Genomic DNA, 115,343 nt, shown 5'->3' with positions numbered 1-115,343 from the left:
CCTCGCGCAGCAGGTGGTGCCGGCGATGAAGGCGCGGCGTTTCGGCCGCATCATCAACACCAGTTCCCTGGCGGCCAAGACCGGCGGCCTGACGGCGGGCACGGCGTACTCGGTGTCCAAGGGCGCGATGAGTTCGCTGACCTTTTCACTGGCACGCGAACTCGCGCCCTTCGGCGTCACAGCCAACGCCGTCGCGCCGGCTTACGTCAAGACGCCCATGATCACCGAACAGCTCAATGAAGAGCAGCGCCAGAAGCTGCTCAAGGACATCCCGGTCGGCCGCTTTTGCGAGCCCGAGGAGTTCGCCCACGTGGTGCGCTTCCTGGCCTCGCCGCTGTCGGGCTTTATCACCGGCGAGATCATCGACCTCAATGGTGGCCTCTTGATGGACTGAGGAAAACCCTTTCGCCGCCCGCGCGCTTTGCGCCCACAATTTCGCCATCCATGAGCAGCATCACACCTTCCGTCGATTTCAGCGCCGCACTGACAGGCTTGTTCGACCTGCGCGGCAAAACCGCTTATGTGCCCGGCGGCTACGGCGGCATTGGCGAGGCGATTGCGTGGGGCCTGGCCATGGCCGGGGCGCGCGTCGCGGTGTCGGGCCGTGACGAGGCCAAGGCGCAGGCCGTGGCCTCGGCCCTACGGGGGGCAGGGCACGAGGCCATCGGCCTGGCCATGGATGCACATTCGGTGCCGCAGATGCAGGCTTCCGTCGACGTGGTGGCCGCGCGGTGGGGCGGCCTCGACATCCTGGTGAACTGCGTGGGCATGCAACGCGAGCAGCCCTTGCTCGAGGTCACCGAAGAAGCCTTTGACGAGGTGCTGCAGGTCAACCTCAAGGCCGCGATGTTCCTGGCGCAGGGCGCGGCCAAACACCAGATTGCAGGCGGCAAGGGCGGCGCGCAGGTGCACCTGCTCTCGGTGCGCGCGCAGCTTGGCTTGCGCGGCCGCGGTTATTCGGCCTACAGCAGCAGCAAGGGCGGCCTGGTCATGCTGATACGCCAGCACGCCAGCGAACTCGCGCCGCACGGCATCACCGTCAACGGCATTGCGCCCACGGTGGTGCAGACCGAAATGGCGCGCCACTGGCTGGAAAATCCCGAGACGCGGGAACAGGTGCTGGCGCGCATTCCGCTGGGCCGTGTTGCCGACCCGCAGGACGTGGCCGGTGCGGCGGTGTTTTTCGCGGCGCCTGCATCGCGCTTTGTCACTGGGCAAGTGCTTTATCTCGACGGCGGTATTACCGCTTCGCAATAAGCCCTGACAAGCTACAGCCTTACTTCGCCAATCCAAGTGCCTTGGCCGCATTCACCATGGATGGATCTTTTGCCCAATCTGGGTTGGCCCGGATATGGCGCTTGAGCAATTCCGCCGCTTCTTCGTTGCGTTTCAAAATGCCCAATGAGAAAACGGCTTCTTTAATACCGCCTATTTTTGCAATACGGGCGGGATCAATCCCAAGTGCTTTGTAAACCGTAGTCACGCATTCTTCATGACGATCAAGCTGATGAAGTGCCGAGGCCATAGCCAGCAAAGACAGAGCACTATGGTCAATAGAATTCCACTTCTGTGATCGCGCCAGAGCCATAGCCCAGTTGTGATTTTTGAAATCTATCTCACCCAAAAATCCCAGTATCGGTACATACGTCGGATTCTTCTTCGCTATGTCCTCCGCCATCTTGTAAGCCGTCTCTACATTGCCTCTGCGCAAAGTAGTCTCCGCCAATACCTGGTGCAAATTGGCTTGGTAAGGACTGCCCTTCTGTATGCCTTGTTTTGCTATGCGGTCTGCACTGGCGAGATCTCCGGCATCCATGTAAAGAATGGCAAGTCTTGGGTCGTAAAAACCTTGGCCAATACAGGACTTGCCTTGATCTTCCAATGCCTTGGCGCGCCCAAGACGGCTACCCAGCCCAGGGCTCTCATCCCAGCGAATAGAAAGTGCATCGCAAGTAGGCGCGTCCGTGGCGGTTTGGCCCATGGCAACGGAACACCACATAGATATGGCGGTACAGAAGAGGCCCGACCAAAGCCAAAATCTATCGGTATTACCAACGAGAGATCGTGTGTATTTTTCAGTTTCGCGTTTCAATTTCTCATCCCCCCTCTGCAAGCGCTTTCCCCGGCCGAAGCGCATAGCCATAGATTGGCACATGACCCTGCTTCAGAACTCAGCGCTGGCCCGCCAAAGCCGCGACGGCATGTTGCACGCCGCCGCTGCCGATGGAAATGCCCTGCACCCGCATGGCGGCTTCCACGCCGGCCAGGCAACCGAGGATCATCGCCGGGTTCATGTCGCCCAGGTGGCCTATGCGAAACGTGCGCCCCGCCAGCGGCCCCAGGCCGCCCGCGATGGCGACCTGGAACTGCTCGCGCGCGACTGAGCGCAAGGCCTCGGGGTCAATGCCGGCGGCCACGGACACGGTGGTGACGGAGACCGAGCGCGCGGCCGGTTCGCGCACAAACAGGCTGAGTGCGCCGCCTTCGCTCCAGGCCTCGACGGCGGCATGCACGGCGCCGGCGATCATCTGGTGGCGGGCGATGACGTGCTCAACACCCTCGTGAAAAATCAAGCCCAGCGCGGCCTCCAGGCCGAAGAGCAGGCTTTGCGGCGGCGTGCCGCAGAACTTGCGGTAGCTCAGCGGGCTTTGCCGCCGCGCCCAGTCCCAGTAGAAGCGTGGCGAGGGGTTGGCTGCGGCCACCTTCATCGCGGCGCTGTCCGCCGCCACAAAGGCCAGGCCGGGCGGCACCATCAGGCCTTTTTGCGAGGCGCCCAGCACGACGTTGGCGCGCAGCGCGTCCATGGCAAAAGGCGCGGCGCCCAGCGAGGCCACCACGTCCACCACCAGCAGCGCGGGATGGGCCGCGGCGTCCAGCGCCTGACGGATTCGGGTGAGGTCGCTGGTCATGCCGCTGGCGGTGTCGGTGTGGACTACAAACACGGCCACGATGGCGTGCGCGGTGTCGGCGCGCAGCACGGCTTCCATCGCCGGCACGTCAATCGGGTAGCCTTCGCGCCACGGCGTGCGCAGCACTTTTGCGCCCATGGCCTCGGCCTGCACGGCCCAGGACTCGGAGAAATGCCCGGTGCCGGCGATCAGCACCTGCTGCCCAGGCGCGAGCAGGTTGGCGATCACGGCTTCCCAGGCGCCGTGGCCGTTGCAGGCATACATGAAGACGTCGGCGGCGGTTTGCAGCAGTGCCTTGAGCCCGGTCTCGCAGGCCTTGATCACACGATCGAGCCGCGGGTCGGCCAGATCCATGGGCTGCCTTCGCATCGCATCCATCACCTCGTCGGGCACCCGTGTGGGCCCGGGTGAGTGGAGGAATCGATGGCCGGGGATGCGTGGGTGGGACGTCATGTCGAAAAATTATGCGCCTGACGGCTTGCGGTTGACGAGCACGATGCCGGCCGCCACGGTGGCCAGCGCCACCAGCAGGCCGGTGGTGACGCTTTCTTTCAGCCACAGCGCGCCGAACAGCAGCGCGAACAGCGGCGTGAAAAACACAAACACCGAAATTTTGGTGGCCGGGTAGCGCCCCAGCATCCACATCCAGGCCAGATAGCTGGCGAAGGCGCCTATCACGGTCTGCAGCAGCAGGGAGGTGATGGCGAAGGGGCTGAAATGCCACGACCATTGCTCGCCCAGGTAGAGCGACAGGAAGGGGAACGCGGCGGCGCTGACGGCCAGCTGGTAGAACAGCAGCTTTTCAGCGGAGATGCTGACGAGTTTGGTGGCGCGTATCACCACGGTGGTCAGGCCCCACAGCATGCCGGCGGCCAGCGCCAGGAGGTCGCCGCGCGCCGTCGAGGCATGGCCTCCGGTAAAGCCTTCGCGCAGCGCGAACACCACGGCGGCAAACGCGCACAGCAAGCCCAGCCACTGCAGGCCGCGCAGCCGTTCGGACTTGACCCACAGCGGTACCAGCGCCGCAACCCAGAAGGGCGAGGTGTACAAGAACACCGTGAGGCGCGAGGCGCTGGTGTATTGCAGGCCCACATAGATGCAGGTGAACTCCGCGCCGAACAGGGCGCCGGCCAGCAGGCCGGCTTTCAGCGAGCCGTCGCGGCTGAACAGCGGGATCTTGCGCCACAGGCACCAAAGCCACAGCAGCACGGTGGCGCCCACCAGGCGCAGCGAGGCCTGGAACATGGGCGGAATCTCGCTGATTGTGGCCTTGATCAAGACCTGTTGCAGGCCCCAGAACAGGCAGCAGCCCAGCAAGAGGGACATGGCGAGGGCGTCGAGATGGGTCTTGCGTACAGTCATTGGGAGTGATGGTAGCGGGACTGGGCGCAGGCTGCAGGCGATACCATCGCTTCATTTCCTGAACGAGGTGCTGCCGTGGACCATAAATGGCTGGAAGACTTCATCGCGCTGGCACGTGAGCGCAGCTTTTCGCGTGCGGCAGAGCTTCGCCATGTGACGCAGCCGCAGTTTTCGCGCCGCATACGCGCGCTGGAGCTGTGGGTGGGCGCGGACCTGATCAATCGCGCGGTGATGCCTCTTGCGCTGACGGCCGCTGGTGAAGAGCTGCTGCCGGTGGCGCGCCGCGCGGCGGCGAGCCTTAACGATGCGCGCTCCCGCATCCGCCATGCACGGGGCGGGCTGGACTGGGTCACGTTGGCAACAGGCCGCACGCTTTCACGCAGCGCCGTGCCTGACTGGCTCGCGCGCGCCAAGCGCGGGGCCGGGGAGTTTCGCTTGCGCATTCTCACAGGCTCCATCCATGAAGGGGCCACGGCCCTGGAACAGGGGGCTGCTGATTTCTTGCTGTCGTTCACGCATCCGCGGCTGCCGCTGTTGCTGGACGAACAGACGTTCGAAGGACTCGCGCTGGGCACGGACGAACTTGTGGCCGTCAGCGCACCGCGTGCCGATGGCCAGCCGCAGCACGCCCTGCCCGGTACGGCCCGCAAGCCGGTGCCGGTGCTGGGCTATGCGCCCACGCTCGCCCTCGGCCAGATCCTTCAGGACGGGCTCAACCGCAATGCGCGCGAGCTGCATCTGCATACCGTGACCGAGTCTGACTTTGCCGAGTCGCTGCATGAGCAGGCCTTGCAGGGCGTGGGCCTGGCCTGGCTGCCGCGCGGACTGGTCGAAGGCGACCTGCGCAGCGGAAGGCTGGTCGAGGCGGACGGCAAGGGCGTGACGGTCCGGTTTGAGATCCGCCTGTACCGGCCGCGCAGCCCGCGCAATGAATTGGTGCAGCGCATCTGGTCCGCCAGCACGCCGGCTGCTTCCTGAATCCAGGTCGCATGCGCCCATGCGTGATACGCATGGGCCGCGCAGGGGCGGCTCCTAGACTGGCGCCATCAACAAGGAGCGCGCCATGCCAGGAATGTTTACCCTCAATCGCCGCGGCGTGAGCCGCACACTTTGCCTTGCCGCCGCAGGGCTGTTGGGTTTGCCGGCTGCCTGGGGCCAGGCCTGGCCTGCCGGCAAGCCCATTTCGCTGGTGGTGGGCTACCCTGCCGGCGGAAGCGTGGACCTGGTGGCGCGCATCATCGCCGAACCGCTGGCCAAGCGCCTGGGCACACCCGTGGTGATCGAGAATATCGGCGGCGCCGGTGGAACCATAGGCGCCCAAAAAGTGGTCAGTGCCGCGCCCGACGGCTATACGCTACTGCTGGGTTCGGGCAGCGAAATCTCGATTGCCAAACTGTTCAACGCTGCGGTCAAGTACAACGGTGAAACCGACTTGAGCCCGGTCGGGCTGATAGGCGTCACGCCCATGGTCTTTGTGACCAACACCAAGACCGGCGTCAAAACCATGGAGGAAGCGATTGCCAAATCCAAACGCGAACGCAACCAGCTGAGCTTTGCCTCTTCGGGCATAGGCACGCCGCTGCATGTGTCGGGAGAGCTGATCAACCTGATGGCTGGCACCACCTTCCGCCATGTGCCGTATCGCGGCGCAGGACAGCAGCTGCAGGACTTGCTGGGCGGCAATATCGAGTTCAGTGTCTCTGTGCTTTCCTCCGCGCTGCCACACATCGAGTCCGGCAAGATGATCCCCTTGGGCGTCACCACGCCGACGCGTTCGCGGGCTGCACCACAAATCCCTGCACTCGGCGAGAACCCCAAGCTCAAGGGTTACGACATGAACGTCTGGTTCGGCCTCTTCGGGCCCGCCAAGCTGCCGGCGCCCATGGTGGCGCGCCTGAACAAGGAGCTCAACGAAATCCTGCGCGAAGAAGCCGTTTGGCAAAAGCTCCAGAAAGCCGGCATCTCCAATGACGGCGGCACGCCACAGGCGCTCACGGCCTTTATCCGGGCTGAAACCCAGCGCGTGCGCAACGTGGTCAACAAGGCAGTGGCGACCGGCGCTACCTCGTAAGTCGTAAGCGGGAATTCACCCAAACCCATGCGGTGCCGTTGAAGCTGAAGCCGCGGGGGCCGGGCCGGGACAACGGCGGCAGGCCCACAGAAGACCCTGGCTCGCCATGATCTGTATTTGTTAATCGCGAAGCGTGCTGGCCAGGCCCCTCCGGAGCACTGGCGGGGCTCTGCACGCCGAGCAATATTTTTAGCCCGACACGGAGGGAATTGTCATGCACTTATCTGTCATATCAATGTTGCGCGGGCTCGCCTGCGGTCTGCTATTGCCGCTTGCTGTTTCGGCTTCGGCGCTGGCCCAGGAAGTGAAGAAACCTAACGTGGTGCTCATCGCCACCGGCGGCACGATTGCCGGCGTCGGAGCATCGAGCACCAACATCGGCGCCTATCAGGCCGCTGTGGTTGCTGTCGACAAGATCATGGCCGCCGTGCCGGAAATCCAGACTATTGCCAACGTCAAGGGCGAGCAGATCTTTCAGGTCGGCTCACACAACCTCACCAACGACCGCCTGCTCCAACTGGCCCGGCGGGTGTCTGAACTCCTTCGGTCGGACGAGGTTGATGGCATCGTGATCACCCATGGCACCGATACCCTGGAAGAGACCTCGTACTTTCTCAACCTCACCGTCAAAAGCAGCAAGCCGGTCGTGATGCTCGGGTCCATGCGGCCCGGCACGGCGCTCAGCGCAGATGGGCCGCTTAACCTCTACAACGCGGTGGCGGTCGCCGGGAGTAAAGAAGCGGTGGGAAAAGGGACTTTGGTGGTCATGAATGACGAGATTCACAGCGCTCGCGATGTCACTAAAACCAATGCCACCCGGGTTGACACCTTTAAATCTCCCTACGGTCCGCTCGGTCTCGTGATCGAAGGTCAGGCCAGGTTCTACCGTGCGCTGATTCGCCCTCATACGGTGCAGAGTGAATTCGACATTGACAAGATACAGACTCTGCCGCAGGTCGACATTGCTTATGGCTATCAGAACATGAACCGTGCGGCATACGACGCGTTGGTCGCATCCGGGGCCAAGGGCATCATTCATGCGGGTGTCGGCGCGGGAAGCGTTCCTGAGTACATAGCTGGCCCGCTTAACGAGATTCGCGCCAAGGGGGTGTTTGTCGTTCGGGCAACCCGCACCGGCAGCGGTGTAGTGATTCGGAACAATTCGGTGAAGGATGACGTCAATGACTGGCTCGTTGTTGACGACCAGAATCCCCAGAAGGCCCGAATTCTTCTGGCCTTGGCCTTGACGAAGACAAGGGACACCAAAGAGTTGCAGAAAATCTTCTGGCGGTACTGACACATGAAACGATCAGGAAGCGATCAAGCGAAGTCTGGCGAAGTGATCAGGAAAGCCCATGCGGTGCAGCTTCAGCCGCCCGGGTTGTCATTCTGGGCGGCCTCTTCCACAGGGGTGGCGCATGTGCAGGAGCGCACTTCAACCGAAGCCGGCCCGGAAGTGCTGGTGACGGCGCTGGTGCATGGCAACGAATATTCGGGCGCCTGGGCGCTGGACGCGTTCCTTCTCAGCGGGCTGCAACCGCGGCGGGGGCGCATCACCGCCGTGTTCTGCAACACCGAGGCCTTCATGCGGTTTGACACCCGTAAGCCCGACGCCTCCCGTTTTGTTGACGAGGATTTCAACCGCGTGTGGTCCGCTGATCTTCTGGATGGCCCCCGGCGCAGTACCGAGCTGCTGCGCGCGCGCGAAATCCGGCCGTTTGTGGACCGGGCCACCCATCTGCTGGATCTGCATTCCATGCATGAGCCCGGTGGCGCTTTGCTGGTGACGGGCATGCTGCCGCGCAATATTGCTTTTGCGCAAAGCCTGGGTACCTCGGGCCAGGTGGTCGTTGATGCCGGTCACGCCGATGGTGTCCGTATGCGGGACTACGGCCCGCTTGGCGACGAAAACGGCGACCGCATTGCCCTGCTGCTGGAGGCCGGCCAGCACTGGGAACTGGCGTCGCTGCAGGCGGCGCGCAACGTGCTCATGCGGTTTCTGGTGTGTGCGGGTGTGATTGACCGCGGCGATGTGCCGCCTGGCTGGTTGCTGCCCGATGCGCCGCCGCCGCCGCCCGTGACGGTGACGCATCGCGTGGTTGCGCGATCAATGGACTTTGCCTTTGTGCAGGACTTTTGCGGCGGCGAAACCATACGCCATGCCGGCACGCCGATTGCGCATGATGCGGGCGAACCGGTGGTGACACCCTACGACGACTGTGTGCTGGTCATGCCGTCGGTGCGGCAGTTGCGGCCCGGTGTGACGACCGTGCGGCTGGGCCGGCTGGGCTGAACACGGCCTGCGCAGGTGCGGTTTACAGCGGATGCTCGGTATAAAACTTGCCGCCGTGAAACAGCAACGGCGCGGCTCCCGCGCGGTGGGTGCAGCGCTCCACTTCGCCCACGAAGATCACGTGGTCCCCTTCTTCGTACCGGCTGCGGTTGAAGCACTCGAAAGTGGCGGCTGCGCCTGTCAGCAACGGCGCGCCGCCGACACCCTCCGTAAACAGCACGCCTTTCCAGCGGTCTTCGCGCCGGCTGGCAAAGCGCTCGGCCAGCTCTTTCTGGTCAGCCGCGAGGATGCTGATGGCGTAGTGTGATCCGGTGCTGAGCGCGGCCATCGATCCGGCCGCCTGCGCCAGGCTCCAGAGCACCAGCGGCGGCTGCAGCGATACCGAGTTGAAGGAGTTGGCGGTCAGCCCGACCAAGGCGCCTTGCGGCGTCCGTGCGGTGACGATGGTGACCCCGGTGGCAAACATGGCCAGCGAAGCCCGGAACTCCCGCTGGGAGAAGCTGGGGCTGCTCGCTTTGCGGGGGATGGCAGGGGTCAGCATAGAAGGGTAATTTAACCGAAGCGGTACAGGCGTACCCGCGTCAGGGTTTAGGCCGCATCTTGCGAGGGACTGGCGGCCCGGCAGTTAAACTGGGTGCCATGCCATTTTTTCGTTCTGCAGCCTGTTTTTTTGCTATCTATTTAATAGCTGCTGGCGCTCGTGCAGATTCACCTTGCGCCGATTACTCTTCCAAACTCCCGAATGTGAAGCGTGAGCTGTGTGAGGCGGCACAACTGCAAGCTTCGGGGACGCGTTCGGTTGACGGCCGGGTGCTCTGGGTGCGTGACGTCAAGCCCGAGCAGCCCGGCTTGCGTGTGCTGGTCGTCGGTGCGATTCACGGCGACGAGTTGTCCTCAGGGGCCGTGGCGCTGCACTGGATCAGGCTGGCTTCCCAGCCGCCGCTGGACTCGCCCCAGGCGATCCACTGGCGGTTCGTTCCTGTCCTCAATCCGGACGGCGTGCTTTCCAGGCCGCCTCGCCGTACCAACGCACATGGTGTGGATTTGAACCGCAACTTTCCCACCCCCAATTGGGAGCGCGACGCGAAGGTTTACTGGGAAAAGCGCACCGGCAAGGACCCGCGCCGCTGGCCTGGGCCCAAGCCGCTGTCCGAGCCCGAGTCGCGGTTTTTGCATGAGCAGATGCAAAGCTTCAAACCCAACCTGATCGTCAGCATTCATGCGCCTTACGGCGTGCTCGACTTTGACGGCCCCTCCGTACCGCCCTCCAGGCTGGGGCGCCTGTACCTTGACCAGGTGGGCATCTTTCCCGGCTCACTGGGCAACTATGGCGGTGTGCACAAGGGCGTGCCGGTGGTCACCATCGAACTGCCCAATTCCACCCGCACGCCGCTGGATGCCGAGATGCGCCAGATGTGGCTGGACCTGCTGCGCTGGATGAGTGAGCGGGCCGTGGGGCAGGGCGCGGAACACGCGCCGCGCGTGCCTTAGAACCCGTTTGGGCCGCGAACAGCTTCCTAGCGCAGCATGCTCGACATGGCCGACAGGCTGTTGACCATGCGCACCGCGGTCTCCACCGTGGGCGCGTCAAAGCCGACTTCATCCCCGTCCAGCCGCTGCAGCGCCGGCCACTGGCAAAACAGGTCCGCCAGCGCCGGCGACTGGGTCTGGATGCGTACAGCGACAGGGCCTTTCAGCACATAAGGGCGGGCTGAGCCGTATTGCGCCAAGGCCGTGGCAACGCCAACGCGGATGGCGCTGCAGGCCTGGGCCGGGGAAAGGCTGATGCCGCTGGTCTGGCCGGTTGCCCGCTTGGTTTGCACGAAGGTGGCGTGCGGAAACAATGGGCGGTGTTCTTCGATGAACACATCGTCGCCGCTGGCCATCACCACCGGCACGCCGTACTCGCCGGCCAGCGCGCCGTAAATTCCGGCTTCGCCCAGTTCAAGGCCGTTGAAGTACACGCGTGCAAAGGCAAAGCTGTTGATGGTGTGCGCCAGAATGCCGCGGCCTTGCGCGCGCGAGTGGTAGCCGATCATGCAGACGGCGTTCACGCCGTCCTCGACGCCGGCCATCATGCTCAGGTAGCGCGGCTTGCCCATGACGGCCTGGGCGCGTGCGTCCAGCAGGTCGGGCGGCATGTTGCGAAAACTTCCGTGTGAATCGTTGACCAGCACCTCGGTGGCGCCTGCATCGAAGGCGCCGGCGATGGCGGCGTTGGCCTCGTGCGTCATCAGCAGGCGGGCGCGTTCGTACTCGGGGTTGCCGGCGCGCACCTGTTCGTGGTGAAAAACGCCGGCAACGCCTTCGATGTCGGTGGAGATCAGGACTTTCATGGGGGATCCGCTGAAGGTGGAAATGAAAATGAGGATGAAGCGGGCCAGCCGGGCAGCAGGTCGGCCAGCGCGCTCCGGTGGTGGCCGTTGCGGCCGGTCACGGCGCGGGCCTGCCACAGGGCATGGATGATGGCCTGCTCGGTGCTGTCGGCAACGGCCTGAAACAGCGGGTCAATCAGGCCGTCATGCAGCATCGCCACGCCCGGCATGGGCCTGGCGGTTTGCTGCGGCACGGTGTAGGCAGTGGAAAACGCCAGGGCGATGTCGCCGCTGCCGTGGCCGAACACCGAGCCGGTGCGGGCCAGCCCGGCGCCGGCGCGCAACGCCAGCCGGCGCAGCTGGCGCGCGTCAAGCGGTGCGTCGGTAGCAATCAGCAGGATGATGGAGCCTTTTTCGGGCTCTGCCGCTTGCGCCCGATGTGCCACCAGCCGGGCGCCAAGGGTCTGGCCCGCCAGAATCAGTTGCGGCAGCTGGCCGTAGTTGGCCAGCACCAGCGCGCCGACGGTGTGCTCGCCGCCCCCAAGGGCCGCTACGCGGCGCGAAGCCGTGCCTATGCCGCCCTTGAGACCGAAGCTCGACATGCCGCGACCGGCGCCGACCGAACCTTCCTCCACCTCCACACCTGCCTGTTCGCAGGCCTGCAGGTAGTGCTGTCCGGTGACAGCCATGCGCTGGATGTCGTTGAGAAAGCCGTCGTTGCATTCAAACACCAGCGGGTTGACCGTTGGCAGGCTGCGCCCCGTTTCGGGGTTGGCAGCAACGCACTGGTGGATCTGCGCCGTGGCCACGGCGGCGGCCGAAAAGGTATTGGTGAGCGCAATCGGCGTTTCCAGCACGCCGAGCTCCTCGACCTGCATCAGGCCCACGCTCTTGCCGAAACCGTTGAGCACGACAGCCGCTGCCGGGACCCGGTCACGGAACAGGTCGCCTGCATGGGGGCGTACCACCGTCACACCCGTTTGCACCTCGTTCGCGTCCAGCGTGCAATGGCCCACGGTGACGCCGGCTACATCGGTGATGGCGTTGCGCTGCCCGTGCGGCAGGCTGCCGATGTGGGGCAGCAGATGGCGGGGTGTCACGACGCGGCCTTGCCCCGGTTACTGGCGGTCAAGTTTGGGGTCCAGCGCATCGCGCAGGCCGTCGCCCAGCAGGTTGAAGGCCAGCACGGTCAGGAAAATGGCCAGGCTGGGAAACAGCGCGATATGCGGCGCATTGAGCATGTCGGCGCGCGCCTCATTGAGCATGGCGCCCCATTCCGGCGTGGGCGGCTGCGCGCCCAGGCCCAGGAAAGACAGGCTGGCCGCCGTGATGATGGAGGTGCCGATGCGCATGGTGAGGTACACCACTACCGAAGACACCGTGCCCGGCAGCAGATGGCGCAGCATGATGACCGAGTCGGGCGCGCCTATGGAGCGCACCGCCTCGATGTAGGTCTGGTGCTTGAGCGAGAGCACATTGCCGCGCACCAGGCGCGCAAACGCCGGCACGCTGAACACAGCCACAGCCATGATCACGTTGATCATGCCGTTGCCCAGGATCGCGACGATCCCGATGGCCAGCAAGATGCCGGGAAAGGCAAACAGCACGTCGGACATGCGCATGACGATGCGGTCCCACCAGCCTTCGTAGTAACCGGCCAGCAAGCCCAGCAGCGTGCCGATCACGGCGCCTACGGCCACCGAGACCAGGCCCGCGGCCAGGGAGATGCGCGCGCCCATCAGGATGCGGCTGAAGATGTCGCGCCCCAGCGCATCCACGCCGAACCAGTGCTTGGCTGATGGCGGCGTGTTCAGCGCGTCGTAGTCGAAGAAGTTCTCCGCATCAAAAGGCGTCAGCCAGGGTGCGAACACGGCTACCAGCACCAGCAGCAGCACGAAACCGCCGGCCACCAGGGCAACGCGCTGGTTCTTGAATTTCCGCCAGAACTCGGAGGCAGGCGTGCGCACGGCAAGGGCGGCCATGGGTACGCCGGTTTCTGCGCCGGGTTGCTCCATGGCGAGAGGTGCGCTTTCCGGAGGCAGAGGTTCACTTGCGATGGCAGCGTGTGGGTGTTCGGTGGTAGTCACTTGAAGCGGATGGTCGGGTTGATGATGGCGTAGAGCAGGTCCACCACCAGGTTGATCAGGATGAATTCGAGCGAGAACAACAGCACCAGCGCCTGGATCACGGGGTAGTCCCGCATCTCTACCGCGTCCACCAACAGCCGGCCCATGCCGGGCCAGTTGAACACGACCTCGACGACGATGGAACCGCCCAGCAGGAAACCGAACTGCAGGCCCATCATGGTGACCACCGGGATCAGCGCATTGCGCAGCGCGTGCTTGACCACCACCACGGTTTCGGACAGGCCCTTGGCGCGTGCCGTGCGCACATAGTCTTCCTTGAGGATGTCGATGAAGGAACTGCGCGTGAAGCGCGCCATCACGGCCGCCACACCCGCGCCCAGCGTGAGGGACGGCAGGATGTAGTGCCGCCACGAGTCGGCCCCGACGGTGGGCAGCCAGCCCAGCTGCACCGAAAAGAGTTGCATGAGCAACATGCCCAGCGCGAACGACGGAAACGAGATGCCCGAGACCGCCAGCGACATGCCCAGCCGGTCGGGCCAGCGGTTGCGCCACACGGCCGATACCATGCCCAGCACCAACCCCAGCAGCACCGACCAGCTCATGGCCGCAATGGTGAGCCAGAAGGTGGGTGCGAAACGCTCGGAGATCTCGGTGGCCACGGGCCGCTTGGTGCGGATGGACAGACCGAAGTCACCCTGCAGCGCGTGGCTGAAAAAGCGCACAAACTGCTGCGGCATCGGCAGGTCCAGCCCCAGGTCGCGCCTTACCAGCTCCACGGTTTCGGGGCCGGCATCGGGTCCGGCGGCCAGGCGTGCCGGGTCGCCGGGCAGCAGGTGCACGAACAGGAACACCAGCACGGCCACGATCAGCAGCGTCGGCAGCAGGCCCAGCAGGCGCTTGAGGAGATAGAGGGTCATGCAGGAGCGGGTTTCTTCAGATTGCTGTTGCTGCGGCCGGGGTTACTTCAGTTCCACGTCGTCGAAGTTGAAGCTGCCGTCCGGAATCACATAAAAGCCGGCCAGGTTGCGCGCACGCACTGACAGCAGTTTCTCCGTCACCAGGAAGGCCCAGGGTGCGTCTTTCCAGATGCGCTGCTGGGCGTCGGTGTACAGCTTCGCCTTTTCAGCGCCGCTGGTGGTGACCAGCGCCCTGGCGATGTCGGCGTCTACTTCAGGGTTCTTGTAGTAGGCGGTGTTGAACATCTTGGGCGGCAGGGACTCGGAGGCCAGCAGTGGGCGCAGTGCCCAATCGGCTTCGCCGGTGGATGACGACCAGCCCACGTAGTACATGCGCACCGGAGCCGTTGCGGGGTCCTGCGCGCTCTCCACGCGCTCCACGCGCTGACCGGCTTCCAGCGCCTGCACCTGTACCTTGACGCCGACCTGGGCCAGCTGCTGCTGCACGAACTGGATCACCTTCTGCGCGGTGGTGTAGTTGTAGGCTGACCACAGGGTGCTTTCGAAACCGTTGGGGTAGCCGGCTTCCTTCAGCAGCTCGCGCGCCTTGGCCGGGTTGTAAGGCCAGGGGCCCAGCTTGGCGGCGTATTCCACACCGTGGGGTACCACGCCTTCGGCGGGAATCGCATAGCCCGAGAACACCACCTTGACCAGCGCCTCCTTGTTGATGGCGTAGTTGATGGCTTCACGCACCTTCGGGTTGTCGAAAGGCTTTTGCTGCGTGTTCATCGAGAGGTAGCGATGGATGATGGACGGCGCGCTCGTCACCTCCAGGCTCGGCTTCTTCGACAGGCTTTCCACCGTTTCGGGCGGCATCGGGAAGGCGAAGTGCGCTTCGTTGGTCTGCATCATGGCCGCACGCGTGTTGTTGTCGACCACAGGGCGCCAGGTGATGCTGTCCACCTTGGGGTAGCCCTTTTTCCAGTAGCCTTCCCACTTGGCAACTTTCAGGTAGTCGGTGGCCTTCCATTCGACGAACTTGAAGGGGCCTGTGCCCACGGGGTTCTGCGCAATGCCCTTGCTGCCGTACTTGGCCAATGCCGCGGGCGAAATGATCACGCCTGAGGGGTGGGCCAGCGTATTGATGAAGGGCGAGAACGGCTCCCTGAGGGTAAAGCGCGCGGTGGTGGAGTCCACGGCCTCGACCTTGGCAATGTTCTTGTAGAGGTTGTAGCGTTTGAGCTTGTTGTCGGGATTGGTCACGCGTTCGAAAGTGACTTTCACGGCCTCTGCATTGAAAGGCGTGCCGTCATGAAACTTGATGCCGGACTTGAGCTTGAAGGTGTAGACCAGCCCGTCCTTGCTCACCGTGTGGCTGTCGGCCAGCACCGGCACCATCTTCATGTCCTTGTCGAAGCCGTAGAGGCCCTGATAGAAAGATTTGGCCACGGCCTGCGACAGCGTGTCGTTGGAGTCATACGGATCGGTGCTCGTGAAATTGGACTGGACGGCCACGACCACGTCTTTGGCGGCATGGGCCGGCGCGGCGGCAAGACCTGCCAGGCCGATCAGACCGGCCAGCGCGGCAGTGAGGGTGGAAAGACGCTTGTTCATGAAAAACTCCTTGAAAGGAAACGAGGGGTAAGCAAGAGGGACGAGAAGACAAAACGGAGAGGCGGCGGTGCAACGGGTGGGGTCAATAGGGGCCTCCCACCGAATGCCGAGCCACGAAATGCCCCGGCGCCACCTGGTGCAGCGGCGCCACTTGCGGCGCGTCGCCCACGGCGCGTATGGGGCTGGGAATCTCGTCGGCCATGAGTTCGCGCACGGCGCTGCGGCGGGCCGGGTCGGCAACCGGCACGGCGGCCAGCAGGCGCCGGGTGTAGGCGTGTTGCGGGTTCTCGAAAACGGCGCGGCGCGGGCCGATTTCCACGATCTGGCCCAGGTACATCACGGCCACGCGGTGGCTGATACGCTCGACCACCGCCATGTCGTGCGAGATGAACAGGAAGGCGACGCCGAATTCCTGCTGCAGGTCCAGCATCAGGTTGATGATCTGCGCGCGGATCGACACGTCCAGCGCCGACACCGCTTCGTCGGCGATCACCACCTTGGGGTTGAGCGCCAGTGCCCGCGCAATCGCCACGCGCTGGCGTTGCCCGCCGGAGAATTCGTGCGGATAGCGATGGGCCGCTTCGGCCGGCAAGCCCACCTTGCCCAGCAGCCAGCGCACGCGTTCCTGCGCCTCCTGGGGTGATGCGAGCTTGTGTATCAGCATGGGTTCCATGACCGAATAGCCGACCGTCAGCCGGGGGTCAAGCGATGCAAAGGGGTCCTGGAACACGAACTGGATATCACGGCGCAGCGCCTGCAGGGCCCGGCCCTTGAGCGCCGAGATGTCGCGCCCCGCGACCTCAACCTGCCCGCTGTTGAATTCCAGCAACCGCGCCAGCGAGCGGCCCGTGGTGGACTTTCCGCAACCTGATTCGCCCACCAGCGACAGCGTTTCACCGGCCTTGAGTTCGAAGCTGAGCTGCTCCACTGCATATACCTGCCGGCGCACGCGCCCGAGCAGGCCGCCCGCCAGCGGAAAACGCGTGACCAGGTCCTGCACCTTGAGGACAGGCGGCAAGTCATGGCGCACGGTGCTTGCGGCGCTGAAGGGTTGGCCGCCTTCGTCATCTTTGCGCTGCGGCGCACCCGGCACCGCAAAGCGCGCCGGCAGGTCCTGCCCGTGCATAGCGCCCAGCCGGGGCACCGCTGCCAGCAGGGCCTGGGTGTAGGGTTGTTGCGGCCTGGCAAAGAGGCCGGCGCAGTCGCCTTCTTCGACCTTGTCGCCGCGGTACATCACGAGCAGGCGGTCGGCAATTTCGGCCACCACGCCCATGTCGTGGGTGATGAAGATCACCGCCATCGCCAGCTCACGCTGCAGCTGCTGGATCAGCGCGAGGATCTGCGCCTGGATGGTCACGTCCAGCGCCGTGGTGGGTTCGTCGGCGATCAGCAGCGTGGGCTTGCAGGCCAGCGCCATCGCAATCACCACGCGCTGGCGCATGCCGCCCGACAGCTGGTGCGGATGGCGTCCCAGCACGTTTTTGGCTTCCGGAATGCGAACCAGGTCAAGCATGCGCAGCGCTTCGGCCAGCGCTGCCTTGCGTGAAAGCCCCTGGTGCAGGCGTATCGATTCGGCGATCTGCTCGCCCACCGTGAACACCGGGTTGAGCGAGGTCATGGGCTCCTGGAACACCATGGCGAGGTCGGCGCCGCGCAGGCTGCGCATCTGCGATTGCGAGGCCTGCGCCAGGTCAAGGCGCTCGCCGTTGCGGCGCGTCAGCCACATGCTGCCGTTGCCCAGGCGGCCACCGCCTTGCTCCACCAGGCGCATGAGGGCTAGCGATGACACCGATTTGCCGGAGCCTGATTCACCCACGATGGCGAGCGTTTCCCCGGCGTCGACGTGAAAGCTGAGGCGCCGCACCGCATGCACGGTGCGCTGTTCGCTGGCAAAGCTCACGCTGAGGTCATTGACCTCGATCACGCGCTGGCGGCCGGCAGTGGGCGTGCCCTGTGCGCAGGGCACCGTACCGGCGCGCGTCATGTCATCCAGGAGTCCGGGCAAAGCAGTCATGCGGCGCTTTCGTCGGCTTCGCCTGCGTAAATGGCGCTCACCGGCGCTTCGCCCACGCGGGCCCAGCCGCGGTACATGCCTTCGGTGTTGAAGGGAAGGCTCAGGTTGCCCTGTGCATCGACGGCAATCAGGCCACCCCGCCCGCCTAGGGCCGGCAGCACGTTCATGACCACCTCCCGGGCTGCCGCATCCAGCGGCATGCCGGCATAAGCCATGCGCGCGCAGATGTCATAGGCCGCTGCGGCGCGTATGAACATTTCGCCCGAGCCGGTGCAGGAAATGGCGGCCGTGCGGTTGTCGGCATAGGTGCCGGCACCTATCAGGGGCGTGTCGCCCACCCGGCCGGCGCGTTTGTTGGTCATGCCGCCGGTGGAGGTGGCGGCGGCCAGGTTGCCAAGCGCATCCAGGGCCACGGCGCCCACAGTGCCGAATTTGCGGCCTTCGTCCAGGGGCGCAGCGCCGGCTGCGGGCGAGCGGAACACCAGCGCCGCACCGTCGTGATCCAGCACCGCTTTATCGGTGGCGAGCGCGCGCCGCAGCTGCTCGCGGCGTGCATCGGTAGAAAAATAATCGGGTGAAACCATCTCCAGCCCCTGCTCTTCGGCAAAGGCTTCGGCGCCGGCCGCAACCAGCAGCACATGCTCGCTGCACTCCATCACGGCACGCGCTGCGCGCACCGGTCGGCGTACACGGCCAACGCAGGCCACCGCACCGGCGCGCAAGGTAGCGCCGTCCATCACCGCAGCGTCCAGTTCATGGGTCTCGTCGTGGGTGAAGACAGCGCCATGCCCGGCATTGAAGAGCGGGCAGTCTTCGAGGAGCTCCACCGCGAGGCTGACCGCATCCAGTGCGCCGCCGCCGCCGGCCAGCAATTGCTGCGCGGGCCGCAGGATGCCCTGCAGGGCGGCGTGATAAGCCGCGTTTTGCTCTGCACTGATGTGGCTGCGGCTCATCGTGCCGGCGCCGCCGTGGATGGCAATAAGGGGAAGAGGCCTGGACAGTGTCACTTGGAAGCCTTTGGCAATTTCGGTGGGGTGCGGGCCTTGCGGAGGGCGGGCGCTGCAGCATCGGCATCAGGGCGCAGCCGTTCGGCATGGTTGCCGTGCAGCCAGGGCAGCACCGACTCGGCCAGTTGCGTTGCCGCCTTGAGCGAGCCTTTGGCGCTGTGGGCGACCGCGCTGCACAAAGCTTCGATCAAGGCCAGGACGGTGGCTTCGGAGTTCGCAAAATACTGGCTCTCGGTATGGGCGTACAGCGCGACGGTGGCCAGCGGCGCCAGCGGCGACGTTACGCGGTCCGTCAGCGCCAGCACCGGCACACCGGCATCGCGTGCGCGGCGCGCCAGCAAGATGGTGTCGCCGAAATAGCGCGGGTAGGCAATGGCGATCAGCAGGTCCTCGGGCTTGAGGCGCGCCAGCACGCGCGCGCCGTAGGACGAGCTCTCGATGCTGGCCAGGAGCTGGACGTTGTCGCAGTAAGGGTCCAGCGAGCGCTGCAGCAGCCCGCCCAGCCAGCTGCTGCTGCCAAAGCCGGCAATGTAAATGCGCCGTGCCTTCAGGATCGCCGCCACCGCCTGCTCGCAGCTCTGGGCATCCAGCGACTGCCGTGTCAGGTCGATGTTGTGCAGGCTTTGCGCCAGGGCGGATGAAAACACGTCGGCCACCGTGGCGGAATGCTCCAGCTTGTTGCGCAGCTTCTCCACCGGGGCCAGCGTGGCTTCGAAGCCCAGCACCAGCGCGGCGCGGAACTGCGGATAGCCGTCAAATTCCAGCGCCCGGGCGAACCGGTTGGCGGTGGCCACCGAAACCCCCAGCGTGGCGGCCAGCTCGTCGATGGGCATGGTGGCCGCTTGCAAAGGGTGGGCCAGCACATAGTCGGCCATTTGCCGGTGCGAGCGGGTCAGCGTTGGCAACAAACGCCCAATACGCTGTGCCATTGAAGGGTTGCCAGGGAATGTCGCCATCAGGATTGGAAGTAAAACTGGATGTATATAAATTTACAAAACAATTCATGATAACGAAATTTTTGATCATTTCAAATCAAATTCAGGCACTGTGATGCGTTGTAGGGGGGCGATGAGGGCCGTGTCGTGGCGCGGGGTTTCAGGCTTCGGCGCCGGAAGGCTGATGCGGTTCAGTACGTCATTGTTTAAGTCAATAGGGCTTGCGGCGCCCATGGGTCATGCGCAAGCAGCTATTAAAACAATAGCACTAAAGGGTGACTGTGAGTTGGGAAGCAGCGATGCGCCCGGGTGAGGGCCGCCACCGGGAGGGCCATCTGGGCTTGCGCTAGGACTTGAGCTTCTTGTAGGCGCGGCCCATTTCAGGGCCCTTGCTGGTGTCTTTCAACCCCCGCCGCAGATCGCGCCCTGCTTGTTCGACTTCGGCACTGGATTGCCCGCCCGTCATGTCAACGGACTGGTCGCGCTCGTGAGGCAGTCCCAGGCTGGCCTCGACGGAGGTGTCTTTGGGCGAACCCGCCTGCTCAGGACGTGAGCTCTGGACGCGCGGAGTTTTCGCCGGCATGCCCTTGCCCGAGACGGGTTGCTCCAGGGTGTTTTGCCGTGCGGCAGCGGATTTGGAAGATGTCATGGCACCTACTGTCGGCCCCGCCCCCCGGCAGGGCTGTCAGCCCGAAAAGGCAGCGTTTGTAGGAAACGGCCACCTTGCCTGCGCGAAGCCCGCGCGGCTCAAGCGGCCAGGAACGTCGCGGCTTGTGCCGTGGCGGCGGCATCGGCTTTGACGGCGTCGGGTGGCCCGCCTTTGCCCCACAGTTCGCCGCCGTAGTTCATGGCCATGAACTGCGCGCAGAGCCTGATTGAGTCCACCATGGGCTGCGCTTTGGCGCGGTCGCCGCTGGTGGTAATCAGCCACAAGGTTTTTTTCGCCATCTCGTCCTTGAAGGGCAGGCCGGGCACGCGCATCCAGGCGCTCCAGTGGTCGAGGTAAATCTTCAGCGGCGCCGGAATGCTGTACCAGTACACCGGGGCCACAAACACAATGTCGGTGGCGTCCATCGTGGCGTCCAGCAGCATCTTCATGTCGCCTTCCGGCATGGCGTACTGACCCGTGGTGTGGCGCTGATCGACAAACAGCGGCATCCGCATGCGGGACAGGTGATGCCAGGCCTGGGGCGTGCCGGCCGGCAGTGCGGCGGCGGCTTGCTGCGCCAGCCACTCGGTGTTGCCCAACGCACCGGGCTCGCGTGTGGAGGTGGCAAGAAAAAGAAATCGGGGGTTCGGATTCATGGCGGCCATGGTACTGGCTGATGCAGGCCTTTGCTTGTACAGGGTCTGGGTACCGCGTGCCAGAATAAAGCGATAAAACGCAGCCTCACTGGAGCCTTCCTCGCCATGATCCATATTCGCGACATCGACCACATCGTCCTTCGGGTCACAGATCTGCAGGGCATGCTGCGCTTTTACCAGCAGGTGCTGGGCTGCAGCCTGGAACGCCGGCAGGACGAAATCGGCCTGGTGCAACTGCGTGCCGGGCGTTCGCTGGTGGATCTGGTGCCGGTGGATGGCACGCTGGGCCGGGCCGGCGGCGCGGCTCCAGGCAAGGAGGGCCGCAACGTCGACCATGTGTGCTTTCGTGTCGAGCCCTTCGACGCGGAGGCCATTCGCCGCCACCTGGCGGCCCACGGCGTTGAGGCAGGCAAGGTGGAGTCGCGCTATGGCGCCGAGGGCGAAGGGCCTTCGATTTATCTCAACGACCCCGAAGGCAACACTGTGGAACTCAAGGGGCCGGCATGGCCCGAGGGCGCCAACCCTAAAACTGCCGCCAGCCCTGCCACGCCGTGAAGCATGCGCCGGCGATCAGCACGGCACCCACGGCGCGCGCCATGGCAACACTGGCGCCCGGCCGCTGCGCCAGCCATCGCCGGGTACCCGCGGCAGCCAGCGCCAGCGAACCGTATACGCCGCTTTGGGTAATGGCGATGATCAATCCAAGCGCCACAGCCTGAACCCAGAGCGAGCCGTATTCCAGCCGCAAAAACTGCGGAAAGATGGCCAGCATGAAAAGGTAGGCTTTCGGGTTGAGCAGGCAGGTGAGTGCGGCTTGCCGGAAGGTGCGCCACGGGGACGGCGGCTCGATGTCGGGCAAAGCGCCGAAAACAGACGTGCTGCGCATCAGTGACCACCCGATCCAGGCGATATACAGGCTGCCCGCCACCAGCATGACATTGACCATGCCCGGAACCAGTTGCAGCAGAATGCCCAGCCCCAGCGCGCCTGCCACGACGTGGCAAATACCGCCCGCCACAATGCCCGCGACGGCGAAGAGGCCGGCCCTGCGCCCGCCGGTCAATGAGCTGGCCATGACGAACGCCATGTCCATGCCGGGCAGGATGATGATGCCCAGCACCATGAGGAAAAACAGCCAGAGGTGTGCGAAGTGGTCCATCAATGAGCCTGTTTGTTTCTAGCGGTGTACCGCGTGGTAAGCGGGGCGTGACAGGCTCATCACCCAATTGGTTTCCCAGTGGCGGCCGCCGTCTTCCGAAAAGGCCTGTTCCCAGCGGGCGTGGGTAGGTGTGATGCCGGACCAGGTGAAGCGAACCCGCACGGGCCGGCCTTCATGGCTGTCGTTTCCCTCAAACCGGCCTACGCCGTCGGCAAACGAACCGGTCACCGGCGGCTGCAGCAGGCCGTTGTTGTGGCTGACCCAGTAAATGCTCCACAACCGCGTTTGCGGATTGAAAAACCGCAAGGCCATGCCGATGGTTTCCTTGTTTTCGGTGACAAGGTCGTTCATGTTGCCGAGCCCGCCCAGCAGCAGCGCGCCGTCCTGCACGGCTTCGAAACTTTCCCAGTCGGTACAGCCCTCCAGTCGCCGGCGCAGACGCTTGTTGCTGACCAGCCAGCGCCCGGTGATGAAATTGAAATCGTGGCGCCCGTCGGCGAGCTCGGCAAGGTCCGGTGTATGAGTCAGGGTGGTGGTCATGGCTTGAAGTGCTTGTGGCACCGCAGTGGATATGTGAAAACCAGTCTAAAAAGGTAATAGGGCTGTTTCGGCCCTAATTAAGCGGTAGACTTTTCACCATGTATTCCCCCACCACGCGCGTGCTCACCGTCCTGGAACTGCTGCAGTCCCACGGCCGGCTGAGCGGTGCCGAGCTGGCGCGGCGGCTGCAGGTGGATGGCCGTACCCTGCGCCGCTACATCGCCAAGCTGGAAGACCTGGGCATCCCGGTGGTGGCTGAGCGTGGCCGCTACGGGTGCTACGGCCTGATCGCCGGCTTCAAGCTGCCGCCGATGATGTTCACCGACGACGAAGCGCTGGCCCTGTCGCTGGGCCTGCTCGCCGCGCGCGGCCTGGGGCTGGCTGAGGCAGCGCCTGCCGCGGAAAGCGCGCAGGCCAAGCTGGAACGCGTGATGCCGTACCAGCTGAAAAACCGCGTCCGTGCGCTTGGTGAAACCGTGACGCTGGACATGCGCCATGCGGTGGCCCCCGGCGACAACACGGCGTTGCTGGCCTTGAGCACCGCAGCGCATGGCTGGCAGCGTGTGCACATGGCGTACCGTTCAGCCGACGACGATGTCACCGAGCGAGACTTTGACGCCTACGGCCTGGCATTTCGCCGCGGCCGCTGGTACGTGGTGGGCTGGTGCCATCTGCGCGGGGCGCTGCGCTCATTCCGCCTGGACCGTGTGCAGGAAGTCCGGCCGCTCAATGTGGTGTTTACGCCGCCGGCAGATTTCAATGCCGCGCAGCATCTCGTCCTGGGGCTGGCCACCATGCCGCGCACAAACACCGTGCGCCTGTTGCTGCACACCGATTTGCAGACGGCGCAAATGGAACTCCCCGACAGCATTGGCGTGTTCCAGCCCAGTGACGAAGGCGTGCTGCTGCACAGCCAGACCGACCACATCCCGTGGTTCGCCAGACAGCTTTCGCGGTTGCCATTTGCTTTCGAAATCCAGGAGCCACCTGCGCTGCGCACCGCGCTGCGCGACCACGCACAACGCACGCTGGACCAGCATGCGGCCTGAACAGGCAGGTGCGGATCAGGCGGTTTCAGGTTCCAGGCTGCCGCGCGCTCGGGCCAGCCCATAAAAACCGAAATCCATGGCCGGAACCTCCCCGCAGATCAGCTCGGCCATGGCCTTGCCCGACCCGGCGCCGTGCGTCCAGCCCAGTGTGCCATGTCCGGCATTCACCCACAGGCGGCCGACTTTGGTCTTGCCGATGTAGGGAATGTTGGTGGGCGTGGCGGGACGCAGGCCGGTCCAGAAATTCGGCGTACCGCCCTGTTCTTCAAGGCGGGTGTCGCACACGCCCGGCAGCACTTCTTCGATGCGGTCGGCCAGCATTTTGCAGCGCGCCCTGGCCAGCGGTGTGTCCAGCGAAAGGTCGTAGCCGCCGACTTCGATGGTGCCGGCCACGCGCAAGTGATCGCCGAGGCGGCTCATGGCGCATTTGACCTCGTCGTCAATGGTGCTGACGAAGGGCGCAAGTTCCGGCTTGAGCAGCTTGAAGGTGGCGCTGTAGCCTTTGCCCGGATAGATCGGCAGGTCAACGCCCACCGAGCGCAACAGCGGCGCCGTGTACGAACCGCAAGCCACCACGATCTCGTCGGCCTTGAGTTTCATGACGGGACTCTCACTGCTGCCCGGCACGGTGCGTGCCCGGACGGCGACCGACTGGACCGCTCCACCGGACTTTTCCAGTCCTTCGATGTTGTGTTCGTAGAGAAAGCGTACGCCCTTGTCGGCGCAGCGCTGTGCCAGCGCCTGGGTGAAGACGCGCGCGTCGCCGCTTTCGTCGCTGGCGGTATAAGTGCCTCCCACGATGCGGTGCGCAAATGCCTTGAAGGCCGGCTCTATGCCCAGCAACTCGGCCGTGCTCACCACGCGGCGCGCCACGCCGTACTTCTGCATCAGCGCCGCCGCTTCACCGGCGGTATCGAACGACTTCTGGTCGGTGTAGTAGTGCGCGATGCCGCGCTCCAGCCGGTTGTATTCAATGCCGGTGGCCCTGACCACCTCCTTGAGCGCGATATGGCTGTAAGCGCCGAGGGCCACCAGCTGCTGCACGTTGCGCTCAAACGCGGCGTCGTTGCATTGCGACAGAAACTGCAGGCCCCAGCGCCATTGCTGCCAGCCATCGCCGAAGGGCAATTGCGGCCGGAACAGCAGGGGCGCATCGTTGCGAAACATCCATTTCAGGGCCTTCAGGGGGGCGTCCTTGTTGGCCCAGGGTTCGCAATAGCTGACCGAAATCTGTGCGGCATTGCCAAAACTGGTTTCCAGGGCGGCTCCGGGCTGCCGGTCCACCACAGTTACCTCATGGCCGCGCTCCAGCAGGTGCCAGGCAGTGCTGACGCCGATGATTCCCGCTCCCAAAACCACTACTTTCATACAAGCCCCTTTACAGCTTTCAAGTGTGAAGGATGTTGCTTTCAATTAATAGAAAAATTAAACTATCAGTGAAAACATCAGAACAACTAATACAAAGGAGGCTCTGCATGAGCACTTTTGATCCGGATGCGCTCGAATGCCTGGCAGCCATCGTGGAAGAGGGCGGCTTTGAGCGGGCGGCCCAGCGCCTGTCGATCACGCAGTCGGCGGTGTCGCAGCGCCTGCGTGCACTGGAGGCCCAGGTCGGCACCGTGCTGATCGTGCGCAGCAGGCCGCTCAAACCTACTTCAGCCGGCCAGCTGCTGCTGAAACACACCAAGATGCTGCGCCTGTTGCGTGCCGACCTTGAGCGCGACCTGAAAGAGCTGGCGCCCAGCTCGCTTGGTGGTGCGCGTGAGGAAGAGCGCATTTCCATCGCCATCAATGCCGACAGCATTGCCACTTGGGCCCTGCCGGCGCTGACCGACCTGGCGCAGCAGGGCCTGCCCATGGAGATCATCCATGACGACCAGAACTTCACCCACGAGTGGCTGCGTGAAGGCCAGGTGCTGGGCTGCGTCACCACGCTCAAGCAGGCGCTGCGCGGCTGCAAGGTGGAACCGCTGGGCGCGATGCAGTACATCGCGGTGGCCACGCCGGAGTTTGCGCAAAGGCGGCTTGGCCTGGGCGGGAAGCAGGATGCAGCCGCCCTGACGCAGTACAACTTTCGCGATGTCCCTTTTATCGCGTTCAACCGCAAAGACGAACTGCCGGTCGATTTCGTCGGCAAAGCTTTCGGGCTCAAGCGCGTCACCCTCAACCAGCTCTTTGTGCCGTCATCGGAAGGCATGGTCAGGGCGGTGCTGGCGGGCTGGGGCGTCAGCGTGGTGCCGCGCCTGCTGGCGCAAGGACTGATTGATACAGGCCAGCTCGTCAACGTGGCGTCCAGCTACACCTTGCCCATCCAGCTCTACTGGCATTGCTGGAACCTCGAGTCTGAAGTGCTGGACGCGCTCACCGCCGCACTCAAGCAGTCTGCAGCGCAGTCGTTGGTACTCTGATCACACGAGCGGTGCAGTGCGTGATGGCCGCGCATGACTGGCCGACGGGGACATCAGGGCGGCCGTACGGTGTCGCTGTTTCACTCGCTGACAAAGACAGGCAGGGGAGTAATCCCATTTACAAAAGGCAGCGGCTTCCGCACACTGTGACCTGATGCGCGCTTGGCGCTGCATTGCAGTGAAAGGCACGAGGTAACGAATGCTGGGATGGCTGGGGCTGCGTACCCGTCTGGTTTTGCTGGTGCTGCTCGCGCTGCTCCCGCTGTTCGGCTTGCTCGCGTATTACGCCGAACAAGGTCACCGGACTGCGCTGGAACATGCGCAGGTTGACCTGCAGGCCCAGGTCGCGCTGCTCGCCACACACCAGCAGCGCACGGTGGACAAGGTCCATGAGCTTCTCAACGGCCTGGCCAGTGCGCCTCATATCAAAAGCCGCGAGCCCGGACTGTGCGGGCAACAGCTTAAAAATATCCATCGGGAGCACCCCGAGTTCACCCATGTGGGCGTTGCTGCGCCGGACGGCCGGCTGGTCTGCAGTTCACTGGGCCTTCCTGCCGGCAGTATCCAGGAAGATGACAGGCCATTCTTTCTGCAAATCATGGCCGGCCAGCGTTTTGCCATTGGGACTTACGGCATTGGCCGCAGCAGTGGCCTGCCGGGCCTGATCTTCGCCATACCGGTCCACACCGATTCCGGCGCCATGGGCGGCGTGGCCTTTGCCTCCCTGGGCCTGAAGGCGCTCGCAGAACCCTTGACCACCGCGTCCATGATGCCGGGTGCAAGGCTGACGGTGCTTGACCGGGATGGCGTGGTTCTGGCTGTTTCCCCGCAGGCGCCTTCCTGGCTGGGCCGGCAGCACCCGGATTCCGCCGTACGCCAGGGAGTGCAAACCCGCCACTTGGGCGTACTGCATGCGCCTGATGCGCAGGGAAGCCAGCGGGTCTACGCTTTTGCGCCGGTTCCCGTCGAAGGCCGCGATGGGCTATTTGTGGCGGTCAGTGTCCCGCAGGAAATCATCGGCGCGGAAAGCCGCGACAACCTGCTTTCGGAGCTGGCGGCCTTGCTCGCCGTGGCCGTGGCAAGCGCAGCCTGTGCGTGGTGGATGGGCAACCGCCTGATCGTCAACCCGGCCAAGGCGATTCTGAAAGAAGCTAATGAGGTTGCAGAGGGCAATCTCGGGGCGCGTGTCAGGCTGGGTCCGTTGTACCAAGGGGAGCTTGGCGATATCGGGCAGACTTTCAATCGCATGGCCGGCTCGCTTCAGGCGCGGCAGGAAGAGCTTGATGCCGCGCTCAGCCGTGTGGACAAGGAGCGCTCCCTGCTCGACCTCATTCTCAACAGCATGAGTGAGGGTGTAATCGCAGCGGACACCGAAGGCCGCTTCCTGGTGTTCAACGCGACGGCCCGCAAGCTCTTCAATGCGGCTACACCGGGCCCTGGCATGCGGGTCGAGGAATGGCGGCGCAGCCATGAGCTACTGATGCTTGACGGCAAAACCCACTTGCCGGAAGCTGAACGGCCGCTGACACGCGCTGCCCGCGGCGTCAGTACCGACAACTGGGACCTGCTATTTCGCAGGCCCGGCGCCGAAGACCGGGTGCTCCGCATGAGCACCCGGCCCTTACGCGGTGACGACGGCACGCTGGTGGGTGGCGTCGCGGTGTTCAACGACATCACCAAAGCCAAGGCCGCCGAAGAATTCGCGAAGGCACAGGAACAGGTGCTGGCACTGATTGCCGGGAGCGCGCCCCTGCAGCGCTCGCTCGAAGCCGTGGTGCAATTAATTGAGACGAGTTCCCCGGACAGCCTGTGCTCGATCCTGCTGCTGGATGGCCAGCACCTGCGCCTGGGTGCAGCGCCCAGCCTGCCGGACAGCTACAACCAGGCCATTGAAGGCCTGCCGGTTGGTGAAGGGGTGGGCGCCTGCGGTACCGCGGCGTTTCGCAACGAGATGGTCGTGGTGGAAGACACCCAGCTGGATCCGTTGATGAAAGACTATCGCGAACTCCTGGCCACGCACAACCTGCGCGCCTGTTGGTCGCATCCCGTGGTGTCTACCACTGGCGAGCCGCTGGCGACGTTTGCCATCTACCACCGCTATCCGTGTGCCCCCCAGGCGCACGACCTGGAGCTGATCGCCACCGCGGCGCGGCTGGCCGGCATTGCGCTGGTACGTGCCCGCGCCGAGGCGGCGCTGGTCAGCAGCGAAGCGCGCTTTCGTGAGCTTGCAGAAAACATCAACGACGTTTTTTACAACGTGGATCCCCGCTCGGGCCAGCTTCTCTATATCAGCCCCGGCTATGAGAAAGTGTGGGGGCGCAGCCGCGAGAGCCTGTATGCCAACCCCCTGTCATATGCCGACGCGGCGCTGCCGGAGGATCAGCCTTTGCTGAAGCTCGCCAGGAAGCGCAACCGAACCGGCGAATCCTCCGACATCGAATACCGCATCCTGTCCACGGACGGCAAGCTCCGGTGGATACACGACCACTCCTATCCGGTGCTCGATGCGTCGGGCGTGCTCGAACGTGTGGTGGGCACCGCGCGCGACATTACCGACCGCAAGCTTGCCGACCTGGCGCTCGCAAACACCAACCGGGCCCTGCAGATGCTGAGCCAGTCCAGCATCGCCATCAACCGGATCGAAGACGAGGAGGCCCTGTTGGCCGAAGTCTGCCGTGTCGCCGTCGACGTGGGCAGCTACCGCATGGCATGGGTCGGGTATGCGCAGAACGACGAAGCGCGCACCATACAGCCCATGGTGCACGCCGGTAACGAGGGTGGCTACCTGACGGTGATCCGCTTGACCTGGCGCGATGACCAGGTCACGGGCCAGGGCCCCGCGGGCCAGGCCATTCGCACGGGGCTGCCCCAGCAAAGTGGCGACATCGGTCAGGCTGAAAATCACTTCTACTGGCATGCCGACGCGATGAAGCGAGGCTACCGGAGCGCGGTCTGCCTGCCCTTGCGCGAAGGGGGCCGCAGTTTTGGTGTGCTGTGCCTTTATTCGGCCGAAGCGCAGCACTTCACCCCTGAAGAAATCAAGCTCCTGCAGGAGCTTGCCGACAACCTGGCATTCGGCATCGTCAGCTTGAGAGAACGGCTGGAGCGCCAGCGCAGCCAGGAGGCGGCGCGCCAGGCCGCAGTCAAACTGCGCGAACAGGCCTCGCTGCTGGACAGGGCCCAGGATGCCATCATGGTCCGCAACCTGGACCGGACCATACGTTTCTGGAACAAGAGTGCCGAACGCCTTTACGGCTGGACGGCCGAAGAAGTGCTGGGAAAATCGATGGAAGAGTTCATGTACGAGGATCCCCAGGTGCTTGTGGACGCCATGGCCCGCACGCTGGCCAATGAAGGGGACTGGACCGGTGAACTGGAGCAGCACGCCAGAGATGGTTCAACGGTGGCCATCGAAGCACGCTGGACGGTGGTGCGCGACGAAGAAGGCAAGGTCAACGGGGTGCTCGGCATCAACACCGATATCCGAGAACGCCGGCGTGCGCGTGAAGAAATTTTGCGGCTCAACGCCAGCCTGGAAGAGCGCGTGCAGCAGCGCACCGCGCAGCTCGAATTTGCCAACAAACAACTGGAAGCGTTTTCCTATTCCGTGTCCCATGACCTGCGCAGCCCGCTGAGTGCCATCGACGGATTCAGCGACCTGTTGCAGCGTGCCATGAACAAGTCCGACAGCACACCGCTGTCGGAGCGCAGCCGGCATTACCTGGCGCGCATACGGGCCGGGGTGGGGCAAATGGGGGAGTTGATCGATGCGATGTTGACGCTGGCACAGGTGTCGCGCTCAAGCCTGCGCTGGGAGCCGGTCGACCTCAGCGCGCTGGTCCAGGGCATCCTTGATGGCTACCGTGAACGCGAGCCCGAAAGGCCGGTGGATCTCCATGTTGAAGCGGGTTTGACGGGGCAGGGTGACCCGCGCCTGCTCATGCAGTTGCTGGACAACCTGCTGGGCAACGCCTGGAAATTCAGCGCCAACCAGGAGCGCACCGAAATCACCTTCGGCCATGAGATCGGGGAAGACGGAGAGACGGTTTATTTTGTCCAGGACAAGGGCGCCGGCTTTGACATGGCCTATGCGGAGAAGCTGTTTGGCGCGTTCCAGCGCCTGCATTCGCTGTCGGAGTTCGCCGGCACCGGCATTGGGCTGGCCACGGTGCACCGCATCGTGGCACGGCATGGCGGGAAGGTCTGGGCCCAGTCAGCACTGGGGCAGGGCGCCACGTTCTATTTCACGTTGGGTGAGAGGACGCTATAACACCCCCGTCCAGACTCACTTCGTGTAGTCTGTTCCCCCCTCAAGGGGGCGGCGCCTGGGGCCGGCGAAGCCGGACCCTCGGCCCCCATTGGTGAAATACCTCCATCACTGGCCGTATTCACCGAATCTTCAAGCCAGCATGAGCCGCGGAACCGGCTTTGCCGGGCCGCAGGCGGGCGGCCCCCTCGGGGGGCAGGGAGCTACACGAAGTGAGCGACCGTGGGGGCTAGTCTAGAAACTCTGCGAGCGCAGAGTTTCGCGCAGCGTCTGCGCTTTATCTGCGTCGAACTGACCTTCAACCCGCGCCAGCACTTCACCCTGGCGGTTGACCACCACGGCGTAGACCTGGTCCGTGCCGTTGAGGCCGGCCGCGCGCACAAAACTGGCCCGGTCGGTGAACACCGGCACCAGCCTGGCGCGCTCGGTGTCGGCCGTGTAGTGCTTGAGCAACCTGTTTTCGACGGCGCTGCGCCCCGTCGGTGTGCCGGGGTCATTGACGATCGGCATGCGCATCCACGCGATGGACGAGTCGTTACGCAGGTTCAGCCCCTGGATCCAGCTCTCGGCCTGGACGTGCTGGCCGCGCTGGAAGGTGATCAGTGCAAGGGTGCGGTCAGAGGGCAAGCCATCCGGTACGTTGACCGGCTGGCGCAGCAGTGTTTGCGCCATGAAGGCCGGCATGTGCCCCATCACGCTGGCCTCATTGGGCGACGCGAACGCAAACGCAAACGCAAGGCCGACGGCAACCAGCCAGGCGCCAAGATAGGACACGTTGCTTTTCATGGTGCTCTCCCCAATGCGGGTGCGGTACAGGAAGTCCTGCATGAACCCTTCATGCAAGATACATGCAAGCCGAACAGTGCGCAAACCAACAATTGGAACAAAGTGTTATCACCTTCGTGCTGACCCTTGGGTTCCGCGTTGCCGGTCGTGGTTGGGTTACGCGATGCGCAGGAAGTTCAAAAAAATGCCGCCGCCGTGTGCGCTGCGGCGCTACGACTTTAGTCACCAGCGGCACGTCGGCACCACGCACATAAGAGGACGACTGAGTGCTTGAGTGCTATTGGCCGACGCGGATCAGCAAGTCGGGTAAAAACCCGTCCTGTTCATGCTTGCGTGCATAACCCAGCGGGTTCGCCACTACGCGGCAGCCGCGGCTGATGTAATTAATTACGCAATGCAGATGCCCATGCAGCCACAGGTCGGCCAGCGGCAGCAGGTCATCCAGCGCATTACAAAAGCCCGCTGTACCCGGCACCAGGCCATAGCGCGGGTCGGCGCTCAGCAAGCTGGGGGCGAAATGCGTCACGGCCACGGTAGGCCCTTCAAAGGGTACGGCCAGTGCCTGCCGCAACCAGGCCTGGCTTTTGAGGCCCTCTTCGCGCACATCGGCCGCCAGCAGTGGCTGGCCATCGCGAAAGGAATGGTTTTTTTGGAGGTAAAAGTTGGCGGCGCGGAATGCTTTTTCGCGAGCTTTCAATTGCTCGCCCGGCGTAATGTCCGATGCCTGGGCCTGGCCTGCGCTCAGGGCGTCAAAGTCGGTCCACAGCGTGCTGCCCACAAAACGCACACCCTGCAGCACCACGGTTTCACGCTCAAGCCAGACCATGCCCAGGCGCTCGCAGGTTTCGCGCAGCCGCACATGGGTTTCATCAAAGTCCAGGCCGTCGTATTCGTGGTTGCCCGGGACAAACAGCACCGGCGTCGGCCAGCCGGCGCCGCCGCGCTCTGCCGGCAACGGTGAAAACCGCGCCAGGCCAAAGTCGCCGATATTCAATTCGTCCAGCAACGAGCCCTTCTGGTAGGAGCCGATGTCGCCCGCCAGCACCAGCAGGTCGGCACCGGGCACGGGCTGCGCTGTGAAGTGGGGATTGGATTCAAGGTGCAGATCGGAAAGGAGCTGGATGTTCACCCGCCCATTGTGCGGGAAGATGTTTCGATCTCTTCCTTGCTGGAGTTTTAGCTTGCGCGGCCTTGCGCCCATGCGCTAGATTGCGCATGGCATCAGCAGATGAACCGGAGCCGCTTGTGAAGCAGATCGAAAACGCAGCCGTCGCGCAGACCTTCGCGGCCTACCCACCGGCGCTGCGGCGCAAGCTGCTGGCCCTGCGCACGCTGATCCTGGACACGGCATCGGCCACACCCGGCGTGGGCGAGCTGGAGGAAACCCTCAAGTGGGGCGAGCCGGCCTACCTCACGTCAGTCAGCAAAAGCGGCAGCACCGTCCGCCTGGGGCCGGTCAAGTCCAGCCCGTCGCAGTACGCCCTGTACTTCAATTGCAACACCACGCTGGTGGACACCTTCCGCACCTTGTTTCCGGGCGAGCTGCGTTATGAGGGCAACCGGGCCATCGTGCTCGATGCGGCCGATCCACTGCCGCGGGATGCCTTGTCGTTCTGCATTCAGGCGGCGCTGACCTACCACCGGAAAAAAGGCCCCTGAAACGGCAAAACCGCCGGCGCCGGGCGGGGTGCGTCAGGCCAGCGGCGCCAGCAGGCGCACGGTGAATGTCGTGCCCTGTCCGGGCCGGCTGGTGACTTCAATCTGCCCCTGGTGCAGGTCAACGCATTCCTTCACGATGTGCAGGCCGATGCCGGTGCCGGAAATATTGCCGACATTGGTGCCGCGGTGAAAGCTGCCGAAAAGCCGCGGCAGGTCGGCTTCCGGGATGCCGATGCCGTGGTCGGTGATGCGCAGGTGAATCTGGTCGCCCACGCCGCGAACGGCAAACTGCACCGGCGTGTCCGGGTCCGAATATTTCAGTGCATTGCCCAGCAGGTTGACCACGATGTGCCGCAGCAACTGCTGGTCCGCCGTGCGCGGCGCGTCCAGGCCGTCGCAGGTCAGCGACACGCGCGCGGCCTGCGGGTTGCCGCGCTCAAGCTCACCCATCACCTGAACCAGCCAGTCGGGCACTGCCAGCGGTGCGGCTTCGAACTGGAACTTGCCCAGCTCCAGGCGGCTGGTCAGCAGCACCTGCTCGACCATGCTGTTCATGCGGGCCACCGCCGTCTTGATTTGCCCCAGAAGCTCCCGGCGTTCGCTGGCCGGAAAGCTGGCCCCGTAGGCGTCCAGCAGCTCCACGGACGACAGGATGGCGGCCAGCGGTGTGCGGAACTCGTGCGATGTCACGGCGACAAACCGTGACTTCAGCTCCGACAGCTCGCGCTCGTGCGCCAGCGCCTTGCGCATGTCTTCCTCTGCCTGGCGCTTGCGCGTGACATCGGTCAGGAAGTTGAGCGTGGCGGGCGCGCCCTGCCATTCAAACATCACCGCGCTGATCTCCAGCCAGCGTATGGCGCTGCGGCTGTGTTGCACGCGAAACTGGTAGTAGTTCTCCACCGGCTCGCCGCGCAGGCGCTTCATGTGGTTGCTCAGCACCTTCTCGCGGTCGTCGGGGTGGATGAATTCGATGAAGGGCCGGGACTTGGCGGTTTCCTCGTCCAGCGAGGTCAGCTCCAGCGCCTTGGGGTTGGCATACAGGATGCGCCCGGCCGCCGTGACAAGAATGCCCTCGCTGACGTTTTCCACCACCGCGCGGTACTTGGCCTCGGAGTCGTTGCGCCGGCCGATCTCCACACGCAGCTGCTTGGAGGTGTCGAGCTGCCAGGTGATGTTGTTGGCCAGGTGGATGACGCGCAGCAACTGCCCCGAAGGGCTGTGCATGGGCAGTGCGCGCTGGCTCAGCCGGGCGTTGCCGCCCTGCGGCCGTATGACCCTGTACTCTTCGCTGCGCTTGAGGGGGCTGGTCTGCAGGCTCAGCACCCGCTCGCGGTCTATCGGGTCCACATGCTCCAGCCATTGCCAGGGCCGGTCTGCCAGGGTGTCGGCCGACAGGCCCCAGAACGCCTCGAACGCCGGGTTGGTATAGGTGATGCGGCCAGTTTGCGGGTCCCAGGACCAGAGCATGGCGTCAATATTTGAGGCGATCTGCCGCAGCAGCGCCAGCGCCCCGTCCGGCGATGAAGCAGGGGTCTCAGCCGTGGGCAGGGAAGAGGAGGGATTTGGGGGATGGGCCACAGCCCAAGCATAGCCGCCGGCTCCGTGAAATTTTTCCCGGAAATCACGTAGAAATCACCCGCATGTGTCGCCGCGGGGCATCACATGCATTTTTTGCATGGGTTTGGGCCTCGGTTAGGCTTGAAACCCTAGGGAAAACCCTTATTCTTCATTCACCGCAACTTTTTCACCCCATGAAGGTGACCCTGACATGTACAGCCTGATTTCCCAGATCGCCCGTTTCCTGCCCGCCGCAACCCGCGTGGCCCCTGTAAACGGTGTGGCCCACAACCTGATGGAACGCGCCGAAGCACGCGCCGGCCGCAATCCGCTGCAGGCCCAGGAACTGCGCAGCGCCGCCTACGCTTACCTCAGCGTGGTTCGCTGAGCCCCCACGCTTCCCCACTTCGAGCCTGCGGCGCGCTGCCCCTTTTCTCTCGTACGGGGCTGCCCGCCTTGCGGCTGGCAAAGCCAGACCGCGGCTTCAGCTGGTAAAGACGGGGTCTTGCTCGGGGCGGATGCGGTCAGAGCTTAACCCCTGCTCCTTTGACGGCGGGCGACAGTACGGCTACCTGCTCCTTGACGAAGCCGGTGAACGCCGCCGGGCTCATGGGCTGGGTGGTGATGCCCAGCTCCAGCATCTTCTTTTTGATCTCTGCCGTTGCCAGTATTTCGTTGCAGGCGCTGCTCAGCCGTGCCACGACGTCGGCCGGCATGTGCGCCGGGCCGCTCAGGCCAAAGAAGTTGTCCAGCACCAGCTTGCGGTAGCCAAACTCCACCACGCTGGGCACATCCGGCACCAGCGGTGAGCGGCTGGCCGACGTCACGGCCAGCGGCACCAGCTGCCCGCTTTTGAAGTAAGGCACAAACGCCGTCAGCACGTCGATCCCCACGGGGATCACGCCCGCGATCAGGTCTGTCGTCATGGGCGCACCGCCGCGGTACGGGATGTGCACCAGGTTCACGCCCATGGACTTTTTCATCAGCTCGCCGTAGATGTGGCCGATCGAAGCCGGGCCGCCCGAGCCGAAGTCGAGCCGGCCCGCCTTGCGGGCCTGCGCTTCCACATCGGTAATCGTCTTGATGGGCGCGTGCGGGTTGGCCATCACCACGCAGGGGGCGTTGCCGATCAGCGCGATGTGGGTGAAGCCTTCCACCGGGTCATAGGGCTGCTTTTCCAGCGCGAACGGGCCGATGGAAACCGGTGTCGAGTTGCTCAGCATCAGCGTGTAGCCGTCCGCCGGCGCCTGCGCCACCACCAGGCCTCCCACGCTGCCGCCCGCGCCCGGCCGGTTGTCGACCACCACCGCCTGCCCCAGCTTTTTGCCCAGCTGCTCCGCCATCACCCGCGCGACGATGTCGCTGGCGCCGCCGGCCGGAAAGGTCACCACGATCTTGATCGGCTTGTCCGGCCAGGCAGCCAGGGCCGGCAGCGCCATGGACGCGGCGCCGCTGGCGAGGATCTTCAGCGCGGTGCGGCGCGCAAGTGGGTGGGAGGGCGTTGGGGTGTGTGGGTGGTCTGGCATGCGCGGCTCCTGCGTACAGTTTGTGTGCAAAAGTGTGTGCAAAAACCATGCCCCTCGCCGCGAGCCGCTTGAACGGGGTTGCCCGTGGGCGTTCGGCGTCGGCGAGATGCTACTGAATTAATAGCGGCTAGCGCCTGTTCTCATTGGGTTACAGCCCGATTGAGTGGGTAAAAAGCGACTCAGGGGGCTCTTTATCCTCCAGCCTGCCCCTGGGGTGCCGCAAAAGCCTTGGCGACGCCGGAAACCCCGAGAAAACCACTGATTTCAAGTGCCAAAGATGGCTAAAGCCCAATACAAACGGGCGCAAGCCACTATCTATTTGATAGCGAATGGCATGGCAATCTGCCGCCGGCTTCAGTCGCCTCGATAGGGTGCGTGCGTGATCCTGCTGCCGGCCCGCGGCTACCGCCACAGCTCCCCGTTAAAGGAGACGCTTTTGACCATGTGTTCCTCCAGGTAGGCTTCCTTGTAGGCGGAACGCACGGTTTTCCAGGTTTCGCTGGTTGCCGGGAGTTCCGTGCGTGCCGAGATGACGGCGCGAAACGGAATGTGGCCGACGCCGGTGAAGGTAGCCTCGGAACGCAGCACCACATTGCAGTTAATGGTCTCTCCCGGCCCGATCAAGCCGCCAGGGCAGATGTCAGCCTGCACATCGCTGGCTTTCAGTGCCAGCTTTGTGTTGGGAAGAGGGTTGAGGGTCAGGGCGATGCGCGGCGGGGTCACGCGGACGGCGCGGCGGCTTGCGTTGGTCAGGCTAAAACCGAAGGAGACGCTGCGGTCCAGCCAGGTGACCTTTTGCTGGAACTTGACCTGCAGGTTAGGCGTCAGGGAGTCCACCAGTTCATCGACCACCTTGACGCGCTCCAGCCGCTTGCGTTCCGCGGCCTGGGCGTCGGGCACCGGTTTCTGCACCGGCTCCGCAACCGGTTCCGCTGCGGCCTTGGGCTGCTGGATCTCGGCCTTCATCTGCTCCATGTTGGCGCGCAATGCCTCGGTCTGGGCCTTGGCTTCGGCGAGCTTTTGTTCAAGCTGCTGCTGGTTCTTCTGGTTCGCGGCCATCAGCTGCTGCATCAGCAGCTGGGCTTCCTTCTGTGCCTTGGCCGCAGGCCGGTCTACCAGGGTGTAACGCGCTGCGCTGCCGGCCACCACAATCGCCAGGCCGATGATCAGCAAAAAAACGATGGTGTCGTATCGGTGGGCGCCGGCGTCCTTGCCGGGTTTCGGTTTGGGTTGGCGCGGCGGGAGAGGCGGCAGGGATGGCGGGATGGGGGGCATGCTTTTGTAAGCCATGAGGTATGACGCGGGTGTGGCTGGATTAAATGTGTTGTGAATCAGGTCGGTCAGGGGGCAACATGCCTTGAGATGCCCGGCTCACCATTTGCCGCGCACCCCCATCAGCAGGGCCAGGTTGCGCTGGCGTGCGTTCTGTTCGGTCTGGAGGTCGGCGAAGAGGTTGAAGTTGTCGTGGATGCGGCCCGAAACGCCCACGCCCAGGACCACCGTGTTGGCATTGAGGGCCACGCCCGCGATCTGGAACTGGTAGGGCGTGCCGGCGCCCTGCAGCTGCGCCGTCATCGGGGTGTTGTATTTGCCAAACTCATGTGCCCACACCACCCGCGGTTCGATCCGCAGCCGGCCCACGTCAAAGCCGGCTTTCAGCCCCAACATCGATTTGGTCGAGTACACGGTTTGCGCGGCAACCTGCAGGTTGAGCGCACCGGCGCCCTGCTCGGCGAAACCGTTGGTCTGGTTGCGACTGAAGGCCAGCGCGGCCATCGGTTGCAGCGTCCAGCCGGTCATGTCCAGGTCGTAGGTCAACTCGCCGTAGGCCGTGGCGGTGCTGCTGTCGAAATTCGACGAGGCCAGGCGGGCGATCGGCCCGACCACGATGCCGCGGTCCATGTGGTTGCCGTGAAACGCCACGCTGGTCACGCCATTCAGGCGCCAGGCCCCGTCGGTGTAGCCGGCGTACATCGCCAGCGCCGCGCTGCGAGCCCTGCCCTGGTCACCTGAATCAAAACTGACCCTTGATGTGCCGATGGTCACGGCGCCGCCCAGCATCAAGCCTGGCGACACTTCGGCGTCGTAACCCGCGCTCAGGCCGGTGCTGTTCAGGCGGCTGGCCATGGCATTGCCGTCGCTGTCGGTGATTTGGTGGCTGCCGTAACCGCGCAGCCAGAAACCGCAGCCGTCTTCGATGGCCGGGAAAAGCGCCCTCAGGGCTTCGCGGCCCGCAACGTCGTCGCTGCCGCAGACTGAGCCCAGGCTGCTTCGGCCCACGCGTGCCTGCAGCTGTTCGCCGAATGCGGCGGCAAAGCTGGGGCCGGCACGGCGCAAGGCGACCAGGTTGGCACCGCCTATGGCATCGAAGGCGGCGAGGGCCTGCGGCACTGAAAGGCTGTTGAGGGCGCTGAGCACCGTGCTCATGTCGCCGCTCGCGCTGCCGGAGGCATTTTGCAGCGCATTCGAGGCTGACTGCTGGTTGGGCGTCATGCCGGGCAGGGTGTTGTAGCCGGTGCTGTTGCGCGCCAGGGTCAGGTACACATTGTTGGGGTCGTAGGTGAGCGACGGCGTCAGAAACGCCAGGTTGGTCGTGAGCCCGCTAAAGACGCCGGTGCGCCCGCCTGTGGCATTGAGGATGGTGTACTGCGTGGTCGGCGAGTAGGTGCCGGCGCTGGCCAGCACGTTGACCGTGCCGCCGTTGATGGTCAGCGTGCCGGTGGCGTTGGTGCGGTCGTTGCTGCCGGCTGCATCGACCTCCACGCTGTAATTGGAGCCCGCATTGAAAGTCAGATTGCCGACGACGGTGAGCGTGCCGATGGAATTGCCGGGCGCCAGCGTGCCGCCCGACTGGATGGTGGTGTTGCGCACGGAACCGGTGCCGCCCAGCGTGCCGCCGTTCTGCACCTGCACGGCAGAGTTGGTCAGGCTGCCGTTGACCGACAGCGTGCCGCCGCTGACGACGGTAGTCCCGCTGTAAGTGTGGGTGCCGGAAAAGGTGACATTGCCGGTGCCGCTTTTGACCACGTTGCCGGTGCCGCTGATGACGCCGCCAAACGTTCCGTTGCCTGCTTGCAAGAACTCCAGGTTGGCGTTGGTGGTAATCAAGCCCTGCAGGTTGGCGGTAGTACCGCGCAAGGTGCCGCCATTGATGGTGGTGCCGCCGGTGTAGGTGTTGGTGCCAGAAAGAATCACCGTGCCGCTGCCTTCCTTGACCAGTGCGCCGCCGCCGCTGACGGACCCTGCATAGGTGCCATTGGTGGTCTGGTCGAAGGTCAGCACGCCGTCGTTGCTGATGGCTCCCTGCAGGCTGGTGGTGCTGCCGGTCAGGCGGGCATTGGTTCTGATGAAAGTGCCGCCGGTGTAGCTGTTGGCGCCCGTCAGTATGGTGGAGGAGCCCCCGGGGTGGCGGAACACTTCTACCCATCCGGCGCCGCTGATCGCCGCGGAGAAGGTGTAGGGCGTGGCGTCGTTTTGGTTGAACTTGATGCTGGAGCTGGCATTGCCGAAAACCACGGCGTCAGCATTCAGGGTGCCGCTGGGCCCGATGTTGCCGATGACCAGCGTCCCGGTGCCCACATTGCCCAGGTGCAGGGTGCGGGTGCCGCCCACCGTCACGGTGGCGCCGGTGCGGATGCCCAGGAGCCCGTCTCCATTGTTGCCAACAATGAACTGGTCGCCCGGAGCCAGGCTGAGGGGGGACACGTTCAGGCTGGCGCCGGCGCCGTCCATGAGGATCTGCCCTCCGGTCACCGTGTCGCCCACGCTCAGCCGCGTGGCCGTGACGCTCCCATTAATCAGCATTGATCCCGCGTTACCCGGCGTCGGCGTGGTGCCCAGCAGGAGCGTGCCAGCGGCCAGGGTGCGGCCCGCATGGACGACCACCTGGCCGTTTTCCTCCACTTGCAGCGTGCCCACCTGGGCGGCTGGTCCACTAATAATGTCCACCTGCTGGTTCGTCGGGACCCTTGCCAAGCTGGCGGCTGTAGGCGTGCCGCCACTCCAGTTGGCCGCGTCGTTCCAGTCCTGAGTGCCTGCGGCCGAGAAATCGTTGGTGACCTGGGCATGGCCGGCATGCGGTGCCATGGCCAGGCCGGCGAATGCCAGCGCCAGGCCAAGCGGCTTGAGGGGAAAGTGCGGGCGGGAATTCATGCGGGGCCGGTTTTGGGGTGAGGGTTCAAGCCGTGCCGGTCAACGCAACCCAAAGACGATTGCCCCGCCAGAGGACATCGCGATTTCGGCTGCATGCGCAAGTAACGATTTAGCTAACATTTTTTAACGTATGCCTCGCAGTAACGACGCCCTCCGGGAAGAGCTCTGTACGGGTGTGATGTCCATGTTTTGACTTTGCTTCACGTTACATTTTTTTGCAAGTAGGTCGTTTGAAGACTTATGACGCGCAGAACACCAAATGAGAGAACTAAAGAATTAATTTGTTCTGGCGGCGCCAGTCAGGAGCGGCCAGAGGCTGGCTTGTAGCCAGAAAAAAGCGGCGCAACACGCTGAAAATCGCGCCGTAGGGCACCGGATCCGGGTCATTCAGTGCGCTGTTTTGGTGTCTGCGTTGCGTGCTGGCCACACCGCAGCCGGGAACTGCAGTGGTTTGATCCGCTTGCCACGGCTGCTATCAAATAGCTAGCGACTTGCGCTCGTCTTTGTTGGCTAAAACACCAATTTGATGGGAAAAAAAGTGTGCTGGGGAAGCGCGCCGCAGTAGCGATGGCTCCCGGCGACGATTTCCGCGCCCAAAACTGCCTGGTTTGGCATCAAAAATGACCCTCGCCCAATACTGACTTGCGCGAGCAGCTATGATTTTTATAGCGCTGTGTAGACGTCTCTTCGGATAGCCAGGCTGGCCAGTCCTTTGGGTGGGTCAGGGGCTTCAGGCCAAAAACGCCCTGTCGGCCGCACGCACCAGCACCTGCCGCAACCACGCATGCGCGCTGCGTTGTTGCGAACGCCGGTGCCACAGGGTATCCACGTGCACCGGTGACACGTCAAACGGCAGGGGGCGCAGCACCAGCTGGTCGGCAATGCCCGTCACCCCGACGAAATGCCGCGGCAGCACGGTGAGCAGGTTGGAGTTGGCCACCACCCGCCCCGCAGTGAAGAACTGGTTGACCGTCAGCACCACATGCCGCTCCCGGCCCAGCGAGGCAAGGGCTTCGTCGACGAAACCATAGGGCCGGCCCGAAAAGCTCACCAGCATGTGGCGCGCCGCACAGAACTTGCTCAGTGTGAAGGGGCCGGTAGCCAGCGGGTGGTCTTTGCGCATGACGCAGACGTATTCGCCGTCATACAGCCGCTGGTGCAAAAAGGGCAGGGGCTCGCCACTTTGCGCGCCGGCCGTCAGGTCGGCCAGCACCGAGGGAAAGTAGCCGACCGCCAGGTCGCACAGCTCCTCGTCCAGCAGGCGCCGCGGGTCGCGTGTGGTCAGTGGAATCACGCGGATCGACACGCCTGGGGCTTCCTGGTCCAGTGTCTCCACCAGGCCGGGAATCAATTCGGCCGCGGTGGCGTCGGCCATGGCCAGCACGAAGATGGTGGTGGCTTCGCCGGGCACGAATTCGTTGGGCACCAGCGACTCCTGCAATTGCTGCAGGGCCTCGCGCACGGCCGGCCAGATCGCCACGGCGCGCGGGGTGGGCGCCATGCCCTGGCCGCTGCGCTGTACGAGCTCGTCGCCCAGGGTCTCACGCAGCCGGCGCAAGGCATTGCTAACAGCCGGCTGCGTCAGCGACAGGTTGCGCGCCGCCCGGGTCAGGCTGCGCTCGGCCATCACTTCGTCAAACACGCGAAGCAGGTTGAGGTCCAGGGTCCGGAAATTGAGCGGGGTCACGGCTTGGGGCGGGTGTTGAAGGGCGAAAAGAGGGTGAAAAGAGGGTGGAAAAGCTCAAATTATCACCAATGTGAATGAATCACATCATAAAGATAAAGTTGAATAACATCAGTGATAACCCTAATATCCTCCTACCCGCTGCAATTTTGGTTCAGCGGAGTTAACCCAAAGGGAGTTCACCATGACCAGCTTCGTCAATATCAAATATTCCACACAGCACCCAGGCGTTGTCCGCGCTGAGTCGGCCTTTGGTGCCGTACGCCAGCTGGGCGGTGCTTTCTCCGGCACCCGCGGCCTGGCCACTCTGCTCTTGTCCGCTGTTGCGGCCGCCGTGATGGTGGTGGCTTACCAGGTGATGGACAGCGTCGCCGAAGGTCACCTGCTGGTCATGTGGATCGGCATCTGGGCTGTCGCCTTTGCTGTCCTGGCGATTTTCGCCGGCGCTGCGCGCAATGCAGCCGTCAGCCTCAAGGTCGGCCTGGACGCCTGGTCGCGTAGCCTGGCCGAAGCCCGCGCCGACCAGCGCCTGTGGCAAGCCGCCAAGAACGATCCCCGCGTGATGGCCGACCTGCAAGTTGCAATGGCCCGTCAGCAAGCCGCCGTTGAAGAGGCTGTTGCTGCCCCCGCAGCCGTGGTGTCCGCTCCGGCCGGCCTGACACAGCGCGCCCTCCGTCTGGGCGGTGCAGAACTGAAGGCTTTCCTGCGCAGCCAGGCCGACACGAAAGTTGCCGCTGCCGAAGCTGTGGTTGATGAGGCATCTGCTCCAGCCGGACTGTCACAGCGCGCCCGCCGTCTCGGTGGTGCGGAACTGCGGGCTTACCACCGCAGCTACATCTAAGCGCCAGGCGCCTCTACGCCGCGCCGCTCTTTGCAGCGGCCCACAAAAAAAGCCACCGGATCGGTGGCTTTTTTTTGCCTTGGCGCAGTCATTGCACCAGGAATGAGGCGTACCGCAGGTTGTGCGAAACGCCCCGCGCGTGGTGTGCCGGTCAGGCGGCCAGGCGGCGCTCGATCGCGGCTTTGGTCTCCTCCAGCTCTTTCGGCAGGTGATGTTCGAGTTGCTTGAACAGTTCGGCGTGCAGTTCCAGCTCCTTGAGCCAGGCGGCCTTGTCGATGCTGGTCACGGTCTTGAACTGCTCGGCGCTGAAGTCCAGGCCGGTCCAGTTCATGTCTTCATAGCGGGGGCTGACGCCGGTGATGTGCTCGACGCCCTGGCCCTTGCCTTCGATGCGGTCGATCATCCACTTCAGCACGCGCATGTTTTCGCCGTAGCCGGGCCAGACAAACTTGCCGTCTTCGCCTTTGCGGAACCAGTTGGCCGTGAAGATTTTCGGCAGCTTCGCGCCCGAGGCTTCGAGTTCCTGGCCCACGTTGAGCCAATGCTGGAAGTAGTCGGCCATGTTGTAGCCGGCAAAAGCGATCATCGCGAACGGGTCGCGGCGCACCACGCCAACCTGGCCGGTGATGGCGGCCGTGGTTTCGGAGCCCATGGTGGCGGCCATGTACACGCCTTCCACCCAGTTGCGGCCTTCGGTGATCAGCGGCACGGTGTTCGAACGGCGGCCGCCAAAGATGAAGGCGTCAATCGGCACGCCGGCAGGGTCGTTCCAGGCCGGGTCCAGCGCCGGGTTGTTGGTGGCGGCCACGGTAAAGCGTGAATTGGGGTGGGCGGCCTTGGCGCCGGTTTCCTTGGCGATTTGTGGCGTCCAGTCCTTGCCTTGCCAGTCGATCAGGTGCGCCGGCAATGCCTTGCCGGGGGCGTCCTGCTCCATGCCTTCCCACCAGACGTCGCCGTCGTCGGTCAGGCCGACGTTGGTGAAGATCACGTTTTTGTCCAGGCTGCGCAGGCAGTTGGGGTTGGTCAGCATGTTGGTGCCCGGTGCCACGCCGAAGTAGCCGGCTTCCGGGTTGATGGCGTAAAGGCGACCGTCCGCACCCGGCTTGATCCAGGCGATGTCGTCGCCGATGGTGGTGACCTTCCAGCCTTCAAAGCCTGCCGGCGGCACCAGCATCGAGAAATTGGTCTTGCCGCAGGCCGAAGGGAAGGCCGCCGCGACGTGGTACTTCTTGCCTTCGGGCGAGGTCACGCCCAGGATCAGCATATGTTCGGCCAGCCAGCCAGGGTTGCCGGAGCCGTCTTGCGAAGCCGCGCGGCCCATGTTGGAGGCGATGCGCAGCGCAAAACACTTCTTGCCCAGCAAGGCGTTGCCGCCATAGCCGGAGCCGTAAGACCAGATCTCGCGCGTTTCGGGGTAATGCACGATGTACTTGGTTTTGTTGCAAGGCCATTTCACATCTTGCTGGCCTTCGGCCAGCGGCGCACCCACGGTGTGCACGCAGGGGACGAATTCGCCGTCGAGGCCGAGCACGTCAAACACGGCTTTGCCCATGCGCGTCATGATCTTCATGTTGACGGCCACGTAAGGGCTGTCGGACAGTTCAATGCCGATGTGCGCGATGGGCGAGCCAAGCGGGCCCATGCTGAAAGGCACCACGTACATGGTGCGGCCCTTCATGCAGCCATCAAACAGGGGCTGCAGTGTGGTGCGCATTTCAGCGGGGGCCATCCAGTTGTTGGTCGGGCCGGCGTCTTCCTTTTTGGCCGAGCAAATGAAGGTACGGTCTTCCACGCGCGCCACGTCGGTCGGGTCGGAGCAGGCCAGGAAGCTGTTCGGGCGCTTGGCTTCGTTAAGCTTTTTGAAGGTGCCGGCGCCGACCAGTTGCTGGCACAGGCGCTGGTATTCGGCGTCGCTGCCGTCGCACCAATAAATGTTGTCGGGCTTGCACAAGGCCACCATGTCGGCAACCCAGGCAATCAGTTTGGCATTCTTGACGTAGGGGGGCGTGTTGAGGTTAAGCCCTTGCATCGCGGGGTGGTTCATCGAAAAAACTCCAAAGTTAAAAAGCGTTATTTCGGGAAACGTCGCGCGGCAACCTGGATGGTTGCGACACGGAGACGTTTATCGAAATAAGGCTTGGAAGCTTCCCTTTGCACAACAAACAGGTCCCGGTCGGCGGGCGGTGCGCAAGCTTCAAAAGTGCTGCGGCGCAATGACAAAAAGCGGCAGCGTGAGGCTGCTTTTCATCTTCCACGGATCGGCCAGTCCAATTCATTTTAAGAAGATCAGCGCGAGTTACCTGTAAGTTACAGGCAAAAGTTATGCATAACCGGCATGAGGTTATGCATAGACTGCGCCGGGGTTCCGGCAGTCATGACATCGGGGTGAAGAATGCCTGGACGGCCGTTTCGGCCCGCAGTTTCAGGCCGGTTCCTCGGTGAACAGGCTGAAGGGGCCGGGAAGTGGGCCGGGAAGAGAGTGGAGAAGAGGGCGCGGAGCCCCGGAAACAAAAAAGTCCGCAAGATGCGGACTTTCGGGGTGAGAGCGGGGGCTTTCAGGCCATGTAGATGGCGATAAACGCCAGCAGGAACATCAGCACGCCGCCCACCACGGGCAGAACAATGGGGATCAACGGAACGATCGCGTCGACGGCATCCTGCTCCTGGGCGGGAGTGGCGCTGTCGTGGGCTGCATTGGTGGTGTGGCTGGCTGGACTGGACATGGGGTTGATTCCTGAAATGCTTGAGAGTCTTGGCAGATTTTACCTGCATGAAGATGGTTACATGAAGATGCGGGCGACAAAGATGCCCGGCGCCTGGCTTGCGGTACCCTTTGCCATGCTTATTTGTGGAAGGAATACATGAAATCCCCAGCCCATTTCGCGCCTCAGCGGCGGTTCCGTTTTTTTTCAGCCGGTGCTGTTTTGTCCGCCGTGGCCCTGTTGTCGGCATGTGCTTCCGGCGGTCCCAACAGCGCCTCGGCAAAGCCCGTGCTCTATCCCAACGCCACCCTTAACCGGGTAGGTGACGCGCAAGGCCAGGCGGAGGCCAGCGCCTGCATGTCACGGGCCTCGGCCGCCGGGCTCAGCCCGTCGCAAAGCACCAACGAAGTCGGCCGGCGTGCCGGTGAAGGCGCAGCCGTCGGGGGTGTGGCTTCGGCGGTGGGTGCGCTGATCACCGGGCGCGGCGGCGAAGGCGTACTGCGTTCCGGCGCCGCGGGCGCCGCCGTGGGCGGCTCTGCGGGTGCGGTGTCAGGCGCGTTTCACAACGACAAACCCAACAGCACCTACCGCAGCTTTGTGCAGCGTTGCTTGAGTGAAAAGGGTTTTGAGGTGATTGGCTGGAATTGACGGGTCCCTCGCAGCGCTCAGTGCTGCTCTGACGCCTCGAAGCCGGCCGCATTCAGCGCCGCCAGCACTTGCTGGATATGGTCGCGCCCGCGTGTCTGGATCACCAGCTCGATCTCCACGTTCTGGACCGAGAGCATGGTGAAGGCGCGCTGGTGATGCACCTCGTCGATATTGGCCCCGGCGTCGGCCACAGTGGCGGTGATCTTTGCCAATGAGCCGGGAATGTCACGCACACTGACCTTGATGCGGGCCAGGCGCCCGGCGCGCACCATGCCGCGCTCAATGATGGCTGCCAGCAGCAGCGGATCGATGTTGCCGCCGCACAGCACCAGGCCGATCTTTTTACCTGCAAAACGCTCCGGGTACTTCAGCAGCGCTGCCAGCCCGGCCGCGCCGGCGCCTTCAACCAGGGTTTTCTCGATCTCGAGCAGCATGACCATGGCCTGCTCGATATCGCCCTCGTCTACCAGCACCAGGTCGTCAACCAGCTTCGCGATGATGGCCTGCGGGATGACGCCCGGCGTCCCCACCGCAATGCCCTCGGCGATGGTGCTGGTGCCCTGGGGGTGCCGGGTGCCCTTGATCGCATTGACCATGCCCGGGAAACGCGAGGTCTGCACACCGATGATTTCAATGCCGGGCTTGATCGCCTTGGCCGCCGTGGCCATGCCGGCAATCAGGCCGCCACCGCCGACGGCGATAACCAGCGTTTCGAGGTCGGGTTGCGCGTGCAGCATCTCCAGCACCACCGTACCCTGGCCCGCGACGATGGCTTCGTCGTCGTAAGGGTGCACGAAGACCAGGCCCTCCCGCTCAGCCAGCGTCAGCGCGTGGGTGCGTGATTCGTCCAGCGTATCGCCGTGCAGCACCACTTCGGCGCCAAAACCCCGGGTGCGTTCGATTTTGACGCCCGGCGTGAAGCGCGGCATCACGATCACGGCCCGTATGCCCAGGCGCTGTGCGTGGTACGCGACGCCCTGGGCGTGGTTACCCGCACTCATCGCGATCACGCCGCGGCGCCGTTCATCGGCTGAGAGCTGGGCCAACTTGTTACAGGCGCCGCGCTCCTTGAAGGACGCCGTGTACTGCAGGTTCTCGAACTTCAGGTAAATCTGCGCGCCCGTCAACTGGGAAAGCGTCCTGGACTCCACGCAGGGCGTATCGAGCAGGTGGCCCTGCAGGCGCTGGGCGGCTGTTTCTATATCTTTGAGACTGAGCATGGGAATTCCTCTGCGGGGCTATGGTGGGATTGTGCGGGATCATCTTTGCGCATCTTCGCAGGAGTTTCTGTGGTGCATTTCACACGTGGGGGTACAAGTAGCGTCTTCCATGATGCTTCAAGCTGCGTTATGGTGGAGTCTCATTGAACCAGGTCGCATCTGCGGTGCTCATAGCCAGTGAGGCGACGGTCTCGAAGCAGGGTATCTCACAGGCATGTCTACCAACCGTGTAGTTGCAAAGGGAGGTTTGTCCATGAGCAAGCGTTCCGTTAGCGAGCAGCAGTGGCTGCTGTCCCCCGGGCTGAAAGAAGCGCCGGTGCTGGACCTGATGTGCTCGCATTTCGTGCTGACGCTGGCGGCAAGGCAAGGCGCGAAGTTCAATGTGCGCCGCGACCTCAACAGCCTGCTCTCGCTTTCGGGCCGGCATCTCGTGTGGCCCCTGCCAGCGGTGCAGCGGTTGCGCGAGTTTCTTGGCCGCCGCTGCAAGGACAACGAGTTCTGGCGCGGCCATGAAAGCCTGACCGACACCGAGTTCATGGCGCGCCACGGCGCCTGGCGCGGCCCTTATGAAGAAGGCACGCTGTTCTTCTACCTAGACGAGCATGCGAAGGACCAGCCCAAGGACCTGCTCTCCGTGCTGGCCGCCACCGGCGAATGGCTGACCCAGGCGCTCAAGAAACAATCCACGCTGGTCGAGAAAAACATCGACGCGCTGGCCAACCTGTTGCAGCTCAACCGGGCCGAGCGTGCGCTGTTGCTCTACGGCACCCTGGCGCGCTACCAGCGCGACCTGCGCTCCCTGCTGGTGGAGTTCAAGGTCAACAATGCCCCCGAAGCGTATGCCGCCATCGCCGACGTGGCCGGCGTGAAGGCGCCCGAGGTTGCCGAAGCGCTGCGCGCCGGCTCGCGCCTGGAGCGCATCGGCATGGTTGAAAACCTGATTTCCGAGCACAACATCACCGACCTTGCCGACCTGATGAAGGTGAGTGAAAAACTGCCGCCCGTGCTGATGCGCGAATACCGCGACCAGAATGAGCTGATGGCGGTCTTCACACGGCCGGCCGCGCACAGCAGCCTGGGCCTGGCGGACTTCGCTTTTGTGCACGACGATGCCCAGGTGCTGGTGTCGCTGTTGCGCAATGCGGTGGCCGGCAAGGAGCAAGGCGTGAATGTGCTGCTTTACGGCCCGCCCGGCACCGGCAAGACCGAACTGGCCAAGGTGGTGGCGCAGGCCGCCGGCCTGGACCTGTTCGAAGTCGAATATGCCGACCGTGACGGCAACTCGCTCAGTGGCCGCGACCGCTACCGTTCGCTGCAAATCGCCCAGGTCTTCCTGAAGGGCAGCACGCACTCCGCCTTGCTGTTTGACGAAGTCGAAGATGTGTTTCCCCCGATTTCCAGCGAAGCCGCGCAGCTGATGGCACGCTCCGAACAATTGCCCGTACCTGCCAGCGGGTCGGTCAGCGGCAAGGCCTGGGTCAATCAGATCCTTGAATCCAACACCGTGCCCACCCTGTGGGTCACCAACCGCATCGAGCAGATCGACCCTGCTTTTCGCCGGCGCTTTGCCTACCACCTGGAACTCAGGTCGCCGCCGCCGGGTGCTCGTGAAGGCCTGGTGCGCAAAACACTGGAAGGTGTTCATGTCAGCGATGCCTTTGTGGCCAAGCTGACGGCCCGCAAGGGCCTGACGCCCGCGCAAATACGCACGGCTGTCCGGTTTGCCCGGCTGGCCAGCGCGCCTGAAGACGCGGTAGACGCACAGGTGGACGCAGAAGGCATGCAGGCCATCCTGTCGGGCGGCAGGCCGCTGTTGATGGAGTCGCTGATCGAGCGCCAGCTCAAGAATGCCGATGTGGCGCTGGGCAACAGGGCGGAAACTTCCGGCCGGCGCAACGCGACCACCTATGACCTTTCCATGCTCAATGTCGAATCCCGGTTCGAGGTACCGCGTATCGTCGAGGCACTGAAAAGCCGAAGCCACGGCAGCCTGTGCTTTTACGGCCCGCCGGGCACGGGAAAGACGGCATTGGCCGAACACATCGCCAAAGCACTGGATTTGCCGCTCATCATCAAGCAGGCCAGCGACCTGATGAGCAAGTATGTCGGTGAAACCGAGCAGAATATGGCAGCGATGTTCCGCGAAGCCGAAGCGGAAAAAGCCGTATTGCTGCTGGATGAAGCGGACAGCTTCCTGCAGGACAGGCGCGGCGCCCAGCGGACCTACGAGGTGACCGAGGTCAACGAGATGCTGCAGGGCATGGAGCGCCATGCGGGCATCTTCATCTGCACCACCAACCTGCTTGAAAGCCTGGACCAGGCGGCGCTACGGCGTTTTACCTTCAAAATCAAATTCATGCCGCTGACTCATGCCCAGCGTGAGCAGATGTTTGTCACCGAAGCACTCGCAGGCGACGCCGACCGGCTGACGGCGCCGCTGCGGGAGAGGCTCGGCAAACTGGTGCAGCTGTGCCCGGGTGATTTCGCGGCCGTGAAGCGGCAGGTGGATATTCTCGCGGCAGAGTTTTCCAGCGAGGAATTTTTGGCCCAGCTGGAGGCAGAGCACCGCATCAAGCCCGAGGTACGCGAAGGGCGGGCCATGGGGTTCATGCAATAGGAACAGGCGCTATTACAGACGCTCCGTCAGGGCCGGATTGCTATCAAAAGAATAGCTGCTTGCGCCCGTCACTATTGGTCTGAGGCCTGATTTTTATACGCAAGCCAGGTTGGCTTCGTTTTTACGCCGCACATCCTCGCTGACCTTCAGCTGCGCCTGCCGCACGATACGGCCGCCTTCAATCCACAGCAATTGCCCGGGCTGCAGCTGCTGCCAGTTTTCATTGAGCGTCAGCGGTTGGGTAGCGACGACACACAACCGGTCTTCCTGGACATTGGTTTGGGCAAAGTCGATGCTCAGGTCGGCGTCAACGAGCTTGGCGTGTGAAAACGGCCATTCCCGCACCAGGTAATACAGCCGTGTGGAGCAGTGCGCGAACAGGGCTTGCCCGTTGGAGAGCAGGTAGTTGAATACGCCATACTCGCCCGTGCCTTCGCTCATGCTGCAGAGGGTTTCAAACACCGTGTCCAGCGAGCAGGGTTCGCGCGGGCTGATGGCCTTGAGTTTTTCCATCAGGGCGCAAAAAGCGCGTTCGCTGTCGGTGGTGCCGACGGACTGGTAGTTGCCGCCCAGGGCGGGAAAGTAATTGATCAGGTCGCCGTTGTGGGCAAACAGCCAGTGGCGGCCCCAGAGCTCACGTGTGAACGGATGGCAGTTCTCCAGGCGCTGCGGATCGCCCTGCGTCGCCTTGCGGATATGGGACACGACATTGCAGGACTTGATGGCATAGCTCTTGAGCAGCTCGGCCACGGGTGAGGTGGCGGCTGGCTGGCTGTCCATAAAAATGCGGCAGGCCTTGTCTTCAAAAAAGCCGATGCCGAAGCCGTCGCCATGATGGTCCGTCAGACCGCCGCGTGCGGCAAAACCCGTGAATGAAAAGCGAAGGTCTGCGGGTTTGGCGGCATTCATTCCGAGGAGTTGGCACATTCCTCTAGTGTCCCAGAATCTTGGAGAGGAAATCCTTCGCCCGGTCGGTCTGCGGGTGGTTGAAGAAGTCCGTGGGCGTGTTCTGTTCAACAATCTGGCCCTGGTCCATGAAGATCACGCGGTCGGCTGCCGCCTTGGCAAAGCCCATTTCATGCGTCACGCAAAGCATGGTCATTCCCTGCTCAGCCAGTGAGATCATCACGTCCAGCACTTCCTTGATCATTTCAGGATCGAGCGCGGATGTCGGCTCGTCAAACAGCATGATTTTCGGCGTGAGGCACAGCGCACGCGCAATGGCTACCCGCTGCTGCTGGCCGCCTGACAGCTGCAGGGGATACTTTTGTGCCTGCTCCGCGATGCGCACGCGTTCGAGCTGATGCATGGCCCGCTCGGTCGCTTCCTTTTTGGACAGGCCCGCGACCCAGGTGGGCGACAGGGTCAGGTTTTCAAGCACGGTCAGGTGCGGAAACAGGTTGAACTGCTGGAACACCATGCCGACCTGCCGGCGCACGGCATCAATGGCCTTGATGTCGTCGCCGAGGACGGAGCCGGCCACGGTGAGCTTGCCTTCCTGGTAGTCCTCCAGGGCATTGATGCAGCGGATCATCGTGGATTTGCCCGAACCGGACGGCCCGCAGATCACCAGGCGCTCGCCCTGCTGCACGTCCAGCTGCAAGTCGCGCAGCACATGGAAATTGTTGCCATACCATTTGTTGACTTTGTCAAAGCGGATGATGGGGTCGCTCATGGGGATCCTTGGTTTTTGTCAGCGGGCCTTGCCCACAGCCAGCCGCCGCTCTATCCAGAGGCTGTAGCGGGACATGGCGAAGCAGCAGGTAAAGTAAATCGCGGCGATAAAGAGGTAAGCCTCAATCTTGAACGGCCGCCAGTTCGGATCGGACCCGACAGCCAGCGACAGGGCCCCGGTGAGTTCATACAGCGACACGATGGTCACGAGGGAGGTGTCCTTGAACAGCGAAATGAAGTTGTTCATGATGCTGGGCACCACAGCGCCGAGGGCTTGCGGCAAAACGATCTTGATCTGCGTCTGCCAGTAGCCCAGGCCCAGGCTGGCGGCTGCTTCGGTCTGGCCTTTCGAGAGGGACTGCAAACCACCCCGGACAATCTCCGCCATATAGGCCGCGGCAAACAGCGTGATGCCGACGATCACCCGGATCAGCACGTCGGGCGATTTGCCGATGGGCATGAACAGCGGAAACATGAAGCTGGCCATGAACAGCACGGAGATCAGCGGCACGCCACGAATCAGCTCAACGTAAATGACGCACAGGGTCTTGATGGCGGGCATGTTGGAGCGCCGCCCCAGCGCCACCGCCACCGCAATCGGGAAGGCAATCGTCATGGAGATCACCGTCAGCATGACGGTCAGCGGCAGGCCGCCCCACTGGTCAGTGGACACTTTGGATAGCCCGAACATGCCGCCGCTCATGAGCGTGAAGAACGCCGTCAGGACCACGACCCAGATCAATCCCAGCCAGGGTTTCCAGAACCAGCGGCTGCAGCTTGCGACCACCAGGCCCAGCAGCAAAAAGGTTGCCAGCTCCGGCCGCCAGTGCTCCGTCAGGGGGTAGCGGCCCAACAGGATGATGCGGGCTTTTTCGTTGATCACGCCCCAGCATGCGCCTATGCCGCGTGCGGCCTGGCAGGCATCCGCGTCGGCCGCGGTCACGGCATTGAACACCGCCCAGCGAAGGGCCGACGAGGCGGCCCACAGCAACAGGGCGATGACCCCGACTGACACCAGCGCATTGCCGACGCTGGAAAACAGGTTGTTGCGCAGCCAGGGGCCCGGGCCCTCCATCTTGATGGGGGCCGGGCGCGGCGCGACGGGAACAAAGGTCTGGTTCATGTCAGCGTTCCTTGATGGCGGCGCGGCTGTTGAACCAGTTCATCAGCGCAGAGGTGGCCAGCGATGTGGTGAGGTAGATCAGCATGATGATGGCAATGCATTCGACGGCGCGGCCGGTCTGGTTGAGCGAGGTGTTGGCAATCGACACCAGGTCGGGGTAGCCCACGGCAACGGCCAGTGACGAATTTTTGGTGAGGTTCAGGTACTGGTTGGTCAGCGGCGGGATGATGACCCTCAGCGCCTGGGGCAGCACCACCAGGCGCATGGAGTGGCCGCGCGAGAGTCCCAGCGATGCGCTGGCCTCGTGCTGGCCCAGCGAGACCGAGGCAATTCCGGCGCGGACCACCTCCGCCACAAAGGCCGAGGTGTAGAGCACCAGCCCGAGCAGCACCGCCAGGTATTCAGGCGACAGCGCGCCACCGCCCTCCACCTGGGTTTCCGTCAGTTTCGGCAGGTTCCATTCGGAAGGTGCACCACCGGCCAGCCAGCCCAGCAGCGCACCGGCCGCGACCAGTCCCAGCACCACCCACAACACGGGGCGCGCATGGCCGGTCTGGTCAAAGTGGTGGCGTGCCTGGCGCGCATAAACAAACCCCGCCACACCACCGGCCGCCATGCCGACGAGGGCCAGCGTCTGCCCGAGATGCCACACCGGAAAGGGGTAAGACAGGCCGTTCTTGCTGATATACACCAGGCTGCCGATATGCAGGGCCTGGTCAATGGCCGGCAGGTATTCCGTGAACAGCAGGTACCACATCAACAGCTGCAGCAGCACCGGAATGTTGCGGAACATCTCGATATAGCCATAGCACAGGCCGCGGATCAGGGCGTTTCGCGAAAAGCGTCCCACGCCCAGCAGGGTTCCCAGCACGGACGTGAGCACAATGCCCACCACGGCCACGCGCAGCGTGTTCACCAGCCCCACGAGGAAGGCTTTCCAGTAGGGATCAATCGAGTCGTAATTCAGCCAGCCTTCTCCGATGTCGAAACCGGCGGGCTGAAACAGAAAATCAAAGCCGCTCTGGATGCCGCGCGTCTTCATGTTGCTCATGGTGTTGCTCACGAGCAGCCACACGAGGAAGACGATCAGGCTGACGGCCAGGATCTGGTAGACAACGGCGCGCGCCTGCTTGCTGCGCCAGGAAAAAACTCTGCGCCGCAGCGCCGGCGCCGGCCGCGCGGGAATCAGGGAGTGCTCGGACATAAGGCGGTTACCCAAGTAAAACGGGCCGCTCGTCAACGGATGGTTGCGAGCGGCCCGTTGCGTTCAGCGCATCGGAAGGAGTCGTTCAGCGCACCGGCATGGCGTACATCTGGCCGCCTTTATTCCATTGATTGTTTTGGCCGCGCGGCAGTGCCAGGGGCGTTTTGGGGCCGACGTTACGGTCGAAGATTTCACCGTAGTTGCCGACGGCCTTGACGGCGCGAACCAGCCATTCCTTGTCCAGGCCCAGCAGCTTGCCGGTGTCTTCGCCACTACCGGTCAGGCGCATGACCACCGGGTCTTTGCTTTCCTTGGTCATGGCATCGACATTGGCCTGGGTCACGCCATATTCTTCCGCTTCGATCATGCCGTAGATCACCCATTTGACAATGGCGAACCATTCATCGTCACCGCGGCGCACCATGGGGCCCAGCGGCTCCTTGGAGATCAGCTCCGGCAGGATCAGGTGGTCGGCCGGGACTTTGGCCTCCTTGTTGCGCACCGAGGCCAGGCCGGATGCATCCGTGGTGTAGGCCTGGCAACGGCCGGAGAAGTAGGCGGCGTTGACGGCTTCCTGCTTTTCAAACACGACGGGTTTCATATTGAGGTTGTTGGCCTTGGAGAAGTCCGTCAGGTTTTTTTCCGTGGTGGTTCCGGACTGTACGCAGACGGTGGCGTTTTTCAGCTGCTTGGCGCTTTTGATCTTGCTTTTTACCGGGACCATGAAGCCCTGGCCGTCGTAGTAGGTGACGGCGGTCATGTGCAGGCCGAGCGAAGCATCTCGCGTCAGCGAGAACGTGGTGTTGCGCGACAGGACATCAACCTCGCCGGACTGCAGGGCGGTAAAGCGCTGCTGGGCGTTCAGCGGAACCCACTTGATCTTGCTGGCGTCGCCCAGCACGCTGGCGGCGACTGCTTTGCAGACATCCACGTCGAGCCCGGTCCAGGCGCCGTTGCTGTCGGCAGAGGAAAACCCCGCCAGCCCGACGTTCACGCCGCAGATGACCTGGCCCCGTGCCTTGATGGCGTCCAGTGTCTTGCCGGCATGGGCAGGTGCCATGGCCGCAACAGTGAGGCCGGCCGCTGCAAGGGCAACAAGTCCATGTTTCTTTACGAGTTTGATCACGAGGATTCTCCAGTCAATAAGTAGGTCGACATCAGCACGAACCATGCCAATGGCGGATGCTAGCCCAACTATGGCGGGTACCTCTAAGGGCAAGCCCTTACTAGGCAAAGGCTAACCACGGCGAAAGATGCATAACCTTATGCGGGAATACGGCTGACAGGGAACCCCAATCATCCCCGGCACAATGGCCTTCTGACAGCTTGCTTGCGCCGGTGGTACCGCAGCCAGGCAAGTTCCGGGTGAGTCCATTGGTACGAATCTTGCGCCGCATTTCCGCAAGGGCTGAATTTTCTGCTCCGGCTTTTGTCGGGTTCTGATGGACTTGCCGCGGACCTCATCCCCCAAACCCGAGCGGCCCCGTTGGAGCCTGCGGCCGGGGGAGGGGTTTCACGTCTTGATGCATGTTACGAAAGCTCAATAACAATGGCTTTTCTTGAAGACTTGCGGGTGGCGCAGGAAGGCGTCTTGTCCCTGGGCTTCTGGGCATTGCAGGTGTACCGGTTGGGGCACCTGCGCTACCGGTTTCAGTCCAGGTTGGTGCGTTATCCGCTGGGTGCCGTGCACTTGGTGCTGGCCAAACTGGCTGAAATGTTTTGCGGCGTCACGATTGGCGTCTCGGCCCAAATTGGGCGGCGCCTGGTGATTGAGCATTCCGGTGCGATTGTGGTGCATGGCCGGGCCGTGATCGGGGACGACTGCATCATCCGCCAGGGCGTCACCATCGGCAACCAGCGTATCGACAGGCCGCTCGAGGCGCCGCACATCGGCAACCGCGTCAATATCGGCGCCGGCGCGAAGATCCTGGGGGCTGTACGGATCGGGGACGACGTCGACATTGGCGCCAATGCCGTGGTGATCACCGACGTCCCCGCCGGAGCCCTTGCCGTGGGTGTGCCGGCCCGCATTATTTTGAGGAGCCGTGACGATGCTTCCTGAAGCCAGCGAAACGCCTTGCACGGTCAGCATCGTCATCAAGGCCCTGAATGAAGAAAAGCGCATCGTGGCCGCGGTGGAAAGTGCACTGGCGGCCGTCCGGATGGTCGGTGGCGAGGTCGTGCTGGCCGATTCCTGTTCCAGCGACCGCACCGTGGCGCTGGCGTCTGCCTATCCCATCCGTATCGTGCAGCTGGCACGTGCCAATGAGCGCTGCTGCGGCATCGGCCCGCAGCTGGGTTACCAGCATTCGGCAGGCGAATTTGTGTACATCCTGGATGGCGACATGGAAATGCTGCCCGGGTTTTTGCCGCAGGCGCTGGCCTTCATGCAGGCCCACCCCGACGTGGCCGGCGTGGGAGGGCAGGTCGTTGAAATGAACACCAGCAGCCTGGAATACGTGGCGCGCGTGGAGCGCGGTTTGGGTCATATGCAGGCGGGCATGGTGGACCGGCTGGACATGGGCGGCCTGTATCGCAGAGCTGCGGTGGAGCAGGCCGGGTATTTTTCAGACCGCAACCTGCACAGTTATGAAGAGTTTGATCTGGCCATGCGCCTGCATGCCCGGGGCTGGAAGCTGTGGCGCCTGGGCACCGATTCCGTGCGGCACCATGGCCACGATGCGCCTCCCTATCAATTGCTGGTGCGCCGCTGGCGCAGCCGCTACATCTGCGGCCTGGGCGAAGTGCTGCGCGCGGCCTGGGGTGAGTCGCACCTGGGGCTGGTGCTAACGCGGGTGCGCGAGTTGCGGCTGTATGTCGCCGTGCTTGCGTGGTGGGCAGTGTTGCTTGCCGTTCTGGTGGTTCCCATGCCGTGGACAGCGCGCATCGGAGCCTTCTCCGGCATTGCAGCAGCACCCGTCCTGTTGATGGCATGGCGAAAACGCAGCGCCACCAAAGCCGTGTTCTCGGTCGTGTCGTGGTGCTTTAACGCCGCTGGCCTGGTACGCGGGTTGTTGACACCGCAGCGCCCTGCGCGGGCTGCCATAGACAGCGTCGAAATCCGCAATACGTCTGGCGCAACTTAAGCGGCCGGGCTGCCGGCACCGCACGGGAATCGGCCATCGGAAGCGAGGGCCTAATCCGCCCCGGCGCAGACGCGCAGCACTTCGGCCCCGTAGGCCTCGAGTTTTTTGACGCCGATACCACTGATGCCTTCGAGATCGGCAATGCCTTGCGGCGCGCGTTCCGCAATGGCTCGCAAGGTTGCATCATGAAAGATCACGAAGGCCGGCAGGTTGTGTTCGCGGGCGACTTCGGCGCGCCAGGCTTTCAGGCGGGCCAGGCGCTCCAGTGCACCGGCATTGAGCGAGGCTTCGGCCATGCCTTTGGCGGAGGTTTTGGTGCCTTTTTTGGAACTGCCTTTGCGCCGTTCACCGGCGCCGGCCGACTGCTCGCGCAGCATCACGCTGACTTCGCCTTTGAGCACCTGGCGTGCATCAGGCAACAGCTGCAACGTGTTGAACGCATCGGGGTCGACCCGCACCATGCCCTTGGCGATCAATTGGCGTAACACGCCACGCCACTGCACTTCGGACAGGTCGGCGCCAATGCCGAAGGTGCTGAGCTTGTCGTGGCCGTACTGCAATACTTTTTCGGTCGCCTTGCCGCGCAGGATGTCCATCAGGTGGCCTGCACCAAAGCTGATGCCGCTGGCCTGCTGCACGCGGTAAATGCAACTGAGCATCTTGCGTGCGGCTTCGGTCGCGTCCCATACCACCGGCGGCTGCAGGCAGTTGTCGCAGTTACCGCAAGGCTGACTGTCTTCGCCGAAGTAATGCAGCAGGCTGACACGCCGGCAACGCGTGTCTTCAGCCAGCGTCAACAAGGCATCCAGCTTGCCGCGCATGACCTGCTTGAACTCTTCGCTGGCGGCTTCGCTGGTGTCTATCATGCGGCGCTGGTTCACCACGTCCTGCAGGCCGTACGTCATCCAGGCGTTGGCGGGGAGGCCGTCGCGGCCGGCACGGCCTGTTTCCTGGTAATAGCCTTCGATGTTTTTCGGCATGTCCAGGTGCGCGACAAAACGCACGTCAGGTTTGTCGATGCCCATGCCGAAGGCAATCGTTGCGACCATCACTGTGCCTTCCTCGCGCAGGAAGCGGTCTTGCCGCTGCTGGCGCAGGGCACTGTCCAGGCCCGCGTGGTAGGCCATGGCCTTGAGGCCGGCATCCTGCAGGGCTTCGGCAATTTCCTCCACGCGTTTGCGTGACTGGCAATACACAATGCCGGCTTCTCCGGCGTGTTCGCTTTCAATGAATCGCAGCAGCTGGCGTGTGGCGTCGGTTTTTTCGACGATGGTGTAGCGGATGTTCGGCCGGTCAAAGCTGCTGACGAATGCGCGTGCGTCTTCCAGCTTGAGCCGCTCGATCATGTCCTGCCGTGTCAGCGCATCCGCGGTCGCCGTCAGCGCGATACGCGGCACGTTCGGGAAGGTTTCGTGCAGCAGGCTCAATGACCGGTATTCGGGCCGGAAGTCGTGGCCCCACTGACTCACGCAATGCGCTTCGTCAATCGCAAACAGGCTGAGCAGGCCGCGTTCATGCAGCGAGCCGAGCAGTCCCTTCATGCGCGGGGTGTTGATGCGCTCGGGTGCGGCATAAAGCAGCGTCAGCTCGTTGCGCAGCAATTGCTTTTCAAGCTGGCTGCTTTCTTCAAAGCTTTGTGTCGAGTTTAAAAATGCGGCGGACACGCCGGCCTCATGCAGGGCGCCCACCTGGTCATGCATCAGCGCAATCAGCGGCGAGATCACCACCGTGACCCCGTGGCCGGCGTTTTGCCGCACGATGGCCGGGATCTGGTAGCACAGTGATTTGCCTCCGCCGGTGGGCATCAGTACCAGGGCATCGCCGCCGCGAACTACATGGTCCACGATGGCCTCCTGCGGGCCGCGGAAGCTGTCGTAGCCAAAAACCCGGCTGAGCACGTCCAGGGGTGTCGGCAAAGGCGCAGAAATGGGCAGTGAAGACAAGGTGTTAAGCCGGAAAGTCGGTGTGGTGAAAATGAGTGCTATGAAAATAGGAGCTGCTTGCGCAAGATCCATAAGGGCTGGAGGCCTGTTTGACACATAAATAGCGGGGAAAACCGGCTACATCTGCTCCCAGGGCAGGCCGTCAAAGCGCCAGCCGGAAAGGGTGGAGCGCTGGAACTGTTCGTCGAGCTCACCTTCAAAGCCGTGCACCACATGCTGCACATCAGAAAAGCCGGCTGCTTCCAGGGCCTTGCCGGCGTCCAGCGTGCGCTTGCCGGAGCGGCAGATCAGCAGCACCGGCTGCGCCTTGCCGGCAGCTTCGCGCGCCACGGCGTCGGCGAACTTTTGCGGGTCTGGCTGCAGGTCGGGGTATTCGTACCACGGCACGTTGACCACGCCTGGGGGGCGGCCGACGTACAACGACTCGATCTCCATGCGCACGTCCACAAACAGCGCGTCAGGGTGTGCCTGCAGCCAGGTCCAGGCTTCTTTGGGTTGAAAGTTTTTCATAGTCGGGGCTGATAGTCTAAGCCCCCACGGTCGCTCACTTCGTGTGGCTCCCTGCCCCCGAGGGGGCCGCCCGCCTGTGGCCCGGCAAAGCCGGTTCCACGGCTTATGCTGGCTTGGAGCCTTATCGAACGCAGAATGCCCGGCTGAAAACAGGGGCGCTATCCGCGGGTCCGCTGGAAATGACGCAGCGCCTTAAAATCGGGCCATGAAGCCAATCATCTACACCCGCGGCCAACAACTGCCGGCCATCCTGGAACAGCGTATCGCCATCCTCGACGGTGCGATGGGCACCATGATCCAGCGCTTCAAGCTCAACGAGGCCCAGTACCGCGGCGAACGCTTCAAGGACTTCCACAAGGACGTGAAGGGCAACAACGAGTTGTTGAGCCTGACGCGCCCCGACGTGATCCAGGACATCCATGAGGGCTACCTGGCTGCGGGCGCCGACATGATTGAAACCAATACCTTCGGCGCGACTACCGTGGCGCAGGCCGACTACGACATGGCCGACCTGGCCGTCGAGATGAATTACGAGTCGGCCCGCATCGCCCGTGCCGCGTGCGACAAGTTTTCAACACCCGACAAGCCGCGTTTTGTCGTCGGCGCCCTCGGCCCCACGCCGAAGACGGCCAGCATCAGCCCCGACGTGAACGATCCGGGCGCGCGCAACACCAGCTTCGAGGAGTTGCGCAAGGCCTATTACGAACAGACGGAGGCGCTGGTCAAGGGCGGCAGCGACGTGCTGCTGGTCGAGACCATCTTCGACACGCTCAATGCCAAGGCGGCGCTGTTTGCCATCGATGAGTACTTCGACAACTCCGGCGAGCGCCTGCCCCTGATCATCAGCGGCACCGTGACCGACGCTTCGGGCCGCATCCTGAGCGGGCAAACCGTGACGGCCTTCTGGCACAGTGTGCGCCATGCCGCACCACTGGCAGTCGGCCTCAACTGCGCACTGGGCGCCACCCTGATGCGCCCCTACATCCAGGAGCTGGCCCGCGTGGCCGGCGACACCTTCATCAGCTGCTACCCCAATGCCGGCCTGCCCAACCCCATGAGCGATACCGGCTTTGACGAAACGCCCGACGTGACGTCCCGCCTGCTGCGCGAGTTTGCCGAGGAAGGCCTTGTCAACATCGTGGGCGGCTGCTGCGGCACCACGCCGGATCACATAGGTGCCATCGCCCATGCGGTTGCGCCGGTTGCCAGCCGCTCCTTGCAGCGCGGTGCCTTCTACAAAGAGGCCGCCTGAGGCCAGCGCTGCCCCGCATCACTTCCGGGTGATGCCCGTCGGGTGGCCGAAAAAGCCGGTTCTCTGATGCGTGTGTACTTAATAAGTATACATATGAGATGACGTGCCCGGCGATGTCCCGAAAAGTCATATTTCGCGGCTATAGTCAGGCCCCTTTGCCGAACCCTGTTTTCATTCTCCGGCGCTGCGCCCTGCAGCGTTGATGGTTCGGCAAAACAACGCAACACAACACAACCAAGGAAATCATGAAGGTGGGTTTATTCATCAAGGCCGCAGCGGCATTCACGTTGGCGATGACGGCTTTCGCAGGCCATGCACAACTGTCGCCCCAAAAACCGGTGACGATCGTCGTGCCCTATCCAGCCGGCGGCCCGCTGGACAACGCTGCGCGCATCCTGGCCGAGAAGCTGCGTCCCCTGCTCAAAACCGAAGTCACGGTTGACAACCGGCCGGGGTCCGGCGGAAACGTGGGTGCGGCCCTCGTCGCCAAGGCACCTGCAGACGGCCATACGCTGGTGATGGGGGCGGTGGCCACCCATGCCATCAACCCATGGCTCTACCCAAACATGCCCTACGACGCATTGAAGGACTTCACGCCCATCACGTTGGTGGCGCGGGTGCCGAACGTGCTGGTCATGAATGCCGAGACGGCCAGGCGGCTGAAAATCAAGGACACCAAGGACCTGATTGCCTACGCACGCAAGAATCCCGGCCGGCTGAACTATGCCTCCGGCGGCAATGGAAGCGCCGGCCACCTCGCGGGCGAGCTGTTTAAAAGCCTGGCCAAGATCAGCGTGGTGCACCTGCCTTCCAGCGGCTCGGCCCAGGCGCAGGCTGGCCTGCTGTCCGGCCAGACCGACCTGATGTTCGACAACCTGGCCTCTGCCAGCGCCAACATCAAGTCGGGCAAGCTGGTCGCTTTTGGCGTGACCACCATCAACCGCTCCAGCAGCTTCACGGAAATTCCGACCATCAATGACGTGTTGCCCGGCTTTCACATCAGCACCTGGTTCGGCATCTTTGGCCCGGCCAACCTCCCCAAAGCCACGGCAGACCAGCTGCAGAGGGCATTCGCCGACGCGCTCAACACGCCCGATACCGCAGAAAAGTTTGCACGCATGAGCGCGACCCCCAGCCCCATGAGCTCTGCCGACTTTGCCTACATGGTGATGAAAGAGCACGCCGATTATGGACGCCTGATCAAGGTCGCCAAAATCAAGCTCGACTAAATCGAAAGGGCGGAAAGGGCGGCTAGCCTGGCGCCTTCCCCGCTTTTCTGCCAGACGGAAATCAGCCCGGCATCAGCCGGTCGATTTCCTGCTGCATGGCTTGTACCAGCTGGCTGTACATCTTGAGTTTTTCGCTGGTGTCGCGCAGCCGTTCGGCGATGCGCAGCGAAACGGCAAACATCAGTTTGGCCGCAGTCACCGGTTGCTCTTCCCCCATTTTTTCAAGCGCTGCGCGCGACAGCACGGCGCAGCTCACGTCGCTGCTGGCAGTGCATGACGCCAGCCGCGCCTGGCCGTCGACCAGGCCCATTTCGCCGATCAGGCTGCCGGGGCCCAGCACCGTGATGGTGACCGGCGTGCGGCGGCTGACCACAATGCTTTCGACAGTGACTTCGCCTTCGAGCAGCAGCACCATATAACCGGTATCGCTCTTGTCGCCTTCGCGGATGAAGGTCGTTCCCTCGGAAATCCTGCGCGGCGTCATGTAGCTGACGACAGTGAAAGCCTCTTCGGGCGTGAGCTGCATCAGGGCGGTTGGTGCAATCAGCAGCCTGGCGGCAAGCTCGGCCGTGCTGGAGCCCTCAATGGCCCGCATGCGGTCTTTGGGACGCATGGACTCGGGCGCATCGGGCGTTCCCCGCTGTTTTCTGCCGAACAGGTTTTCAAACATGGTGGCTCCGGCTATCCCCTGGACTTTTGTTGGTATCTCTTGCCATTGGTGCAAGGATATGGCGCGGGCGGCGTTCAGCCCTTAAAATGATGGTAACCCAAGGAGCGTTGCAGCGAACACAAGCGTTCGTCAGGCTTGGGTTACAGGCGGCGGCTTCCGGCGGCCCCTGCGGCAACGACGCTCACCTTTGCCTCAAGGTGAGTCCGTGTCTGAAACTGAATCTTTGCCCAATGTTCCCCCCATGAAGCTGTCCGGCCTGGAGCCGGTCGCCATCGGCGCGGGCACGCTGTTTGTCAATATTGGCGAACGCACCAACGTCACCGGCTCCAAGGCCTTCGCCCGCATGATCCTCAACGGTGAATACGAGCAGGCGCTGGCCGTGGCCCGCCAGCAGGTCGAAAACGGCGCCCAGATCATCGATATCAACATGGACGAGGCCATGCTGGACAGCCAGGCCGCCATGGTGCGCTTCCTGAACCTGATCGCCAGTGAGCCCGACATCGCGCGTGTGCCCATCATGATCGACAGCTCCAAGTGGAGCGTCATCGAAGCCGGCCTGCGCTGCATCCAGGGCAAGGGAATCGTCAACTCGATCTCGATGAAAGAGGGTCTGGAGCCCTTCAGGCAGCAGGCCAAGCTGCTCAAGCGCTACGGCGCGGCAGCGGTGGTGATGGCTTTTGATGAAAAAGGCCAGGCCGACACCTATGAGCGCAAAGTCGAAATCTGCGAGCGCGCCTACCGCGTGCTGGTCGACGAGCTGGACTTTCCGCCCGAAGACATCATCTTCGACCCGAACATTTTCGCGATCGCCACCGGCATCGAAGAGCACAACAACTACGCGGTCGATTTCATCAACGCCACGCGCTGGATCAAGCAGAACCTGCCGGGCGCCAAGGTCTCTGGCGGCGTGTCCAACGTGTCCTTCAGCTTTCGCGGCAACGACCCGGTGCGTGAAGCCATCCACACCGTGTTCCTGTACCACGCGATCCAGGCGGGCATGGACATGGGCATCGTCAACGCCGGCATGGTCGGCGTGTACGACGACCTGGACCCTGTGCTGCGCGAGCGCGTCGAAGACGTGGTGCTCAACCGCACACCGGTCTACAAGCCGGGCGAGCCTGAGCTCACGCCCAGCGAACGCCTGATTGAAGTGGCCGAGACTGCCAGGAGCGGCGCCAAGGACGACAGCAAGAAGAATGAATGGCGTGCCCTGCCGGTGCGCCAGCGCCTGTCGCATGCGCTGGTCCACGGCATGAACGAGCACATCGTGACTGACACCGAAGAGGTCTACCAGGAGATCCTTGCGGAGGGCGGCCGGCCGCTGCACGTCATCGAAGGCCCGCTGATGGACGGCATGAACATCGTCGGTGACCTGTTCGGCCAGGGCAAGATGTTTTTGCCCCAGGTCGTCAAAAGCGCCCGTGTGATGAAGCAGGCCGTGGCGCACCTGCTGCCCTACATCGAAGCCGAAAAGCTGCTGCTCGAAGCCGCCGGCGGTGACGTCAAGACCAAAGGCAAGATCATCATCGCCACGGTCAAGGGTGATGTGCACGACATTGGCAAGAACATCGTGACGGTGGTCTTGCAGTGCAACAACTTTGAAGTCGTCAACATGGGCGTGATGGTGCCCTGCCATGAAATATTGGCGCGCGCCAAGGTTGAAGGCGCCGACATCGTCGGGCTGTCGGGTCTCATCACCCCCAGCCTGGAAGAAATGCAGTATGTGGCCGCCGAGATGCAAAAGGACGATCATTTCCGCATCAAGAAGATTCCGCTGCTGATAGGCGGCGCCACCACCAGCCGCGTGCACACGGCCGTCAAGATCTCCCCGCACTACGAAGGCCCGGTGGTGTATGTGCCCGATGCGTCACGAAGCGTGAGCGTGGCGCAAAGCCTGCTGTCCGACCAGGCCGCCAGATACATCGAAGAGCTGTATACCGACTACGACAAGGTGCGCACCCAGCACGCCAACAAAAAGCAGGTACCGATGTGGCCGCTGGCCAAGGCCCGCGCCAATCCCACGTCAATGGACTGGGCCCACTACACACCGCCCGTGCCCAAGTTCATTGGCCGCCGCGTGTTCAAGAACTTCGACCTGTCGGAGCTGGCCCAGTACATCGACTGGGGTCCTTTCTTCCAGACCTGGGACCTGGCCGGAGCCTTCCCGGCCATTTTGAAAGACGAGGTGGTGGGCACCGAGGCTGTGCGCGTGTACGCCGACGCGCAGCGCATGCTCAAGCGCCTGATCGAAGGCCGCTGGCTCACCGCCAACGGCGTGATGGCGCTGTACCCCGCCAACAGCGTGGGCGACGACATCGAGATCTACACCGACGAGTCGCGCAGCGAAGTGGCCATGACCTGGTACGGCCTGCGCCAGCAAACCGAAAAAACCGCAATTGACGGCGTGATGCGCCCCAGCCGTTGCCTGGCTGATTTTGTCGCACCCAAGGTACTTGCTCCTGAATTGATAGCTGCTCGCGCTGAATATGCGGGCGCTGCGGGCAAAAACATCTCAAAAATTCCGGACTACATCGGTCTTTTTGCCGTCACGGCAGGCATTGGCGCCGAGAAAAAGGAAAAGTACTTCCTGGATGACCACGACGATTATTCGTCCATCATGCTCAAGGCGCTGGCTGACCGCCTGGCCGAAGCGTTTGCCGAAAGCCTGCACCAGCGCGTACGCAAGGATTTGTGGGGCTATGTGCCGGCCGAGTCACTGGACAGCGAAGCCTTGATCGCCGAAAAATACCAGGGCATACGCCCGGCGCCAGGTTATCCGGCCTGCCCGGACCACAGCGTCAAGAAAGAAATGTTCGAGTTGCTCAAGGCCGAAGAGGTCGGCATGGCGCTGACCGAAAGCCTGGCCATGACACCGGCGGCCAGTGTGAGCGGCTTTTATCTGAGCCACCCGCAAAGCGCCTACTTCAACGTCGGCAAGATCGGCGACGACCAGCTGCAGGACCTGGCCAAGCGGCGCGGCCTGAAGGCCGGCGAGTTGCAGCGCCTGCTGGCACCGAATCTCTGAAAAGCCGTTCACGGTGCGGTGCAAACCGTGAACAGTTTTCAGGGCTGCCGTTGCAATTCGCGTTTACGGCGACTTTGCCGGAAAATAACCTGCGTTTACATAAATACACAGCCGCCTGCCAAAGCGTGTTTACCTTCGCGGCATGGGAAACGTTGAACAACCATAGATGAACTCCCGCCACGGGACCGATTGATTTCACCAGAGGGAATTGCCATGAACACATCCACCGAAACTCTTCAGCCGGGCCAGCAGGCCCCGTCGGCCAGCAAGCCCTTGTGGGCCGCCGTCGGCATACTGGGAGTGGCCGTTCTGGCCATGGGCGGCACCATGATTTACCAGATGCGCAACCCGGTCACGGCGACGCCGGTGGCACTCGCAGCACCGCAAGCCGCGCCGCTAGTGGCGCCGCCCATGGCCGCGGCCAGCAATGCGGCGGACGACATGGCTGAAAAGCCGGTTGCCGCACCCGCCAAGCCCGCGCCCGTGCCGACCAAGAAAGTGGTCAAGCCGACACCAAAACCGGCACCCGCCCCGAGTTATGCGGGCATTTCGCCCGCGCCGGCCCCTTACCCTGCACCGGTCGCCGTAGCGCCGGCGCCTGTGTGCCATGTGTGCGGCGCGGTGGAATCGGTGACGCCGGTTGAGCGCTCCACCAAGCCGGCCGGCCCTGGCGTAGGTGCTGTGGCGGGTGGCGTGCTGGGCGCCGTGCTCGGTAACCAGGTCGGCCATGGCGGTGGGCGTACGGCAGCCACCATCCTGGGTGCGGTGGGTGGCGGTTTCGCCGGCAACGCCATCGAAGGGCATGTTCGCAAGGAAACGGTTTACCAGGTCGGCGTGCGCATGGAAGACGGTTCTCACCGCCTGGTAGAAGTTGCCCAAGCTCCCAGTGTTGGCAGCCGCGTGACGGTGGAAGGGGCGACCTTGCGGACCCAGGACGGCGCCAGTTACGGCCCCAAACCGCCGCCGGCCCCCGTGGTCACGCAGCAGCAGTCTCCCGGCTACAGCAACCGCTGATCTAGTCAGAGACCGGAAGGCGCAAGCTTTAGTGCGCCTGCTTGTGTGGGCGCTTGCCCCGTTGAGTCTCCCTTCTGATGCCGCGCGGGATTCCTTCGCGCGGCACGCTCCCTTTTATGCTTCGACGGTGCGATGCTTGGCGCTATGATGGCCCCGCCATCACAAGGAGGATCGCATGCGTCGTTTTTTTGTGGCCGTGCTGGTACTTGCCGGAAGTCTGCACGCCTTTGCGGCAGGACCCAAACCCGGACTGAACAACCTGGAATTTGCCGGTGCGCACGACCAGAACACGCCCGTACTGCTGAGCGCTGCCTCACGCCCCGTGCCTTTTCGCGGCGCTGATGGGCGTGTGCACATCGACTACGAGCTGCAGGTCACCAATGCGCGGGCCGCGCCGGTCAAGCTGGTATCGCTGGAGGTATTGGATGCCGCTTCCGGCAAGGTGTTGACCACCGTCGCCGGGGCGGATGTTGCGGGCAGTTTTTCGTTGCTGGACGGCGCGGGCGGTGACAGCATCGGCGCGGCACAGGCCGGTTTGTTCTGGATTGACGTAGTGCTGGAGGCCGGCCAGGCTCTCCCCAAAGCCCTGTCGCATCGCGTGGTGACCTCCGCACCTGAAGTCAGGCTCACGGCCGCCGTCAAACCTGCGAGTGAAGGCCTTGTCCAGACGTCGCAAACCGGTGGCACCGTGTCTGTCAGCACTCGGCCCGCGCCGTTGATCGGCCCTCCGCTTGAGGGCTCCGGCTGGGTTGCGTTCAATGGCTGCTGCAGGGAGGTTCCGCACCGGCGTGCCGGCATCCCGGTGAACGGCGTTCTCTACGTCAGCCAGCGGTTTGCAATCGACTGGATCAAGATAGACGCGAACTCGCAGCAAAGCAACGGCGACAGCAACAAGAACGAAAACTGGCCGACCTATGGGCAAAAAGCGATTGCCGTAGCGGATGCCAAAGTGGTTTCCGTGCTCGACGGGCTGCCTGAGCGGGTGCCTAACGCCTTGCCGCCCGACACGACCATGCAAAACGTGACGGGCAACCATGTGATCCTGGACCTGGGACGTGGCTACTACGCGTTTTATGCACATCTGCAGCCGGGCTCGCTGAAGGTGGGTGTCGGCGACCGCGTCAAGCGCGGCCAGGTGCTGGCGCTGCTGGGAAATTCCGGCAACACCACTGCACCGCACCTGCATTTCCATGTGTCGGACGGCATCGGCCCCTTGTCATCGCAAGGGGTGCCCTACGTGATCGACGCGTTTACGGCCAGGGGGGTTGCTACGGACGTGACCGATCAGGGCAAAGTGGTGTGGACGGCATTGCCGCAGCAGCAGGCCATTCAGCGCGCCACCCTGCCCATGAATGGCTACGTGGTTGATTTCCCCTCTTTGAAGTGAAGCTTGGGCGCTGCGAGCTACGCATTCCCTTGACGCGTGGCACGGCCCCGGCGGCCACCGTACCAACATGTTCAGACTTGCACTAACCCTTTTTGGCGGCGATGCGCTCGTGAAGCGCTGGAAGATCTTTCTGGTGGCGGGCCTGCTCGCGGTGTTGCTGGGTGTCGTGGTGCTGATAGACCTGGTCGATGGTGTGACCGACATGGCCGGCTGGGTGTTCGGCGCCGTGTTGCTGTTGCAAGGGCTGGTGGAACTGGTGATAGGCACCACACACACACGTGCGCGGCGGCGCTTTGAAATGTTGCGCGGCGCGGCCATGGTGGTGTTTGCCTGTCTGCTGCTGGACTTCCCCTGGGACAATTCGATTGCTGCAGCCGTTCTTTTCGCCGCCGCATTTACCTTCAATGGACTGGTCCGCATTGCGTCAAGTCTTTTGATCCGGTATCCGAACTGGCGCATCTCCAACATCATCGGTTGGGGTTATCTGGTCATGGCGATATTGCTGGTGACCGACTGGCCCCTGCCTTCCGCGATGAACGTGTCTTTTTGCACCGGCCTTGCACTGATGGCGGGCGGCTACGTCGTGATGCGCGGCGCCTGGCGCCTGCAACGCTTGCCGCCGGGGTCACGGCTTGCGGCCATCGAGCTCTATAAAAGGAAAAGGGAGATGGGTGCCAGTACGCCGCTATCCCCCCCGCACGCAGGTGCCAGCATGTCCGGCGAACAGATGGTGATTCACATCTGGACCGCCGTGGATCAAAGCGAAGAACGCATCCGGCTTCCGCTGGTCGACCGGTACATCGCGGCCCTCTCCCGCAAGGGCAGCGTTACTACCGGCCATGTCGCGCTGGAGTGCGGGCCGCAGCTGTATATCAGCCACCATCCACGCGTGCGCCTGACCATCACGCAGCGCAACATTGTCGACCAGGTGCGCGCCACACAAAGCAACGACCATCCAGGCATGTGGCTTCCTTCTTATGAGCAGGAAGCCGGTGCGACGCGCCCTTCAACCTTTCGCATCCGCTTTCGCCTGTTTAACCGCGGCCACCTGCAGTCATTCTGGGAAGCGTACCGTCAGGACGACACCTATAACCTGACGCATCGCAACTGCTCGGTGGTCGTGACCGAGGCTATCGACGCCGCGATGGAAGGTGTATTTGCCGACAAACCTTTCTGGCGAACCCTGCTGCGCCTGGCCTTTCACCCAGACATGTGGCTGGCCGGAAGCGTTCGGGTGCGTGCCGAATCGATCGCGTGGACACCCGGGTTGGCGCTGGATTATGCCGGCGCGATCCGGCGCATCACCCACCCGCATCAGGACTTGAGGGTGCACCTTGCGCGCTGGTGGAAGACGCGCCGGCCCCAACGTCAGCGCGCAAAAAAAATCCCTTGAAAGCTCAGCGAGAAGGTTGACCTGCGCTGTGTGAAGGTCGGACTCCCGAAGTCCGGATTTAGTGGCCGTTCCAGGGTCCGGCGACACCCATCCAAAAGGAAAAAGCATCAGGGCTGACGAACCTCAAAGGCGCAGCCCTTGCTGCAGGCAACCTGTCTGCGTTCGACAGCCGGTGCATGTACGGCGCGTGTCGCACTGGTGCTATTGGCCATTCCCGCTTGCGGGAGCTGCATGGGCCGTAGATACCGCCCTCTGTCCGTTGTGAGGGATTCCGTTCACAAAGCCGCAGTCATGCCTGGCTCAACAGCGGTTTCTTCGGGTATTTCCGCCTGCTGCCAAAAATGTCCACTTGGTTTGCATCGGCACAACGAAAAATTACATAAGGAAACATATACAACTAATAGGGTTGTTAAAAAGTTCCACTTCTGTCACATCAGACTAACAAAGTAGTAAATTTAGTATTAGAAAAATCGCAACATAGTTAATCTTCGTACTGTTTGTTACCAGTATGTTGTCTGACATGAGACATGCCGAGTGAACGCTGTACGTCCTCTGCCAGCGTTGACTCGGTGCTCCTGCGGACTGCCTACCGGCACGGTTCCCAAGCATTCAAAGAGTCGAACTGCCTATGTTGTCCTCGAAATTTCTGGCGAAAGCCTCTGCCGGCTCCTTGCTTCGTGCTGCGGCTCTCGGATTGGCCATTGGATTGATGCCCGTTGCGGCCCAAGCCTTGACGGCTTCGGTGACCGCGATCATTCCGGCGCAAGGGATGTATCCCGGCGAGACGGCAACCTTGCGGATTACCTTGTCCAACAGCGATCCGGTGCCCGCCACCAACGTGGACTTCAGCAACAGCCTGCCTGGCCTTCTGCCCAACGGCCTCAGCGTTGCGTCTGCGGCCATAAATGGTTGCGGTGGGGCTTTGACCGCCAACCCGGGAACTCAGGCGCTTGCCCTGGCTGGCGGTACCATACCTGCCGCCGCCGGCGGGATTGACGGCCAGTGTGTCATCGATATTCCGGTGACGGTCGGCACCTCGACCGGCAACGCAACCTCCTATGCGTATCAAATCCTCAATGGCGCGGTCACCAGTACCGGCGGAAGCAACGTTGGAGACGTGTCGCAGACCTTTACGGTGCGGGCGCTGCAGCAACCGCAAATTTCGAAGGCATTCACCAGCTCGACGCTGGTACTGGGAGGCGCTTCGACACCTCTGACCATCACGCTGGTCAACCCGAACCCGGTGGCAATTTCCGGGTTCAGCATCACCGATAACTTTCCCCAGCTCGGTGGCAGCGCCATCATGAAGGTCGCGGCAACGCCCGGCGCGAATGCAACCTGCACCAGCGGTCCGGTACCGGCCTTCAATCCCGCACCGGCAGCGGGCGCAACCAGTGTGACCGGCACCGGAGATCTGCCGGCAAACGGGAGTTGCACCTTCGTTGTGAATGTGGAGGCGAACCAGACCAACGGCCAGTTCTCGACCGGTGCCCAGAACAACATCATCAACCGGAGCACCGACTTCACCAATGTGCTTGGACTGCCCGCCCAGGCCAATGCGCAGGCCAGCGTGACGGTCCGGTCTCCGCTCGGTGTGTCCAAGGGCTTTACGCCCAGCACCTCCCTTTCAAGCGGTGCCACGGGCTTTCTTACCCTCACCTTGAGCAATAGCGGCAATACGCCACTGACTGTCACCACCTTTGATGACACGCCGATCGACGGGATTGGTGGCGTCGACCCGACAAAAGGGTTAAACGTCACATCGGCGGTGACCAGCTGTGCGGGCGGCGCCGCTGCCGCGATCAACAGCAACAAAGGCGTCAGGCTGACCGGCGGGACCATTCCCGCCAATGGCAGCTGCACGGTGACAGTGAACTTCACCGCAGCTGTTCAGGTGAACGGCGTGCCGGTGACCTACACCAACAGCATCCCCCAAGGCGCCGTGGATGTGGGCGATCCCGCCATCAAGAGCCAGGCGGTATCGGCCACCATCCTGGTTGCCGACGACCTCCGTGTTCTCAAATCGGTACAACCCACGACACCTGTGGCGCCGGGCAACCCGATCCAGTACCAGATCACCGTGCAAAACTTCGGCGCTGGTGCGATCAATACCGTATCGGTGACGGACAACTTCACCAACGGCCAGACATTCCTCACCGGCACGATCAACGGCTTGAATTACACGCCGACTGTCAGCGCGGGCTGCGGCAACGTCAACTCTGCGAGCGCACTGGGCAGCAATGCGCCGGTCTTTACCATTGACACCGTCCCGGCCCGCACCAGTGTCAGCGTACCGGGTGCCTGCACCATCACCATGTGGGCCATGGCGTCCACTGTTGCGGTGGCCACCTCGAACAACGTCATCGCTGCCGGTGGGGTTTGCTACAACGGCGGCGCCACTTGCAACGGGGGTGCTTCCAACTCCACCAGCGTAGGCACCAACCCGCCCGTGCTCGCTGCAACGAAGGCGTTTGCCCAGTCCTCTCCCGGCGCCAGCACGTTTGCCGAGGGAACCATTGTCCGCATGACCATCACGCTGACGAACAAGTCGGCGAACCCACTGACCAACGTTGCGGTCTCGGATACTCTGCAATTGGCAACCAGCGGTGGGGGGCAGCTTCGCATCGCCAATCCGGCCAACGCGGCAAGCACCTGCGGCGCCCCCGCCATCACGGCGGTTGCCGGTTCCACTTCGATCGGCATCACTGGCGGCACCGTTCCGGCTCGCGCCAACAACGGCACGGGTGCGGACGGCAGCTGTAACTTGCAGGTGGATGTCGTAGGGCCGGCCGGCGTTTATAACAACACCGCGACGGTCGACGGCACCGAAACCTACGGGAACGGCACGACACACACACTGGGTACGGTATCAACCAACACCCCCCAGCTGACCTACACCTCCGCGCTGACCGCGAACAAGAGCTTCAATCCACCCAGCGTGTCCTCGGGCGGCAAATCAACGGTCACGGTTCAGCTCCTGAATTCGAGCGCGCTTGCACTGACAAACGTCAGTGTGACCGACCCACTCCCGGCGGGCATGGTGCTGGCCACCCCGCCCAATGCGCAGACGACCTGCGCGGGAAGCACATCCATCACGGCTGTTGCAGGGGCAGGCAGCGCAACCCTGACCGGTGCCAATGTGGCGGGCGGCGGAAATTGCGCCTTCCTGTTTGATGTGGTGGCAACAGGTGCCGCGAACTGGGTCAACAGCATCCCTCCCAACGGCATCCTCGCGGACGGCGGCGTGCGTAATGTCACCGCCGTTGTCGGCACGCTGCTTTTCAATGCCCCCACCGGCCTGGCCGTCAGCAAAACGACTTCCATCAGTTCCCTGGCCTTCCCCGGCCAGGTGAGCCGGCTGACGATCAACCTATCCAACGGGTCCCAGGCGGTTACCAACCTGGACATCACCGACTACTTCACGGTCGGCGGTGTTGCAGGCGGCACCAACAATGGGTGGGTGGTGACACCTACCCCGGCAACCGCAACGACGTGCCCGGGCGGGGTTGTGACCGCTGCGGCGGGCGCGCGATCGGTCCGTCTGTCAGGGGCAAACCTGGCGGTAAACGCGACCTGCCAGATATCGGTCAACGTGACGTCTGCCGTAACCGGTGGCAACACGAACACCATTCCGCCCGGTGCCATCATCACCGACCAGAACCTGACCAATGCCAACCCGGCAACGACCAGCCTGGCGATCAGCACGAACATTGGCATCGTCAAGCAGTTCACGCCCAACGTGGTGGCGCCGGGTACCCGGTCCCGCTTGCGCATCACTTTCTATAACCCGCTTTCACAGCCCGTCAGCGACCTGGCGGTCACCGACACCTTGCCGGCCGGCGTGACTGTTCCCAGTGGCGCGAATCCGACGACGACATGTCAGGGTGCGACGGTCTCTTCGACGGCCAACACGGTGCAACTTTCGGGCGGCATCATCGTCGCCGCGGCCGGAAATGTGCCAGCAACCTGCCAGGTGGAAATCGACGTCTTTGTGGCGGCGCAAGGCGACTATGTCAACACCATTCCAGCCAACGCACTGACGGCAAGCGCGGGCGGCAATGCCCTGGCGAACACCCAGCCTACGAGCGATACGCTGCGCGCGAAGTCACCGGTAGTGGTGCACAAGGCCTTCAGCGCCCGCACACTGGATGCAGGCAATCCTGTCGGGTTCACAACCGGGTCCGACACCAAGGCGCCTGGCGCGGTGTCGGTGATGACGATTCGTTTCGACAATCCCAACAACACACAGCTCAACGGCATGACCTTGACGGACGCATTGCCCGCCGGACTTGTCGTCGCGCCTACGCCAGCTGCGGCCACGACCTGTGCAGGCGGCACTGTTGTTGCCGCAGCGTCCGCCACCAGCGTTCGCCTGACCGGGGCCACACTCGCAGCCAATGGGTTCTGTACCGTCACGGTGAATGTTCTGAGCAACATTTCGGGCGTGTACACCAACACCATCCCGACCGGGAGCATTACTACCACCGAGGGCGTCACCAACCAGGAGCCCACCAGCGCACAGCTCATTACCTCCACCCCGCCGACCGTCGGCAAGCAGTTCACCCCTGCGGTGATCCCACCGAGCGGCGTATCGCGCCTGAGCATCGTCATCGGCAACACGAACGCCGCAGCAATGACCTTGAGCGCGGATTTTGACGACGTCCTGCCGACGGCACCCGGCCAGATCCGTTTGACGGCAGCTCCGGGCATGACGACCTCCTGCGGTGGAACTGTCGTGGCTGCCGCCAACGCCACCAGCGTGAGGCTCAATAGCGGCGGCACGGTCCCCGCAGGTGGCTGTACGATTGATGTCAATGTGACGGGGCTGACGGCTGGCGTACACACCAACAACATTCCCGCCGGTGCCCTGCAAACGAATCTGGGCAACAACCAGGCGCCTGCCAATGCGACGTTGACGATCAGCACCCTTGGCTACATCTCCGGCAAGGTTTTCAGAGACAACAACGTCACGCCCAACGGCACCTTTCAGAACGGCACCGACACGGGGATCGCCGGGGTCGGCATTGAACTGCGCAGCGGCGCAAACTGCAGTGGCGCACTGCTGACGACAGGAACCACCGATGCGCTCGGCAACTACCTGTTCTCCTCACTGGCAGCCGGCAGCTACTCCGTTTGCCAGCCAGCGCAGCCCGCGGCAACCACCAACGGCATCACGACCGCCGGCCCCATCAGTGGCATCAATGGCAGCACGGGTTCAGCCGGTGCGGCATCCAACCCCACGGCTACCACCAGCCAGATCACCAACGTGGTTCTCAATGGTGACGGCGCAGCCGCCGAAATTTCGGGCTCCGCCAACAACAACTTTGCCGAAGTCGTTCCTTCGACCATTTCAGGCAAAGTGTTCAAGGACCTGAACAACAACGGCGCACAGGACGGCGCAGACGATCCGCTCGCAGGCGTCACCATCGAGCTCAGGGACGCAGGCAATGCACTGATCGCGACCACGGTCACCGACGCGACGGGCAACTATTCGTTCGGCAATCTTTTGCCTGGAACTTACAGCGTGGTGGAGCCCGCACAACCCGCCGGCACCTCCAACGGCATTACCACCGCGGGTGCTGTTCCGAATGGCGGAACACCCGGAACGGCGACCACACCGGCCGTCACACCGAGCCGGATCAGCAGCATCGTGCTGCCGCCCAATACGGTTTCGAGCGGCAACAACTTCGCCGAGGTGTCCAATGGCGGCACGATTTCCGGCAAGGTCTTCCTGGACTATGACAACAGCGGCCTGATGAATGGAAGCGATCACGGCATCGGCGGACAGACGATCAATCTGACGGGCACCGACATCAATGGGCTCGCTGTCTCCAGGTCAACAGTCACGCTGGCCGACGGAACCTATAGCTTCACCGGGTTGGCCCAGGGTACCTATACCGTGACACAGCCGTTGCCCCAGGCGACGGGCACGACCAATGGCCAGACCATTGCCGGTAGCACGGGTGGAACGGCGACCTTGCCAGCCAATCCGGTGTCCTCGATCTCGAACATTCCGCTCGCCACCGCTAACGCCGTGTCGGCTGACAACAATTTCGCTGAAATCCCGGGCAATGCGCCTGATCTTGCGATCGCCAAAACGCACGCGCCGGTCAGCTTCGCCCAGGGATCCAGCACGGGCTTCTACACCATCACCGTCTCCAACGTCGGTGCAGCGGCGACGTCCGCCACCGTGACGGTGGTCGACACCTTGCCCGTGGGTATGACTGTAGCTGCCGTCAATGGCGGCGCAACGTGGTCTTGCTCCAACACCGCCACAACCGTCACCTGCAACACCAACAGCGTGATCGCATCCGGGGCGACGGCGCCCGTTATCACGGTGCGTGTTGCGGTGGCTGCCGGTTTGTCCGGACAGGTCCTGGTGAACACGGCGGTGGTTTCCGGCGGCAATGAGCCCAGCGGCTTTTCCGGCAACAACACGGCAACCGACCCCACGGCGATCTCCGATGTGGCGGCGGTACAGGGCAGCGTGTGGCGCGACCTCAACCATGACCGCATCAAGGACCCAGGTGAACCATTGGTCCCGGGCTGGATCGTCGAGCTGACACTCGGCGGCGTGGTGGTGGGTACCACCACCTCCGACGCAAACGGCGCTTACAGCTTTCCCAGCGTGGCGCCGGGCTCGGGTTACCAGATCCGCTTTCGGGAGCCCACAAGCGGGCGCATCTATGGACGCCCAGTGCCCAATGAGACCGGATTGCCCTATACGAATGGACAGGTGAATTCGACCTCCAACCCGGCCGGTGCGAACAATACCGACGGAACGTTAAGAGGCCTTACGCTAACCGCTGGCACCACGACCTTGGCCCAGAGCCTGCCGCTGGATCCGAGCGGGGTGATTTATGACGCGGTCAGCCGTCAGCCTGTACCCAACGCCATCGTCACACTCTCGGCCCCAGGCCTCACCGCAGCCGACGTGATTGGCGGCAGCCTGACGCAGACCACCGGTGCTGATGGTTCTTACCAGTTCCTGTTGCTGGGCGGCGCTCCGGCAGGCGCGACCTTGTACACGCTGACGGTGACGTCGCCACCGGGTTACCTGCCCGGTCCGTCGGCGATTATTCCAGCCTGTACCGCGACCCTGGGCGTGGGCCTGGCGCCTCCGAGCCCGGATCCGGCATTGGTGCAGAACAGCAACTTCGCACCCACAGCGGGCGTGCCGCTGCACAACCCCGCAGCTTGCCCCAACAACACCCTGGCCCTTGCGGGCGGTGCGGCCACGACCCAGTACTTCTACACGTTCACCTTCGCCGCAGTTCCAGGCTCTGCCAACGTGTTGAACAACCATATCCCGCTGGACCCGGTGTTGGGTGGCGCGATTGTGATGACAAAGAGCACACCGCTGGTCAACGTGGTCCGTGGCGACCTGGTGCCGTACAACATCACGGCGACCAACACACTGAATGCGGTGCTCGGCAACATCAACATCGTGGATGTGATTCCGGCGGGCTTCAGGTATCGCACCGGCTCGGCATCGCTCAATGGCGTGGCACTTGAGCCCACGGTGAGCGGACGCAACCTCACCTGGGCCGGCCACACGTTTACCGCAGGTGAGCGCAAAACACTGCGCATGCTGCTGGTGGTCGGCAGCGGTGTGTCGGAAGGTACTTACGTTAATCAGGTCGCAGCCCGCAATGCGCTGGTCAACGCCCAGGTGTCCAACACGGCCACAGCGACGGTGCGTGTGGTCCCCGATCCCACCTTCGATTGCTCCGACATCATCGGCAAGGTCTTTGACGACAAGAACGCCAATGGTTACCAGGACGAGGGGGAGCCGGGCATCGCGAATGTCCGCATTGCAACTGCGCGCGGGTTGCTGGTTACCAGCGACCATGATGGACGCTTCCACGTGGCTTGCGCGGCAATCCCGAACGCTGATCGCGGTTCCAACTTCGTGATGAAGGTGGACGAAAGAACCCTGCCTTCGGGCTATCGGTTGACAACCGAAAACCCGCGTGATGTCCGGGTGACACGCGGCAAGATGGTGAAGCTCAATTTCGGCGCGACGGTCCATCGTGTGGTCCGGCTCGAACTCTCCGGCGCTGCATTCCTGAACGACGGCACGGAGTTGCAGCCTGCGTATCTCGCGGTGCTGGAAAAGCTGCCTTCGCAACTGGCGACACGTCCATCCATCCTGCGCATTGCCTATCACCGAGGCGCCGAGGCGGCAGGGCTTGCGGAAAAACGCGTGTCGGCGATCAGTGACCGGATACAGACCTTGTGGAAGGAAAGGCGAAAGAAGGAGCGCGCGGAAACAGACAGTGAACCCCTCCATCCCTTGATGATTGAGACCGAGCTGGAGTCGGCGAAATGAATTTCCGTACACACACCATTGCAGTAGCCGTCAGCGTCCTTTGTGCAGGGTCTTCTGTATGGGCCGCTACCGAAGTCAGCGGCAAGCGAATTGACAATGGCCGCATCGACCTGTTCTCGACGCCTCCGCCTTCGGAGGTGCAGCCAGCCATCAGCTACCCGTTGCCTTCGGGCGTTACGCGGGAAGAGGCGGCAGGCATGCGCAGCCGCGCCGCACAGGTGCCGCAGAGCGTCGCCTCCGTCAACAAGGCGCTGGAAGAAGCCAGCGGCCTGAGCCTTTTTGTATCGGGCAAGGCCGAGTTGCTGCCCGCCGCCAAAGCGTCCATCGAAGCGCTGGCCGCCGAGATACGCGCCAGGGGGGCATCGTCTCCAGGCATGCGCATTGCTGTTGTCGGGCACACGGACAACCAGCGTCTGGCGCCTGAAACCAGGCGGATCTTCAGGGATAACCAGGGGCTCTCTGAGGCCCGTGCTTTGGCGGTTGCAGCCTATCTCAAGCAGCAGCTGAACAATCCCGCCATCACTTATTCGATCGAAGGTGCAGGCGAGAACAAACCGTTGGCATCGAACGCAACGTCTGAAGGGATGGCCCGCAATCGCCGCGTCGAGCTGCGCGTGTGGTTCGATGCCGCAGCGCCGGCGGGCGTTCCTGTTCCGCTGGCGGCCGCCAAGCCCTGCACGCCACAGGCCGTGGGGCAGTCCACTGTGCCGTTTCGCATCACGATTGATGGCGAGCCGATCAATACCTCCGAGATTCCCAATGAGGCAGATGGCCAGCGGTGCGCCGACGTCGCGCTCGAGAAGGCTGACATCCAGGTGCGTTATGACAGCCTGGCCATTGCGCCGGTGATGAATGCCTGGGCCACACCCAATGCAGCGGTCAAGGGCGAGGTGGCGGAGTTTCGGGCCTGGTCAAACTACATTCCCTGGATCAAAAAGGCCGAACTGCGGCTTTTCCGTGCAGGGCAGAAGACACAGGAGCATCCTTTTGAGGTCGTGCCCATCACATGGTCAGGCGCGCTCAACTGGACCGTTCCGGCCAACACAGCCGGCGACCAGGTGTTCTACCTCCTGCGTGTTTATGACGCCCAGGGGCGTTTCGACGAGACCAGTCTGAAATCCCTGAACCTTCTGGCGCGCGCCATGCCGGTCAATGAAGATGCGGAGAAGCTCGAGCGCGAGCGGCTGACGGGGTATGGCGAAAACAGCCTGGCTTTGCGCAATATTCCGGTCACCGGGGGCACGGTCACGGTCAACGGTACCAATCTCAAGCCGGGCCAACGTATCGAAGCGCTGGGGCTGGAGCTGCCGATCGATGCGCAGGGCAAGTTCGCCATGAAACAAATCATGCCGGCAGGTCCGCAGTCTGTAGAGGTGACGCTGAAAGAGTCGGACGGGCGCGCAAGCACCTTTCGCCGCAACCTCAACATCGCCGCGGATGACTGGTTTTACCTGGCACTAGGGGATTTGACGGTCGGGAAAAACAACGTCTCCGGGCCTGCGAAACTGGTGACAGGTGACATGAGTCACTACGAAGACAAGGTGTATGTCGATGGCCGCGCCGCTTTTTACCTCAAGGGGAAAATCAAGGGCGAATGGCTGCTGACGGCTTCGGCCGATACCCGGGAAGGTCCTATCGAGGACCTGTTTTCCAACTTCTCCAGCAAGGATCCCAAATACCTTCTGCGCAGTATTGACCCCAACCTCTATTACCCCGTCTACGGCGATGACAGCACAACGGTGGATGATGCGCCGACGCAGGGCAAGTTTTTTGTCAAACTGCAAAAAGGCGACTCGCACGTCATGTGGGGTAACTTCCAGACCTCGTGGAGCGGAACGGAGCTGATGCAATACTCACGCGGCCTATATGGCGCACAGGTACGCTACCGCTCTGAAGATGCCACGGCCTATGGCGAAAAACAGACCCAGATTGATGCTTTTGCCGCCGATCCGGGAACGCTGGCTTCGCGCGAGGAGTTTCGCGGCACGGGAGGCTCGCTGTACTACCTGCGCCACCTCGACATCACACAGGGCTCGGAGCGCGTCTGGATCGAGGTCCGCGACAAGGACTCCGGCATGGTGATCGAGCGCCGCGAGCTCGCACCTACGCAGGATTACGAGATCAACTACCTTCAAGGCCGTATTCTGTTGCAGTCGCCCTTGTCCGCGACTGGCGCCGGCGCCGGCCTGATCATGGCGTCTGCGGTAGGCGGCCAGCCGGTCTACCTCGTGACGACATACGAGTTTGCGCCCGGCGTCACGGCCATCAACAACCTGTCGACCGGCATTCGCGCGAGCCAATGGCTGAACGACCATGTGCAGCTGGGCGCCAGCAGCTACCACCAGGGCGAAACAGGATCCAGCCAGACGCTCAAGGGAATCGACGGGACGCTGCGCTACAAGCCTGGCACCTGGCTGAAGTTTGAGGCGGCACGCTCAAAGGGGCCGGGCAATGGGGCCCAAACCTCTCTGGATGGCGGCTTTGGATTTAACACGCTGAGCAACGGCGGCATCCAGTCGGCCGGTGCAGAACGTCTGGAAGGCTCGGTGGATCTCGCCGAAGTCACCGACAGCATGAAGGGGAAGATCACCTCTTATGTCCAGAACCGTGACCGCGGTTATTCGGCCCCAGGGCAGATTGGCATAGGCGGCGAGGCGGTCCGGCAGGCCGGTGCCGCTGCCGATGTGGAGCTTTCTCCGGGCACGCGCGTGCTGGTCAAGGCAGACAAGCGCGACGGCGATCTGCAGAATAACCAGAACGCCGAGCTTGCGGTGCGGCAGACGCTGAACAGCGAATGGGAAGTCGCTGTCGGGGTCCGTGCGGACGATCGTTCCAATGTCACGCCGAATGCCAGTCCGTTGCTTTCCCAGACCGGATCGCGCACGGATGCGCAGGTGAGGGCGGATTACCGGCCTGATCGTGCGGGTGGAAAACCCGGCGAAAAAGAAAACTGGGAAGCTTACGGTTACGTTCAGGGGACGCTGGAGCGTGACGATACGCGCGACCCCAACAACCGCGTCGGCCTGGGTGGCGCACTGCAAGTCAGCGAACGCGTGAAGCTCAGCGGCGAAGCATCCGGCGGCAGCATGGGCGCCGGCGGCAAGCTGGGCGCCGACTACCGCATCTCCGACCGGAGCAATGCCTATCTGGCGTACACGATGGAAACAGAAAGCCCGGATGTCGCGTGGCGCGGCCGCCAAGGGACGCTGGTCTCTGGTGCAAGCACCCGCGTGTCCGATCAATTGCGGGTGTTCGGCGAGGGCCGTGCAGTCAATGGGGCCGGCCCGCAAAGCTTGACGCAAGCCTTTGGCATGGACTGGTCGCCCAATGACCGCTGGAACTGGGGCGCCAAGGTCGAGTTCGGAACCGTGTCCGACCCATTGGCTGGTGACCTCAGGCGCCGTGCGCTCGGTGGCTCTGTCGGCTACAAAAAGGACAGCCTGAAATACGGCGGTAATCTTGAGTGGCGCAACGACCGGAGCAATGTGTCCGGCGAACGTACCACCTGGCTGATGCGCAACACGGTGGGCATGCAGGTGGACCCTGCCTGGCGCGTGCTGGGCAAGCTCAATGTCTCGCGTTCAAGCAACAGCCAGGGGGCCTTTGTCGACGGTAACTACCATGAGTTTGTGCTGGGCAGCGCCTACCGGCCGGTTGACAACGACCGCTGGAACACCCTGTTCAAGTACACCAACCTGCACAACGTGCCGACCGCGGGCCAGCTGACCCCTTCGGGCCAGGCGGCCGACTACGCGCAGCGCAGCCAGGTGTTTTCCGTCGACACGATTTACGACGTGAAGCCGTGGCTTTCCGTCGGCGCCAAATACGCGTTCCGCATCGGCGAGCTGAAAATGCCGGTTGCCGGCGGGGAGTGGTTCTCCAGCCGTGCTGATCTTCTGATCTTCCGGGCGGATCTTCACCTGGTCAAGGAGTGGGACGCCCTGATTGAATGGCGCAACCTGCGCGCCACGGAGGCGCAGGATGCAAAAGCCGGCATGCTCCTCGGTGTCTATCGCCACCTTGGCAAGGGGGTGAAGGTTGGGGTGGGATACAACTTCACCAAGTATTCCGATGACCTGACCGACCTGTCTTACCGCAGCCGGGGCTGGTTCCTGAATGTGCTTGCCACCTATTGAACGTTTGAAATTAACAGGCCTTCGCGCGGTTGTGCGGCGGCGGTCAATGGGCTGCCTTGAGCGCCCGGCGGTACTGCACGGCTTCCGCGACGTGGACGACCTGGACGGCCTGTGCGCCTGCGAGGTCGGCAATCGTCCTGGCCACTTTCAGGCAGCGATGAATGCTGCGGCCTGACCACCCTAACCGCGCTGCTGCTGTGTTCAGGAATTTCGCGGCCGCGTCATCGAGCTGGCATTGCGCATCAATGGCCTGGCCTTCCAGTGCCTGGTTGGTGGTGCCCTGCCGGGCAATAGCACGATCACGTGCCGTGGCAACCCGGGCCCTGATAACGGCGGTGGCCTCGCCCGGCGCCGCGTTGACCAGTTCATCGGCTGCGAGCGCACCCACCTCAACATGCAGGTCGATGCGGTCCAGCAGCGGGCCGCTGAGCTTGCCCTGGTAACGCGACACCTGTTCGGGCGAACAACGGCAAGCCCGCAAGCTCGAGCCGAGGTAACCGCAGGGGCAAGGGTTCATCGCTGCAACCAGCTGAAAGCGCGCCGGGAACTCGGCGCGCTGGGCGGCTCGCGAAATGGTGATGGTGCCGGACTCCAGCGGTTCACGCAGGGCTTCCAGGGCTGCCCGCGGAAACTCCGGAAGTTCATCCAGAAACAGGATGCCGCGGTGCGCCAGGGAAATTTCACCAGGCCGCGGCGGGGAACCACCACCGACAAGCGCAACGGCGCTGGCCGTGTGGTGCGGCGCGCAGGTGGGGCGTATCGCCCATTTGTCCAGCGTGAACCGGCCGCCCAGTGACGCCACCGCTGCGCTTTCCAGCGCTTCTTCGGTGGTCATGGCCGGCAGAAGGCCCGCAAAGCGCTGTGCCAGCATGGATTTTCCGGAGCCTGGGGCGCCCATCATCAGTACGCTGTGTCCGCCGGTCGCGGCAATTTCCAGGGCGCGTCGGGCCGCCGCCTGGCCTTTGACGTCGGCCAGATCAGGATACGGGGACTGCCCCGAAGGCACGATCGGCTTGACGCGAGACCAGCCTTCCCCTGCTTCGATCGGGGTGTCGCCCGGCAAAAATTGCCTCACCACATCGAGTAAATGGTGCGCCTGAAAGATTTCGGCGCCGGGGACCAACGCTGCTTCCTGGGCGCTGGCCTCCGGTAGCACCAGCTTCGGCAGCTTCTCGGCGGCCAGCCGTTCCGGGCGCGCCAGGGCGAGGCTCATGGCAAGCGCTCCCCGAATGGGCCGCAAGTCGCCGCCCAGCGACAACTCGCCGGCGAACTCATAGCCTTCCAGTTTGCGGGCGTCGATCTGGCCGCTGGCCGCCAGGATGCCGAGCGCGATGGGCAGGTCGAACCGGCCGGAATCCTTGGGAAGGTCGGCGGGTGCCAGATTGACCGTAATGCGTTTATTGGCGGGAAATTCCAGTCCGGCGTTCTGGATGGCCGAGCGCACGCGTTCACGCGCTTCCTTGACTTCCGTTTCCGCAAGCCCGACCAGCGTAAAGCTGGGCAAGCCGTTGGCAAGATGCACCTCCACCTGCACCGGCCTTGCTTCCAGGCCCAACAAGGCGCGGCTATGCACTAAAGACAAGCTCATTCGAAACTCCCTCCCTCAGAGGCGGCATCACAACTGAACCCGAGGCCATCCCGGGTTGCAGGCGCACCAGACCTTCACGTAAGACGAGTATCGCCTAGCGAGAGAAGCCACCCGCCGGTTCACCAGAAAGGTGTGCCCCACTGCATCCGATAGCGGCACTCACTTTCGTCCCGCGCATTTGCCTGGTTGTGTCAGTGCCGGGATCCGCCGTGGCATTCTTGCCGCCGATCTCCTGGTGCTGACCATCCCAGAAACGAACGTTGCAGAAGACCGCCGTGCACTAAAGACAGGCTTGGTGATGCTTTTTTGGTTTTATGCTCCAAAATTGTGCGCTTGAATGCCCTTTATTGGTGCATCGTATTCGGCGCAATTCGCGGAGGTTCGCTCGAAGTTCAGGGGCAGGCCGGTCATCCATGCAAAGCGTCTTTGGCACGTTACCTGCTAAGAAGTCCACGCAAGTTGCCAACCTTTGGAGCTTCTACGGAGACTCCATCAGCAATGACTCGTACAAAAGCCTTAATCCGGCTGAGGTGGTGCTTGACGATGCTGCTTCCCTATTCATCCCTGGAGGAAACCTGAAAATGAAACTCGTAACGGCCATCATTAAACCGTTCAAGCTGGACGAAGTGCGTGAAGCGCTTTCCGGCATTGGCGTGCAAGGCATTACTGTGACTGAAGTCAAAGGCTTCGGCCGCCAGAAAGGCCATACCGAGCTGTACCGCGGCGCCGAGTATGTCGTCGATTTTCTGCCCAAGGTCAAGATCGAAGCAGCAGTCTCCGACGAGCTGGTGGATCGCGTGATTGAAGCGGTTGAGGGCGCCGCCCGCACCGGCAAGATCGGCGACGGCAAGGTTTTTGTTTACAACCTCGAGCAGGTCGTGCGCATCCGTACCGGTGAAACCGGCAAGGAAGCGCTGTAAGGCTTACCCCAAAAAACGAAGAGAACATAGACATGAAAAAACTACTTGCCTCCCTTGTACTGGGACTGAGCCTGCTGACGACCGGCGCCGTGATGGCGCAGGCCCCGGCAGCTGCACCCGCCGCTTCCGCCGCAGAAGCCAAGCCGGCTGAAGCTGCTGCTTCCGCCGCCGCGCCTGCTGCAGCGACAGCACCCGCCGCTGCAGCAGCAGCCTCTGCACCGGCTGCCGCTGCGCCCGTTCCCAACAAAGGCGACACCGCCTGGATGATGGTTTCCACGCTGCTGGTCATCATGATGACCGTGCCCGGCCTGGCGCTGTTCTACGGCGGTCTGGTCCGCAGCAAGAACATGCTGTCGGTCCTGATGCAGGTCATGGTGACGTTCTCGATGATCGTCGTGCTGTGGTTTATCTATGGCTACAGTCTGGCCTTCACCGAAGGCAACGCCTTCTTCGGCGGCTTCGACCGGCTCTTCATGAAGGGCATCTGGGACAACGTTGCGGGCACCTTTGCCAATGGCGCCACCTTCAGCAAGGGTGTCGTGATCCCCGAGATCGTGTTCGCCGCCTTCCAGGCTACATTTGCCGGCATCACCTGCGCGCTGATCGTCGGCGCCTTTGCCGAACGCATCAAGTTCTCCGCAGTGCTGCTGTTCATGGCAATCTGGTTCACCTTCAGCTACGCACCTATCGCCCACATGGTCTGGTTCTGGATGGGCCCTGACGCCTACACCGGCAAGGAAGTCGCCGACGCCATGAGCGCCAAGGGCGGTTATATCTGGCAAATGGGCGCCCTGGATTTTGCGGGCGGTACTGTGGTGCACATCAACGCCGCTGTCGCCGGCCTGGTCGGCGCCTTCTGCATCGGCAAGCGTATCGGCTACGGCAAGGAAGCCATGGCCCCTCACAGCCTCACGCTAACCATGGTCGGTGCCGCATTGCTGTGGGTGGGCTGGTTCGGCTTCAACGCCGGCTCCGCCCTGGAAGCCAACGGCTTCGCCGCCCTGGCCTTCATCAATACGCTGGGTGCTACCGCTGCCGCTGTGCTGGCATGGTGCGTCGGTGAGGCGCTGATGCGCGGCAAGGCCTCGATGCTGGGCGCAGCGTCCGGCGCCGTCGCCGGCCTGGTGGCCATCACGCCCGCAGCCGGCAACGTCGGCATCGGCGGCGGCCTGATCATCGGCCTGATCGCCGGCTTCGCCTGCCTCTGGGGTGTGAACGGCCTGAAGAAACTGCTGGGCGCCGATGATTCGCTCGACGTGTTCGGCGTGCATGGCGTGGGCGGTATTCTGGGCGCGCTGCTTACCGGCGTTTTCAACTCGCCAGCTTTGGGTGGCCCAAGCTTCGTGGGTGACTGGGTGACCGCCACGGCCGTGACGCCTGACGCTTACACCATCGCCGGCCAGGTCTGGATTCAGGCCAAGGCCGTGCTGATCACCATCGTCTGGTCCGGTGTGGTTTCCTTCATCGCCTTCAAGGTGGTTGACCTCACGATCGGCCTGCGCGTCAGCGAAGAAGACGAACGCGAAGGCCTGGACATCACCTCGCATGGTGAGACCGCCTACAACCGTTAATTCATAGTCAGACGAATTCGGGCTGCCCCAGGGCAGCCCCCTGATTGAGTATCTCCTTTGGATGTTCAGCCCGCTGGCGCAAGCCGGTGGGCTGTTTTTTTTGGCGCGTGCCTTGTGGGCGTTGCATGATCGCCGGGATTGGGTTGCGGGGGCGTTTCCGGCTGTGGCCCTGCCGGTGCTAACCTTGGGTGCCTATCCACTTTTCAGCCTTTCAAGGAACGCCGCATGACATGGCAAACCGTTGTTGCACAACCCAGTGAACTGGGTGAATCGCCGTTCTGGCATCCCGACGAGCAAATGCTGTATTGGGTTGACATTCCAGGCCGGCAGATTCACCGCTGCAACGTCTTTATGGGGACGGTACAAAGCTGGCCCATGCCGTCGGAGCCCGGCAGCATTGCGCCGGCCCGTACACAGGGGCAAGGCAGTGGCCTGGTGATCGCATTGCGCGACGGCATTTACCGCGCCCGCGAGTGGGGCGCCGAACTCCAGCAACTCATGCGGGCCGGCCATGACACTGCCACGACGCGGTTCAACGACGGCAAGGCCGATCCGCGCGGCCGCTTCTGGGCCGGCACGATGTACGAACCACGGGACAAGTCCGTGGCCGAGCTTTTTTCCATCGACTGCCGCAACAGCCTTGTGCCTGCGGTAGAACGCAAGGCAGGCGGCGCCATCATCGCCAATGGCCTGGCGTGGTCGCCGGACGCCGCAACCGTGTACTGGACGGACACCCCCACGCACACCACACATGCCTGGGACTGGGATGCCGACAGCAACGCCATGGCAAACCGCCGCGTTTTCCACCAATGGCCCGGCAAACCCGCCGGCTGGCAGTTCGGCATGCCCGGTTACGGCGGGCGGCCCGACGGCGCTGCGGTGGATATCCAGGGCAACTACTGGGTGGCCATGTTTGAAGGTGCGCGCCTTCTCAAGCTGTCGCCGGCAGGAGAGTTGCTGGCTGAAATTCCCGTGCCGGCGCAATGCCCGACCATGCCGTGCTTTGGCGGCGACGACCTGCAAACGCTTTACATCACCACGGCACGCTACAACCGGCCGGCTGCCGAGCTGCAGGCCTATCCCGAGTCGGGCTGCGTGTTTTCGATGCGGGTGGATGTGCCCGGCTTGCCGGTGAATTTTTTCGAGGATTGAGCTTCGCCTCTGAAAAAACCGAACAGGCGGCATGCAAAAAGATCAACTCCCCAGGCGCGATACCCACGTACCATCCCAGCCATGCCTTCAGATACCGATGATGTGATGGAGTCCCTGCGCGGGCGAATACGCACTGCCGCTGCCGCCGGTACGCCGCTGCGTATTCGGGGTGGCGGCACCAAGGACTTCTACGGCCAATCCCTGGAAGGTGACATCCTCGACATGACGCCATACGCGGGTGTGATCAGCTACGAACCCAGTGAACTGGTCGTGACTGCGCGCGCCGGCACGCCGCTGGCTGAACTCGAAACCTTGCTGGCGGCCCAGGGCCAGTGCCTGCCCTTCGAGCCGCCGCGTTTTGACGATTCTGGGGCAAAAGCCACCGTGGGCGGCATGGTCGCCAGCGGCCTGAGCGGGCCGGCACGCGCCAGCGTGGGCGCGGTGCGTGATTACATGCTGGGCCTCAAGCTCATCAACGGGCGTGGCGAACTGCTCACGTTTGGCGGGCAGGTCATGAAAAATGTGGCGGGTTATGACGTCTCACGGCTCATGGCGGGTGCCCTGGGTACCTTGGGCGTGCTCACTGAAGTGAGCCTCAAGGTGCTGCCGGTGGCGCCTGCCGAGGCCACCCTGCGTTTTGAATGCAGCCAGGCGCAGGCGCTTGACTGGCTGAACGCCTGGGGCGGTCGGCCCTTACCGCTCAACGCGAGCTGCTGGTCGGAAGAAGCCGACATCGGTACGCTCTATCTGCGATTGCGCGGCGCTGTCGCCGCCGTCGAAGCCGCCTGCAAGGTGCTGGGCGGCGAGAAACAAGGCAGCGCCGAAGCTGCCGGCTATTGGCAGGACTGTCGCAACCAGCAGCACCCGTGGTTCCGGGCACGCCAGGCCGACCAGGACTTGTGGCGGCTGTCCTTGCCGCAAACGGCCCATGTTCCGGATTTGCCCGACTCGCCGCTGGTGGAATGGCATGGCGCCCAGCGATGGGTACGGGCAGGCGCCGGGCAGGCAGAGGCACTGCGCGCGGCCGCTGCTCAGGCCGGCGGGCATGCTACTCTTTTTATAGCCGTCAGCGCAATGCCAGCGGGAGCTACAGCCCGATTTGATGCGTCAAAGCCGCCGCTGGACCGGATCCACCGGGACCTCAAGCGCGAGTTCGATCCCGCCGGAATCCTTAACCGCGGCCGCATGGCGGCGGGCTGGTAGTTCATGCGTCGCCTGCGCCATCTCACCGGGCAGCACCGCACGCCCACCATCAACCGCCTGCTCGGCGGCGTGCTTGCGTTCAATGCCGGAGCTGTCAACGCGGGGGGCTTCCTGCTGGTCAGCATGTACACCTCGCACATGACGGGGTTTGTCTCCATCGTGGCCGACAACCTCATCCTCGGGAACCTGACGCTGGTGCTCGGTGCGGTGGGCGCCTTGCTGGCCTTCACCCTGGGTGCGGCCGTGACGGCCGTGCTGGTCAATTGGGCGCGCCACCGGCACCTTCGCAGTGAGTTCGCCCTGCCGCTGTTGCTCGAGTCAGTTCTTTTGCTGGTCTTCGGCCTGCTTGGCGCAACGCTGAACCGGCAGACGCCGTTCGCCGTGCCCCTGACCGTGCTGGTGCTGGCCTTCACCATGGGCCTGCAAAACGCGCTGGTCAGCAAAATCTCGTCCTCCCAGATCCGCACCACGCATATGACCGGTGTCATCACTGACCTCGGCATCGAGCTCGGCAAGATGTTTTACTGGAACCGTACCGCCAGCTCCATGGAGTCCCGTGTGCGCGCCAACCGTATCAAGGTGCGGCTCTTCGGCACCTTGCTGGCCATGTTCATTGCCGGCGGCCTGGTCGGTGCGGCCGGCTTCAAATACGTCGGTTTCATCTGGGTCGTGCCGCTGGCCCTCATGCTGTTGACCTTGTCCTTGCCGCCGCTGTATGCGGATTTCCGGCGCGCTGCCCGGCGCAAGGCCCTCGCTCTGGCCCTGAAAGAAGGGTCCTGAAAGAAGGGTCCTGACACCATGCAAACCCACCTCGCCCCTGAGTTCAAAAACACCGCTGACGGCCTGGAGGCTGAAGCCATCTTGCGCAAATGTGTGCATTGCGGCTTTTGCACGGCCACCTGCCCCACCTACCAATTACTTGGCGACGAGCTTGACGGCCCGCGTGGACGCATCTACCTCATCAAGCAAGTGCTGGAGGGTGAAGCGCCCACGCGCAAGACCCAGCTGCACCTGGACCGGTGCCTCACCTGCCGCAACTGCGAAAGCACCTGCCCCAGCGGGGTGGAATACGGCCACCTCGTGGATATCGGCCGCAAGCTGGTTGACGAGCGCGTGCCGCGCCCGGCCGGTGAGCGTGTCGTGCGCTGGGCTCTCAAGGAAGGCCTTCCGTCGCCGCTTTTTGCGCCCGCCATGAAGGCCGGGCAAGCCGTCCGCGGCCTCTTGCCCGCATCGCTCAAAAACAAGGTGCCGGCCAGGCAGGCCGCCGGCCCATGGCCCGCGCGCCAGCACGCCCGCAAGATGCTCATGCTCGAAGGCTGCGTGCAGCCCGCCATGATGCCCAACATCAATGCCGCCACGGCGCGCGTGCTCGACGCGGCCGGCATACAAACGGTGGTGGCGCAAAAAGCCGGATGCTGCGGCGCCGTCAAATTCCACCTGAACGACCAGGAGGGCGGCAAGGAAGAAATGCGGCGCAACATCGACGCCTGGTGGCCGCATGTGGAAGGCACAGGGGTAGAGGCCATCGTCATGAACGCCTCGGGCTGCGGCGTCACCGTCAAGGAATACGGCCACCTCCTCAGGGACGATCCCGCCTACGCGGCCAAAGCCGCATGCATCAGCGGGCTGACACGCGACCTCAGCGAGCTCATGCCGGAGCTGGTCGGTGAGCTGCAGGGCAAGGTCAGGGCGCAAGCCGGCACGCTGGCGTTTCATCCGCCCTGCACGCTGCAGCACGGCCAGCAGCTGCGCGGCGGTGTCGAGACGCTAATGGGCGCACTCGGCTTTAACGTCAAGCTGGCGGCCGGTGAGTCGCACCTGTGCTGCGGTTCGGCAGGCACCTACTCCGTGCTGCAGCCTGATATCGCGTATCAACTGCGCGATCGCAAGCTCGGCAACCTGCAAGCCACTGCACCCGAAACCATCATCTCAGCCAATATCGGCTGTATTACGCACCTGCAAAGCGGCACGGCAACGCCGGTGCGGCACTGGGTCGAAGTGCTCGACGCTGCGCTGAAGTCCTGAAGGGGAGCGAACACCAGCCAGCCGGGGCCGCGGAACCGGCTTAGCCGGGCCGCAGGCGCAGCGCCCCCTCGGGGGGCAGCGCATTACACGCAGCCGAAGGCGAAGTGAAAAGCGTGGGGGCCAACACCCTCCTGACACCACGTTGTCAGTAGCCCCTCGGCACCATCAAGGCTTCTTCAACACAAGGAGCCTCCCATGAAAAACGCCATCACCTGGTTTGAAATCCCCAGCACCCAACTCGACAAAGCCCAGGCCTTTTACGAAGCCGTGCTCGAGTGCAAGATGCGCCGCGAGCCCATGGGCCCGTCCGAAGGCGCGGTGTTTCCCTATGAGACGAAGGAGGGCGTGGGTGGCGCGATCCTGGCCGGCCCCACAGCGCCTGCTCCGGCGTCCGGCGGCACCTTGATTTACCTCGATGCTTCGCCTTCGCTGGATGCCGCACTGGCGCGCGCCGTCAAGGCCGGCGGCAAGGTCGCCTTGCCGCGCCAGGCGCTGCCGCCCGGTCTGGGGTTTTTTGCGCACATCACCGACCTGGACGGCAACCGCGTCGGCCTGCACGCCGCGGCTTGAGCGTGATGAGCCGCAAGAACTGGATAGCCGTCGCCGGTGCCGAACATGCGCGGCGCGGCTGCGCAGATCCGCACAACGGCTACATGCAGGTGTGCCATGGCAAATGCGCTCCGCTTAAACGGGTGCTGGCTGGGGATCGCGTGGCTTATTACTCGCCCGCACTGACCATGGGCGGCAAAGACAAATTCCAGCGCTTTGTTTCCATCGGCGTGGTGCGGGCCGGCGAGCCGTATGCCTTCGACATGGGCGGCGGCTTTGTACCCTTCCGCCGCGACGTGACCTATGCGGCCGCGCGGGAGGTGTCCATATTGCCCTGGCTGGACGAGTTCGAGTTTGTGGAAAGCCGCCAGCACTGGGGCTACAAGTTTCGCTTCGGCCTGTTCGAGGTCAGCGACCACGACATGCGGCTGGTCGCGCGGGCCATGCGCGCGGACCTCGCGGCGCTGGACTTTGAGGCGGCTGGTACAGCAGCTGCGCCTATGCGCCCCATGGCACTGTTCCCGGACCTGTAGTTACCAGGTCAGCTCGCGATAGAACACCGTGGTGCCCACCAGGCCGCCGCGCGGCAACAGCGCATAGCCGGGAATCACGCCCACGCGCTGCCAGCCCAGGCGTTGGTACAGGCGCTCGCCGTTATCGCCGGTCACGGTGTCCAGCACCAGCAAGGTCTTGCCGCAGTCGCGCGCCATGCTTTCGGCGGCGCGCATCAAGGCCTCGCCGAGGCCCTGGCGCCGGCAGCGGCGGTGCACCAGCATCTTGGCCAGGTCGGCGCGGTGCGGCTGGTTCTCGGGCTGGGCCAGCACCAGCTGCACCGTGCCGCAGATACCCTGTGCATCCTCGGCGACCAGCAGCGCACGTTCGCCCGCGGCAACGCCTTGCGCTACATCGCGCCAGAAGCCCGCGGCACGTTCGCGTGACAGCGGGTGCATAAAACTCACCGAGGCATCGCCTTCGACGCAGTCGATCAGCACATCGACCAGTCCGGCAATCTGTTCGTCATTGACGGCAGGCAGGCGCCGCAGCGACCAGGGTGTAGTGTTCATCATGGTGTTCAAGCCGCTTCGGTGGCGATCACCACCGCATAGCGCGCGGGCTTTCGCGTGGGATTGTGGAACATGGTGGGCCGGTCCAGCTGCATGGCCAGGCAGTCGCCCTCGCGCAGCGCGTGGCGCTCGTCGCCTATGGTGATGTCGATGGCACCTTCGAGCACCCATACCTGCTGGTGCACACGCGCATCGCGTACGCCGGTTTCAAACGCCACGCGCCCGCCCGGCGGGAAATGCACTTCGACGATCTGCATGGGCTGCGGCACGCCGGGCGGCGAGATGTTGCGCCGCAGGTAGCCCGAAGCCGGGTCCTGCCACTGCAGTTGCTCAGCGTGGCGCGCCACCGGGCTGGCGGGCGCCTGGGCGGCGGGCGCATCGAACAGTGAGGCCAGCATCACGCCCAGACCGGTGGCCAGACGCTCCAGCACCACGGCGGTAGGGCTGCTTTCGCCGCGCTCTATCAGCGAAATCATGGAGCGGCTCACACCGCTTTTGGCTGCCAGCGCGTCAAGCGACAGGCTTTTGGCGGCGCGCAGCTCGCGTACGCGCTCGGCGATGCGCTGGTTCAGGCCGGAGGGGGCTTCTGTCATGATGGAATTTATTTTCCATCATATTGGAGGTCATGTCCAGTGCCTATGACGCTTGCCGCTCTGCGCCAGCTGCCGTTTTGCTAGCCCGCGCCGGATTTGCACGGAATGGCGAAGTCCACGTGGTAATGCTCGTCGTGGCGAACCCAGGGCTTGCCTTTCATGAAGTTCAGGTTCTGCTTCAGGTAGAGGCCGCGCGGCGTGGCGAACAGCCGGGGCAAAAACGGTGCGTCAAAGATGACCAGGGCAATGCCGACGCCGTGCGCCTTCGAGGCCAGGTGCAACTGGTACAGGTGCTCGGCGGTCGCGGGGAAGTCGATGACGTACTCGCCGTACCGGGCGTCGGCATTGAACTCAAGGTCATAGCCGAAGCGGTTGCCGATGCTGCTTGGTAGCGGCACGGACTTTCCCTGCGCGTCGCGGACCGGCACAAAGAAGTCCACGGACAGGCCGTTCTGATGCGTACGGTGCGGCCGGAAACGCCCGCCGGAAGGCCAGCCCGTTTCGCCATAGACATAGGTGGTCGATGGGCTGGTGGCGTGGAGCGCCGCGTAGGACGCGGTGATGACGTCCGCGACCTTGGTATGCACATGCGTGCGGCCTGCCGTGGCGGCCATCGCGCTGTACACCGAGAAGTTGGGGCCGCTGGTCGGCAGCTTGACGCTGCCTTCGATGCGGCCCTTGCTGACCGTGCCGAAGCATTGGCTGTCGGCGGCAAGGGCTCGGACGGACAGGGTCGCCAGCATTGCGGCGATCAGGCAAGTGAGCTTATGCATGGAAGATCGGTTACCAGGCCCCGCGACCATACGAAACAGCAAGCGCTCCAAGAGTAAGTGAGCCGGCCACAAGGCCTCCCAGCGCCAGCCACTCAGCGGTGTTGAAATCCTTGAACGGAGGATCGAATGGGTTCAGGGCCTGCCACCATTTCTTCCCGAGCCGCCTGCGGTTCAGATAGAGCAGTAAATTTCCGCCGCCGACCCAGAGCACCGCTATGAGCGAGAGCAGGATCAGTTGACCGGGTGGCATGCTTGCCAGGACATCCTCAGCCGTCGGGATCGCGGATGGCGGTGCTGAGGCTTCCGGTATGAGACCGGAAGCCTTGGCCAGGAGGAAGGTCAACAGCATAGGCGCCACAAAGAGCGCCATGTTCTTCCAATAGACCGACTGCGTCTGGGCTCGCACCATGCGGAACCATGCGATGGGCGCTATCACCAGGGTCGCCACGATTGCGACGCAAGCGAGAATTAGAAGAAGCAGTGGCATGGTGATCACGGTTTGCACTATAGCCGGGTGGGCGCTCCCCTATCATCTGCAAACCATGCGCCGCGCCGATCGCCTTTTCCATCTCGTCCAGCTGATTCGCGGCCGCCGCCTGAGCACCGCGGAATTCCTCGCCAAGCGGCTCGAGGTTTCCGAGCGCACGATTTACCGCGACGTGGCGGACCTGCAGCACCAGGGTGTGCCGATCGAGGGCGAGGCCGGCGTGGGTTACCGGCTGGGCGCGGGTTTTGATTTGCCGCCGCTGATGTTCACGCAAAAGGAAGCCAATGCGCTGGCTGCGTCGGTGCGCCTGGCGCAGGCCTGGCTGGACCCGGCCATGGCGGGTGATGCGGAGGCCGCTTGGGGCAAGATTTTTTCGGTGCTGCCGCCCGCGGCGCGCACGGCGGCCGAAGGCGTGCCGCTGTATGCGGTGGTGATCAATCCCGATGAGGCCACGCAGCGCCGCCTGCAGCTTTTGCGTGAGGCGATTCATGCGCACTGCAAGGTGGGCTTGCGCTACCTCGATGCGGCCGGGCGTGAAAGCCGGCGCGTGCTCTGGCCGCTGGGCTGTTTTTACTGGGGCAGCGTCTGGACGCTGGGCGCCTGGTGCGAAGCGCGGCAGGACTTCCGCAACTTTCGCGTGGACCGCATGGCCGCGATCGACGTGCTGGACGAACGCATGGGCCATGAGGCCGGCCGTACGCTGGCGGATTATTTGCGCGCTGTCAAAGCCGGCCCCAAACCCCCTTGATGCGGGGCGCTGGCGGCTCAGGCCGCTAGCGCAGCCTCGATGTCCTTGGCCAGGTCTGCGGGCTTGTCACTGGGCGCATAACGTCGTATGACTTTCCCGTCCTTGCCGACCAGGAACTTGGTGAAGTTCCATTTGATGGACTTGATGCCCATCAGGCCGGGCGCCTCGGCCGACAGCCACTGGTACAGCGGGTGGGCGGCGGGGCCATTGACGTCGATCTTGGACATCATAGGGAAACTCACGCCGTAGTTGACCTGGCAGAACTCGGCGATCTGGTCGTCGCTGCCGGGGTCTTGGGAGAGAAACTGGTTACTGGGAAAGCCCAGCACCGCCAGGCCTTTGCCTGCATATTGTTTGTACAGCTCTTCCAGACCCGCGAACTGCGGAGTAAAACCGCATTTGCTGGCCGTGTTGACGATCAGCATGACTTTGCCTTTGAAGGCGCCCAGTGCAACATCCTTGCCCGTGATGTCTTTGGCCTGGAAGTCGTAAACCGTTTTTTCTGCGCCCATGGTGTGTCTCCTTGTGAATCGCTATCGGAAAGCGTGAGGCTTGTTCCTTAGTGCGATTTTGCGCCATTCGAAGACGACGGTGCTGTCGCCGCCAGTACAGCAGCCAGCACGATCAGGCTGCCACCCAGCAGCACGCGAGGAGTCAGTTCGGCAGCGCCCATCGCAGCCGACGAGAGGCTCGCAAAGAGGATCTCGGTCAACATCACGATGGCGGTGGTGCCTGCCGCCAGCCGCGCCGCGCCGTACTGCAGGCCGGCGTTGCTGGCCATGAAGGCCAGCGCCAGCCCCAGCACCACCGGGACGCCGGCCAGCGCCAGCGCCGGTGCGGGCACCAGGGCCTGCGACATACCCATCAGCGCCGCTGCCGCCGCCATCAGGCCGCTGCCGCCAAACATGGCCAGCATGCGCGATTCGCTGGGGGTGTGGTTGTATTTGCGCAGCACGGCGTTGGTCACTGCAAAACTGAAGCCGCCCATGATGGCCAGCCAGTCGGCGCCACCTTGGGGTACGGGCCAGGGCGAGTCGGGCGATTTGAGCACGATCAGCACGCCCGTCATGGCCAGCAAGAGGCGCAGCAGCGAGGCGGCCGAGGGCTTTTCACCTAGCATGACCCAGGCCACCAGCACCGACCACGCGGGCATCAGGTAAAACAGCAGCACCACGCGCACCACATCGCCCACGGTCACGGCCCAGTTGAAGCCGACGTTGGTCAGGCCCGAAGCCGCCGCCAGGAACCACAGCTGCGGGTGGGCCACAAAGCCGCGCCAGGCGGCGGGGCGCAGGGTGAGCAGGCCGGTAACCACCACTGCATAGACGAGCGCCGTGGTCCACAGCGGGTGCAGGCCATGGCCCTGCAGCTCGCGCAGCGGCCACCAGGACACGCCCCAGACGAGGGCGTTCAGTGTGAGGGCGAGAACGGCTTTGGAGGTGCCCTTCGCAGCGGCACCGTGTGTCGCATCAGACTGCACAGTGTTAACAGTTCCTAGTGCGAGTTATCGCTGCGGGCGATGTTCAGCAGGTGGTCGACCTGCTCTTTGTGCTTGATGCAGTTGTTTTTGTGCCACCGCTGGATCACCCACATGAAGCCGGCCACCACCACACCAAAGGCGGTAATGGCACCAAAGGCCGACAGGCCCAAGCCGGTAGAGAGGCTGTAGAAAGCCCCCAGGCTCAGGATGCAGGCCTGTTCGTTGAAGTTCTGCACGGCGATCGAGCGGCCCGCGCCCATCAGGTTGTGGCCGCGGTGCTGCAGCAGCGCGTTCATGGGCACGACCAGGAAGCCGCCCAGGCCACCCAGCAGGATCAGGAAAGGCGCGGCCACCCAGACATTGCCGATGAAGTTCATCAAGATGACCAGAAGGCCCATGGCAATACCCAGCGGCATCACGCTGGTGGCCTGGTCCAGCCGCATGCGCATGGAGGCCAGTACGGCACCGACGGCGGTGCCGATGGCGACCACGCCGACCAGGGAAGAGGCTTGTGTCGTGCTGTAGCCCAGGGCGGCCGCGCTCCAGGCCAGCACGATGTAGCGCAAATTACCCGACACCCCCCAAAACAGGGTGGTGGTGGCCAGGGAAATCTGCCCAAGCTTGTCGCGCCACAAGGCTGAGTTGCAGTTCCAGAAATCGGGCAGCAGCTCAAGCTTGTTGCGCGGCATGGGCCGCATCTCCACGCCGGTGTCGGGGATACGGGTGTTGAACCAGGCCGCGATGATGTAGAGCAGGATCAGCACGGCAATCGCGGCTTCAGGGGCGGTGTCGATGCCGGTAGTAAAAATGGGAAAGTCAAACGAAAGCAATAGCGACGACACCGAATGACCCACCAGCTGGCCGCCCAGCAAAACACCCAGGATGATGGACGAAATCGTCAAGCCTTCAATCCAGCCGTTGGCCTTGACCAGCTGCGAAGCCGGCAGGAGTTCGGTGAGGATGCCGTATTTGGCGGGCGAATAAGCCGCCGCCCCGAGTCCGACGATGGCATAGGCCAGCAGCGGGTGGGAGCCAAACAGCATCATCAGGCAGCCGATCACCTTGATGGCGTTGCTGACGAACATGACGTTGCCCTTGGGGCGCGCATCGGCAAAAGCGCCTACAAAAGGCGCCAACACCACGTAAAAGAGCGCAAACATGGGCACCAGCGCCGCCGGCTGCCATTTGGGCGCGCCGCTGGTTTTCAGCAGCTCCACGGCGGCCACAAACAGCGCGTTATCAGCCAGCGAGCTGAAAAACTGGGCCGCCATGATGGTGTAGAAACCGCGCTTCATTAAACTGTTGTGGTCACTGCATCAATGCATCAGCGGATCTGATGCGGCAAGATATGGGTGAATGTCTCCAGACGATTCCGGTTTATAGCATGGGGGGCGGTGTCAGAATGCAAAAGACCTCATCCAGAGGCCTTTCGTCCCGACGGGCCCGCCAGCCTGCCACGCTCCCGGAAAACAATTTACTGCGCCATGCCACGTCCCATTCTTGCCACCATTCACACCGCCGGGCTTGCCCACAACCTTGCCCGCGCGCGCGCTGCCGCGCCCGATGCGCGGGTCTGGGCCGTCGTCAAGGCCAATGCCTATGGTCACGGCATCGAACGTGTTTTTGATGCGCTGCGCAGTGCCGACGGATTTGCGCTGCTGGACCTGGCTGAAGCGCAGCGCCTGCGCGCGCTGGACTGGCGCGGCCCCATCCTGTTGCTGGAAGGCTGCTTCGAGGCGCGGGATCTCGAGTTGTGCTCCCGCCTGGGCTTGTGGCATGCCATTCACTGCAACGAGCAGATCGACATGCTGGCTGCCCACAAGACGCAGCTGCCGCACCGTGTCTTCCTCAAGATGAATTCGGGCATGAATCGGCTGGGTTTCGCGCCCGAACGCTACCGTGCGGCGTGGACGCGCCTGAATGCATTGCCCCAGGTCGAAGAGATCACGCTGATGACGCATTTTTCCGATGCGGACGGCCCTAAAGGCATCGCCGCGGCGCTGAAGGCCTTTGACGCCGTCACGCACGACCTGCCGGGTGAACGCACTCTCAGCAACAGCGCCGCCACCTTGCGGCACGGCGATGTGCTGGCCGGGCGCTCCGACTGGGTGCGGCCCGGTATCCTGGTTTACGGCAGCGCGCCCGACTTCCCTGAGCACAGCGCGGCCGACTGGGATTTGCAGCCCACCATCACGCTGTCATCGAAAATCATCGGCATCCAGGAGCTCAAAGCCGGCGATACCGTGGGTTACGGCTCCTGTTTCACGGCCGACGGCCCGCTGCGCATCGGCGTGGTGGCCTGCGGTTACGCAGACGGCTACCCGCGCCACTGCAGCACAGGTACGCCGATGCTGGTGAATGGCGTGCGCACCCGCATGGTGGGGCGCGTCAGCATGGACATGATCACGGTGGACCTCACTCCCGTGCCCGGCGCGGGCATCGGCACCGAGGTGACGCTGTGGGGCCGCGCCTCCAGCGGCGCGGTGCTGCCGATCGACGAAGTGGCGCACGCCGGCGGCACCGTCGGTTATGAGCTCATGTGCGCGGTGGCACAGCGTGTGCCGGCGGTGGCGGACTGAATCCGCTGTGACTGCAAACTTGTTCAGGAAAAAAGAACCATGGAAACATCAGAACTTGAATATGCCGGCTTCTGGATACGCGTCTGGGCATCGCTGATTGATACCGTATTGTTCTGTGTGCTGATCTTCCCGCTACTGACGGTCATTTACGGCACCGCTTACTGGAACAGCACAAAGCTGGTTCAGGGACCGGCGGATTTCCTGATCTCATGGGTTATTCCGGCTGTAGTGGTCGTGGGCTTCTGGATCGTTCGGCAGGCGACACCCGGGAAAATGGCGATTGCTGCCCGCATCGTGGACGCCAGGACCGGCCTCAAGGCCACGCCAGGCCAGTTCGTCATCCGCTACATCGGTTACGTGCTGTCCACCATTCCCTTTTGCCTGGGTTTTTTCTGGGTGGCTTTCGACGCCCGCAAGCAGGGCTGGCACGACAAGCTCGCCGGCACGGTTGTCGTGCGCAACAAGGCCGGCACTACCCAGCCTGTCGCGTTCAACGACTGATACCCGCTCTCTCCGGCATCAACCCTGCCTGCCATCATCAAGAGGTGTCCATGCCAGTGGCTTCATCCATCACCGTTCGTCCCATAGCGCCGCAGGATTTCGAGGCCTGGTTGCCCCTTTGGCTGGGCTACAACAAGTTCTACGGCCGATCCGGTGAGACGGCGCTGGCTGACGACATCACCGCCATGACCTGGTCGCGCTTTTTTGATGCGTATGAGCCTGTCCACGCCCTGGTGGCGGAGTCTGACGGCGAACTTGTGGGCCTCACGCATTACCTGTATCACCGCAGCACTACCCGCATTGCGCCGGTCTGTTATTTGCAGGATCTGTTCACCGCCGAAGCCGTGCGCGGCCAAGGCGTTGGCAAGGCGCTGATTGAAGCCGTGTACGAGAAGGCCCAAGCCGCCGGTTCTACCCGCGTTTATTGGCAAACCCACAAAACCAACACCACGGCCATGAGGCTGTATGACCAGGTGGCGGAAAACTCCGGCTTTGTCGTATACGCCAAGGCGCTTTAGGCGCCGTCGAACCGCGGCTCACTGCGGCGTGATTTTGGCGCCTGTGAGTTTTTCCTGCGCCGTCACAAGGGCGGTGACAAATTTCTTGCCCTGGCCCAGCGCGCTGGCGGTGGCCAGGCTTTGGTGCACGGCCTCGCCCACGAGAGAAGGAACATTCACCATCTCGGCCAGGTGGGTGTAGTAGCGCAGGTCCTTGCGGGCGTTGTCCAGCTCAAACTTCAGGCCGTTGAAGTCACCGTTCAGTGTCTTGGCCATGGCCTGGAAGAGGCCCGAGTTCACCGCGCCGGCCGAAATCACTTCCACCAGCTTTTGCGGCTGAATACCCGCCAGCGCGCCCACGGCAAAGGCCTCGGCGGTAGCCGTGCAAATCGCCTGGCCGATGAAGTTGTTGAGCAGCTTGATGATGTGGCCGGCACTGGGGCCGCCCACGTGAAAAATGTTTTCGCAATAGGCCGCCAGCACCGGTTGAATTTTGTCGAACACGGCCTGCTCGGCGCCCACCATGGTGTTGAGCTTGCCGAGCTCGGCTTCGACTGGTGTGCGCGCCAGCGGTGCGTCTACCAGCGTCGCGCCACGTTCGGCGCAGAGGGCGGCCAGGCGGCGTGTGGATTCGGGTTCGCTGGTGGAGGTATCGATCACGATCAACCCTGCGCGCGCCTTTGACAGTACGCCATGGGCCCCGAGCAGGGTCTCCTCGACCTGCGGCGATCCCGTCACGCAAATGATCACCGCGTCGCACGCGCCCAGCTCGGCGGGGCTTGCGGCCTGCTTCGCGCCGGCGGCCAGCAGGTCGGCCACGCGTTCCGTATTGCGGTGCACGGTCAGGCTGACGTTGAATCCCTTGGCCTGCAGGTTGCGTGCAATACCGTGTCCCATGAGGCCCGATGCGCCGATAACGCCGATGTGTTTCATGCTGTCTCCTGAAAAGTGGTTGAGAAAAATCCGGAAAATCTTTGGGTCAATAAAGACCCTTGACGCGCGCCTGCAACCGGGCCAGCCCGAGCAAAGCGTCGGTATAGGGTGTGGGCACCGCCGTCAGTTGCCCCAGTTCGCGCACGGCCGTCACCAGTGCGTCCAGCTCGACCGGTTTGCCGGCTTCCACATCCTGCAGCATGGATGTCTTGAAGGCACCCAGCTTGCGCGTGACGACATGGCGCTCTGCAGGGGTCTGGTTGATCGGGATGCCGATGCGCGCGCCGATTTCCTTGGCCTCAAGCATCACGCTGTGGGTAAAACCGGTCACCAGTTCGTCGTCAAGAACAAGGTCCATGGTTGCACCGGTCAGCGCGCTGATTGGGTTGGCGGTCATGTTGCCCCAGAGCTTGAACCAGATGTCTTTCTGGATCTGCTCCGACACCGGCGCTTCAAAGCCGGCTTTTTCAAGCAGGGCCGCAAGCTGCTGCACCCGGGCGGTTTTCTCGCCGGAGGGCTCGCCGATGATGAGCTTGTTGCCGAAGTGGTGGTGCACCTGTCCGGGCTCATCCAGCGAGCAGCTGGCATGCACCACGCAGCCGACGATGTGCTTTGCCGGAATGGCCTGCGCCAGTTCGCCGCCGGGGTCCACTGAAGTCAACTGGGTGCCTTCAAGCGTCCCGCCGAAGCCTTGCAAGAACCACCAGGGCACGCCATTCATGGCGGTCAGGACCATCGTTTCCGGGCCAATCAGCGGCGCGATCCGGCGCACCACCTCGGGCAGAGAAGGCGCTTTGACGGCCAGCACCACCAGGTCCTGCACGCCGAGGTCGGCCGGCGCGGCGCTGGAGGACACAGCTTGCGACGTGATCTTGCCGCCCTGGTTCAGCCGCAGACCGTGCAGCTGCAGGGCATCGAGCGTGGCGCCGCGCGCCACCACGCTGACGCGGCAACCTGCGTGAGCGAGCCCGTGGCCTATCCAGCCGCCAATGGCGCCAGCGCCATAAATACATACCTTCATCGTTTCATGTCTCCATTTCCTAATCCCAAAAGCGAAAGGCCAGCAGGGGCCGCAGGCGCAGCGCCCCCTCGGGGGGCAGCGCATTACACGCAGCCGAAGGCGAAGTGAAAAGCGTGGGGGCTCAACCCTCTGGTGTGAAACCCACCGCCTTGACCAGCGGGCCCCACAACTCGGTATCGGCCTTGAGCATGGCGGCCAGCTGTGCGGGCGAGGTCGGGGCCGCTTCCAGGTACGACACCGCGAGGCCGTCGATCACGTCCTGCGAGGCCAGCGCGGAGCGGATGCCGGCATTCAGCCGCTGCACCACATCCTGCGGCGCTTTGGCGGGCAGGAAGAAGCCGAACCATTCGGTGAACGCCATGTCCTTGAAGCCTTGCTCCAGCAGCGTCGGCGTGTTGGGGGTAAAGCGGCTGCGTTTGGGGCCGCTGGTCGACAGCAGGCGGCACTTGCCCGACGCGACATGCTGGGTGAACTCGCCGGTCGGCCCCGACACGGCGGCAATCTGGCCGCCCACCATGTCCAGCACGGCGGGCTGGGTGCCGCGAAAAGCCACGTGGCGCAAGTCCACGTTGCCGGCACGGCCCAGCAGCGCGCCGATGAAGTGCGGCGATGAGCCGGCGGCCGGTGAGCCGAAGTTGGCCTGGCCTGGGTTGGCCTTGCACCAGGCAAGAAAATCCGGCACGTTTTTGACGCTGGCCGGCACCATGGGGCCGACGGCGAAGCCGTAGTCGAAGATCGCGCCGGCAGATACCGGGGTCAGGTCGGCTACCGGGTCGTACGGTAGCTTCTTGTAGGTGTGCGGGTAGATGCCCAGCATGGACATGGGCGTCAGCAAAACGGTGGCGCCGTCGGGCGCGGCAGATTTGACGAACTGCACGGCGATTTGCCCGCCCGCGCCGGTCTTGTTCTCCACCACGGCGCTTTTGGCATAACCGGGGTGCAGCTTGTCGGCGACGCGCCGCGACACGATGTCGGCGGTGCCGCCGGGCGCAAAGCCGACGATGACTTTGGTGCTGTCAATGGCCTGGGCCCAGGCGCGCTGGCCGATGCTTGTGAGCAGTGCTGCAGCGCTGGATGACTGGATGAGCTGGCGGCGCGAAATGTTCATGGTGTGACCTCGTGGAATGGGTGGGGGCTGCTGTGGCGCCGCTGGCGGGCGCGAAAAAGCCATTGTTGTGCAAGATGCGATTTTGTGCAGGATCAGGCGGTATCCAGATGCGCGGCGAGGTTGTTGCGCTTGCCTTCATACACGGGGGCGCCTTCGTCGATTTGCAATGTCATGCCCACGGCGTGCTGCGCGAACACCCCATCCAGGTGTGCGCTGGCGCTGGCCAGCAGGGCGTCGCCGGCCCGCTTTTTCATGGCTTCGCTGCGGCCGGGGGTGATCAGGAGGTTCAGGTAGATAAAGGCGCGGTCGGGCTGGCCGTCCGCCACCGCAAAGTGCGGCGCCGGCCAGGCCATGACCCGCGTACCGGCCACCGGGAAAAGCGGCGCCACGCCGTCTTCGCCGCGCAGGGCCACCAGTGTGGCGGCCAGCGTGTGGCACATGGCGTTCATGTCGGTGAGGTTATCCAGGTTGGCGGTGTATTGAATGTTCAGGTGAGGCATGGCGGAGGTTGGTGGGGGTTGGCAGGTTGCGCGGATGAACAGGACCCGCCATCATTACCAAAACGCAAAGGCTGGTTATTTATACAGTAATATCGTGCATGGCCAAAGACAAAACGATTTACACCTGCACCGAATGCGGTGGCACCAGCCCCAAATGGCTGGGCAAATGCCCGCACTGCAACGCCTGGAACACGCTGATCGAGTCGGCCGCGGAAAACAGTGCGCCGGTCAAGAACCGCTACAGCAGCCAGTTCCAGTCACTGGCCAAGGCCTCCGACGTGACCGCCCTGGCCGACATCGAAGCCACCGACATGGAGCGCACGCCCACCGGGCACGAAGAGCTGGACCGCGTGCTGGGCGGCGGCATCGTCGAGGGCGGCGTGGTGCTGATTGGCGGCGACCCTGGCATCGGCAAGTCCACCTTGCTGCTGCAGGCGCTGGATTCGCTGCAACGCGCCGGGCTCAACACACTTTACGTGACCGGCGAGGAAAGCGGCGCGCAGGTCGCGCTGCGTTCACGCCGGCTGGGGCTGGACGGCTCGCAGGTCAAGGTGCTGGCGGAAATCCAGCTAGAAAAAATCCTCGCCACGCTGGAGGCCACGCAGCCGGCCATTGCCGTGATCGACTCCATCCAGACGGTGTATTCCGACCAGCTCACGTCGGCGCCGGGTTCGGTGGCGCAGGTGCGTGAATGCGCGGCGCACCTGACGCGTGCCGCCAAGTCCAGCGGCGTGTGCATCGTGCTGGTTGGCCATGTGACCAAAGAGGGCGCACTCGCCGGCCCGCGTGTGCTCGAGCACATGGTGGACACCGTGCTGTACTTTGAAGGCGACACGCATTCAAGCTTTCGCCTCGTGCGCGCCATCAAGAACCGTTTCGGTGCGGTCAACGAGATCGGTGTGTTCGCCATGACGGAAAAAGGCCTCAAGGGTGTGGCCAATCCGAGCGCGATCTTTTTGAGCCAGCACAGCGAGCCCGTGCCCGGCAGCTGCGTGCTGGTCACGCTGGAAGGCACGCGCCCCATGCTGGTTGAAATCCAGGCGCTGGTCGACAACGGCGGGCCCAGCCCGCGGCGCCTTTCGGTGGGTCTGGACCGCGACCGCCTGGCCATGCTGCTGGCGGTGCTGCATCGCCATGCCGGTGTTGCCTGCATGGACCAGGACGTGTTCGTCAACGCCGTGGGCGGCGTGCGCATCAGCGAGCCGGCGGCCGACCTGGCCGTGATGCTGGCCATCACCTCCAGTTTGCGCGGTAAACCGTTGCCCAAGGGTTTCATTGCCTTTGGTGAGGTCGGGCTGGCCGGAGAAGTGCGCCCGGCCCCGCGCGGCCAGGAGCGCCTGAAGGAAGCGGCCAAGCTGGGCTTTAGCGTTGCCGTGGTGCCCAAGGCCAATGCGCCCAAGAAACCGATTGAAGGCCTCACCATCCACGCCGTCGAGCGCGTGGAAGAGGCCATGGAAGTGGTGCGCAGCCTGAGCTGAGGCATTGCACAATCAGGGCCATGAAACTCGCCGTCATCTCCGACATTCACGGCAACCTGCTTGCGCTTGAGGCCGTGCTGGCGGACATTGCCGGGCAGGGTGTTGACCAGACCGTGAACCTGGGCGACATCCTGAGCGGCCCGTTGCAACCCGCGGAAACGGCCGACCTGCTGATGGCCCGCAACTTCACCACCATTCGCGGCAACCACGAGCGGCAGGTGCTGGAATTGCTGGACCAGGGCCAGCATCTCGACCCACTCGGCACCGACGGCTATACCGCGGGCCAGCTGACGTCGGCGCAGGTGGCGTGGATCAGGTCGCTGCCCGCGCGCCTGGAGCTGGCGGGCGGTGACGTGCTGCTGTGCCACGGAACGCCCGGCAGCGATTTGATCTACTGGATGGAAACCACGGTGTCCGGTTTTCCTGACGCGCATCCGACGGGTATCCGGCCTGCCACTGCCGAAGAAGTTTTCCTGCGGCTTGGCGACGAGAGCCCCCAGACGCATTCGCTGGTTCTTTGCGGTCACACCCATGTGCCGCGCATGGTCCAGTGTGGCAACCTGCTTGTCGTCAATCCCGGCAGCGTCGGCCTGCAGGCCTATGACGACGACCATCCTCACCCGCATGTGGTGGAAAACGGTGCGCCGCACGCGCGCTACGCGCTCGTGGAAAAAACCGCCCAGGGCTGGCGGGCGGACCTCCGCGCAGTGCCCTATGACCACATGGCGGCATCCAAAGCGGCATTTAGCCGAGGCCGTCCTGACTGGGCGTATGCGCTGGCGACCGGTTGGGCACAACGCGGCAGTTAACAAGCGCTATTAAAAACATAGCTGCTGGCGCAATATCTGATTGGGTAGCAGCCGCTTTTGGCTTAAAAAGAGCTCTCCACGCTGCCTGGAGGCCGCTTTCGGCGGTTTTTTCATGCCGCTACGCACTCCCCGCAGCGTTGGCGTCCCCGGTGGCTGCGAAAATACGGCCATGAACTTCCAGAAAATCATTGTTCCCGTGGCCGGCATCGCCGGGGTCTTGCTGGCGTACCGCTTTTACGGCTGGGCCGGTGTAGCCGCCGCTGCCAGCGCCCTCGTGATGTGGGTGCTGCTGCATTTCACCCGCATGATGCAGGTTTTGAAGCGTGCAGCCAACCGGCCCATCGGTTATGTCGACAGCGCGGTCATGCTCAACGCCAAGCTCCGGCCCGGCATGACATTGCTACATGTGGTAGCGATGACGCGGGCGCTGGGCCTGCTGCAGTCGGCCAAGGACGAACAGCCCGAAATCTTCCGCTGGACAGACGGTTCCGAGTCGCATGTCACCTGCACCTTTGTGGGCGGCAAACTGTCGCACCATGAACTCTTCCGCCCCGTGCCCGCGGATTCGCCTGAGGCCGGGGGCACAGCGCCGCCCGCACCGTAAAATCAGACTTTCGGGTTTTGCCCGGCCTGGCACCGCATTCCCGGCTGCTGCTGCCGGCGGCGCGCCGATACAGCACAACCATTCCACGACATTCACCACAGGATCAGCACCATGTCCCCAGTTATTCCTTCCATGGCAGACCGCGACGGCAAAATCTGGATGGACGGCCAGATGGTCGACTGGCGCGACGCCAAGATCCACGTGCTGAGCCACACCCTGCATTACGGCTGCGGCGCGTTTGAAGGCGTGCGGGCCTACAACGCCCAGGGTGGCACGGCGATTTTCCGACTGGAAGAGCACACCGAGCGCCTCTTCAACAGCGCCAAGATCTTGCGTATGAAGATTCCCTTTACCCAGGCCGAAGTCAACGAAGCCACGAAAGCCGTCGTGCGCGAGAACAAGCTGGAGTCCTGCTACATCCGCCCGCTGACCTGGATCGGCTCGCAAAAACTCGGCGTCAGCCCCAAGGGCAACCAGATTCACCTGATGGTCGCGGCCTGGGCCTGGGGCGCCTACCTTGGCGAAGAAGGCATGAAGCGCGGCATCCGTGTGAAGACCTCCAGCTACACCCGCCACCATGTCAACATCACCATGACGCAGGCCAAGGCGGTGAGCAACTACACCAACTCCATCCTCGCCAACATGGAAGCGCTGGATGACGGCTACGACGAAGCGCTGCTGCTCGACGCCTCAGGTTTTGTCAGCGAAGGCGCGGGTGAAAACATTTTTGTGATCAAGGGCGGCGTGGTCTACACGCCCGACCTGTCTGCAGGCGCGCTCAACGGCATCACACGCAACACCATCCTGCACATCTGCAAGGACCTGGGCCTGGAGCTCGTGCAAAAACGCATCACGCGCGACGAGGTGTATATCTCCGACGAGGCCTTCTTCACCGGCACGGCCGCCGAAGTCACGCCGATTCGCGAACTCGACCGCATTGAAATCGGCGCCGGCTCGCGCGGCCCCATCACCGAAAAAATCCAGAGCGCGTTCTTTGACATCGTCAACGGCCGCAATCCTAAATATGCCCACTGGCTGGCTAAGGTCTGAGTGCCCCCTGAATAAGAAAGCCGAACATGAACACCCCCACGACGACTCTCCATTCATCCTCTGTCGAACTGCTGGCCTCCGACCTGAACGCCCAGGGCGGCGTCTACTGCCCCAGCCCCAAGGCCGACATGAAAATCTGGAATAGCCACCCGAAGGTTTACCTGGACGTGGCCCGAACCGGCCAGGCCAAGTGCCCGTATTGCGGCACGGTTTACGCGCTGAAAGCCGGCGAGCACTTCGGCGGACATCACTAATCGCGGTCGCCTTTCATTCTGATGGGCAGCTTCAAACATCACAGCTATTTTGTAAAAGAGAAACACGTTCAAGGTGTTCTCTTTCCGCACGCCTGCCTGGACTGCCGAAAGACATTCAAAAAACCGCGGAGTGTGACCGCCCGCTTATGCCCAGAATGTGGCGGCCAGCTCGTCGTTTTGAGCCGCAAATTCTCGGCACCTAAATCCCGCGATACCCGGCAGTGGGAAAAAGTAAGATTCCTGGTAATCAACGGATTTCTTTTTCAGCCCGTTCGGGAAGGCAACGAAACTGTCCGTTATCCAAAGACATTGGACGAGGCGAGAGAATTTGTCGCCAAGTATCGCAAGCAGGCCATCCCGTGCGCTCGCAAAGATTTTGATGTTGCCATCCTTCGCAATGAGCCATAAATCCGACGACAGATCTGGCTCACAGGGTGCAATTCACTCGCTTGTGATCGCACCTCAGTGGATTGGTGACGCCGTCATGACCGAGCCGCTCATGCGCCGCTTGCATGCGCGCGGCGAACGTCTCACGGTAGGTGCCTTGTCCTGGGTGGCGCCGGTTTACCGGGCGATGCCGCAGGTGGCCGATGTCATTGAATTTCCCTTTGCACACGGCGGCTTGCAGTTCCGCGAACGTCGCGCGCTTGCCAGGCGCATCGAGGGACGTTTCGACAAAGCTTATGTCCTGCCCAATTCGCTGAAAAGCGCACTGCTGCCTTTTCTGGCCAGCATCCCGGAACGCATCGGTTATTTCGGTGAAGCGCGAGTGGGCCTGCTCACGCACCGGCTCAAGAATCCGAAGAACAAGCCGCCCATGGTGGCGTTTTATTCAGCGTTGAGCGGTGGGGCGGACCTCGACAAAGACCGGCCGCAACTGCAGATGGCACCCGCTGAAATTGAGCAGGCGCTGGCTGAACTGGGCCTGCAACGCGGCGGCTATTACGTGTTTGCGCCCGGCGCCGAATACGGTCCTGCCAAGCGCTGGCCCGCCCGTCACTTTTCAGAACTCGCCGCGCGGCTGGCTTTGCCGGTAGTGTTGCTGGGCTCCGGCAAGGAGGCGGCGCTCTGCGAAGAAATCGCCGCGCCCGTGAACGCGGCGCAGCCCGGCAAATGCCTGAACTTCGCGGGCAAGACCTCATTGGTGCAGGCGCTGTGCCTGATCGCCGCAAGCCAGAGCACGATCAGCAATGACTCGGGACTGATGCACGTGGCTGCGGCCTTCGGTGTGCCGCAAGTGGCGATTTTCGGCTCGTCCAGCCCCCTGCATACGCCGCCGCTAAGCGACAAGGCCACCGTGCTGTGGCTCAAAGCTGATGCCGCCTACCAGCCGCCGCTGGACTGCGCACCCTGCTTCGAGCGCGAATGCCCGCTGGGCCATACGCGCTGCCTGAACGATATGGGCGCCGAGCGGGTGCTGGCGGCGCTGCCACCGGTTCCCCGGGTGGGAAATTAGGCCGGTCAGGCGGGGAAGGCCGCCAGCGGCGAAAAACCCGGTTTGCCCTGGGTCGGCGTACGCGCCACGTTCATCACCCAGCACACCATCACAAAATAGCCGGCGAGGCTGACCAGCTCGACCACACCCTGTTCGCCGAAAGTTTTCACTGCCGCGGCGTAGGTGGCGTCGCAGCAGCCGTGCTGGCGCAGCACTTCGAACGTGAGGTCCAGCGCGACGGCCTCATCGGCGGCCAGTTCGTGCGGCTGCCTGCCTTCGGCGATCGCGTCCACAGTGGCCTGGCTCACGCCCGCAGCCACCGCCAGCGGCGCATGCATCAGCCATTCAAACTGGTTGGCGGTATGGCGGGCCGCCACGCAGGTAACGAGTTCGCGGATGCGCGCGTCCAGCGCGCTTTCAAAGCGCAGGTAAGCCCCCACGTCGCCGATGCGGCCCATGAGCTGCGGGCTGCGCAGCAGGGGAATGAACGGGCCAAACACGGCCTTGCGCGGGCCGGCGATCAGTGTGTCTGCAGCGGCCTGCTGCGCGGGTGACATGGCCTCCCGCGGCATCAGCGGCATCCGGTCTTCGGCAAGCTGGAAGAAGCCCTGGGGGACGGCGGGAGCTGGGGGTGTGGTGGCAAGGCTCATGGGGTTCCTGTGGGTGGCTGAATCCCTGAGCGTATCAAAGGGCGCGCCGCCATGTCTTCAGGCAAAAAAAAGCCACCGCGAGGTGGCTTTTGCAAACTTCTTCCGTGAGGAAGATGTCGTTGGGAATCATTGAAATGTTTCACCGACGTTTTGGTTTTTAGTCCCTTTTAGTTCCCCTTTTCCCCTATCCATTGTTGTGACAGCAACGGGAAGAAATGTCGGCGATTACACGCTGTCTGACCATTCTCCAAATAGAGGAGACCGCGCGGTTTAGTGTTGCTGGAGGCCGTACTTCGTGATTTATTTCACGTTTATGGGTGGGCGACCGGCAATTCAACAACAAAAGTCGCGCCGCCGCCAGGCCGGGCTTCGCAACGAACGCTGCCGCCATGGCGCTGGCTGATCGACTTCACCAGGGCCAGGCCGAGCCCCACGCCGCCTTCGCGTTCACTGGCGCCGGGCAACCGGTAAAAAGGTTCGAAAATGCGCTCCCGCTGCTCGGCGGGCACGCCCGGGCCGCGGTCATGCACCTTGATCACGGCCCGCTGTTTTGCGCCGGCCCGGGCCTGTGCCAGCTCGAGGTTAATCTCGCCGGTGCTATAGCGCCGCGCGTTTTCCAGCAGGTTGCGAATCAGCCGGCGCAAGAGGCGTGGAGAGCCCTGTACTGTCAGGCTGTGGCTATCGGCATCAATGCCAAGGCCGGCGCCGCTGGAATCCTGGCTCAGCTCTGCGCTCAACTCCGCATTGACGCGCGAGCATTCTTCGGCCGCCAGGCCCGTGAGGTCCAGGGTTTCAAAAGGCTCCGCGTCGGCCTGCTTGGCGTCGAGGCGGCTGGCCAGCAATATCTCGTCGATCAGCTGGTCGAGTTCGGAGATGCTGCGGGAAATTTCCCTGCGCTGCGGTGATGCGGCGTCGGTGCCCATGAGTTCCAGCCCCATGCGGATACGCGCCAGTGGTGAGCGCAATTCGTGTGACGCGTTGGCCAGCAGCGATTTGTGCGACTCCATCAGGGTTTCGATGCGCTCGGCCGCGTGGTTGAAGCGCCTGGCCAGGAAGGCCACCTCGTCCTTGCCGTCTGCGTTAACGCGGGCCGACAAATCACCGGCGCCCCAGCGCTCTACGCCGCGCTGCAGGGCTTCCAGCCGCAGCGTCAGCCTTCGCATCACGGGGTAGGCGCCCAGCGCCACGGCCAGGCCGACCACGACCAGCATCCAGCCAAAACCAAACGGAGGGCGGTTCCACGGGTTGTTGCCGGGTGGGCGTTTGGGCCGCGGCAACACCAGGTTCAGGGTCTGGCCGTCTTTGGTCAGCACGTCAAATTCCAGGCCGTCACCGGGTTTGCGGTCGGGCTTGGTTTGCGCTGTGCCGATGACTTCGCCCTTGTCGTTGTGCACCAGCACTTCGCGTATCGGCAGCTGCGGCGGGTCGGCGCTCAGGCGCCACGCCGCGCCCACCAGAAAAGTGAGGACCAGCACTGTAGCGACAACAGCCAGCCAGATTCGCACATACAGGTGCGAGGTAAAACGTCCCCACATATGGAGCTCCTATAAGTCCAATTTTCGGGCGGATGGCATCGTTGCGCGGTGCTCGGAATCCTCATGTACCCAAGTGCATTCCGGTGTCCTGCGCTCCGGGCGCCTCGCCCTGCATCCCGACAATTGCATTTCTAGGAGCTCCATAGCCATTTCCCTCCTTAGTCCTGCTGTTTGGCAAAAACGTAGCCGACGCCCCGCACCGTCAGAATGCGTTTCGGGTCTTTTGCGTCGGCCTCGATGGCGCTGCGGATGCGGCCCATGTGCACGTCGATGGAGCGGTCAAAGGCCTCGAGTTCGCGGCCGCGTACGGCTTCCATGATCTGGTCGCGGCTTAGCACGCGGCCGGCACGTTCGGCCAGCGCCACCAGCAGGTCGAACTGGTAAGACGTCAGCTCGCAGGGGTTGCCGGACACCGATACGGTGCGTGCATCGCGGTCGATCTCCAGCGAACCGAAGCGCATGACCTTGTGGCCGCCGCTGGAGGCTGCCGCACCCGTTTCGCCGCCGCGGCGCAGCACGGCCCGGATGCGCGCCAGCAACTCGCGCGGCTCGAAAGGTTTGGGCAGGTAGTCGTCAGCGCCAATTTCCAGGCCGACGATACGGTCCATCGGGTCGCCCTTGGCCGTCAGCATCAGCACGGCGGTATTGGCGTTTTCGCTGCCCTGGCCCTTGATGCGCCGGCACACTTCCAGTCCATCCATGTCGGGCAGCATCAGGTCCAGGATGACCAGGTCGGGCGTTGCGGCTTCCAGTGCTGCCAGACCTGCCGCGCCGTCGGCTGCGTGGGTAAAACCGTAGCCCGACTGGCGCAGGTATTCGCCCACCATATTGGCCAGGCGGGTATCGTCTTCAATCATCAAAAGCTGTTGGGTCATGGCTGGTCCTCGTGTGCAGGTGTTCCCCTTGGGGTGGGATCACAATGAAATTCATGGTGCGCCGGGCGCAACAATCCCGCTTGAAGCCACCGTAAAGTTACGGTAAACCGGGGCAGCGAGCCTCCAGCATACTCCGTGCACGGCACGTCCGCCACGGTGCGGAATTGCTATTGAATTAATAGCTGCTTGCGCTTATTCCTTCTGGGTTTGCGGCGTTTTAAGTCTTGAGGCAAAACCCACCAGAAGTAGCACCGGCAGGCCCAGCAGGGCCGTTGCGGTGAAGAAGTTGCTGTACCCGAAAGAGTCCACATACTTGCCCGAATAGCCGGCCAGAAACTTCGGCAGCAACAGCATCATGGAGCTGAAAAGCGCGTATTGGGTGGCCGAATAATTGATGTTGGTGAGGCTCGACAGGTAGGCGATGAAAGCGGCTGAAGCAATGCCGCTGGAGAGGTTGTCGGCCGAGATCACGAAGATCAGCGCGTTGACGTCGTGGCCCCGCGTGCCCAGCCAGGCAAACAGCAGGTTGCTGGCGGCACTCAGCACGGCGCCCAGCATCAGCACGCGCATGACGCCGAAGCGCATGGCCAGCGCGCCGCCCACGAAGGCACCGACCAGTGTCATCACCACGCCGTAAATTTTGGTCACTGCAGCTACTTCGTCTTTGGTGTAGCCCATGTCGACATAGAACGGGTTGGCCATGATGCCCATGACAACGTCGCTGATGCGGTAGACCGCGATCAGGGCCAGGATCAGCAGCGCCTGCTTGCCGTAGCGGCGCAGGAAATCGGCGAACGGGTCGACCAGCGCGGTTTTAAGCCACTCTGCAGCGTTGCGCGACGGCGCCAGCGGGCGCGGCGCTGGTTCAGGCGACAGCAGCACCGTCGCCATGCCCAGAAGCATGGACGCCGCCATGACCAGGTAGGCCACTTGCCATGCGCCGTGCTGGTAAGTGACGGCGTCGCCTGCGACTTCGGCACGCGCTGCAATCCACAACGCCCCGGCGCCGGCCCAGATCATCGCGATGCGGTAACCCGTTTGGTAGGCGGCAGCCAGTGCGGCCTGGCGCTGGATGTCGGCCGACTCGATGCGGTAGGCGTCCAGCGCGATGTCTTGTGTAGCCGACCCGAATGCCACGGCCAGTGCACACCACACGACGGGTTGCAGTGCCAGCTTGGGGTCCGTCAGTGCCATGCCGACAAGCGCCGCCACGATGACCAGCTGCGACAGCAGCAGCCAGCTGCGCCGGCGCCCAAGCAGACGCGTGAGCAGCGGAATGGGCATGCGGTCCACCAGCGGCGCCCACACCCACTTGAAGCCGTAAGCCAGCCCGACCCAGCTCAGGTAGCCGATGGTGGTGCGGTCTATGCCGGCTTCGCGCAGCCAGAAGCTCAGCGTGCCAAACACCAGCAGCAGGGGCAGGCCGGCGGAAAACCCCAAAAACAGCATGCGCAGCGTGGCGGCTTCGGCATACACGCGCCAGACATCGCGCCAGGCGGGTTTGGGTGCGGCTTTAACAGTGGGGGCTGTAGATGCCGCGCTGTGCGCAGCGACAGGGGCGGATGATGGCAGTTCGGAGGAGGGGGTTTTGTCTGACATGGGCATTTTGATTTGTGACTATTATTCACCCATGTGCTTTTTATGCGAGGCCAAACACTCTGCCTGGGCTGGCCGCCGGGCGTTCCTGCTGGCTGCCGGCGGCGCCGCAGCGACGGCCGTCACCACCCCGCTGCTTGCGCAGGTTGATGTCGGGCCGTCATCGGGGCTGCGCAAGCTGATCCCTGCCGAGGAACTGGAAAACGCCGCCACGCAGGAATATGCCAAGCTGCTGGCGGAGGCAAAGTCCAAAGGGGCGCTGGCGTCGCCGGGCAATCCCCAGCTGCAGCGCATACGCGGCATCGCTACCCGGCTGGTGCCGCAGGCCGCACAGTGGAACGACCGTGCCAACCAGTGGCGCTGGGAGGTCAACCTGCTCGGCAGCAAGCAGATCAACGCCTTCTGCATGCCCGGAGGCAAGATTGCGTTCTACACGGGCATCATCGATCAGCTCAAGCTCACCGACGATGAAATTGGAATGATCATGGGCCACGAAATGGCCCATGCGCTGCGCGAGCATGCACGTTCCCGCATCGCCAAGAGCGCGGGAACCGGGCAGCTGCTCTCGCTGGGTGCGCAATTGCTCGGCCTGGGCCAGCTCGGCGACGTGGCTGCCAACATCGGCACCCAGCTGCTGACGCTGCGCTTCAGCCGCGAAGACGAGACGGACGCCGACCTCGTGGGTCTGGAGCTGGCCGCGCGCGGCGGCTATAACCCGCAGGCATCCGTCAGCCTCTGGGAAAAAATGGCGCAGGCTGGTGGCGGTGCCGGCGGTCCGAGCTTTCTTTCTACCCATCCCTCCGGTCCTGAGCGCATCCAGCAACTGCAGGCCAATGTGCCCAAGGTGCAGGGTCTTTATCAACGCGCGCGCGGCTGATCTGGCCCCTGGTGACCGGTTTGACGCAGCGCGCCGCATTCTTCACGCGCGCCTGGTGGCGGGGCTTCCGGCCGGGACGCACCCGCATCAACTCTCGCGAGCGACTGCGCATTGTCGTTGGGTCGCTGCTGGGTATTTTCGTGACGGGGCTGCTGTGCCACCTGGCTGACCGGATGATGCCGGGCCTGCCCTGGCTGGTGGCGCCGCTGGGCGCCAGCGCCGTGCTGGTGTATGCCGTGCCGGCCAGTCCTATGGCGCAGCCCTGGAATGTGGTGGGCGGTAATACCCTGTCGGCGCTTGCCGGCATTGCGGGCGTGCATGGCATGCATCTGCTGGGCTCGCCGGCGCTTGCGGCCGCAGTGGGCGTGGCCACGGCCATCGCGCTCATGCTGGCGTTGCGCTGCCTGCACCCGCCGGGCGGCGCCACTGCCTTGATGGTGGTGCTGGGCGGAGTTTCCGACCCGCTGTTTGCCTTCTATCCCGTGATGCTCAACTCCGTGCTGCTGGTGGCGGTCGGCGTCGCCTACAACAACGCCACGCGCAGGGCCTATCCCCACACCCAATTGGCCCCGCCGGGCCCCGCGCCGTCCGTAGAAGACCAGTTGCTTGATGCGGATCTGGACGCCGTACTGGCGCGCTACAACCAGGTGCTGGACGTCAGCCGCGACGACCTCAAGACCTTGCTGGCCGAAACCCGGCTGCGCGCGTACGACCGCAAACTGGCGGAAGTCCGCTGCGCCGACGTCATGTCGCGCGATCTCGTCACGGTGGAATTCGGCACTCCGCTGGAAGAGGCCTGGGCCCTGCTGAGGGAGCGCCGCATCAAGGCCTTGCCGGTGGTGGACCGCAGCTTCCGCATCGCGGGCATCATCACGCAGGCCGACTTCATGCGGGCGGCTGAACTCGATTTGTACGAAGGCTTTGACGCCAAGTTGAGGCAGCTGGTGCGCACCACGCGCAGCGTTTACTCCGACAAACCCGAAGTCGTGGGCCAGATCATGACCCGCAACGTGCGCGTAGCGGGCATGCACCGGCGGCTGGTGGAGCTGGTGCCGCTGTTCGGCAGCACCGGTCACCACCACATTCCCATCATCGGGGAGGGAGAGCGGCTGGTGGGAATTATTACCCAGTCTGATGTGATCGCTGCGCTGGGGCGGGCTGCCGATCCATCGGCTTGATGCGCGCGGCGGCCCCAATGATTGAATGCTAATGTATTTAGTTTCCGCGTAGATTCAGGGGTTTTTGCGATAAAGCAGGCTATAAGAATTAATTATTCATCGGTACAGA

General features: G+C 63.3%; 98 protein-coding genes and 1 riboswitch (1 of these 99 running past the window's edge). Of the genes, 47 read left to right on the top strand and 51 right to left on the bottom strand.

From position 1 onward, the window contains the following. Positions 1–394: the 3' portion of an SDR family NAD(P)-dependent oxidoreductase gene (locus AC1D13_RS13295; protein ID WP_477689693.1), read on the top strand. It extends 350 nt beyond the left edge of the window; 394 of the gene's 744 nt are visible here — the last part of the coding sequence; its start codon lies off the left edge, out of view; it ends in the stop codon at positions 392–394. Between the two features lie 50 nt (positions 395–444). After that, positions 445–1,257, top strand: coding sequence for an SDR family NAD(P)-dependent oxidoreductase (locus tag AC1D13_RS13290; protein WP_477689692.1), 813 nt, complete (start codon positions 445–447; stop codon positions 1,255–1,257). A 19-nt stretch (positions 1,258–1,276) separates the two neighbouring features. On the opposite strand, the gene AC1D13_RS13285 is transcribed toward AC1D13_RS13290, so the two are convergent. The 3 genes from AC1D13_RS13285 to AC1D13_RS13275 form a co-directional block, all read right to left on the bottom strand. After that, positions 1,277–2,092 carry a tetratricopeptide repeat protein gene (locus AC1D13_RS13285; protein ID WP_477689691.1) on the bottom strand — a complete coding sequence of 272 codons (816 nt, stop codon included), beginning with the start codon at positions 2,090–2,092 and terminating at the stop codon, positions 1,277–1,279. A gap of 79 nt (positions 2,093–2,171) precedes the next feature. Beyond that, positions 2,172–3,362: a pyridoxal-phosphate-dependent aminotransferase family protein gene (locus AC1D13_RS13280; protein WP_477689690.1), complete on the bottom strand. Its 1,191-nt coding sequence runs from the start codon at positions 3,360–3,362 to the stop codon at positions 2,172–2,174. 9 nt (positions 3,363–3,371) lie between these two features. Next, a complete protein-coding gene (locus AC1D13_RS13275) occupies positions 3,372–4,271 on the bottom strand; it encodes a DMT family transporter (protein ID WP_477689689.1) in 900 nt (299 codons plus the stop codon). Positions 4,272–4,346: 75 nt separating this feature from the next. On the opposite strand from AC1D13_RS13275, the gene AC1D13_RS13270 reads away from it, so the two are divergent. From AC1D13_RS13270 to AC1D13_RS13255, 4 genes are all read left to right on the top strand, one after another. Next, entirely contained in the window at positions 4,347–5,249 is a 903-nt protein-coding gene (locus AC1D13_RS13270; protein WP_477689688.1) for a LysR substrate-binding domain-containing protein, read from the top strand. An 85-nt stretch (positions 5,250–5,334) separates the two neighbouring features. After that, positions 5,335–6,342 carry a Bug family tripartite tricarboxylate transporter substrate binding protein gene (locus tag AC1D13_RS13265; protein WP_457281801.1) on the top strand — a complete coding sequence of 336 codons (1,008 nt, stop codon included), beginning with the start codon at positions 5,335–5,337 and terminating at the stop codon, positions 6,340–6,342. A gap of 214 nt (positions 6,343–6,556) precedes the next feature. Next, positions 6,557–7,639 (top strand): asparaginase, encoded by a 1,083-nt coding sequence (locus AC1D13_RS13260; RefSeq protein WP_457281800.1) that lies wholly within the window; start codon positions 6,557–6,559, stop codon positions 7,637–7,639. 42 nt (positions 7,640–7,681) lie between these two features. Further along, on the top strand, positions 7,682–8,635 hold the full coding sequence (locus AC1D13_RS13255; protein WP_477689687.1) for a M14 family metallopeptidase: 954 nt from the start codon (positions 7,682–7,684) through the stop codon (positions 8,633–8,635). A 22-nt stretch (positions 8,636–8,657) separates the two neighbouring features. Here the strand turns inward: AC1D13_RS13255 and AC1D13_RS13250 are convergent, their stop codons facing one another. After that, on the bottom strand, positions 8,658–9,176 hold the full coding sequence (locus AC1D13_RS13250; RefSeq protein ID WP_457281798.1) for a flavin reductase family protein: 519 nt from the start codon (positions 9,174–9,176) through the stop codon (positions 8,658–8,660). 203 nt (positions 9,177–9,379) lie between these two features. Between AC1D13_RS13250 and AC1D13_RS13245 the strand changes: the two genes are divergently transcribed. Further along, on the top strand, positions 9,380–10,126 hold the full coding sequence (locus AC1D13_RS13245; RefSeq protein ID WP_477670340.1) for a M14 family zinc carboxypeptidase: 747 nt from the start codon (positions 9,380–9,382) through the stop codon (positions 10,124–10,126). A gap of 26 nt (positions 10,127–10,152) precedes the next feature. Here the strand turns inward: AC1D13_RS13245 and AC1D13_RS13240 are convergent, their stop codons facing one another. The 10 genes from AC1D13_RS13240 to AC1D13_RS13195 all read right to left on the bottom strand — a co-directional run bounded on the left by AC1D13_RS13240 (position 10,153) and on the right by AC1D13_RS13195 (position 20,817). Continuing rightward, positions 10,153–10,971: a M55 family metallopeptidase gene (locus tag AC1D13_RS13240; RefSeq protein WP_457281796.1), complete on the bottom strand. Its 819-nt coding sequence runs from the start codon at positions 10,969–10,971 to the stop codon at positions 10,153–10,155. Further along, positions 10,968–12,050, bottom strand: coding sequence for a DmpA family aminopeptidase (locus AC1D13_RS13235; protein WP_457281795.1), 1,083 nt, complete (start codon positions 12,048–12,050; stop codon positions 10,968–10,970). The genes AC1D13_RS13240 and AC1D13_RS13235 overlap by 4 nt, the downstream gene beginning before the upstream one ends. 18 nt (positions 12,051–12,068) lie before the next feature. Continuing rightward, positions 12,069–12,965, bottom strand: coding sequence for a glutathione ABC transporter permease GsiD (gene gsiD, locus AC1D13_RS13230; protein ID WP_457282082.1), 897 nt, complete (start codon positions 12,963–12,965; stop codon positions 12,069–12,071). Positions 12,966–13,033: 68 nt separating this feature from the next. Next, positions 13,034–13,954, bottom strand: a complete 921-nt coding sequence (gene gsiC / locus AC1D13_RS13225) for a glutathione ABC transporter permease GsiC (protein WP_457281794.1) — start codon at positions 13,952–13,954, stop codon at positions 13,034–13,036. 42 nt (positions 13,955–13,996) lie between these two features. Continuing rightward, positions 13,997–15,547, bottom strand: coding sequence for a glutathione ABC transporter substrate-binding protein GsiB (gene gsiB, locus AC1D13_RS13220; RefSeq protein ID WP_457281793.1), 1,551 nt, complete (start codon positions 15,545–15,547; stop codon positions 13,997–13,999). An 82-nt stretch (positions 15,548–15,629) separates the two neighbouring features. Next, positions 15,630–17,531 (bottom strand): dipeptide ABC transporter ATP-binding protein, encoded by a 1,902-nt coding sequence (locus AC1D13_RS13215; protein ID WP_457282081.1) that lies wholly within the window; start codon positions 17,529–17,531, stop codon positions 15,630–15,632. A 26-nt stretch (positions 17,532–17,557) separates the two neighbouring features. Next, positions 17,558–18,568 (bottom strand): isoaspartyl peptidase/L-asparaginase family protein, encoded by a 1,011-nt coding sequence (locus tag AC1D13_RS13210; RefSeq protein ID WP_457281792.1) that lies wholly within the window; start codon positions 18,566–18,568, stop codon positions 17,558–17,560. Continuing rightward, a complete protein-coding gene (locus AC1D13_RS13205; protein ID WP_457281791.1) occupies positions 18,565–19,524 on the bottom strand; it encodes a MurR/RpiR family transcriptional regulator in 960 nt (319 codons plus the stop codon). The genes AC1D13_RS13210 and AC1D13_RS13205 overlap by 4 nt, the downstream gene beginning before the upstream one ends. Before the next feature lie 325 nt (positions 19,525–19,849). Continuing rightward, on the bottom strand, positions 19,850–20,152 hold the full coding sequence (locus AC1D13_RS13200; protein ID WP_457281790.1) for a hypothetical protein: 303 nt from the start codon (positions 20,150–20,152) through the stop codon (positions 19,850–19,852). Between the two features lie 98 nt (positions 20,153–20,250). Next, positions 20,251–20,817 (bottom strand): flavodoxin family protein, encoded by a 567-nt coding sequence (locus AC1D13_RS13195; RefSeq protein ID WP_457281789.1) that lies wholly within the window; start codon positions 20,815–20,817, stop codon positions 20,251–20,253. Between the two features lie 96 nt (positions 20,818–20,913). On the opposite strand from AC1D13_RS13195, the gene AC1D13_RS13190 reads away from it, so the two are divergent. Then, complete coding sequence (locus AC1D13_RS13190) at positions 20,914–21,363, top strand: VOC family protein (protein WP_457281788.1); 450 nt, start codon at positions 20,914–20,916, stop codon at positions 21,361–21,363. Here AC1D13_RS13190 and AC1D13_RS13185 read toward each other — a convergent pair. Both AC1D13_RS13185 and AC1D13_RS13180 read right to left on the bottom strand, forming a co-directional pair. Beyond that, entirely contained in the window at positions 21,332–21,967 is a 636-nt protein-coding gene (locus AC1D13_RS13185) for a LysE family translocator (protein ID WP_457281787.1), read from the bottom strand. The genes AC1D13_RS13190 and AC1D13_RS13185 overlap by 32 nt on opposite strands. Positions 21,968–21,985: 18 nt before the next feature. After that, complete coding sequence (locus AC1D13_RS13180) at positions 21,986–22,507, bottom strand: hypothetical protein (RefSeq protein WP_457281786.1); 522 nt, start codon at positions 22,505–22,507, stop codon at positions 21,986–21,988. A 98-nt stretch (positions 22,508–22,605) separates the two neighbouring features. On the opposite strand from AC1D13_RS13180, the gene AC1D13_RS13175 reads away from it, so the two are divergent. Beyond that, positions 22,606–23,556, top strand: a complete 951-nt coding sequence (locus tag AC1D13_RS13175; protein WP_457281785.1) for a helix-turn-helix transcriptional regulator — start codon at positions 22,606–22,608, stop codon at positions 23,554–23,556. A 15-nt stretch (positions 23,557–23,571) separates the two neighbouring features. On the opposite strand, the gene AC1D13_RS13170 is transcribed toward AC1D13_RS13175, so the two are convergent. Further along, a complete protein-coding gene (locus tag AC1D13_RS13170; protein ID WP_457281784.1) occupies positions 23,572–24,924 on the bottom strand; it encodes a D-amino acid dehydrogenase in 1,353 nt (450 codons plus the stop codon). Between the two features lie 107 nt (positions 24,925–25,031). Between AC1D13_RS13170 and AC1D13_RS13165 the strand changes: the two genes are divergently transcribed. Further along, on the top strand, positions 25,032–25,964 hold the full coding sequence (locus AC1D13_RS13165) for a LysR family transcriptional regulator ArgP (protein ID WP_477689686.1): 933 nt from the start codon (positions 25,032–25,034) through the stop codon (positions 25,962–25,964). A 199-nt stretch (positions 25,965–26,163) separates the two neighbouring features. Next, positions 26,164–30,234 (top strand): PAS domain S-box protein, encoded by a 4,071-nt coding sequence (locus tag AC1D13_RS13160; protein WP_477689685.1) that lies wholly within the window; start codon positions 26,164–26,166, stop codon positions 30,232–30,234. A gap of 231 nt (positions 30,235–30,465) precedes the next feature. On the opposite strand, the gene AC1D13_RS13155 is transcribed toward AC1D13_RS13160, so the two are convergent. Both AC1D13_RS13155 and AC1D13_RS13150 read right to left on the bottom strand, forming a co-directional pair. Next, a complete protein-coding gene (locus AC1D13_RS13155; protein ID WP_457281781.1) occupies positions 30,466–31,017 on the bottom strand; it encodes a hypothetical protein in 552 nt (183 codons plus the stop codon). Between the two features lie 277 nt (positions 31,018–31,294). After that, positions 31,295–32,146 (bottom strand): metallophosphoesterase, encoded by an 852-nt coding sequence (locus AC1D13_RS13150; RefSeq protein WP_457281780.1) that lies wholly within the window; start codon positions 32,144–32,146, stop codon positions 31,295–31,297. Between the two features lie 116 nt (positions 32,147–32,262). Between AC1D13_RS13150 and AC1D13_RS13145 the strand changes: the two genes are divergently transcribed. After that, on the top strand, positions 32,263–32,676 hold the full coding sequence (locus tag AC1D13_RS13145) for a DUF1801 domain-containing protein (protein WP_457281779.1): 414 nt from the start codon (positions 32,263–32,265) through the stop codon (positions 32,674–32,676). Between the two features lie 33 nt (positions 32,677–32,709). Here AC1D13_RS13145 and AC1D13_RS13140 read toward each other — a convergent pair whose 3' ends face one another. Next, on the bottom strand, positions 32,710–34,254 hold the full coding sequence (locus AC1D13_RS13140; RefSeq protein WP_477666998.1) for a sensor histidine kinase: 1,545 nt from the start codon (positions 34,252–34,254) through the stop codon (positions 32,710–32,712). A gap of 190 nt (positions 34,255–34,444) precedes the next feature. Here AC1D13_RS13140 and AC1D13_RS13135 point away from each other — a divergent pair, with 190 nt between their 5' ends. Next, entirely contained in the window at positions 34,445–34,621 is a 177-nt protein-coding gene (locus AC1D13_RS13135; RefSeq protein ID WP_431099058.1) for a hypothetical protein, read from the top strand. 136 nt (positions 34,622–34,757) lie between these two features. Here AC1D13_RS13135 and AC1D13_RS13130 read toward each other — a convergent pair whose 3' ends face one another. The 4 genes from AC1D13_RS13130 to AC1D13_RS13115 all read right to left on the bottom strand — a co-directional run bounded on the left by AC1D13_RS13130 (position 34,758) and on the right by AC1D13_RS13115 (position 41,598). Next, a complete protein-coding gene (locus AC1D13_RS13130) occupies positions 34,758–35,759 on the bottom strand; it encodes a Bug family tripartite tricarboxylate transporter substrate binding protein (protein ID WP_477689684.1) in 1,002 nt (333 codons plus the stop codon). Positions 35,760–36,161: 402 nt separating this feature from the next. Then, positions 36,162–37,049, bottom strand: a complete 888-nt coding sequence (locus tag AC1D13_RS13125; RefSeq protein ID WP_477666997.1) for a hypothetical protein — start codon at positions 37,047–37,049, stop codon at positions 36,162–36,164. An 81-nt stretch (positions 37,050–37,130) separates the two neighbouring features. After that, positions 37,131–39,911: an autotransporter family protein gene (locus tag AC1D13_RS13120; protein ID WP_477689683.1), complete on the bottom strand. Its 2,781-nt coding sequence runs from the start codon at positions 39,909–39,911 to the stop codon at positions 37,131–37,133. 730 nt (positions 39,912–40,641) lie between these two features. Then, positions 40,642–41,598, bottom strand: a complete 957-nt coding sequence (locus AC1D13_RS13115; protein WP_457281774.1) for a LysR family transcriptional regulator — start codon at positions 41,596–41,598, stop codon at positions 40,642–40,644. A gap of 181 nt (positions 41,599–41,779) precedes the next feature. Here AC1D13_RS13115 and AC1D13_RS13110 point away from each other — a divergent pair, with 181 nt between their 5' ends. Further along, positions 41,780–42,436: a hypothetical protein gene (locus AC1D13_RS13110; protein ID WP_457281773.1), complete on the top strand. Its 657-nt coding sequence runs from the start codon at positions 41,780–41,782 to the stop codon at positions 42,434–42,436. Positions 42,437–42,587: 151 nt separating this feature from the next. On the opposite strand, the gene AC1D13_RS13105 is transcribed toward AC1D13_RS13110, so the two are convergent. Together AC1D13_RS13105 and AC1D13_RS13100 are read right to left on the bottom strand one after the other, a co-directional pair. Next, positions 42,588–44,480 carry a phosphoenolpyruvate carboxykinase (GTP) gene (locus AC1D13_RS13105; RefSeq protein ID WP_477689682.1) on the bottom strand — a complete coding sequence of 631 codons (1,893 nt, stop codon included), beginning with the start codon at positions 44,478–44,480 and terminating at the stop codon, positions 42,588–42,590. 511 nt (positions 44,481–44,991) lie between these two features. Next, entirely contained in the window at positions 44,992–45,159 is a 168-nt protein-coding gene (locus AC1D13_RS13100; RefSeq protein ID WP_164483721.1) for a hypothetical protein, read from the bottom strand. Between the two features lie 138 nt (positions 45,160–45,297). On the opposite strand from AC1D13_RS13100, the gene AC1D13_RS13095 reads away from it, so the two are divergent. After that, positions 45,298–45,786, top strand: coding sequence for a glycine zipper family protein (locus AC1D13_RS13095; protein WP_457281771.1), 489 nt, complete (start codon positions 45,298–45,300; stop codon positions 45,784–45,786). Positions 45,787–45,803: 17 nt separating this feature from the next. Here the strand turns inward: AC1D13_RS13095 and AC1D13_RS13090 are convergent, their stop codons facing one another. After that, entirely contained in the window at positions 45,804–47,006 is a 1,203-nt protein-coding gene (locus AC1D13_RS13090; RefSeq protein ID WP_457281770.1) for a threonine ammonia-lyase, read from the bottom strand. A 253-nt stretch (positions 47,007–47,259) separates the two neighbouring features. On the opposite strand from AC1D13_RS13090, the gene AC1D13_RS13085 reads away from it, so the two are divergent. Next, a complete protein-coding gene (locus AC1D13_RS13085; protein WP_477689681.1) occupies positions 47,260–49,623 on the top strand; it encodes an ATP-binding protein in 2,364 nt (787 codons plus the stop codon). A 93-nt stretch (positions 49,624–49,716) separates the two neighbouring features. Here the strand turns inward: AC1D13_RS13085 and AC1D13_RS13080 are convergent, their stop codons facing one another. The 5 genes from AC1D13_RS13080 to AC1D13_RS13060 all read right to left on the bottom strand — a co-directional run bounded on the left by AC1D13_RS13080 (position 49,717) and on the right by AC1D13_RS13060 (position 54,684). Next, positions 49,717–50,550, bottom strand: coding sequence for a class II glutamine amidotransferase (locus AC1D13_RS13080; protein WP_457281768.1), 834 nt, complete (start codon positions 50,548–50,550; stop codon positions 49,717–49,719). Positions 50,551–50,554: 4 nt separating this feature from the next. Next, entirely contained in the window at positions 50,555–51,298 is a 744-nt protein-coding gene (locus tag AC1D13_RS13075) for an amino acid ABC transporter ATP-binding protein (RefSeq protein ID WP_457281767.1), read from the bottom strand. 18 nt (positions 51,299–51,316) lie between these two features. Further along, complete coding sequence (locus AC1D13_RS13070) at positions 51,317–52,420, bottom strand: amino acid ABC transporter permease (protein ID WP_457281766.1); 1,104 nt, start codon at positions 52,418–52,420, stop codon at positions 51,317–51,319. A gap of 1 nt (position 52,421) precedes the next feature. Further along, positions 52,422–53,624 (bottom strand): amino acid ABC transporter permease, encoded by a 1,203-nt coding sequence (locus AC1D13_RS13065; RefSeq protein ID WP_477689680.1) that lies wholly within the window; start codon positions 53,622–53,624, stop codon positions 52,422–52,424. 85 nt (positions 53,625–53,709) lie between these two features. Next, complete coding sequence (locus tag AC1D13_RS13060; RefSeq protein ID WP_457282080.1) at positions 53,710–54,684, bottom strand: amino acid ABC transporter substrate-binding protein; 975 nt, start codon at positions 54,682–54,684, stop codon at positions 53,710–53,712. A gap of 489 nt (positions 54,685–55,173) precedes the next feature. Between AC1D13_RS13060 and AC1D13_RS13055 the strand changes: the two genes are divergently transcribed. After that, complete coding sequence (locus AC1D13_RS13055) at positions 55,174–55,686, top strand: serine O-acetyltransferase (protein WP_457281764.1); 513 nt, start codon at positions 55,174–55,176, stop codon at positions 55,684–55,686. Next, a complete protein-coding gene (locus AC1D13_RS13050) occupies positions 55,676–56,710 on the top strand; it encodes a glycosyltransferase family 2 protein (RefSeq protein ID WP_457281763.1) in 1,035 nt (344 codons plus the stop codon). Before AC1D13_RS13055 ends, AC1D13_RS13050 begins: the two co-directional genes overlap by 11 nt. 50 nt (positions 56,711–56,760) lie before the next feature. Here AC1D13_RS13050 and recQ read toward each other — a convergent pair whose 3' ends face one another. Then, positions 56,761–58,653 (bottom strand): DNA helicase RecQ, encoded by a 1,893-nt coding sequence (gene recQ, locus AC1D13_RS13045; RefSeq protein WP_477666991.1) that lies wholly within the window; start codon positions 58,651–58,653, stop codon positions 56,761–56,763. A gap of 117 nt (positions 58,654–58,770) precedes the next feature. Beyond that, positions 58,771–59,163: a rhodanese-like domain-containing protein gene (locus tag AC1D13_RS13040; RefSeq protein WP_457281761.1), complete on the bottom strand. Its 393-nt coding sequence runs from the start codon at positions 59,161–59,163 to the stop codon at positions 58,771–58,773. Between the two features lie 205 nt (positions 59,164–59,368). Between AC1D13_RS13040 and AC1D13_RS13035 the strand changes: the two genes are divergently transcribed. After that, positions 59,369–60,415: a homocysteine S-methyltransferase family protein gene (locus AC1D13_RS13035; protein WP_457281760.1), complete on the top strand. Its 1,047-nt coding sequence runs from the start codon at positions 59,369–59,371 to the stop codon at positions 60,413–60,415. A gap of 245 nt (positions 60,416–60,660) precedes the next feature. Then, complete coding sequence (locus AC1D13_RS13030; RefSeq protein ID WP_457281759.1) at positions 60,661–61,644, top strand: Bug family tripartite tricarboxylate transporter substrate binding protein; 984 nt, start codon at positions 60,661–60,663, stop codon at positions 61,642–61,644. 61 nt (positions 61,645–61,705) lie between these two features. Here AC1D13_RS13030 and AC1D13_RS13025 read toward each other — a convergent pair whose 3' ends face one another. Beyond that, complete coding sequence (locus AC1D13_RS13025; protein ID WP_457281758.1) at positions 61,706–62,314, bottom strand: Crp/Fnr family transcriptional regulator; 609 nt, start codon at positions 62,312–62,314, stop codon at positions 61,706–61,708. A 93-nt stretch (positions 62,315–62,407) separates the two neighbouring features. Then, positions 62,408–62,504, top strand: a riboswitch (S-adenosyl-L-homocysteine riboswitch). 15 nt (positions 62,505–62,519) lie between these two features. Here AC1D13_RS13025 and metH point away from each other — a divergent pair. The 6 genes from metH to AC1D13_RS12995 all read left to right on the top strand — a co-directional run bounded on the left by metH (position 62,520) and on the right by AC1D13_RS12995 (position 81,601). Further along, complete coding sequence (gene metH, locus AC1D13_RS13020) at positions 62,520–65,339, top strand: methionine synthase (RefSeq protein WP_477689679.1); 2,820 nt, start codon at positions 62,520–62,522, stop codon at positions 65,337–65,339. 213 nt (positions 65,340–65,552) lie between these two features. Next, positions 65,553–66,353, top strand: coding sequence for a glycine zipper 2TM domain-containing protein (locus AC1D13_RS13015; protein WP_457281755.1), 801 nt, complete (start codon positions 65,553–65,555; stop codon positions 66,351–66,353). Between the two features lie 175 nt (positions 66,354–66,528). Next, entirely contained in the window at positions 66,529–67,740 is a 1,212-nt protein-coding gene (locus AC1D13_RS13010; protein WP_477689678.1) for a M23 family metallopeptidase, read from the top strand. Positions 67,741–67,807: 67 nt separating this feature from the next. After that, positions 67,808–69,133, top strand: coding sequence for a DUF308 domain-containing protein (locus tag AC1D13_RS13005; protein WP_477689677.1), 1,326 nt, complete (start codon positions 67,808–67,810; stop codon positions 69,131–69,133). A 628-nt stretch (positions 69,134–69,761) separates the two neighbouring features. Beyond that, a complete protein-coding gene (locus tag AC1D13_RS13000) occupies positions 69,762–77,465 on the top strand; it encodes a beta strand repeat-containing protein (protein WP_477689676.1) in 7,704 nt (2,567 codons plus the stop codon). Continuing rightward, positions 77,462–81,601 carry an OmpA family protein gene (locus AC1D13_RS12995; protein WP_477689675.1) on the top strand — a complete coding sequence of 1,380 codons (4,140 nt, stop codon included), beginning with the start codon at positions 77,462–77,464 and terminating at the stop codon, positions 81,599–81,601. The genes AC1D13_RS13000 and AC1D13_RS12995 overlap by 4 nt, the downstream gene beginning before the upstream one ends. A 43-nt stretch (positions 81,602–81,644) precedes the next feature. Here AC1D13_RS12995 and AC1D13_RS12990 read toward each other — a convergent pair whose 3' ends face one another. Beyond that, positions 81,645–83,189, bottom strand: a complete 1,545-nt coding sequence (locus tag AC1D13_RS12990; protein WP_477689674.1) for a YifB family Mg chelatase-like AAA ATPase — start codon at positions 83,187–83,189, stop codon at positions 81,645–81,647. Between the two features lie 581 nt (positions 83,190–83,770). Here AC1D13_RS12990 and glnK point away from each other — a divergent pair. The 8 genes from glnK (at position 83,771) to AC1D13_RS12950 (ending at position 91,142) form a co-directional block, all read left to right on the top strand. Further along, positions 83,771–84,109 carry a P-II family nitrogen regulator gene (gene glnK / locus AC1D13_RS12985; RefSeq protein WP_077591625.1) on the top strand — a complete coding sequence of 113 codons (339 nt, stop codon included), beginning with the start codon at positions 83,771–83,773 and terminating at the stop codon, positions 84,107–84,109. Between the two features lie 32 nt (positions 84,110–84,141). Then, positions 84,142–85,680 carry an ammonium transporter gene (locus AC1D13_RS12980; RefSeq protein ID WP_457281749.1) on the top strand — a complete coding sequence of 513 codons (1,539 nt, stop codon included), beginning with the start codon at positions 84,142–84,144 and terminating at the stop codon, positions 85,678–85,680. 225 nt (positions 85,681–85,905) lie between these two features. Further along, positions 85,906–86,832 carry an SMP-30/gluconolactonase/LRE family protein gene (locus AC1D13_RS12975; RefSeq protein WP_457281748.1) on the top strand — a complete coding sequence of 309 codons (927 nt, stop codon included), beginning with the start codon at positions 85,906–85,908 and terminating at the stop codon, positions 86,830–86,832. Positions 86,833–86,913: 81 nt separating this feature from the next. Further along, on the top strand, positions 86,914–88,035 hold the full coding sequence (glcE, locus tag AC1D13_RS12970) for a glycolate oxidase subunit GlcE (protein WP_477667569.1): 1,122 nt from the start codon (positions 86,914–86,916) through the stop codon (positions 88,033–88,035). Between the two features lie 3 nt (positions 88,036–88,038). Beyond that, a complete protein-coding gene (locus AC1D13_RS12965) occupies positions 88,039–88,815 on the top strand; it encodes a YoaK family protein (RefSeq protein WP_457281746.1) in 777 nt (258 codons plus the stop codon). An 18-nt stretch (positions 88,816–88,833) separates the two neighbouring features. Beyond that, entirely contained in the window at positions 88,834–90,060 is a 1,227-nt protein-coding gene (glcF, locus tag AC1D13_RS12960) for a glycolate oxidase subunit GlcF (protein ID WP_477689673.1), read from the top strand. 195 nt (positions 90,061–90,255) lie between these two features. Further along, positions 90,256–90,630, top strand: coding sequence for a VOC family protein (locus tag AC1D13_RS12955; protein ID WP_477689672.1), 375 nt, complete (start codon positions 90,256–90,258; stop codon positions 90,628–90,630). Between the two features lie 5 nt (positions 90,631–90,635). Next, a complete protein-coding gene (locus tag AC1D13_RS12950; RefSeq protein WP_477689671.1) occupies positions 90,636–91,142 on the top strand; it encodes an EVE domain-containing protein in 507 nt (168 codons plus the stop codon). Here the strand turns inward: AC1D13_RS12950 and AC1D13_RS12945 are convergent, their stop codons facing one another. The 4 genes from AC1D13_RS12945 to AC1D13_RS12930 all read right to left on the bottom strand — a co-directional run bounded on the left by AC1D13_RS12945 (position 91,143) and on the right by AC1D13_RS12930 (position 93,526). Further along, complete coding sequence (locus AC1D13_RS12945; protein ID WP_457281742.1) at positions 91,143–91,676, bottom strand: GNAT family N-acetyltransferase; 534 nt, start codon at positions 91,674–91,676, stop codon at positions 91,143–91,145. Positions 91,677–91,681: 5 nt separating this feature from the next. Further along, positions 91,682–92,266: a helix-turn-helix domain-containing protein gene (locus AC1D13_RS12940; protein WP_457281741.1), complete on the bottom strand. Its 585-nt coding sequence runs from the start codon at positions 92,264–92,266 to the stop codon at positions 91,682–91,684. 80 nt (positions 92,267–92,346) lie between these two features. After that, positions 92,347–93,039: a penicillin-insensitive murein endopeptidase gene (locus tag AC1D13_RS12935; RefSeq protein ID WP_457281740.1), complete on the bottom strand. Its 693-nt coding sequence runs from the start codon at positions 93,037–93,039 to the stop codon at positions 92,347–92,349. Between the two features lie 10 nt (positions 93,040–93,049). Continuing rightward, positions 93,050–93,526, bottom strand: a complete 477-nt coding sequence (locus tag AC1D13_RS12930) for a hypothetical protein (protein ID WP_477667564.1) — start codon at positions 93,524–93,526, stop codon at positions 93,050–93,052. A 55-nt stretch (positions 93,527–93,581) separates the two neighbouring features. Here AC1D13_RS12930 and AC1D13_RS12925 point away from each other — a divergent pair, with 55 nt between their 5' ends. Continuing rightward, positions 93,582–94,274, top strand: a complete 693-nt coding sequence (locus AC1D13_RS12925) for a helix-turn-helix transcriptional regulator (protein WP_457281738.1) — start codon at positions 93,582–93,584, stop codon at positions 94,272–94,274. Positions 94,275–94,291: 17 nt separating this feature from the next. On the opposite strand, the gene AC1D13_RS12920 is transcribed toward AC1D13_RS12925, so the two are convergent. Genes AC1D13_RS12920 through lplT form a run of 3 tightly spaced genes read right to left on the bottom strand, consistent with a single transcriptional unit; the run spans position 94,292 to position 97,049 of the window. Beyond that, the gene (locus tag AC1D13_RS12920; protein WP_457281737.1) at positions 94,292–94,786 is read right to left on the bottom strand and encodes a glutathione peroxidase; all 495 of its coding nucleotides are present in this window, start codon (positions 94,784–94,786) and stop codon (positions 94,292–94,294) included. A gap of 47 nt (positions 94,787–94,833) precedes the next feature. After that, entirely contained in the window at positions 94,834–95,754 is a 921-nt protein-coding gene (locus AC1D13_RS12915; RefSeq protein ID WP_457281736.1) for a DMT family transporter, read from the bottom strand. Between the two features lie 14 nt (positions 95,755–95,768). Then, positions 95,769–97,049, bottom strand: coding sequence for a lysophospholipid transporter LplT (gene lplT, locus AC1D13_RS12910; protein WP_457281735.1), 1,281 nt, complete (start codon positions 97,047–97,049; stop codon positions 95,769–95,771). A 189-nt stretch (positions 97,050–97,238) separates the two neighbouring features. On the opposite strand from lplT, the gene alr reads away from it, so the two are divergent. Genes alr through AC1D13_RS12895 form a run of 3 tightly spaced genes read left to right on the top strand, consistent with a single transcriptional unit; the run spans position 97,239 to position 99,352 of the window. Next, the gene (gene alr / locus AC1D13_RS12905; protein WP_457281734.1) at positions 97,239–98,333 is read left to right on the top strand and encodes an alanine racemase; all 1,095 of its coding nucleotides are present in this window, start codon (positions 97,239–97,241) and stop codon (positions 98,331–98,333) included. A gap of 39 nt (positions 98,334–98,372) precedes the next feature. Then, complete coding sequence (locus AC1D13_RS12900) at positions 98,373–98,834, top strand: RDD family protein (protein WP_457281733.1); 462 nt, start codon at positions 98,373–98,375, stop codon at positions 98,832–98,834. A gap of 50 nt (positions 98,835–98,884) precedes the next feature. Beyond that, positions 98,885–99,352 (top strand): N-acetyltransferase family protein, encoded by a 468-nt coding sequence (locus AC1D13_RS12895; protein WP_477667562.1) that lies wholly within the window; start codon positions 98,885–98,887, stop codon positions 99,350–99,352. An 18-nt stretch (positions 99,353–99,370) separates the two neighbouring features. On the opposite strand, the gene AC1D13_RS12890 is transcribed toward AC1D13_RS12895, so the two are convergent. The 4 genes from AC1D13_RS12890 to AC1D13_RS12875 all read right to left on the bottom strand — a co-directional run bounded on the left by AC1D13_RS12890 (position 99,371) and on the right by AC1D13_RS12875 (position 102,893). Continuing rightward, positions 99,371–100,264, bottom strand: coding sequence for an NAD(P)-dependent oxidoreductase (locus tag AC1D13_RS12890; RefSeq protein ID WP_457281731.1), 894 nt, complete (start codon positions 100,262–100,264; stop codon positions 99,371–99,373). Positions 100,265–100,310: 46 nt separating this feature from the next. Continuing rightward, positions 100,311–101,285 (bottom strand): 2-dehydropantoate 2-reductase, encoded by a 975-nt coding sequence (locus AC1D13_RS12885; protein WP_457281730.1) that lies wholly within the window; start codon positions 101,283–101,285, stop codon positions 100,311–100,313. Positions 101,286–101,406: 121 nt separating this feature from the next. Beyond that, entirely contained in the window at positions 101,407–102,393 is a 987-nt protein-coding gene (locus tag AC1D13_RS12880; RefSeq protein ID WP_457281729.1) for a Bug family tripartite tricarboxylate transporter substrate binding protein, read from the bottom strand. 92 nt (positions 102,394–102,485) lie between these two features. After that, positions 102,486–102,893, bottom strand: a complete 408-nt coding sequence (locus AC1D13_RS12875) for a 5-carboxymethyl-2-hydroxymuconate isomerase (RefSeq protein WP_457281728.1) — start codon at positions 102,891–102,893, stop codon at positions 102,486–102,488. Positions 102,894–102,991: 98 nt separating this feature from the next. Between AC1D13_RS12875 and radA the strand changes: the two genes are divergently transcribed. The 7 genes from radA to waaF all read left to right on the top strand — a co-directional run bounded on the left by radA (position 102,992) and on the right by waaF (position 108,544). Beyond that, positions 102,992–104,371: a DNA repair protein RadA gene (gene radA / locus AC1D13_RS12870; protein ID WP_457281727.1), complete on the top strand. Its 1,380-nt coding sequence runs from the start codon at positions 102,992–102,994 to the stop codon at positions 104,369–104,371. Between the two features lie 20 nt (positions 104,372–104,391). Then, positions 104,392–105,180, top strand: coding sequence for a metallophosphoesterase family protein (locus AC1D13_RS12865; RefSeq protein ID WP_477667560.1), 789 nt, complete (start codon positions 104,392–104,394; stop codon positions 105,178–105,180). Between the two features lie 169 nt (positions 105,181–105,349). Further along, complete coding sequence (locus AC1D13_RS12860) at positions 105,350–105,784, top strand: glycerate kinase (RefSeq protein ID WP_477667559.1); 435 nt, start codon at positions 105,350–105,352, stop codon at positions 105,782–105,784. A gap of 111 nt (positions 105,785–105,895) precedes the next feature. Further along, positions 105,896–106,834: a branched-chain amino acid transaminase gene (locus AC1D13_RS12855; RefSeq protein ID WP_477667558.1), complete on the top strand. Its 939-nt coding sequence runs from the start codon at positions 105,896–105,898 to the stop codon at positions 106,832–106,834. A 26-nt stretch (positions 106,835–106,860) separates the two neighbouring features. Then, positions 106,861–107,088, top strand: coding sequence for a zinc-finger domain-containing protein (locus AC1D13_RS12850; protein ID WP_457281723.1), 228 nt, complete (start codon positions 106,861–106,863; stop codon positions 107,086–107,088). A 21-nt stretch (positions 107,089–107,109) separates the two neighbouring features. Next, positions 107,110–107,496 (top strand): hypothetical protein, encoded by a 387-nt coding sequence (locus AC1D13_RS12845; RefSeq protein WP_457281722.1) that lies wholly within the window; start codon positions 107,110–107,112, stop codon positions 107,494–107,496. Then, on the top strand, positions 107,486–108,544 hold the full coding sequence (waaF, locus tag AC1D13_RS12840) for a lipopolysaccharide heptosyltransferase II (RefSeq protein WP_457281721.1): 1,059 nt from the start codon (positions 107,486–107,488) through the stop codon (positions 108,542–108,544). Before AC1D13_RS12845 ends, waaF begins: the two co-directional genes overlap by 11 nt. A gap of 5 nt (positions 108,545–108,549) precedes the next feature. Here the strand turns inward: waaF and AC1D13_RS12835 are convergent, their stop codons facing one another. From AC1D13_RS12835 to AC1D13_RS12820, 4 genes are all read right to left on the bottom strand, one after another. Continuing rightward, complete coding sequence (locus tag AC1D13_RS12835) at positions 108,550–109,173, bottom strand: carboxymuconolactone decarboxylase family protein (protein ID WP_477689670.1); 624 nt, start codon at positions 109,171–109,173, stop codon at positions 108,550–108,552. A gap of 311 nt (positions 109,174–109,484) precedes the next feature. Then, positions 109,485–110,708: an ATP-binding protein gene (locus AC1D13_RS12830; protein WP_477689669.1), complete on the bottom strand. Its 1,224-nt coding sequence runs from the start codon at positions 110,706–110,708 to the stop codon at positions 109,485–109,487. 158 nt (positions 110,709–110,866) lie between these two features. Next, a complete protein-coding gene (locus AC1D13_RS12825) occupies positions 110,867–111,583 on the bottom strand; it encodes a response regulator (RefSeq protein WP_457281718.1) in 717 nt (238 codons plus the stop codon). Between the two features lie 192 nt (positions 111,584–111,775). Next, the gene (locus AC1D13_RS12820; RefSeq protein ID WP_457281717.1) at positions 111,776–113,188 is read right to left on the bottom strand and encodes an AmpG family muropeptide MFS transporter; all 1,413 of its coding nucleotides are present in this window, start codon (positions 113,186–113,188) and stop codon (positions 111,776–111,778) included. Positions 113,189–113,213: 25 nt separating this feature from the next. Here AC1D13_RS12820 and AC1D13_RS12815 point away from each other — a divergent pair, with 25 nt between their 5' ends. Together AC1D13_RS12815 and AC1D13_RS12810 are read left to right on the top strand one after the other, a co-directional pair. Then, on the top strand, positions 113,214–114,056 hold the full coding sequence (locus tag AC1D13_RS12815; RefSeq protein ID WP_457281716.1) for a M48 family metallopeptidase: 843 nt from the start codon (positions 113,214–113,216) through the stop codon (positions 114,054–114,056). 20 nt (positions 114,057–114,076) lie between these two features. Next, complete coding sequence (locus tag AC1D13_RS12810) at positions 114,077–115,234, top strand: HPP family protein (protein WP_457281715.1); 1,158 nt, start codon at positions 114,077–114,079, stop codon at positions 115,232–115,234. Positions 115,235–115,343: the final 109 nt, after the last annotated feature.

This window comes from Polaromonas sp. P1_E12 (assembly GCF_056405975.1).
The sequence above is the reverse complement of the archived record's forward strand: the minus strand, read 5'-3'. Positions and strand labels throughout refer to the sequence as shown.

Coding starts and splice junctions, on each gene's coding strand:
- AC1D13_RS13290 (WP_477689692.1), top strand. CDS start 445: ATGAGCAGCATCACACCTTCCGTCGATTTCAGCGCCGCACTGACAGGC.
- AC1D13_RS13280 (WP_477689690.1), bottom strand. CDS start 3,362: ATGACGTCCCACCCACGCATCCCCGGCCATCGATTCCTCCACTCACCC.
- AC1D13_RS13275 (WP_477689689.1), bottom strand. CDS start 4,271: ATGACTGTACGCAAGACCCATCTCGACGCCCTCGCCATGTCCCTCTTG.
- AC1D13_RS13265 (WP_457281801.1), top strand. CDS start 5,335: ATGCCAGGAATGTTTACCCTCAATCGCCGCGGCGTGAGCCGCACACTT.
- AC1D13_RS13260 (WP_457281800.1), top strand. CDS start 6,557: ATGCACTTATCTGTCATATCAATGTTGCGCGGGCTCGCCTGCGGTCTG.
- AC1D13_RS13250 (WP_457281798.1), bottom strand. CDS start 9,176: ATGCTGACCCCTGCCATCCCCCGCAAAGCGAGCAGCCCCAGCTTCTCC.
- AC1D13_RS13240 (WP_457281796.1), bottom strand. CDS start 10,971: ATGAAAGTCCTGATCTCCACCGACATCGAAGGCGTTGCCGGCGTTTTT.
- gsiD (WP_457282082.1), bottom strand. CDS start 12,965: ATGGAGCAACCCGGCGCAGAAACCGGCGTACCCATGGCCGCCCTTGCC.
- gsiC (WP_457281794.1), bottom strand. CDS start 13,954: ATGACCCTCTATCTCCTCAAGCGCCTGCTGGGCCTGCTGCCGACGCTG.
- gsiB (WP_457281793.1), bottom strand. CDS start 15,547: ATGAACAAGCGTCTTTCCACCCTCACTGCCGCGCTGGCCGGTCTGATC.
- AC1D13_RS13215 (WP_457282081.1), bottom strand. CDS start 17,531: ATGACGCGCGCCGGTACGGTGCCCTGCGCACAGGGCACGCCCACTGCC.
- AC1D13_RS13205 (WP_457281791.1), bottom strand. CDS start 19,524: ATGGCGACATTCCCTGGCAACCCTTCAATGGCACAGCGTATTGGGCGT.
- AC1D13_RS13200 (WP_457281790.1), bottom strand. CDS start 20,152: ATGACATCTTCCAAATCCGCTGCCGCACGGCAAAACACCCTGGAGCAA.
- AC1D13_RS13195 (WP_457281789.1), bottom strand. CDS start 20,817: ATGGCCGCCATGAATCCGAACCCCCGATTTCTTTTTCTTGCCACCTCC.
- AC1D13_RS13190 (WP_457281788.1), top strand. CDS start 20,914: ATGATCCATATTCGCGACATCGACCACATCGTCCTTCGGGTCACAGAT.
- AC1D13_RS13185 (WP_457281787.1), bottom strand. CDS start 21,967: ATGGACCACTTCGCACACCTCTGGCTGTTTTTCCTCATGGTGCTGGGC.
- AC1D13_RS13180 (WP_457281786.1), bottom strand. CDS start 22,507: ATGACCACCACCCTGACTCATACACCGGACCTTGCCGAGCTCGCCGAC.
- AC1D13_RS13175 (WP_457281785.1), top strand. CDS start 22,606: ATGTATTCCCCCACCACGCGCGTGCTCACCGTCCTGGAACTGCTGCAG.
- AC1D13_RS13170 (WP_457281784.1), bottom strand. CDS start 24,924: ATGAAAGTAGTGGTTTTGGGAGCGGGAATCATCGGCGTCAGCACTGCC.
- AC1D13_RS13165 (WP_477689686.1), top strand. CDS start 25,032: ATGAGCACTTTTGATCCGGATGCGCTCGAATGCCTGGCAGCCATCGTG.
- AC1D13_RS13160 (WP_477689685.1), top strand. CDS start 26,164: ATGCTGGGATGGCTGGGGCTGCGTACCCGTCTGGTTTTGCTGGTGCTG.
- AC1D13_RS13155 (WP_457281781.1), bottom strand. CDS start 31,017: ATGAAAAGCAACGTGTCCTATCTTGGCGCCTGGCTGGTTGCCGTCGGC.
- AC1D13_RS13135 (WP_431099058.1), top strand. CDS start 34,445: ATGTACAGCCTGATTTCCCAGATCGCCCGTTTCCTGCCCGCCGCAACC.
- AC1D13_RS13130 (WP_477689684.1), bottom strand. CDS start 35,759: ATGCCAGACCACCCACACACCCCAACGCCCTCCCACCCACTTGCGCGC.
- AC1D13_RS13125 (WP_477666997.1), bottom strand. CDS start 37,049: ATGGCTTACAAAAGCATGCCCCCCATCCCGCCATCCCTGCCGCCTCTC.
- AC1D13_RS13120 (WP_477689683.1), bottom strand. CDS start 39,911: ATGAATTCCCGCCCGCACTTTCCCCTCAAGCCGCTTGGCCTGGCGCTG.
- AC1D13_RS13110 (WP_457281773.1), top strand. CDS start 41,780: ATGACCAGCTTCGTCAATATCAAATATTCCACACAGCACCCAGGCGTT.
- AC1D13_RS13105 (WP_477689682.1), bottom strand. CDS start 44,480: ATGAACCACCCCGCGATGCAAGGGCTTAACCTCAACACGCCCCCCTAC.
- AC1D13_RS13100 (WP_164483721.1), bottom strand. CDS start 45,159: ATGTCCAGTCCAGCCAGCCACACCACCAATGCAGCCCACGACAGCGCC.
- AC1D13_RS13095 (WP_457281771.1), top strand. CDS start 45,298: ATGAAATCCCCAGCCCATTTCGCGCCTCAGCGGCGGTTCCGTTTTTTT.
- AC1D13_RS13090 (WP_457281770.1), bottom strand. CDS start 47,006: ATGCTCAGTCTCAAAGATATAGAAACAGCCGCCCAGCGCCTGCAGGGC.
- AC1D13_RS13085 (WP_477689681.1), top strand. CDS start 47,260: ATGAGCAAGCGTTCCGTTAGCGAGCAGCAGTGGCTGCTGTCCCCCGGG.
- AC1D13_RS13080 (WP_457281768.1), bottom strand. CDS start 50,550: ATGTGCCAACTCCTCGGAATGAATGCCGCCAAACCCGCAGACCTTCGC.
- AC1D13_RS13075 (WP_457281767.1), bottom strand. CDS start 51,298: ATGAGCGACCCCATCATCCGCTTTGACAAAGTCAACAAATGGTATGGC.
- AC1D13_RS13070 (WP_457281766.1), bottom strand. CDS start 52,420: ATGAACCAGACCTTTGTTCCCGTCGCGCCGCGCCCGGCCCCCATCAAG.
- AC1D13_RS13065 (WP_477689680.1), bottom strand. CDS start 53,624: ATGTCCGAGCACTCCCTGATTCCCGCGCGGCCGGCGCCGGCGCTGCGG.
- AC1D13_RS13060 (WP_457282080.1), bottom strand. CDS start 54,684: ATGGCACCTGCCCATGCCGGCAAGACACTGGACGCCATCAAGGCACGG.
- AC1D13_RS13055 (WP_457281764.1), top strand. CDS start 55,174: ATGGCTTTTCTTGAAGACTTGCGGGTGGCGCAGGAAGGCGTCTTGTCC.
- AC1D13_RS13050 (WP_457281763.1), top strand. CDS start 55,676: ATGCTTCCTGAAGCCAGCGAAACGCCTTGCACGGTCAGCATCGTCATC.
- AC1D13_RS13040 (WP_457281761.1), bottom strand. CDS start 59,163: ATGAAAAACTTTCAACCCAAAGAAGCCTGGACCTGGCTGCAGGCACAC.
- AC1D13_RS13035 (WP_457281760.1), top strand. CDS start 59,369: ATGAAGCCAATCATCTACACCCGCGGCCAACAACTGCCGGCCATCCTG.
- AC1D13_RS13030 (WP_457281759.1), top strand. CDS start 60,661: ATGAAGGTGGGTTTATTCATCAAGGCCGCAGCGGCATTCACGTTGGCG.
- AC1D13_RS13025 (WP_457281758.1), bottom strand. CDS start 62,314: ATGTTTGAAAACCTGTTCGGCAGAAAACAGCGGGGAACGCCCGATGCG.
- AC1D13_RS13015 (WP_457281755.1), top strand. CDS start 65,553: ATGAACACATCCACCGAAACTCTTCAGCCGGGCCAGCAGGCCCCGTCG.
- AC1D13_RS13010 (WP_477689678.1), top strand. CDS start 66,529: ATGCGTCGTTTTTTTGTGGCCGTGCTGGTACTTGCCGGAAGTCTGCAC.
- AC1D13_RS13005 (WP_477689677.1), top strand. CDS start 67,808: ATGTTCAGACTTGCACTAACCCTTTTTGGCGGCGATGCGCTCGTGAAG.
- AC1D13_RS13000 (WP_477689676.1), top strand. CDS start 69,762: ATGTTGTCCTCGAAATTTCTGGCGAAAGCCTCTGCCGGCTCCTTGCTT.
- AC1D13_RS12995 (WP_477689675.1), top strand. CDS start 77,462: ATGAATTTCCGTACACACACCATTGCAGTAGCCGTCAGCGTCCTTTGT.
- AC1D13_RS12990 (WP_477689674.1), bottom strand. CDS start 83,189: ATGAGCTTGTCTTTAGTGCATAGCCGCGCCTTGTTGGGCCTGGAAGCA.
- glnK (WP_077591625.1), top strand. CDS start 83,771: ATGAAACTCGTAACGGCCATCATTAAACCGTTCAAGCTGGACGAAGTG.
- AC1D13_RS12980 (WP_457281749.1), top strand. CDS start 84,142: ATGAAAAAACTACTTGCCTCCCTTGTACTGGGACTGAGCCTGCTGACG.
- AC1D13_RS12975 (WP_457281748.1), top strand. CDS start 85,906: ATGACATGGCAAACCGTTGTTGCACAACCCAGTGAACTGGGTGAATCG.
- glcE (WP_477667569.1), top strand. CDS start 86,914: ATGCCTTCAGATACCGATGATGTGATGGAGTCCCTGCGCGGGCGAATA.
- AC1D13_RS12965 (WP_457281746.1), top strand. CDS start 88,039: ATGCGTCGCCTGCGCCATCTCACCGGGCAGCACCGCACGCCCACCATC.
- glcF (WP_477689673.1), top strand. CDS start 88,834: ATGCAAACCCACCTCGCCCCTGAGTTCAAAAACACCGCTGACGGCCTG.
- AC1D13_RS12955 (WP_477689672.1), top strand. CDS start 90,256: ATGAAAAACGCCATCACCTGGTTTGAAATCCCCAGCACCCAACTCGAC.
- AC1D13_RS12950 (WP_477689671.1), top strand. CDS start 90,636: ATGAGCCGCAAGAACTGGATAGCCGTCGCCGGTGCCGAACATGCGCGG.
- AC1D13_RS12945 (WP_457281742.1), bottom strand. CDS start 91,676: ATGATGAACACTACACCCTGGTCGCTGCGGCGCCTGCCTGCCGTCAAT.
- AC1D13_RS12940 (WP_457281741.1), bottom strand. CDS start 92,266: ATGACAGAAGCCCCCTCCGGCCTGAACCAGCGCATCGCCGAGCGCGTA.
- AC1D13_RS12935 (WP_457281740.1), bottom strand. CDS start 93,039: ATGCATAAGCTCACTTGCCTGATCGCCGCAATGCTGGCGACCCTGTCC.
- AC1D13_RS12930 (WP_477667564.1), bottom strand. CDS start 93,526: ATGCCACTGCTTCTTCTAATTCTCGCTTGCGTCGCAATCGTGGCGACC.
- AC1D13_RS12925 (WP_457281738.1), top strand. CDS start 93,582: ATGCGCCGCGCCGATCGCCTTTTCCATCTCGTCCAGCTGATTCGCGGC.
- AC1D13_RS12920 (WP_457281737.1), bottom strand. CDS start 94,786: ATGGGCGCAGAAAAAACGGTTTACGACTTCCAGGCCAAAGACATCACG.
- lplT (WP_457281735.1), bottom strand. CDS start 97,049: ATGAAGCGCGGTTTCTACACCATCATGGCGGCCCAGTTTTTCAGCTCG.
- alr (WP_457281734.1), top strand. CDS start 97,239: ATGCCACGTCCCATTCTTGCCACCATTCACACCGCCGGGCTTGCCCAC.
- AC1D13_RS12900 (WP_457281733.1), top strand. CDS start 98,373: ATGGAAACATCAGAACTTGAATATGCCGGCTTCTGGATACGCGTCTGG.
- AC1D13_RS12895 (WP_477667562.1), top strand. CDS start 98,885: ATGCCAGTGGCTTCATCCATCACCGTTCGTCCCATAGCGCCGCAGGAT.
- AC1D13_RS12890 (WP_457281731.1), bottom strand. CDS start 100,264: ATGAAACACATCGGCGTTATCGGCGCATCGGGCCTCATGGGACACGGT.
- AC1D13_RS12885 (WP_457281730.1), bottom strand. CDS start 101,285: ATGAAGGTATGTATTTATGGCGCTGGCGCCATTGGCGGCTGGATAGGC.
- AC1D13_RS12880 (WP_457281729.1), bottom strand. CDS start 102,393: ATGAACATTTCGCGCCGCCAGCTCATCCAGTCATCCAGCGCTGCAGCA.
- AC1D13_RS12875 (WP_457281728.1), bottom strand. CDS start 102,893: ATGCCTCACCTGAACATTCAATACACCGCCAACCTGGATAACCTCACC.
- radA (WP_457281727.1), top strand. CDS start 102,992: ATGGCCAAAGACAAAACGATTTACACCTGCACCGAATGCGGTGGCACC.
- AC1D13_RS12865 (WP_477667560.1), top strand. CDS start 104,392: ATGAAACTCGCCGTCATCTCCGACATTCACGGCAACCTGCTTGCGCTT.
- AC1D13_RS12860 (WP_477667559.1), top strand. CDS start 105,350: ATGAACTTCCAGAAAATCATTGTTCCCGTGGCCGGCATCGCCGGGGTC.
- AC1D13_RS12855 (WP_477667558.1), top strand. CDS start 105,896: ATGTCCCCAGTTATTCCTTCCATGGCAGACCGCGACGGCAAAATCTGG.
- AC1D13_RS12850 (WP_457281723.1), top strand. CDS start 106,861: ATGAACACCCCCACGACGACTCTCCATTCATCCTCTGTCGAACTGCTG.
- AC1D13_RS12845 (WP_457281722.1), top strand. CDS start 107,110: ATGGGCAGCTTCAAACATCACAGCTATTTTGTAAAAGAGAAACACGTT.
- waaF (WP_457281721.1), top strand. CDS start 107,486: ATGAGCCATAAATCCGACGACAGATCTGGCTCACAGGGTGCAATTCAC.
- AC1D13_RS12835 (WP_477689670.1), bottom strand. CDS start 109,173: ATGAGCCTTGCCACCACACCCCCAGCTCCCGCCGTCCCCCAGGGCTTC.
- AC1D13_RS12830 (WP_477689669.1), bottom strand. CDS start 110,708: ATGTGGGGACGTTTTACCTCGCACCTGTATGTGCGAATCTGGCTGGCT.
- AC1D13_RS12825 (WP_457281718.1), bottom strand. CDS start 111,583: ATGACCCAACAGCTTTTGATGATTGAAGACGATACCCGCCTGGCCAAT.
- AC1D13_RS12820 (WP_457281717.1), bottom strand. CDS start 113,188: ATGCCCATGTCAGACAAAACCCCCTCCTCCGAACTGCCATCATCCGCC.
- AC1D13_RS12815 (WP_457281716.1), top strand. CDS start 113,214: ATGTGCTTTTTATGCGAGGCCAAACACTCTGCCTGGGCTGGCCGCCGG.